Here is a 107,222-nt window from a genome sequence, read left to right on the forward strand (position 1 = left end):
CAATTCCCGCCCATTCTTTACAACCTGGAGGCTCTGGCAGTGAGGACAATCCATGGCTCTGGAGTAGTTGCACTGCAACCATTTTACCCATCACCGTCTAACAGACCAGTGCCGAGAACATGGTAGAGCCTACTAACAGACCTCGGTGGTATACCCATCACCACTATGCCTAAACCTAAACTTACACTTGAATTCGGACATGGGTCGAGACATTATAGCAACACCTCAAAACCACTCATTCTCTTGAAGAAACTGCTCTAGCTTTTTTCGGGATTCCAATCGCAAAATCGACCCAGGACTGCTCATGTGAGGTGATATGCGGCTTGGGGTAGGTATGATACCTTTGCCGTAGAGAGATTGAGCGATCTGCTTCATCTCCTCGAAAAGAACTTCCACTTTCTCATCTTTCTTTTGTGTTCTAAACCGAGAATAATTGTTAGATATCTGTTTGCACAGACTTCTTTCATAAGATCTCAACGTACGCGGCTTTACTCCTAATTCACTAGCAATATTCTCTAAAGATTTTGGAGGATATTCACCCAAAAATCTTTCCAAAACTTCTCGAATAAATTTGCCTTGCTGTTCCTTAAATTTGCCTTGCTGTTCCTTCAAAAAGATCTTGTGCCTTTGTGTTACTCTTTTGCAGATTTCAGGAGCAAAGACATAAAGAGGTGAGCTATTACGGTACTTCAATCTGGCTGCAATATCATCGACTGATGGCGGTGGATTCTCAAGAAGGGCTGTTTCTAAGATTGATGTGACCAATTTCTGCTTTTGCGTAGCTTTTTTGATTGGCCTGTAAGACACTGATTTTTCACTTGACTCTTTATGCTTTTTTTCTGACTCGTAAATTTTACCAATGATCTCACCACAAATAGGTTCAAATAAGGTGGGAAAGTCAATTTGAAGCTTGTAACAGATATTTATCAATGAGGCTAAAGTTGGAGTGATTTGACCTTTACGCCACTTCCTTACTTGAGTGACGCTAGTCCCTAATAATTGAGCTAGATGCGAATCTTTGCCTCTCGATAGGCTCTCCAAAAAATGATCTAAATGGCTTGCGATGGAAACCTTAGTTTTGACAGAAAAACTATCTGGTGGCATGCAAAGTAAATCATTCACGCATTTAATGCAGTGAAGCTGCTCGTCATCTTCACCTGCTTTAAATTTTAGGTTAGGTACTTTATATGTGTAAGCATCGATACCTAGCCATCCTCGGCATTTTGAACAGAATCCCGGCTTGCTGTACCACGAAAGAGGTCTATTTCCTTTTTCGCAATGAGGACAAATGTTAGAAAGAGGAGTTTTGTGAGCAGGACATAATTTGAGTACTTCTAAACTCCAACTAAGGGGTTCATACAAAGATTGAGAATTATCAAGCGATTCTTTAAAACAAAAAGAACACCAGGCTCTTTGCTGCTTCAAAAGTTTCCGGTTAAATATGACTTTCTTCCAATTAAGCAAAGTAAGTTGAGATATATCTGTTCTGCAAGTAAGCTTCTCAACCGCATTGACTGTTCCAAATGCCCAATTACCAAATCCATTAAGTGCACTAGTTTCATTCGCGAATATTCTGTTCAAAACCCCTCCGCAGGACTCCCCAGAAAAGCCATATTTAGGGTTAATCAAAGGAGCAATTTCCTTTATCACCAAGAGGCCTGTAGGAACACAGTGTGCTGTGGCTAGTCTTGAAACGTAGCTAATCAAACTTTCGACATGTAGAAGACCACAACCGATAGGTTGTATTGAATAAAGCCTGCTAACGTGCTGGCTTTGATTAATACCAGCGCTATTAATAGAGTAGCTTTCATTCATCGAAATGGCTCTTTCTACGAACTGGATCTGGAGTTCCTATTCTCCTACCTTTCTTATTAGAAGCAGGATTTTTTCTAGATTTTTTAGCGGTTTCTTTATTTAATTCTAAAAGTGCTCTAAGCCTGTTAATTTCTGATGCAGACTCCTCTAGCAACTGCTCACCTTCAATAATTTCAGTAATAATTTTCTGACATTGAGCAACTGTTAAAGCTGTATCTTCTAGGTGATGCTTTGTGATTTTCTCGCTCCCTTCATCCAAAGCAGCATTCAATGCTCTAGTAAGCCAGTCCTTCAATATGCCAACGCATCCCAATGATCTCTCATAACAATATTCCCACTCAGAATCCAAATTATTTTCTTCAGTCATAGGCATATAATAAAAAGCTAAAGATTGGAGAACTGTACGAAACTTTTCTTTATCGCTTTCGGAATTTACCTTATATCGTGGGAAATGAACTTCTTGATTTCTTCTACTTAACTGCCCACTTAAATTGCGCATCATTAAAAGTTCATAGGTTCCTATTAAAACATGAGGGATTTTAGTGATATTTGCAATGGACTTTAAACAGTCCATATTATCTTGCAGCCGTCTGCCGCTAGACATCTTCTGAATATGCTGGGCCTCATCTAAAATAACCGCATAAGGCTGACGATGCTGTAAAGCATTTTCTTGAGCATGTCGTAGTTTGTTTGTTGATGCAGTAGACCGAACTTTTATTTTCCCATTTGCATCTCTGTAAACTTCTTGAGTTGAATAGTCAATCTTATAGTCAATTAGTGGCTCTTCCATTGCTACAAGAGCACGATAGTAATAATCTTTCCAATCAAAATTCCCTGAAGACGGTGAGGCTGCTTCCAATGAAACAACAGGTATCCTTCCTGAATGGAAATTCTTATCTTCAAGAGATCTTTCAATCAGTAGTTTTTCAATTCTTGGTATTAAAGTAGACTTTCCGACTCCGGTAGGTCCGATTACAGTGATGATTGAAGATTGAGAGCTTGGATTAATTATTAATTTGTAAACCTTCTGGATGACTTCTGACAACTTTCCATGATTCACTATGACGCCTTGAAAATACTGACTTCTTTCAACCTTGTCGGCTTTCAACAAGTCCTGAGGAAATAGTCGGCTCATGCTTAAATAAGCTCCATTGGTTGAAATATTAAAGAGCTGTCATCGTTACGAACTTCTTCTCTTTCATCCTTGTTGTACACATCTAATATTTTTCCCTCTGAAGCTTCATCACTTTTTTCAGCTTCAAGTGAGCCATTAGGATTCTCTAAGTATTCTAAGATTTTCTGGGCCTCTAAATCTTTGAGCCGCTGCTTTTGAAAAGTTTCTTCGGCTTCAATCTCTTTCAAAAAATTGCCCATTACTGAAGCATTAAGCTTCAATTCATTATTACTTCTTTCATTTCTCTTGCGATACTCGGCGGAAACCATTTCTATTTCTTTCTCTGACCTCCCTTTAAAAATGCTGTAATAAGCACTTTTACATTCAACCCATCGGCCTTTCAAAAATGTATAAGCTATGCCTCTGTCGAACGGATCATACCGAACGTCAACATCTGCTCCTTCTAGTTCAGGATCCCGAAAATCATTAGCCCAATAGTAAATATTTTGAATCCGAATACCTTTACCTGCTCGGGCTTTTGCAGTGCCTTTTCTGGGCCCAGGCATAGTGAGAATTTTTAGATTTTGGTCATATACGATAAGTTTGTGATTTCTAGAGCCAAATTTTGCTATGCCGTTTTGCCATGCTTCTTGAGGAGTTGTTCCGAGAGCACTATGAGTATTCTGCTCGTAAATTTCGTATGCCCAGATACTTAAGTAGGTATACAAATCGCCTAAATTCCATGTCGACAATTCTTTGGGATTATTAAATTTCGTAGTTACTCTAACATCTTTCGTGATCTGAGTATTTCCAGACAAGTTATAGATTAGTTGCTTAGAGCAAGTGCCAAATAAACGTTCGCATACTGCGCCAAATCGTGATTTTGACGGTGGCCTGTACTTTATTGTAGAACCCAGATAAATCAGGAGAGTTTCATAATAAATACTATGAAATTCAGCTCCATTATCAGTGACGATTATTTGAGGTAAACGTCCGTGTCTTTGAACACAAATTCTAATTACCATCATGCAGGAGCGGTATGATGGTGGATCGAAAGTTATGTAAAGAGACAGAATCCTTCGTGTATTAGCGTCAATCAAAATTGTGAGCCATGGTCTACCTAGTTTTTTCCCTGTGGTAGAGCATCTAAGTTCTATATCTAATTCTGTGTGGTCTATGTGACCAATTTCAAGAGGTCTATCTCCATGGCTGGGCACATTAAGATATAATTCATATTGAAATTCTTGGTATTTGTATGCGGCTTTATGCCCCCTTCTTTTCTTTTCTTTTTCATAAATAGGTCTTTTTTTGACTTCCTTGGCGAATGTCTTATAGCTTAGAATATTATTAATAAATATTCCTTTCTCTTCACAGGCATGAACGAACTGACTATAGGTTGACTTAATTGTTTGCTGTTTAAAGTTCTCATGCTCCTGATCAATAATTTGAGTCATTAAAACTATTTGTTCTTCGGATATTTTTCTTGTTCTATTTCCTTTTTTATGGTTTTTGGGAAGAAGGCCGATTAACCCCACTCCATATTCTTTTTGGGCCAGTTTAAAATCCCTCTTCCATTTTCTTATTGTCTCTAACGAGTATCCCCCTTCAATATTTCCTTGAATGTAATTGAAGCGCATAATAGCTATTGCTAAGTCATCCTTACTTGCTTCAAGCAAGCGCTCAAAAATCTCATTCTTGCTTGATATTTCCAATTGATGTTTTAATACCTTAATCTTTCCTTGAGTAATCAACAACTCTACTTCTGAGATTTTGTGTTCGAGGAGTTTTTGATTTTCATCCTGAAGAACTATATTCTCAAAACCAACAAAACGAATGGTTAGCTCTTTATTCTCATAGATTAATTTTTCTCCAGGCTGAAGCTTTACCTGAGAGATCTGGTTTGCTTGTAAGCTGCTCATTGAATCAATGCTTATTCTATAAGCTATTGATACTTCCTTGCTGGAAAAAAGAAGGCATTTTTCAGGGTTTACTAATGGTGCAACGCTAAGGTCGATATATATTTCTTTTCGGGCGATTAAAGAATAAATTAAATCCTTAAGGAAATTGTTTTTATGACCGAAAAGTTCATTCAGGCTCATACCAGGATTTTCGAAAATCAATGATATTAGAAGCTCTTTTTCCTCTTCTCTATGGATCTCACTCTCGGAAGAATAGTCATCAAGAAAAATAAGATTTCTGTAAAGAACCCAATTGATTTCCGAGTCTGACCAAACACAAAAATGAAGCCCCATTTTTGCCGCGTATTCTTCACCTGGCGCAAAATGCCACTTCTGGTCATCTCCGAAGAAATAACGTTTTGGGTTTTTTAATTGGAGTTTCTCTAAATCTTTTTCAGTCTTGCATTCAATCCAACCTGCAGAGTCCCTCCAAATTACAAAAAAATCTGGGGTTCCGAAGTAAGCTCCTTTCTTGCCTTGACTCGTTTCGGAGAAGAACTTGATCTGATTTGGCTGATCGTAATACTCCAAAACACTGTCATCGTATTCTAATTTATAAATTACCGGCAATTCATTTTTGTGAGACTCGAACTGGATTGAAACACCCATCTTGCGACTTGGGTATTGTCCGCACACATTTTTGTAGCCACCTCCAACTTTTCGAGCTGGTTGGGACTCTCTAATTTTACCTATTTCTTTTTTTTGTCGCATCTGAAAAATTAAGTCTTCTGCACCAAGAGTTAAATTCCAATTGGGACAACATATTTCCTCCCTAGATATCTGGGGAGATTAGCTGATTAAAATCAGCCTGTCAATCCTTTTTAAGTTATATGAACAGCTTTTTTGGGCAAGATCATTAAGTTACACAATCGTACATGCACGATTGTGTAACTTCGACTTGAGAAGCCATTTTTAACTAATCAAAAAATTTTGAAAGTTTTCAGAAAATGACTTTTTCTCGCCTAAGTTTGTGTAAGTAGGAGATTAAAATTAATAGGAATTCGAATTAATATGCAGCTTGCCATGTCTGGCATGATCTGATTGCCTGATACATCTTTTAGGTATCTCTAACGGCAATGGCTAAGTCTGAAAGACTATAAATGTATTCTCCAGAGTGCGATCAACGATGGCAATAACGGCAACTAAGTCAAGCCGCTTTAGTGCCAGGGGCATGTGCTACCAAGAGCTTGGAGGTTGAAAAATTGATCTCAAATTTAGAGAGAATTCCTTGATTCTAAACTTCTCTCAACGTTGCCAGAGAGTGTTGGAGGCAAGTGTCTCATCGCTGGTAACGTCCACGCTGCTTAGCTCTTGTGACATGGCCAGCAAGAGATTGTAGCGATAGGTGCTCTTATGCCACCCAAAACGTAAACGGCTTGCAGAGTGGGCTTTGTCCTGAGGTGACCACAGCGACCGTATCCTTGCCGAGTGTTACCAGAGCTATGCATCAAACCTGTCAAAGCGGTTTCTAAACTGAATGGGGCAGCGATGGCATTGACTCAGTACAATTACTCACTATCAAGCCAAGATTGAGAATTTGGATAAAGAGGAGTCCTTCTAAATTCTCGGTACGCTTATGCTTCCAAATTAAACTATCGGTGCGCTTACGCTTCTAAGAGGCATTGAATCCTTGACGGCGTTACAATGCTTTTGCCTACTTCTAGGATCCACTTATGGTTCCATGCTCGGTACAGTTATGAGTAAACCCACAGCGCAGGTTCAGCCAGAAAACTTTGAGCCAGAGGTTCGTCGTTTGTTTGGCGACCTAAGGCTGAAACACATCTGGGAAATGGCATACAGTCACTTCTTTGTAAGCTGGATCTTTGACTGTATCTGCGACGGCGAGAGCGCCATGCATCCATTTGTCGAAGCGGTTTCTAAGCCAAATGCGGCAGTGATGGCACTGGAGCAATATAATTACCCGCTAGCAAGCCAGGCTTGAGAATTCCGATAGAGACGGGCTCTTTAGATTCTCAGAGTATTAGCCTACTCAACTTATGCCTGGTGTATCGTCCGAAAGATAGACAAGTTCAGCCTAGGGATTTCATAGCCTGAATACCAAGAAATCTGCTACATCCTAGGGAAAAGACAAATGCTGAATCGCTCTCGTTGGTCCGTTGCAGGTGCAACCGTTGCAGTCCTAGGACTCTCAATCGGGACGTTTGTCCCTTTACTAACGCTGCAACCCACGTCAGCGATCGCATCTCCCGAGCAGACTAGCGGACAATCAGGCTATTTAACAGATACTGAAGGGCATTGGGCACAGCCTTTTATTCAAAGTCTGACCGCTCAAAATCTGCTCAAAGGCTATCCAGATGGAACGTTTAGACCCGATCAGCCAGTGCGGCGTGACGAGTTTGCTGCCATCCTCAGCCAAAGCTTTAATCAGGTCCAAGAAGATCCAATTGCCGATGGCAGCGTTTATAACGATGTTCCGGCAGATCATTGGGCCAAAGATGCAATTGAAGAAGCTCACGAATCCGGATTTATGTCTGGCTACCCTGGTGGCCTTTTTGCACCCGATCGAGAAATTTCAAGAACCGAAGCCCTAGTCTCCCTATCTCAAAACCTCAACCTGGAAGCTCCCCCCACCCTCAATGCTTCAGGTTCCGCGACCCCCACAGCCAATAATTCAACCGCTTCAGAGCAATCTGCGACCAATCAAGCAGCTACCAACAATCAAGCCGCCGCCAACTCAACAGCAGCAAACCAATCCTCCCCTGCCACCCGGCGAGCCCGCAGAAACACATTCCTCATGCCAATGGCGATAACGACTCTAATGCAGCCCCTTGTGGCTCCCGTTAGAGCTAGAAGCGTTCCTCCTGCGGCCAATCGCCCTGCTCAAACTCCAGATTCTGCCAACACTGCCGCCGCTTCTAATTCGTCGGCTCCGGCAAATGCAGCTGAAGACCCAAATCGCACCGATCGCGCAGCAGAAGACAATGCTGAGTTTGAGGCCTTGCCTTCAGAAGTCGTGAGTAACTACTATGCCGATGCCCAAAAAATTCCGATCTATGCGGTAGATCCAATCGCAACTGCAACCCAGGCAGGCTTGGTTGTTAACTATCCCGACCGCCAACTACTCAACCCTGGTCGGCCTGCTACTCGTGCCGAAATTGCAGCGTTTATTCATCAGGCTCTAGTTCACCAAGGCAGGTTGGCTCCGCTGGCTAATAACCCAGCAGCTGATTACATCGTAGATTCGTCTCAGTCTGGCCAGTAAGTTTGGGGATTCTGGGGATTGAATTATGGGTAGAGTCCGCCTGGCAATAACCCCTAGGCTCTAAGCAAACCTGGCAACATTCGCAACTCAGCGCTGTAACTCAATCAAAAGAAAAGAGATTGGTGGAACTTCCACCAATCTCTTTTTTGCTAGTTTACTGTTTTAGAGCAGAAGGTCTAGAAACCTAGAATGCGTAGCCTAGACCAACAGAGCCATTGACTTTGGTGTTGTCATAGAACGAGACGTTGACACCACCATTGGCTACGATGCGCTCGGTGATGCGGTAGTCAACCCCACCAGTGAGCATAGGACCGACTTGGGTAGAGCCTTCGGTAGAGACCGACAGGCCAGCGCCAACGTAGGGCAGTATACGACCGTTGTCGGTAATGGCGTTGAAGTCGTAGGTCACGGGCAGCAGGAAGACGGTTTCACCATCGTCGCCATTAAAGTCGAGGTCGGTGATGACGCCGGGGCGCACCGAGATGTTGTCGGCTACGGTAAACTTGCTGTTGATAGAGAGGCCGATGTCGTCACTGATGCCGACACCTGCGCCGACGTAGTTGAGGTCAGTGCTGGCGTTTTGGGCGTTAGCGGCCATCGGTAGGGCAGCCATAGAAGCAGCAGTAAGACCCAAGGCGATCGCAGCGATAGAACGGGTTTTCATAGTCATTCTCCAAATGCAAACTGTGTGTTGTTGACTGTCTTGTGTTGAAAAGCCCACCCAAAACGGTTTGAGCAATGCCATTAGGTTGGGATAGGGCCGGCGGAGAAGCAGTTGTCTTCGCTTTCGCCATGACACTGTTGTAGCGCTGAGGCCTAGGCACCTCTTAGAGAGGCCATGACACTTTGTGTAGTGGGTGACACTGGCTTATAGCCGAGGAGACAGCACCAGTGGGCCAGAACCCTTGTATCCACAAGCATTTGCAGCTTTAGGACAAGCAAAAATGAGCAACCCAGCCTTTGACCTACCCGTTCCAAATGAGGCAATACGGCAGGCAGACAGCCAAACTGGCACACTCAACTGGCATATTCTTTGGGCCATTGGGGTGCTGGTCAATTTAGCTGGCTGCCCGCACAGCTTTATATAGACAGATCTATATAGATTTAATCGACTGGCATAGTTTTGGGCAATCAGGTCTTTGGTCAAATTGACTACCTGCCCGCACAGCTTTGCATAGACAAATCTATATGGATTTAATCGAATTAATCATCAATTGCCCTACTTTGAAGCAGGGACGAGACAGTCTGCTCAAAGGCAAAGATTTAGGCGTGTTACCTTTACATTGGCCTCAAGCTTCTTGAGTTTCATCACTGTATAAAAAAAATATGAAGTGGGCACACTCAAAAGATACAGTGTTGCATTTTTGACTAACTAAAAATACGGATTAAATCTTCAGAAACCAGCATTCCACAGTTAATTTTAAGTATGCACGTAGGTATTCTCTAGGATCTCGGCTACGCAGTAGATGTCTCTAGACAACTAAAACCTCCAAAACCGAGGGTGCACTAGACACTTCATTTCACTGTTTTTCCTGGGGCAACCTTACTGGCACAGCATGGTTAAACTCACTCGTTGTGCTCTGCTCGTTTGGCAATAGTTTTACCCACCTATCAACTCCAGTTGCCTTGACCTCCTGCCTTCTGGGCAGCAAAGGTTAAGCTGTATGGCCCTTTTAGGTTTCTTAGCTCCCTCACCTTTTAGTTTATGCAGCGATTTTTCCCATCCTGGGTCAATACCAGCCTAGGTATACGCTTGGGCGTTGCCTTTAGCAGCATCACGCTTTTGTTGTCGGCTGTTTTAGGCGGCATGGCTGGTAAGCAGGCGGGAGATCAGATCGAGCGCGATATGGGCGATAGATTGGCCCTGATGGCTGACCAACTGACAGAAGAATTAGATCGCAGCCTGTTTGAGCGCTACCGGGAGATTCAAATTATCGCCGAGTTCAAGCTGGTGGGAAAGCTGGCACAGCCCACGGTTGTGCGGCAGACCTTGCTCGAACGTCTCCAGAGCACTTACCCCGACTATACCTGGATTGGCTTTGCCGATGCCCAAGGTGTCGTGCAAGTTAGCACTCAGGACTTGCTAGAGGGGGTGAGCGTGGCCGAGCGCGACTGGTTTGTTGCGGCCAAGGATGAACCCTTTGTGGGAGATGTGCATGATGCCAAGTTGCTGAGTCAACTTTTGCCCCCCAAGGCCGATGGAACCCCTCTGCGCCTGCTGGATGTGGCCGCGCCTGTCTATAGTGAGGACGGAGAACTCCATGGCGTTTTAGGGGCTCACATCACCTGGGAATGGGTGGAAGAGGTAGCTGCATCGCTAATGCAGGAGCCTACTGCCAACGACCAGGCTGTTTTTATTGTTGATGCTATGGGCAAGGTCATTCTTGGCCCTGAGGCTTGGCAGGGGCAGCAGCTCAACCTAGACAGCCTGCGCCTGGCTCAGAGCCAATCAAAGGGGTTTACCGTAGAGCGCTGGCCCGATGGTCAGCGCTATTTGGTAGGGTTTGTTAGCAGCCAGGGGCATAGCAGCTACCCCGGTCTGGGCTGGACGATTTTAGTGCACGAGCCGGTGTCTACAGCGTTTAGCCCGGCCCGCGCCCTGTTTTGGCAAATTTTGCTGGGCGGGCTTGGCCTCGGCAGTGCGTTTGTGGTTGTGGGTTGGCTCGCGGCCTACCGTATCACCAAGCCCCTGCTGCAAATTGCTGCCGCCGCCGATCAAATTCGCGACGGCAATCGCGATGTGCCGCTGCCTCGGGTCAATGGTCACAATGAGGTCTCTCGGTTAACGGAGGCATTTACCCAACTGATCGCCAACTTATTTGCTCAAGAAACGGCGTTGCGCACGAGTAATTCGCAGCTCAAGCAGCAGCTACAAGCCAAAAGGCTCATGGGGCGATCGCTGAAACGCAGCCACGAACAACTGCGGCAGATTGTCGATGGCATCGAAGACTCGCTGCTGCTGCGAGAGGTTAGCACTGGCAAGCTGATTTACTCCAATCACCGGTTCGCAAATCTCTACCAAGATGTCGTAGCCGATAACTCTTTCCCTGGGGCCTGGCTCCAGTATGTCCATCCTGACGATCGCGCTTGGGTTGCTGAGAAGTTTGCGGACGAACTCCAGGGCAAAGCCTTTTTTAATGACGAATATCGATTCGTGGGTGCCGACGGCCACACCCGCTGGATTTGGAACCGCTCGTTTCCGATTCGAGACGAGCAGGGTGAGATTTACCGCTACGTTGTCATTGAGCGAGATATTACTGAGATTAAGCAGGCTGCCGACGCCCTGCAACAGCTAATGGCGGGCACAGCAGCGGTTACCGGGAAGGCGTTTTTTCAACAGCTGGTAAGGCATTTGGCATCAGCCTTAGATGCCGAATGCGTCTATGTGGCAGAGCGTCAAACCGATGAGATCCGTACCCTGGCCTTTTGGTGCGAGGGAGAGCTACAGCCCAATATCGCGATCGCGGCTACGGAGCTGCCCTGCGCCCTCGTGCTAAACCAGGGTTTTCATCGCTGCGTCGACCAGGTTGCCGAGTCATTTCCCACCAACTCCTTTTTGCAGCGTATGGAGCTGAAGGGCTACGTCGGGGTAACGATGACCACTGCCGGGGGCGATGTGCTGGGTTTGCTCTGCGTGATGAGCAAGCGACCCCTGCGCGATCGCATTGACTACGCCACCATTCTGCAAATTTTTGCCAACCGGGCTGTCGCTGAGCTAGAGCGTCAGCAGGCGAAAGCGGCCTTGCAACAGAGTGAGGCCCGCTTTCGCCTGCTAGCCGAGAATGTTAAAGATTTGGTCTGTCTGCACGACCTGTCGGGTAAGTTTCTCTACCTGAGCCCTTCTTGCACCGCGCTCCTCGGTTTTGAGCCCGAAGAACTAGTGGGCAGCGATCCCTACCGCCAGTGCCACCCAGAAGATCGCCCCCTGATTCGGCCTCAGTTTCAGCAGGCACTTCAGGATCCAGCCTCTAGCTCAATCACTTATCGGGTGCGCTGCAAAAACAGACGCTACATCTGGCTCGAAACGCTCATTAAGGTGATTTACTCGGACGAGGGTGTGCCCACCTACCTGCAAACCAGCTCTCGAGACGTTACCGACCAGGTGCGAATGCTTCAGCAGATGGAGCACGACGCCACCCATGACTGCCTGACCGGATTGCCCAATCGCAGCCTGCTGCTTGAGCGGTTGAATCTAGCAATCAAGCGGATTCATCAGCATGATAACGCGCAGTTTGCAGTGCTACTAATTGATCTCGATCGCTTCAAGGTGATCAACGATAGCCTGGGGCATCCGGTGGGCGATCGCCTGCTCCAGCTGATTGCCAAGCGGCTTCAGGCTGCCATTGGCGGTGTTGATCTGGCAGCCCGCCTAGGCGGCGACGAATTTGTGCTGTTGATCGAAGACATCGACAATCTGGCGACGGCGGTGCGCACCGCCGAGCGAGTGTTAGGCAGTTTTCAAACGGCGATCTCTCTGGCTAGTCAAGAGGTCGTCATCGGAGCCAGTGTTGGCATTGTGCTGGGCGATCGCAGCTATAGCGAGGGCATAGATATGCTGCGCGATGCCGAGATTGCCATGTACTCAGCTAAGCAAACGGGCCGATTAGGCTATACGATTTTCAACCAAACCATGCATCAAAAGGCGTTGCAGCGCCTAGAACTGGAAAATGCCCTGCGCCTGGCGATTGCCCAGCAGGAGTTGACCCTGCGCTACCAGCCCATCGTCGACTTGACCACCGGCGGTCTGGTGGGCTTTGAGGCCCTGGTACGCTGGCAACATCCGATCCAAGGCATGATCTCTCCCGCCGATTTTATCCCCATTGCCGAAGATACCGGGCTCATCGTGCCCCTCGGCACCTGGGTGTTAAAGACCGCCTGTCAGCAGTTGGCCACCTGGCAGGGGCAGTTCCCTGAATCAGCGGCGCTCAAAATGAGCGTCAACCTCTCGGTGGTGCAACTCAAAGAGGCCAACCTGGTGGAACAAGTGGAGCAGGTTTTGACTGAAACCGGGTTGCCGGGCCACTGCCTCGCCCTCGAAATCACCGAGAGCATGTTTATGGAAGATATTGAAGTCATCAACCAGCGGCTCCAGCAGCTCAACCAGCTAGCTATCCAGATCAGCATTGACGACTTTGGTACCGGGTTTTCTTCCCTCAGCTATCTGCACCGGCTCTCAGTCAACAATCTCAAAATCGATCGGTCGTTTGTTAGCAACCTGTCTGAGAGCCATCGCAACCTCAGCATGGCAAGAACCATTATTAACCTGTCTCAGCAGATGGGCCTAACCACCATTGCTGAAGGCATCGAAACCCAAGAACAGCTCCAGCAGCTTAGAACGCTCGGCTGCCAACTGGGCCAGGGTTACCTATTTAATGCCCCAGTCACGTCGGCGGTAGCCGAAACGCTCCTGGGCAAGCTGTCCGAGGTTCAGCTCACTGAAGTTGAGGGCGACTTGGCAGGCCGCTAGGGACGATTTTGGCTTTGAATGGCCGCGTTGATCTGGTCAAAGATCTGCTCAAACAGCTGAAGGGGGGCACCGCCCGGAATCAGCAGGTCATTCATGATAAAAGAAGGAGTGCCCCGGAGCTGAAGCTGCTCAGCCAGGGCCAAGTCTTGCTCAATGGCGGCTTCAGCCTCGGCACTGGTGCGATCGCGGTTGAACTGCTCCACATTGAGCTGCATGGCCTCAGCCAGCTCAACATACAGGTCTTCGCCCAGACGATTTTGATTGACAAACAAGCCGTCGTGGTAAAGCCAAAACTGCCCCTGCTGCCCCGCCGCCCAGGCCGCCTTCGCCGATGGCATCGCCTCAGGGTGAATTTGGGTCAGGGGAAAATGCTTATAAACGTAGAGAATTTCGTCCTCGTGCTGGCCCACAAATTCATTCATGTTGCCCGCCGCCACGACACAGTAGGGGCACTGAAAGTCAGAGAACTTGAACAGTACGATCGGCGCGTTGGGGTTGCCCTTGGTGGGAGAGGAGCCAATTAAGCTGGCGCGATTGCTTGAGGTGATCACCTCGGTAACGATCTCCTGGTGGGCCTTGGGGTTAGGGGGCGGGCTAGCCTGGTTGCGTCGGGGTAAGAAAATTAGCAGTGGCACCGCCGTGCCCACCAGCAAAGCGGCAACAATGCCCCACCGCAGCAGTTTGGATTCGCGCAGCCGTGCCAAGAACTGATCCATGGGCTTCCTTTTCGGTGCTAGGGCTATCCCCTATCATGCCGTCCTGGGGGCAGCCTAGCCAGCTTTTTCTCAGCAAACATCGCCTACCGGCAGGACAGTGGCCCAGCGGGTGAAGCGCCCTGATCAATGCGTCGCCATACGATGTTTTGCAGGCGGCGCTTGGCCCGAGAAGCGCGCTGGCGCAGGGCGACTTCACTGGCCAGCGGCTGACCTTCGGCGGCCAGCCACTGACTAATTTGATCCCACGACCAGCCGCGCACGGTGCGTAGATAGAGCAGACAGGTGGCTGTGGGGTCTTCTTGGTGGAGCAGGTGCAGCGCTTGGTAGAGCAGGTCTAGCTCTTCAAGCAGCATCTGCTGCTGCATCAGGTTGAGGCGATAGTCAGGCAGGATCGCCTCCATCACTTGGGGGTCGGTGGCGCTGGTGCGGTGTTGGCGCTGACGTTCGTAGATAACGTGGACGGCCGTGGCCTTGAGCCAGGCGTAGGGATTGCGAATTACTTCTCCAGTCTGGAGCTTCTTTTTGCCCCGCAAATAGGCCTCGTGAAGAATTTCGTAGGCTTCGAACTGGGCCTCTAGATGGTACTGCTTGAGGGTTCTTTGAATGGCGCTGAGCAGGGTGTGAGCGTGGGCGTTGTCTTTGCTGAGAATCTCACTCAGCGCTTGATCGAACACATCTTGGGCTGGAGCATCGGCGGGTGTGCGGAACTCATTAAAACCACTGGTGTCGTCAGGTTGGCTCATATTCCCTAGGGCCTTAGATGCGGCATCACTCACTTGCTAAGTGATATAAATAGCTCCACTGTGACATTTCAAATTGCGGAAACTAGCGCTCAAAAACTTCTAAAGAATTCTGGCAAAAAAGTCTGGCTTGGCCTGTCACAAGCGACGGCCTGAGGTCACTAATACACTAGTGCGGCAATCTCCAAACCCCGTCGGCCTCGGCTAAACCGGGTTTAGTTTGGGGCTTTGCCTGGGTTTTGACTGCTTGGCAGCTGGCTGACGTAAGCCTGTGGTGCTCTGCTTTGCGATCGCAGCGGCACCACAGCAGCGGGCGGCTAGCCAATCTCGGTTGTCTATTTTGCTTTCCCTCCGGAGGCACGCGAGGAGTCATGAACACGGAACACGCGACGGCACCCCTAGACGATCTTTCTATGGCAGGCGCTCCCGGCTCTGCCGTAGTCGATCTACTCACCGCCCGAGATGCCCCGATTGACGCGCTCAGGCGGGGGCTAGAGCAGCACCGTCAGACGCTGGTTGACTACTGCACTCTGGCCCTTCAGCCTCGGCTGTCTGCCGCTGACGAGGCTTGCTTGAGCGCTATTTTAGACCAGGCCGTCGATGACCCGCTGCTCAGCTTTTGGCTCGACGAGGCCGATGGCTGGGTGGGCGAACACCTCAACCTCATGCCCGCCGATGTGCTGCGACAGCAGCAGCACCGGCTCCAGCGCATCCTGGGGCAAACCTGGGTCGATACATTGTGGAACGATTTGCAGCACGGTACCAAAGCCCTTCAGGCCTACCTCAAGCGGGTGGGGGTTTACAGCGGTGCGATCGACGGCATCATGGGGCCTATCACCCAGCGCGCGATAGAATCCCTGAAGACGGCATACCCCGATGGTCTTCCCCTAGGGTATTTATAGGAATAGGTGCTATAGGCCAGCGACGGTGGGCAGTCTTTGTGGCAATGGTGTTGCTGCTGGCGCTGGGGCCAACTGTGGGGGCGATCGCCCCCCTTCGCCTCATCAGGGACATCGCTTCTGTGCTCGCTCGAAGCCTTAACGAAAACCTTGGGACATGGGTGCTGGTGAGCGAGCGGGCCGGTTCCTGGCCTTTGCAGTCTGTGGGGATACACTCCATCCGGGGTCGGGCTTAGGAGCTAGAGCTGTTTACCCTGGCTTAGGTCATCGCTTGGATAGCGGCTACGGCAAAGAGCTTATACCCTCGGATAGAGGCTGCTGGCATAATATTGTGGCAATTTGAAGAACAGAGTATTTGGTATTGTTACTGTCCTGGTGAAGCTTTCCAAAACGCCGCAGCAACCTTAGCAGCAACCTTATAATAAGTGCCCCGCCAAGAGTGTTGAACCCGTAATGCCTCCGGATTTCCCCGATGATTCCTTTGCCATTCTGGCTGTAGACGACGCTCCCGACAATTTGTTCCTAGTCGAATCGATTCTGGATGATCCTGAGTACCGCATGACCTGTGTAGAGAGCGGTCCGGCAGCTTTGGATGTGGTCCATCGGTCACCCCCTCCGGATCTAATTTTGCTCGATGTCATGATGCCGGGCATGGATGGCTATGCGGTAACTCAAAAGATTCGCAGTGATGCGAGTCTGCCCTACATTCCCATTTTGCTGATTACGGCCCACGATCAGTCGAGTCTAGTGCAGGGGCTAGACGCTGGGGCCGACGACTTTATCCGCAAGCCAATGGATGTCAATGAGCTGCGGGCTAGGGTGCGATCGCTACTTCGGCTCAAGCGCAGTATGGATGCTCAGGCCGACATGATTCGCCAGCGGGACGACTTTGTGGCCCGCCTCACCCACGACCTGCGCACGCCTCTGGTGGCCGCCAACCGCATGCTCAAGCTGTGTCAGGACGATGCCTTTGGCCCCATGCCCAACGATGGTAAAGAGGCGATCGCCACCATTGTCGACAGCAACCGCCACCTGCTCAGCATGGTCAACACGCTGCTTGAGGTCTACCGCCATGAGGCAGGGCATAAGGCGCTGACCATGTCGCCCGTCAATCTTCTTAACCTGGCTGAAACCGTAGTGACTGAGCTGGCCCCAATTGCTGCTGAGAAGTCGATCACGGCTAGGCTCTGTCGAGCTGACCGGGTAGAGACCCCGCGCACGGTTGTTTCTGCTGCTGCCCTCAACGGTGCTGCCACCTCAGACGGGTTCACTCGGGGGAATGCTCTATTAAGCGACGATGCTTTTACCGTAGAGGGTGACCATCTAGAGCTGCGTCGGGTGATCACCAACCTGATCGGCAACGCTATTAAGTTTACCGATGTTGGCCATGTCTCCGTTACGGTGGGCACTGAGCCGCACCTGCCGCCCGAGGTTGAGGCGACCGGCTACCCGCGCGATCGCCCCTGGGTGTCGCTATCTGTGGCCGATACTGGCATTGGCATTCCCGTTACCGAGCAAACTAGGGTTTTTGAGTGGTTCCGCCAGGGCAACCATGCGCGGGCGGGCCATGGTTTGGGCCTGCACCTGTCCCAGCGGATTGCGAAGCTCCACAACGGGGTTATTTCCCTCACGTCTGAAGCTGGCCAGGGCAGCTGCTTCACGCTTTATTTGCCCCAACTCGGGAGCGCAGAGCAAGGGAATTCTTCGGCCTACTAGAGGATGGCCTCACCTGGGGGTTTAGCTAGGATGGAAGTACCCTTCCACCTACTGACAGCGACACTATGCGCATCGGGTTACCCAAGGAAATCAAAGACCAGGAATTTCGCGTGGGGTTGACCCCGGCGGCAGTACAGAGCCTCGCTCAGCAGGGGCACTCAGTGGTGGTGCAAACCGGGGCTGGGGCCGGGTCGGGCTTTGAGGACAGCGACTATCACGCTGCCGGGGCTACGCTGGTGGCCGATGCCGCCACCGCCTGGAGCCAGGACATGGTGGTGAAGGTCAAAGAGCCCCAGCCTTCGGAGTACGGCTTTTTTCGCCGTGACCTGATCTTATTTACCTATCTGCATCTGGCCGCCGAGCGATCGCTCACCGCAGCGCTGATGCAGAGCGGCATTGAGGCGATCGCCTACGAAACCGTCACCGCCGCCGACGGCAGGCTGCCCCTGCTCACCCCCATGAGCGTGATTGCCGGACGGCTCTCAGTACAGTTTGGTGCCCGCTATCTAGAGCGCCAGCAGGGTGGGCGGGGGGTGTTGCTGGGGGGCATGCCCGGTGTGGCCCCCGGCACCGTAGTGATTTTGGGCGGCGGCGTAGTCGGTACCGAGTCTGCCAAAATGGCCATCGGACTGGGGGCCAGGGTGCAGATTATCGATCTCAATGTCGATCGCCTGGCCTATCTTGAAACCCTGTTTGGTTCCCGCGTTGAGCTGCTCTACAGCGGCCCCGCCCAAATTGCCACCTCTGTGCCCCAGGCCGATCTGCTGATTGGGGCAGTGCTGGTGCCCGGACGCAAGGCCCCCACCCTAGTCTCGAAGGAACTGGTGGCCACCATGCGCCCTGGCTCAGTCATTATTGATGTCGCTGTGGACCAGGGTGGCTGCATTGAAACCCTGCGCCCCACCTCCCATAGCCAGCCCACCTATGTCGAGCAGGGGGTGGTGCACTTTGGCGTGCCTAACATGCCCGGTGCCGTGCCCTGGACGGCCACCCAGGCCCTCAACAATGCCACCCTGCCCTACGTGCTCAAACTGGCGCGCAACGGGCTGGATGCGCTGGCTACCGACAGCGGGTTGGCCGGGGGACTGAATGTGTCGGCGGGGCAGATCGTCCATCCTGCGGTGCGAGAGGTGTTTCCCGATTTGGCAGGGCAGACCGGTGGGACGTTGGTAGGGGTGTAGGACGTAAATCATTAAAATTTGCCAATGACAACGACGTTGTGCATTGAGCACCTAAACCTGGGAAGGGTGACTACGGCAAATTGCTCTATGACAGCAAAGGATTGCATTGATACAGGAAAGCACGGCGCAATGACAGCGACAGCGTAAGCTGTTGCACCAAAGTATTGCGCTGTTGCACCAAAGTATTGCGCCACAACAGCAACGGTGTGCAGGGAAACTGGAATGTTGGATAAGGCACATCACCCCCTGCAACCCTGGGGTGTAGGGTGGCAATAGCTTTTCTCGTCAATTCACCATTATACTGCCGTGGGCACGAGGGTCGTCATTGACGGCGCTCTGCCGCGACAGAAAATCGCCCTCTACCTCTGAAGCTCGGCCGAAGGTTTGTCGATGGGGCAAGGGAGCCTGGGCGATCAGTGCATCTAGGTTGTCGCTGAGAATCTGCCGGGGCTGTTCGCCAACGGCGGTGGCAATCGGGTGGGCGTCAGCTCCCATGTAGACAAAGTGGGGAATGCCCTCAACGCGGTAGGCCAGCATTTCGGGCAGCCACTTGTTGTTGTCGATGTTGAGCATGACAAAATTGACGCGATCGCCGTACCCATCCCGCAACTCGGCCATGTCGCCTGCCATCGCCTGGCAGCTGGTGCACCAGTTGGCGTAAAACTCCAGCAGCGTGGGCTTGCCGTTGGTTTGAGCCACCTCATAGGGCACGGCGCTGGTGGCCAGTTCGCTCAGCGAGGGCATGGTCGACTGGGTGCGAATGCCCAAAACCATTGCGATCGCCAGCCCAATGGCTGCGATCGCGACCACCAGATTGCGGGCACGGCTCGAAGGAAGTTCCGTAGGGCTAGGGGAGTTGTCTGGCATAGGACGACGGCAAGCTCAGCATTCGATGAAGGTGGGACACGCTGGCTCTCCGGTTAGGATAGAAGCAGCCCGCTAGTATTTAGTGTAAAAGAATCGGGGTGTAGAGGCGGCCATGAAAAAACGGGTCAAGCTAATTTTCCCTAAGCGGTCGGTGCACATGCCGATTACCTACCGACTGGCCAAAGACTTCAATATTGCCGCCAACATTATTCGCGCCCAGGTCGCCCCTAACCAGGTTGGCACCCTGGTGGTTGAGTTGTCGGGCGATATTGACCAACTCAACGACGCCGTCGATTGGTTAGAGGTGCAGGGCATTGAGGTGTCAAGCGCCAGCGGCGAAATTGTCGTGGACGAAGACCTCTGCGTCCACTGCGGTCTGTGTACCGGGGTCTGCCCCACCCGCGCCCTTACCCTCGACCCAGAGACCTATCGGCTAACCTTTGCGCGATCGCGCTGCATTGTCTGTGAGCAGTGCGTGCCCACCTGCCCCGTGCAGGCCATTTCCACCAATCTGTAGCTGCCCCCCGCGAGGCGATCGCAATGAAACCCGACCGCTCCTTGTCTACCGTACTCCAGAGCCACTGGCTTTCGTGGACGCTCTTGGTTATGGCTTACGCGACCTACGGCGGTTTTTTGCACGACGGCAATACGGTGCTTGTGGGCTGGGTCTTAAGCGCTCTGCTGGCGATTTGGGGTGCCTGGGCAATTACCCTAGGCTGGCCCAAACTACGGCAGCTCCTGCTGCTGGGCTTTCAGTCTGACCTGGGCTATTTCGTTATGGCGCTCACAATTGCCTCGCTGGCGGTGGCTGCCGTCAGCCAGTTTCAACGGTTTGCCTACTTCGTCATGCTCATTGCTGTGTCGCTGCTGGCCCGAGTCGATAATTTAATCGCTGGCTATAGAGATAGAGTGGCCTTTGTTTGGCTTTCAGCTCTGGCGCTGCTAGGGTTAGCCCTCAGCTGGCTACCCGTCCTGTTGCGATCGGCCACAATCCCTGGCGCACCCTTCTAAGCCCCAACAATCTAAATGTTGGCTTACCCCAATCCCAGCCTTCCAGAATCGTAATGGTGTCCACCGCCTCGGTGCCCCATCGCTGTGTAGGATGGTTGAACAGCTCCTTGCCAACTGTGCCAACTGTATACAATTACGCCTGCTGGGCAGACGTCGCTCAATTAACTGGGCGTGCAAGCAAGTCTGGGGAGCCATGATTCTTTTTACGCTAGCTAGAGGGTTTAAGGTATGACGGTGGCCACCACGCAATCAATTCCAGCTTTTTGCGAAGGCATTCAGCACTTTGGGGAGCTGCCTCCCGAGTTTGCGGCCCACGGTCAGTCTGCGGCGATCGCCCCAGAGCAAACTGCCGTGTCTTCTCCCAGTGACCCAGAGGCCGTTTACCAAACCCTGCTGGCAGCTGATGCGCTGCGCTACCTCACTTTGCAAGTCACTGCCAGCAAAGAGTCAGGCCACCCCGGTGGGTTTGCGAGCATTGCTGAGGCGATCGCGTCCCTGGTCATGTTAGGCCACAAAAACATCATTACCGAGGTCGGCCACCACGCTCCCGGCTTCTACAGCAATGTGTTTTTGGATCGATCGCTGGAGGATATGGGCATTAAGACCGTGCAGCAGCTGTGCGATCGCTTCCGCGAAACCCACGGTTTGCTAGGCCACCTGTCTGGCCAAATTCCCGGCCTGCTCAACCCCGCCGGCCCGCTGGGTCAAGGCCAGCACTTCGCCATGGTCGGAGCCAAGCTGCACCCAGGCGTACTGTTCCCCGTCACCATCGGCGATGGGGGGCTGGGCGAACCCTACATCATGAGCAGCTTTGGCCACTTCAACACCGCCTATCCCACCGTCACCAACTTCCTGCCCATCCTGGTGTGGAATGGCTACAGCCAGGAACACCACAGCATGGTCTCCACCAAGTCTAACCAAGCCATGGTCAACTACTGGCGCGGCAACGGCTTTCAGGAGGTGGTGCTAGTCGATGCCAAAGACTTCGACGACGCCGATCAGCCTGGCGATTATGTAGATAGCACCGCCTTCTCCTTTCCCCAGCGGTTTGCTTTTACCCAGGCCGTGCTCGAAGCCACCGACAAGGCGGCCAAGCTGGCCCTGGGCGGCACCCTCACCGTACTGATCGTCAAACAGCTCAAGGGGGCCGGTGTCCACAAGCGCGGTGCCCAATCCCACAACCTCTACCCCGGCGACTCCCTTCAGCGCGACTACATCGTCAGCGCCCTCACCGCCCGCGCCCTGCACCCCGACGCCTGGGCCTTGGTGCGCACCAACTACGAGCGCTCCATGGGCGGCCCCGGCGCTAAAACAGCGGTCACAGAATCAGTACTGCCTTTGGCCGATCTGGGTACTCTGCCCTTGAACGAATTCCCCGTCGAGGGCGACAAGCAGGTGGCCACCACCGCAATGGGTGCCCTAGTGGGCTATGTGGGTCAGCAAGATGCGCAGTTTGTAGTCACCAACGCTGACGGCAACGCCGCCTCCGGCATCAACAACATCAACCAGGCGCTCAAAATCATTCACCCCACCACTGACGCCACCTATTTTCAGCAGCCCCAGGGTCAGGTGTACGAACCCCTCAGCGAAGACGCCTGTGCCGGACTCGCTGCTGCCCAGGCTCTGTTTGGCGCTCGCACCCTCTGGTGCTCCTACGAATCCTTTGCCATTAATGGCCTGCCAATCTGGCAGACTGTCACCCAGGCGATGGCCGAGCTGCGCCGCCCTACCCCGTCCACGATCGCCCTGTTTACCGCTGGGGCTTTAGAACAGGGCCGCAACGGCTGGACTCACCAACGCCCCGAGGTTGAGAATTACTTCGCGGGCATGCTGCGCAACGGCAACGTGTACGCGCTCTTTCCCACCGATGCCAACAGCATTCAGGTGTGTTACGACTGGGCGCTGGCTACCCGCAACAAAGGCATCACGATCACGGCCAGCAAGTCGCCGCTGCCCATTCGCACCACCTTTGAACAGACCCGCCGCGCCCTAGCCGAGGGAGCGGTAGCCTTGACCAGCATCGCTGGCGATAGAACCGTTGTGTTTGCCGTGATTGGCGATATGACTCTGCTACCTGTCTTTGAGGCCGCCGAACAGTTGGCGGCTAAGGGCATTGGCAGCCGCATTGTGTCAGTGGTCAACCCCCGTCAGCTCTACCGCCCTACCGACGTTGCTTGGGATATGTGCTCTGAACCCGACAGCAGTTTCTTAAACGACGCTGGGTTCGAGCGGCTCTTTGGCGGCGACGTGTTGATTGGGGTGACAGGGGGGGCGAGCGCTATGCTCGAACCCATCATGCTGCGCAGTACCGCTCCCCGCGACACCTTCTGCTGGAAACGAGGCGAGACCACCGCTAGCGCTGGCCAGATTATGGCGCTTAACGGCCTTACCGCCGATGATTTTGTGGCCAGAGCCACGGCGCTGCTGGGCTAAGGTCTGATTCCAATCGTCTGTGCAGCCATAGCGGCCCCAAGACAAAAATAGCCGATGGCTGAGCAGAGTCGAAGCCATCGGCTATTTTCGGTTTGCTAATCCCTATTCGCCGTTGGGTCTCTCCAACGCGGTTAAGAGCCTTATTCTCCAGCAGCAGGTGCTGACTCTTGAGCCCGAATGTAGTTAAGCACTTCGGTAGAGGGAAAGAGCCGCACCTGTTGAAGCTGAGCGTCGAGTTCAGGGTCGCTGTTGCTGGTCATGGTAGCTAGTAACCACTCAAGCGAAAGCACTTGTACCACGATATCGTCAGCGGCTTCGGCGTTAGACTCACTGTAGCGATCGAGCAGCGTTTGCAGATCGTCGCGCGAGAAAAACATCGGTAGCGATGCCTGCCCATCCTGATTGATGGTGAGGTAAGGACCATCTGCACCCTGGCGAGCTATGAATAACGGCACTCCTTGAAAATTTGACTGGAGCGCGATCGCGGTATCTAACTCATCGCCAATGGGAAGATACAGCAGCGGCACCTTTTCTTCATCACCAAGGACTGTCTCCTGGTAGAGGGTGCCGAGATCCACTAGGGCGACCTCAGCGCTAGGATCTTCTTCTTGAGCGCGAGTCAAAAACTCTTCAGCAGCCTCGCCATCAATGAAGACGACGGGCACCTTAACCTCCTGATCGTCGACCTCGGCCGCAGCGGTGAGGGGCTGACCATCAGAGTTCAAAATTACAAAGACCGGCACCTGCTCCAGTTTGTCGACAATGGCCTCTTCACCCAGAGCGGTGGCGGGCAGAGGCATCGCCAGACTACCCCCCAGCAAGCTGCCGCTAACCAGGGTCATTAGGGGAAGAGGCCGTAGAAGGGAGGATAAGAGGTGTTTCATAGAATGTTTCGTCGTGGCACAACAGCAAGAAGCGGGCGGATAAGCGTCAATATCACTGACTATAAATACTACAAACCAACAGTATGTTTTATGGCTCCCTGTGACAGTCCTACTATCTGCCTAAGGCAAGCCACTATACTCAAAATCGGGATGACAGGATTTGAACCTGCGACATCCTGCTCCCAAAGCAGGCGCGCTACCAAGCTGCGCTACATCCCGTAGACCAACATGTCCACCAGTATAGCCTGCTTTTTTATCGCTACAGCTGGTTCATGATTAGATGAACGTCCTTTATCGAGACAGGTCTCCTATGGCTAGCCCAGCCTATCCCCTTGAGCAACTGCCTGGCTTGAGCGCCACCCATGCCCAGGGGATGGCCCAGCTGGGCTTAACCAGTACCGACCAACTCCGTCGCTATGGGGCTACAGTAGACCATCGCCAAACCCTGGCTAAGAAGATGCAGGTGCCCCTGCGCTACGTCACTAAATGGGTGATTTTGGCAGAACTGGCTCGGGTGCCAGCCGTGGGGTGTGAGTTTAGCGGGTTGCTGCTGCACGCTGGCATTATCTCCGTAGCGCAGCTGGCTGAGGCCACGGCTCAAGGGCTTTACACCCGATTGCGTCGGCTGCATGTGGCCACTCTGCAGCGCAACGACCTGTGCCCTACCCCTGACCAGGTTAGCCTCTGGATTCAACAGGCCAAAGCCCTTGCTCGTTCAGCTTAAGCCCACAAGAACGGATGGCACTTTCGGTATTGGGTCTACTCTGGGTACCAAAACATGCCCTTAATGCCTTCGGGATCGGGCATAAAACCTAGACCCTTGTAAAACTCAACCACTTGCGGGTCGGCAAATAACGTCACGTTGCTGATGTCTTCGCTGCGCAGTTTTTTGATCAACTGGCGCATAAGCTCTTTGCCTAAACCACGCCCCTGAAAGTCGGGATGCACGACTACATCCCAGATCGTGGCGTTAAAGGCGTGGTCGGAGGTAGCGCGAGAAAAGCCGACGAGGCGGCGGCGGGCGCCGCGCTGCTCCCACATGGTGACAACTAAATAGCTGTGCTGAATGGCTTTTTTAACTTTGCGAATGGGGCGGCGGGCCCAGCCCACGGCGTTGCACAACTCTTCGAGTTCGTAGAGGTCAAGGTCGCGATCGGTGCTAAACACAATGGTTGACCCTTCACCCTGCTCAGGCAGAGCTTCTAAGACGGTACCTGCCGACTTTGTTTCTCCGGACGCAGCGCCATCAGATCCGACAAAAAGACTTTTCCAAAAACCCATGAAGGCCCTGTCTGATAATGAAGTGGCACAACGTTCAGCAGTATAAGTTAAGCACCTCAATAGCGCGGCACATTGGCTACGGCTAAGGGTTAGACTTAAAAGCCTGACGACCGTTTCTCATAGTATATCCCCATAAAATCCCCATGCTTCTGGCAACACTGGAGATTTATGCGGGCTGCCACAGAGTGACCTGTCTTTAGGGGCAGGCAGGCGATCGCCGCCCGAGCATTTGATGCACACTGTAGCTCTATCAATGTGTCTAATGCCTCTGCCCCAACATTTAAGAGGTTCCCCCGACGACAAGGGCGGCTAAAAACGTTAGGACAGGGATAGATTCTTGCTTTTGCTAGGGTTTCCTGATGCGGCAAATGCTAACGTTACCTCCATGGAGTTCCATCCTTCCCACCATGGCCGCTGGCTTAAACCCCTCAACGGTTGAGCTATTGAAGCGCTTCAACCGAGCTTTCCCCCAATTTTATGAGCAGTTTGTCAGTAGCGAGATTCAGCTGCAAAACTTGCGTTTAGCCTACCAGCTCTACAAGCAGCGCAAAGCTGTGCTTGACATTAAGCCCGAGGGCAGCAAAAGCGCGCTGCACTTTGTCTATCGCAACCAGTCGTTTTTGCTGAGCGACATTTTTGGTGTGCTGGCAGCCTACGGGCTGACCATTCACAACCTCAGTCTCTATGGGCAGATCTATCCGCCCATGCTGGTGTTCATTAAGTTGGTAGTGTCTCGGGGGGGCAAGGCTCTCAGCCCCAAAACTACCGAAAATGTCTGCCGCGCTATTCAAGAAACCCTGGCAGGGCATTTTGAAGTAGAAGAAATGCTGACGGTAGAGTTCAACCTGAACGCTGGGCTCGAACGGGTGGAGACAGAGTTTTACGTGGATCCGGTTTTTCATCTGCCAGCGCTACTAATTGAAGCCGATAACCAGCCAGGACTTTTCTACAAGGTGATGTACGCCATTTGGCAAGAAGATCTGCTGGTGGTTAACGCCAACTTACTGGTGTGGCGAGGGCGTACTCGGCTCATTCTTTACTTACTTGGGCCTAATGAGAGCCTGATTCCAGACTACCTGGGGCAAAAAATTGCTGAGGGCATGCGCTACCGCCTAATGAGCTAGGGTACGATGGTCGTAGCCCGGCCTAAGAGGCCATGACCCTATGGCCATCACCACAGTCTTTGGTGTACCCCACTACTACCAGCTCACCAACGAGGGTGAGGCCCCGCCTCTAGTTTTTATTCACGGCTGGTTGCTCAGCCATCGGTATTGGCAGCCGCTGATTGATGGGATGAATATCGATTACCCCTGCCTGTCCTACGACCTGCGGGGATTTGGCGAATCTCGCCATGGCCTTGAGCACTACGAGCCAGGCATTCCTGCCGCTGCCCAAGGTTGGGGAGCTTCGGAATCGCCCTACGGTTTGGGGGCCTATGCCCGTGACTTAGCGGCGCTGCTAGAGCAGCTCAACCTGGGCCCGGTGTGGCTAGTGGGCCATTCTCTTGGGGGCAGCGTGGCACTGTGGATGGCCCACTGTTACCCTCAGCTGGTGCAGGGAGTGGTTTGTCTAAATGCGGGCGGTGGCCTTTATCTGGACCGAGAGTTTCAGCAGTTTCGCCAGGCGGGGCAATACATTGTGGGTTGGCGGCGGCCTTGGTTAGGTCGATTGCCGCTGCTGCCGCTGCTGCTCACTCGCATGATGGTGCACCAGCCTTTGAACTACCGCTGGGGCCGCGATCGCTGCCTCGATCTGCTCCAGGCAGACCCCGCTGCTGCTCTGGGCACCCTGCTAGAATCAACCACCGAAGCCGAAGTGCACCTGCTGCCTCGGCTGGTGGCTACGCTCAAGCAACCGGTGTACTTTATTGCAGGTCGCCAAGACCAAGTGATGAACTTGCGCTACGTGCACCACTTAGCAGGCTATCTGCAAAGTGCCCACCAAGGAAAACTCCCGGTCATCGAAATTGAAAACTGCGGCCATCTGGCCATGCTAGAACAGCCTCAGATGGTCACCCAAGCACTGCGAAGTATTCTCAAAACCCATTGTTTCAGTCCGAATGGAACTGACCGCAATGGCGAAAAAGATTCTCAATGTTGTCAGGGCTAGCGCATGAAGCGATTCACTAGAACCCATAACAATTTTAAGTACATACAAAACAAAAGAGATGCCGACGACTGGCCGTGTTTCGTCTCGGCATCTCTTCTGGTTCGCTCCTCACACATTTATACTATAGACTTGCTTGGGGAAAATGTCACCCCCTAAAACCTAATTGAACGAACAGTTTTTCTTATGGGAATTTAGGCATAAAGCTGTCCGGTGGGCGATCGCCTTATCATGCGACCGATTACACAGCTACAAGGCTTTGGAGAGATAGCGAACTGAGTTCCAACTGACTAAGCTGTCTAATAGCAAAGATTACGAGAAAGGATCCGTATAATGTTGCCGATTGGCTAAAGGTGCTACGAGAAATTACGGGATCTCTGTATTAGTATTGGATAGTTTACGTAACTTTCACGATGACAAATTTACGAGAATCTGAAATAAGCTGAGTTTTCCGCTCCGAGGGCCTGTCTGAATTGGAAGAAAAGCTTGAAATCGAGACCTCATGCCCGCTATGACGAGGTCAGTTGATAACGACTGACCACCCGCCTGCCCCCAATGGAGTGGTAGTGTACCCAGTGAGTGCTGCTGACATTACCCACTCGTCCTGAGCGATCGCACCCTACCCCTTGCCCCATGGTCACGGTTTGTACCGTTTAACCCAGCTATTGCTATGCAATCATCCCCTCGCTCCGACAACGCCCGACCGTTCTTGACCTGGCAGCGCATCACCGACTGGGCCCATACTCACTATAGGGCCAGAACTTTTAATAAAGACGAGCGCATTCCCGCTCGTTCTGGGCTGCTATATCTGGTTGAGCGGGGCTCCGTGCGGCTGTTGGGCAGCGCCCAGGGTTCTGAGGCAGCCTCCGCGCTGGGTGACCCAGAACTAGATGAATCCGGCGATGATGACACCACCAACGGGTTAGCGGTCGGGTTAAGTGAAGAGGCATTTTTAGGATTTGTCGGGGCCGGTCAGCCTTTTGAAATTGTGGCTCAGTCGCCCTTCCTGCTGCAAAGCTTTGCCCACGTTGATCAGACCACCGTGATCTGGCTGTATTGGAGCGATCTCGACAACTGGCCCCACTTTCGGCGAGAGGTGCTCGACGCCTTTCGCTATCAGCACCAGCGCAAGCTGCTGTGGCTAAGTACCCTAGGCCAGCGGCGCACTATCGATCGCCTGCTCGGCTTTCTTACCCTGCTGATTGAAGAATTTGGCGAACCCTACGAGTCTGGCTACTACCTGCCCTGGTCCCTCACCCACGCCCAGATTGGCAGCGCCATTGGTTCTACTCGGGTGACGGTGACCCGTCTGATGGGCAAGTTGCGTCAGCGCAAGCTGATTCACATCCACAAAGATGGCTTGATTGCCATTCCGGGTGACCCAGCCGCAGTCCGCGAGGCCTAAGCAGGTTAGCCTTGGGAAGAAAACGTCTAGGGGCTAAGGTTGAGAGGTTCCGGCGGTGGAACGGCAGGCTTGGTGCCGTTTTTATCGGCCCCGTTTTTCTCAGCACCGATCGGTTTGAAGTTCAGGGGTAGGTTGGTGAACTGAGGCAAAATCTCAGTGGTAAAGGCGGCGGCTGCCTTAGAACGATAGCGGTTGGGGTTAAAGATGACCGACAGCGTGCGGTTGACCACCACTGAATCGATCTTGGCCCGGTGCAGTACCCCCATCTGCAACTCTTTCTCAATCGCTGAGTTAGACACAAAGGCCACTCCCAACCCTGACTGCACAGCAGTTTTAATCGCCTCAATGGAGTTGAGCTCCATCTCAATTTTAAGACGGCGGGTTTCGATGCCGCAGCGGGTCAGCACCTGGTCAATCACCTTGCGGATGGTCGACTGCGAGTCGAGGGCAATGAAGTGCAGCTTGTAGAGGTCTTCTCGCTGAATTACCGCTTGACTGGCTAGCGGATGGTACATCGGCATGATCAGTGCGAGTTCATCTTCGGCGTAGGGTACTCTTTCTAAAGAGTCCTGTAGTTCGGGAGGCAGTTCGCCACCAATAATCGCTAGGTCAACCTGACCATTGGCCACGCTCCAGGCCGTGCGGCGGGTTGAATGCACATGCAGCTGCACCGCTACATCAGCGTACTTTTGGCGAAATAGACCAATCATGCGGGGTAGCAAGTAAGTGCCGGTGGTTTGGCTGGCGCCGATAATTAGGGTGCCCCCCTGCAGATTTTGCAGATCTTCGATGGCGCGGCAGGTTTCTTGACATAAGCTAAGGATGCGATCGCCATAGCTCAGCAGCAAATGCCCGGCCTCAGTGAGCTGTGCCCGTCGCCCACCCCGGTCAAACAGCGGCACATCTAGCTGGCGCTCTAGGTTTTGCACCTGAAGGCTGACCGCTGGCTGAGACACATAGAGGCTGTCTGCCGCTCGTTTAAAGCTGCCCTCCGCTGCAATAGCTTTGAGAATACGCAGCTGATCAAGGGTAAAGGGAAGGTCAGACATGGGCATTAACCCTAATGTACGATAATCCTGGGCTGCCAACAAACCATGATAGTAATACAGGCTACTCCCTGTGGTGCCGCCACACCACCCCTGGGTAAACTAATGACCCAAGCTCATGCCCCTTAAGGCCGGTGCTGAATTCAATCTGTCATCCCTAGATTACTTGGTTCGGGACACTCAACACCAAAATTCAGAGCGAGACCCTAAAGGATTTATGAAACGTCAGGTGATCCAGAATGTCCTGAATTTACCCGGCATCTCTGGGATGGCGCTGATCGACGGGCGCAACCGCCCCTTCTTTTTTGGGCCAGATATCAGCCTCAACTCCCATCAGCAGGATGCTCTTGCCCAAGGCATTCAGCAGGTGGTCGAAACCACTCCCGCCCATTTCGACACGTTTACCTTTCGCTTTGCCAATCAGCTGGCCCACATCTACAAGCTCGATCAGGGGCTGATTTTGCTGGTGCTGATTACCGACCAAATGCCCTTAGCCGACTATCGTACGGCCATCAGTCAACTCAAAGCCACTTTGGTAGAAGCTCCCCACAATGCAGTGCCTACCTTTCGGCTGTTGGCCGGCTGCGTCACCCTCGGCGGTGCTAGCACGGTCTTTGGGGCTGCAGCCCCTCCGCCAGAGCCCGCGGCACCTAAGCGGGGTACCCTAGGGCCAAACTGCCAGGAGATCATTGCGGCCCTCAACCACCTCAGCGATGGCGCTACCCAATACCTGGGCAAAACCATGGTGATCAATACTTGGAAACAGTCTCGCCCGGCTCATTCCTGGCTAGAGCGGTTTGAGATTCAAAAAGATGGCCACTTTTCCGCCGCTGCCGAGGGTCAAGCGCCGCTGACAGCCGAACAGCACCAGTGGATTAAAGATTGGGTGACCGCCTTCTTGGGGCGCGGCGGCAGAACCATCCGTAATTTCCAAACCCTGGCTACTGGCCAAACCCTTACCCCTCAGGAGCAGAGGCTTTTGCTAGAGCCCCCCAGTGGCTAGCTAGGCGGGCTCTAGCGAGTGCCGATGACTGCCACTATGCTCTCAACCTAACACCAGGCTCTTTCCTCTATTCCTTAACCGCGTTGTACCCATGTCCAAAACTGTTCGCCTAGAGCCTATTGCCCAAGAAACCTCCGTTGAAACCAACGGTAACCTGCTTTCGGTACTTCTAAACAAAGATTTAGATGTGCTCAAGGAGTGCGGTGGCCGAGGCATGTGCGCCACTTGTCATATCTATGTACAGTCGGGAATGGAGGCTCTGACCCCGATCAACCGCCGCGAGCAGCGCACCCTGGAGGTAATTACCTCCTGCAAGCCCAATTCGCGGTTGGCCTGCCAGGCTCGAGTGGTGAACAATGGCGTCATCGTTGAGCTACCGCCGGGGATGTACATCAATTCGCTCCAAGACATTGAGGCTCTAATTGGCCGCCGGGCTGACCAAGATCTGCTGCACCCCATTACCGGTGAGGTGCTGGTGGAGCAGGGCAAGCTGATTACGCGATCGACGATGGCCCAGCTCGAAAGCACTGCTAGCTTTAAGGTGGGCGAATTCTTTAACCAGAGCACAGATCTGTAGACATGGGCTTGGAGGCTGAGGGGCAATGCTGAACACCAGAAAACATCTGTTATGGTAGGGCAATGCCGTAGTTGAGTTTTATACCAACCCCCTATGGACCCTGCCCCTCCCCTGAGTGCTCGCCATGAGCAGGTGCTTCAGGCCACCATTCGTCACTACATTGCCACGGCAGAGCCGGTCGGGTCACGAGCCTTAGCCCAGGAATATAACCTGCGGGTTAGCCCAGCTACGGTGCGCAACACCATGGGCCTGCTAGAGAAATATGGGCTGCTCTATCAGCCCCATACCTCGTCGGGGCGCGTGCCCTCTGATTTTGGCTATCGGCTTTACGTAGACCGGCTGATGTCGCCGTCGGCCCGGGTGGGTCGTCGGGTTGACGCGGCATTGTCAGAAGAGCTGCACTGGATGGGTCGTAGTCTGGAGTCACTGCTAAAGGAGGCGACCCAGATCTTAGCCCAGATCAGTGGCTACCTAGCCCTGGTGACCGTGCCTCAATCCAACACTGTACTCATTCGCCATATTCAGCTGGTGGTGGTAGATGGGGGGCAGGTGCTGATGGTAGTGCTACTCGATTCGTTGGCGACCCAGTCGGTAGTGGTGCAGCTGCCAGCAGTCCTCGGTTCGGCTACGTTGGGGGCAGCCGAAGAGCCCGGTCGCCGAGATCTAGAAATTTTGTCTAACTTCTTGACCCACCACCTGCGGGGTCGGCCGTTGGCCGATGTAACTACCCTCAACTGGGGCGATCTCGATGCCGAATTTGAGCACTACGGAGTGCTGTTGTGCCAAGCACTGGGGGATTTAGCGCAGCGCTCGCAGGCCGCGGAAACTCCTCAGTTGGTGATCAGCGGCCTGGCTGAGGTGCTGCGACAGCCCGAGTTTTCTGATGCTCAGCGCATTCAGTCGATCGTGCGTCTGCTAGAAGAAGACCAGTCGCAGCTGTGGCCGTTATTTTTTGCCACCCCACCCGTAGCAACTCAGGCGCTAAAGGGCGTAGACGTCAAAGTGTGGATTGGAGCTGAAAATCCTTTAGAACCTATGCAGGGCTGTGCTCTGGTGGTGTCTAACTACACCCGTCACGATACCTCTGTCGGTAGTGTGGGGGTGTTGGGGCCAACCCGTATGGTGTACGAAAATGCGGTAGCAGTGGTCAAGGCGGCGGCCGACTACCTGTCTACAGCCCTTAGTGAGTAGGGTATCCCAGGGAGCAGCCCGAGCCAGGAAGGGAAAACCGTGATTATTACCGAGCTACTGGCTATTTTGTCGATCGCAGCGGCGACGGGGCTGCGTCTGGCGCTGCCGTTGCTGCTCATTGGCCTGCTGTCTGGCCCCCAGCTCTGGTCTAATGTGCCCCTGCTGTCACGATTGCCCCCGGCCTTGGTGTTGGGGGTGCTGGTGAGCTGGTCGCTAGCCGAGCTGATGCTCTCTAAGAGCCGGGACAGCCAGCGATTTTTTCAGGGTTTAGAGCTGGTATTGAGCCCTGGTGTTGGGGCTCTGGCAGGGCTAGCGGTAGCTCGAACCTTTGGCCTAGAGGGCTGGATCTACCCCCTGATTGGCCTGATCAGTGCTCTACTGGCTCTGGTGATTCAGCTGTTGCAAATGGGGCTGTTTTTTCGGCCCCGCCGTCCGCCCCTGTGGAGCTTTTTTGTGGTCGATGGCCTGTGCATAGTGCTCGCCATACTGGCCTTCGATGCTCCCAACCAGGGGGGCATTATTGCGCTGCTGCTGCTATGGCTGGTGATTCGCACCTCGTACCTGTGGCAGCATTGGCCACGGCGATCGCAGCCCTAGAGAATGCCTACAAAATGCAGCGGGCCGCGTCCGCTGACCAGCTCTAGCAGCAAGGCCAAAAAGCCCACCATGGCCAGTCGCCCGTTCCACACCTCGGCGACGGGGGTGAGCCCCCAGGCGGATCGCTCTTGGGGGTAAATTTTGACCTTTTTGTCGGGCTGCACCACGTCGGAGAAGAGCTGGCGCGGAGCCTCTAGGGCCTCGGTGACCATGTCGGCCATGTCGGCGATAAAGCGAGGGTGGGTGTTGAGGGCGGGCACGCGGTGAAACCCGTGAATACCCGCTGCTTCAGCAATTTCGCGATACTCAATGTCGATTTCTTGCAGGGTCTCAATGTGCTCAGAGACAAAGCTGATGGGGACTACCACTAAGTCTTTTACCCCCTGCTGGGCGAGCTGCTCGATCGCATCTTCGGTATAAGGCTGGAGCCACTCGACGGGCCCGACCCGACTCTGATAGGCCAGGGTGTGGGGATTGGGGCGGTTGAGCGATCGCATGATCAGCTCAGTGCAGTGCTCGATCTCGCGCTGGTAAGGGTCGCCGGCTTCTTCGACGTAGCTGACGGGTACCCCGTGGGCACTAAAGAAAAGGTGGGCCTGGTCAGGGTTTTCGAGTTTGTCAAGCTCCTGGGCAATCAGGTCGGCCATGGCCTCGCTATAGCCGGGGCGCTCGTACCAGGAGGGGATAGCGGTGTAGACAATGCGCTGGAGAGCGGGGTCTTCGAGCCACAGCCGCTCAAGCAGACGAAAGCTGGAGCCGCTGGTGCTGATCGAAAACTGGGGATATAGGGGCAGCACCACCAGCTTTTCGACTCCGTCGCGCTTGATTTGAGCCACAGCCTCCTCAGTGAAGGGGTACCAGTAGCGCATGCCGATGTAGATATCGGCCTCGGTGCCTTTGTCGGCCAGCACCTGCTTGAGGGCGTCGGCCTGTTCTTCGGTAATGCGGCGCAGGGGTGAGCCACCGCCAATCTGCTGGTAGTTAGCCTGCGACTGTTTGGCGCGCGAGCTTGAAATCAACCAGGCCAGGGGCCGCTGGAGCCAGGGGAAGGGCAGGCGAATGATTTCTGGATCGGCAAATAGGTTAAACAAAAAGGGGCGAACGTCGTCGGGCTGCTCTGGCCCCCCCAGATTTAGTAATAAGACCCCAACACGACCCATGGCACTGTAGTAGCTCTAAAGTAAGTACTCATACCCCAATTATTCTACAAGCTGAATGAACGGTTTCCGATGTTGATGGCTTCCCCCGCCGCTTTAGATGACGCGATCGCAGCGCTCAACAACTGCCTCAAAGCTGCCTGCCTAGAGCGCTAGGTAGAGCGCCGGGGCGATCGCCTCAGCTTGCGGGGCACCCTACTCTCGCCCCGACAGTGCCAAAACTCAGCCCCATCAGCAGCGCATTCCCCTCAAGCTGGCCCGCCACCCCAGCCAGGCTCAAGCAGATCGAGCGCGAGGCCAAAATCATTGCTGCCCAGCTGATCGAGCGCCGCTTTAGCTGGGCCAACTATTTGGCTCCAGCAGCAGAGTGCTGGCAGGAGACGGTGCCCTTGGCTGACCGGCTCACCCAGTTTAAGGCCTACTTGATGGCGCAACCCTGCGTTGCTGTCGCCGCCATGGCCTCGCGCAAAACCGCCTGAGATGGGATGATGTCCACCCATCGCCTGCGCAATTACGAAGTCTTTTTCTGTGACTACCAAGACCTTCGGCAGAGCAACCCAGAGGGTCGGATTGCGGTGCTCGAAATGCCCAAAACGGGTCTGCACGATCTGTGGCCCTTCTATACCAGAGTGGAGCGATCGCTTTGGCCTACGCCAGGGCACCCTACCGCCGATCAACACTGCTCTAGCTCGCCCTACCCTTCGGCGGATTGGTCAGCAGGTGGCGATTCAGTTTCAGCGCTACGAGGTGCCGTTCTCACCTTATGACCTGCGCCACGCCTGGGCAGTGCGCACCATTCACTTTGGCCTGCCCGACACCGTGGCGGCCCGCATAATGGGGCACTCGGTGGCCATTCATAATCGCACCTACCACCGCTGGATCACCCACCGTGACCAGCGTGCGGCAGTGCAGGCGGCTCTGCAGCGAGGCACCTGGCAGCCCCCTTTGTAGCTGAGGCCATAGAGAAGACGATACTTAACGATATGCTAAGAAATATTTAGCTCAGCTAGAGTGGCTCTTTACCTTTAAGCGCTATCAGGCAGGTCGCTAAGGGTTTGACAGGGTCGCAGTTGTAATTAGAACAAAGGGTAGTGCTTAACTTTGTCGCCTATGGTTAAATCTACCTATCTACTGGCTCGTAGTAGTCCTATTGGTAGATGTTAACTGGTTTGGCCCTGTGCTGTGCCCAGTTCGATCACTGTCTCTCGGCATCGGCAGCACCTACTATTTTGGCTATGCCCAACCGATGAAAATTCTGCTTGTTGAGGATGAGCCCTCTACCCGGGAACTTTTAGTTTTTCACTTGACTGCGGCGCGCTACACCGTGGAACAGGCGGCTGACGGCATCATTGCTCAAGAGCTAGCGGCCCTGTGGAACTACGACCTGATTTTGCTAGATGTCAATATTCCCCGGCTGGATGGCCTTAGCCTATGCCGTCACCTGAGGGCGCAGGGGTTGTCCACGCCGATTTTGATGCTCACGGCTCAGGCCCAAGACAAAGATGTGATCACCGGGCTAGATGCTGGGGCCGACGACTATGTAACCAAGCCCTTTGAGGTGTCTCAAGTGCTAGCCCGCATTCGCGCTCTGCTGCGGCGGGGGGCGCGGGCGGCAACCATTCCGTCGCTGGTGTGGGGGCAGCTAGGCCTTGACCCCACCCTGGCCCAGGTCACTTACAGTGGCCAAGTCGTGCCCCTAACACCGAAGGAATACAGCCTGCTAGAGCTGTTTTTGCGCCATCCTCAGCGGGTGTTTAGCCGCAGCACCATTCTCGACCACCTGTGGACAATCGATGATTCGCCCACCGAAGGGGCGGTGACTAACCTGGTGAAGGATCTGCGCAACCGCCTCAAGCGCAGCGGCATGGTCGAAAATGTGATTCAGACAGTGTATGGGCTGGGCTATCGCCTGCGCGATTTGCCGCCAAGTTTGGCTGGACTAGAGGCAGCCAAACTTGGCGACTTCCATAGGTCTAGCGGTGGCGCTCAGACAAAGACTAAACCGGTGATTATCGCGCCCAAGAGCAAGGCTTTAGATGCGATCGCAGCTCGGTTTCAGGCGTCGATTCAGCAGCGGTTGGCAGTGGTAGAAGCGGCAGTGCGATCGCTTCAGGCCGGCAACTTGCCTTCCCAGCAGCGGGCTATTGCTCAGGATGAGGCCCATCGGCTAGCCGGTGGGCTGGGCACTTTTGGCTATGACGAAGGCTCGACCTACGCCCGTCAGATCGAGCAGTTGCTGGGCGATCGCCCTTTACAAACGACAGAAGTTGACCAGCTTTCTCGCCATCTGCTCGCCCTCAAGCAGACGTTAGCCTTAACCCCTAAACCGCTATCGACAGAGCTCGACCAGGCGATCGCGCCGCTCCCTTGCCACCTTGGAGTGGTGCTGTCGGTGGAGTCCGAGTTGCTCAGTCAATTGCAGGTCGATGCCGCTAGCCACGGCTGGCACCTCGAACGGGCCACCGACCTGAGCCAGCTCTTGCAGACCTTGGCCCTGGGCCGAGCGGAGGCGGTGGTGCTCACCCTCGACCAGAGCGCCCCTTTGGCTGAGAAACTGGCACCCCTGCGGGAGGTCAAGCACCGGTTTCCGCAGCTGCCGGTGCTGGTCTTGACCGACCACGACAGTCTAGAAGAACGGGTACAGGTGGCTCGTCTCCGGGGCGATCGCTACCTGGTGGCCCCAGCCACCCCCAATCAAATTTTCGATACCCTAGCTCACCTCTTGCCGGAAACCCGAGCGCCTGAGGCTCAGGTGATGGTGGTCGACAACGACCCTGTCACTCGGGGTGCCGTTACAGAACTGCTCACTCCCTGGGGTTTACAGGTCACTGAGCTGGGCAATCCCAGCCAGTTCTGGGAGATGCTGCGCCAGACGCAGCCCGACTTGCTGCTACTGGCTTTAGAAATGCCCACTTTTAGCGGCATCGACCTGTGCCAGGTGGTGCGCCAAGACTCGCAGTTTGGCAACCTGCCCATTCTGATGCTGGCAGCCCATTCTGACACCGTGACCGTGCGCCAGGTGTTTGAGATGGGGGCCGATGACCTGATTGGTAAGCCCATCATAGGGCCAGAGTTGGTAACGCGAGTGCTGAGTCGCATTGAGCGATCGCGACTGCGCCAGCAAATTGAGCAAATGCGCCATCGCCAGGCCCTATACTGGACCCAGCAAGAGACCACCGACCCCCTCACTCAGGTGGCCAACGGCCTACACTTCGATGCCTTTTTGCAGCAGCAGTGGGAGCGCCATTGCCGAGACCAGTCTCCGATCTCGCTGATTTTGTGTAGCCCGGACGACCTGCGCATCTACTATCAGATCTACGGGCAGCAGGCGGGCGATGCTGCCCTGCGCCGCATTGCTCGCACTCTGCACCGCACCGTCAACCCCAACATTGACCTGGTGGCCCGCTGCGGCGACGATGAATTTGCCATTGTGCTGCCCAACACCAACCTGGATGGGGCGCTGCGGGTGGTCTCGCGCATGCAGCAGGCCGTTACCGACCTCAAGATTCCTCAGCCCACCCCTGACGAGGGCGGCTACATTACCTTAAGCTTAGGCATCGGCGGCACCACCCCCACCGGCAGCCTCTCCAGCGATCTGCTGTTAAAAACCGCCGATCAGGCCCTAAAAGACGCCAAAGTGCGCGGCGGCAACACCTTTTGCCTGTACCCGATGTGCTGAGTTAACTCGACTTTGCCATGAAGTTTTCTCTGCGCAATTTGCTCATCGTTCCATTTTTACTACAGGTAATTGGCATTACGGGCCTGGTGGGCTACCTGTCATACCGCAGTGGGCAGCAGGCCGTGCAGGATATCGCCCGTCAAATGATGACGATAACGGGCCAGCGGGCGAGGGAAAACCTCAATGCCTATCTACAAACGTCTCGCTTTGTGGCTCAGACCAATGCCTATCTGCTCGAAACCGGGACACTTAGTAGCACCGACTTAGCTGCCCTAGAAAGTCACCTGGTAGAGCAGCTCCAGCTATTTCCAGAGCTGACGGGTATTGTCGTTGCCAACGAGGCCGGTGCGTTTCTCAACGTGGCCCGTCAAGCACCCGCGGGATTTTTCTCAGTACGACAGCGCAACGTGACCGTGGTCGACAACCGGCTCTACCGCTACCAGCTAGATGTTGCTGACCAATCTAAGACGCTGCTGCCGCCGATTCGGCAGGGCTACGACCCCCACCGCGACCCTCCCGATAACCCGTGGTATGCGGCTGCTCAGGCTAGCCCCTCAGGGCTATGGCGGCTAGTGGTGACCCTAGAGCGAGGAGATGATCAGCCTCACCTGGTCATGGTACGGTTTGTTCCCTTTCAGACCCCAAATGGGGACTTTGGCGGCGTCTTTAGCACCGGCATTTTGCTCACGCAGCTGGGGGAGTTTTTGCAACATCTGATTCCGAGCGACGAGGGCCAGATTTTCTTAATTGAGCCCGACGGTCACTTGGTGGCGACCTCAACTGGGGAGCTGCCTTTTGATCAACAGCCGCGCTCTGATCCGGCGCAGAACGTGGCGTTGCAGCCTCGCCGATTGGCGGTGGGACAAAGCCACAATCCACTCACCCGGAGCGTAGCGGCCAGCCTGATTGCCGACTATGGCAGCCTTGAAAACGTGCGATCGCCGCGCTTTTCTTACCTCCGGTTTGGTCAAAAGCAGTATTTTGTGCAGACAACGCCGCTCCAGGGCGAACTGAACTGGCTGCTGGTTACGGTGGTGCCGGCCTCTGAATTTATGGCCGACATCGATGCCAATACGTCTCGTACCGCCCTGCTGTGCGCCCTGGCCCTGATTGGGTCTATCAGCCTGGGCATCTGGACGGCTGAATACATCGCCAAGCCGATTCTGTCTCTCCAGCGGGCGACCCAGGCATTAACCAACGGCCTGGCGATTGTGCCGCCCACCCAGCCCAGCAAAATTCAGGAAGTTGAAGCTTTGCGCCAGGGGTTTGACCGCATGGTGGGCCAGCTGGTGTCGTCGTTTTATGCCCTCAAGGATCGCGAGAATACGCTAGCTACTTTTTTGAACGGGGTGCCAGTGGCCCTGAGCGTGCACGACCAGACGGGGCAAATGCTGTTTCTCAATGCCAAGGGCAAAGAACTGCTGGTCAACGGCGTTACGACCGCCGGCTCTGGACAGCTGGCGGAAACCTATCAGCTCTACCGGGCCGGTAGTAACGAGTTGTACCCCACCGACGAGCTGCCAGCGGTGCGCGGGCTGCGGGGCGAAACCGCTTACACCGACGACATTGAGGTAGACAATGGCGATCGCCGCATTCCCCTAGAGGTGCACACGATTCCGGTGTTCAACAGCCTGGGGCAGGTGCTCTACAGCATCAATACGTTCCAAGACATTACCGAACGGCGGCAGGTCGAGCGGTTTCGGGTCGGCTACCAGCGCGAGCTGGAGCATCAGGTGGCTCAGCAAATGGCCTCACTGACCGCCAGTGAGGCCACCCAGAAGGCGCTGATCGACGCAATTCCTGACCTGCTGATGCGCTTGGGCCGGGAGGGCCGCCCGCTGGCCGTCTATAACCCAGAGGCGGTGAACTGGCTAGGCGATCGCAGCCAGCTCTACGAGAAGAGTATGTATGAGAACCTGCCTGGTCCCATTGCCCAGGAGCGCCAGCGCTGCGTCGAGCTGGCCCTAGAGACGGGTAGAATTCAGCGCCAGGAGTACGAGTTTGTTGCGGGGGGAGAGACGTTCTACGAAGAGGCACGGATTATTCCGGTAACCCAAGATGAGGTGCTAGTGGTGGTGCGCGATATCAGCGATCGCTACCGAATCGACCGCCTCAAGGATGAGTTTATTTCTATCATCAGCCACGAGTTGCGCACGCCCCTGACGGCTATTCGCGGAGCCCTGGGCATTTTAGAGTCGGGAGTGCTGCACAACCGGCCCCAAAAAGCTCAGCAGATGCTGGGTATGGCCCTCAACAATACGGAACGGCTGATTCGGCTGGTCAACGACATTCTTGACTTAGAGCGCTTAACCTCGGGCCGCATTGATCTCAATCTAGAACCCTGTCACCTGGACGAGCTGATGGCGCTAGCGGTTAACGGGGTAGAGGCGATCGCCCTGGAAGCCAAGGTCACCATTTGGTCTACTCCCGCCGCCACTACGGTGCTGGCCGCCCCCGATGCGATGGTGCAAACCCTCACCAACCTGCTGGGCAACGCGATTAAATTTTCTGAGGCGGGGAGCAAAATTTGGCTGACAGCGGCCCTAGTTTCTAACGCTAAAGCGATCGCGGCCTCTGACACTACCCCTGGGGATCAGCCGGTTTGGGCACGGGTTGCAGTCAAAGATCAGGGGCGAGGCATTCCTGCCGATCGCCTGGGGATGATTTTTGAGCGCTTTCAGCAGGTGGATGTGTCAGATTCGCGGCAGCGCGGGGGCACGGGGCTGGGGCTAGCTATCTGTAAACAGATTGTGGAGCAGCACGGCGGGGAAATCTGGGTAGAGAGCCAGGTTGGCCGTGGCAGCACATTTTTCTTTACACTGCCGCTAAAGAGGTCATGAGCAAGCGGATTTTAGTCATCGACGACGAACTGGACATTCGCGAAGTAGTCTGCCTCTCGCTTGAAGAGTTTGGCGGCTGGCAAACCGACAGTGCCGGGTCGGGGCAGGAGGGCTTAGACAAATCCTTAGCCGCCCCTTGGGACGCCATTTTGCTGGATGTCTCGATGCCCGAGATGGATGGTTTTGCGGTCTACGAGCAGCTTCAGGCTAACCACAAGACCCAAGTTATACCGGTGATTTTGCTCACGGCTAAGGTGTTGACCAGCGATCGCGATCGCTTCTGTACCCTGGGCGTGGCTGGAGTAATTGCTAAACCCTTTAATCCGGTGACGGTATGGCAACAGGTGGCTCAGCTCTTAGACTGGGCCACCTAACTGTAGGACATAGGCGCAAAGCTACCAGGGACGACCCAGCAGCCGCCAGAATCCAGCAAGGAAAACGACCGGCTTGCCCCTAGGCAGGGGTAATCATCAGCACCAAGGCCTTTTTGTCGAGGGCCTGCACTTTGCCCGCATCGCCGATGTCCTTCACGATTCTATCGAGCAGCTCTCCAGCGCGATCGCGGTGCTGGTGCTCACGCCCACGCAGGCGTACCAAAAACTTAACCGAGTCTCCCTTCGACAGCCACTCAACCGAGCGGCGAATCCGGAGCTGGTAGTCAGACTCACCCACGTTGGGGCGCAGCTTGACCTCTTTCAAAGACGGCTTAGAGCTTTGCTTCTGCCGCTTACTCTGCTGGTACTGAAGCTTGCCGTAGTCCAGAATTTTGGCCACAGGGGCATCTTTGCCGTTAGAGACCACCACTAGGTCAAGTCCTGCATCCTCGGCCAGCGTAAGCGCTTCGCGAGTTTCCATGAGACCCCGATTTTGGTTCTCCTGGTCGATTAAGAACACCTGAGGTGAGCGAATTTGCCGGTTTACCAGTTGCGTCTTAGAAATAAGTCGTTCCTCTCAAAAATCAACAGTTGGCCGAGGCGATGGCTAAGGACAGAAGTGACCCTAGGGCTGCTTGGCCTAGCAACCATACACCTAATACACCTAGAAGGGTATTATCCATCATGTTATCCATAGAATAGCTTAGCTTTTAAGCCAGAGCTGTGTCGAAATATCCGGTCTTAACAAAACGGTAGATGCCTTATAAAGTCGGCCTTTGATCCCGCTATGCTGGGGCGTACAACAGAACTCGTAGGGGAGGCCCCATGGCCGCATATTTCGCCACCGTTGCCCGTGGACTCGAGGCCTTAGCCGCCGCCGAACTCGAAAATTTGGGTGCCCAGCAGATCGAGCCGGGCTTTTGTGGCGTTGCCTTTGAGGGCGACCTGGCCCTGTTGTATCGGGTCAACCTTTGGTCGCGGCTGGTCTTTCGGGTGCTGGTCAAGCTGGGCGAATGCCCCTGCCGCGACGCCGAGGATCTCTACCAGGGCATTCAGAGCATCGACTGGCGGCCCTACCTAACTCCCGATTTAACCTTTGCCGTAGATGCTACCGGCAAAAACCGCAGCCTCAACCACACTCATTTCACTGCCCTTCAGGTAAAAAATGCCGTGGTCGATCAGCAGCGGCAGCACTGGGGCGATCGCTCTACCATCGACACCCAGCACCCCGAGGTGCGGCTCAATGTCCACATTCAAGATGACACAGCTACCGTCAGCCTCGACAGCTCGGGCAGCAGCCTGCACCGCCGCGGCTATCGCCCGGCGGTGGGGGCCGCCCCGCTGAAAGAATCCCTGGCGGCAGCGCTGGTGAAGCTGACGGACTGGCCCGGCGATGTGCCGCTGCTGGATCCCCTCTGCGGCTCGGGCACGCTACCCCTGGAAGCCAGCATGGCAGCGCTAAAGATTGCCCCAGGCATTTTCCGCGAAGAGTTTGGCTTTCAGACCTGGCTCGATTTTGATGGCGACCTGTGGGATAGCTTGTGGCAGGAGGCGGAGGCAGCGCGCAAAGACGATTTGGGCGTCTGGGTGGGGGGGTGCGATCGCGATCCCGACATCATTCAGCAGGCCCGTCTCAATGCCCAGCGCTGTGACCTGGCCGAGCAGATCAATTTTTGGGCCGCCGACCTGGCCGACCTAGAGGCTCCCGCCGACAGCGGCTTTCTACTGTGCAACCCACCCTACGGCGAGCGTCTGGGTGCCGATGAAGATTTAGGGGCCTTCTACAAACTACTGGGGAATGTGATGAAGCAGCGCTTCAAAGGCTGGACGGCCTTTGTGCTTAGCGGCAATAAAGCCCTGTCGCAACACATTGGTCTTAAGTCAGCTCAGCGGGTGGCCGTCTATAACGGGACGCTCCCCTGCCAGTGGCTCAAGTACGAGCTGTATTAAGGGGAGCTGAAAGTAGGTAATTTCTGGAAAACTTCTTTCCGAGGGGTGGGCAGTGCGACGGAACTTGCACTGGAGGAATCTAGAGTTAGCTTTCTGTCACCGCTACCTCAGCGCCCTGGTTCTCCCAGGCCAATTCACTTAGACTGTGGCCCAGCTTGTCGGCGATGCCTTCGATCCAGGTCTCGTCTTGGCGGGTGTAGCTGCGGGGGGCATTGGCGGCCAAGATTAGCGCGCCACCCTGGCCCATGGGCTGGCAGATCACGCCCTGGGTATTTTCGGGCAGATAGTCAAATTCAACCCGGCCTGGGTAGATCTTGAGATTCACCAAATACACCGCTTTACCAGTCTCCAACACCCGCTTCAGAATGGGGCCGGGAGTGACTTCGGCTTTAGGAGATAAGATGCCGCGCCGCAGCAGAATTTTTCCCTGGCGGTAGACGACGACAGAGCGCGTAACGGTGTTGGTGAGCAGCAGGTGAGAAGCCCAGGCCAGTTCGGTTTTGGCGGCATCGGGCAGGGCCTCATTTAGCTCTAACCCTTCTTCGCCAATCAGCGTCACAGCCTCAGGCAAAGTCGGCTGCACCCGTTGCCACAGCAAACCCGTCAAAATCAGCAGGGCACTGAGAATGACACCTATCACATCCGATCGCGCCTGGGATTCAGTCAGAGCAGGGGTGAGCACTCGGTTGACCAGCAGCAGAGTGCTACCCAAGCCTCCCGTTATCAACGGCAGCAGCCGTAGCACCCGGTTTGGGTCATTTTGCGCCATTTTTCAGACCAATCCCTTAGTTCGCCTCTTCTTTGATTTTAGTGGGGAGAGGTGTCTAGCAGTGTAGGGGGTGGCAGAGTGTAGGCAGTATGTGCCCTTCACTCTGCTGTCGGAACGGGCTAGCTGTTGCAGCCGCAGCCGGGATGGTCGCAGCCCGCAGATCCGGGATGGCCATCGGCGCAGGCCTCGCTGCAAAAATATTGGCTATCTTTTTCTACGGCCTGGCTGGTATCAACGATGCACAGGCAGGAGTCGCAGGCGCATTTCATTTGGGTGACGGTGGTCATAATAAGGTTCCTCTTGGATTAGGTGAACTAAACTGATGCTCAAACCCATGAACACTTGTTCATGAATTAACCATAACATATGAACAAGTGTTCATGGGTTAAATGAACCTACTGCCTAGGGTGATGTTTGGGATATGCCCGTAGATCATGGCTATTCTTCAGAAACGACTGGTATGGCTAGCGATCGCCCCCCTCTCGATGACCCTTCCTGCAACCACGCTGGCCCGTCGCCCGTAGACGAGATTTTAAGCGTGGAAAAGGCCCAGCGTATGGCCGAATTTTTTGGTGTGCTGGGCGATCCCAATCGCTGGCGCATTCTCTCGGCCCTAGCCCTGAGCGAAATGCGGGTAGGCGAGCTGGCCGCTGCTGTAGCCATGAGTGAGTCGGCGGTGTCGCATCAGCTGCGTATTTTGCGCGCGACACGCCTGGTCAGCTACCGCAAGCAGGGCCGCAACGTGCTCTACTGCCTCAAAGATGACCACGTGTTTAACCTTTATCGGGAGGCGTCGGATCACTTGGATGAGCCGCCGGAGGAGTAGATGGGTGGATGGGTTGGGGGTGGTTTGAAGCCTTCTCCAGTGAAACGGTAGACTGGAGTATTGCCGGGTTGTCGTATTGCCATGACTGTTTCTCCCCTTGCCCAGGATGCTGCCACTCAGCCGCTGTTGGCGATCGCCCAGGCCACTCGCCAGGCAGCGCAAACCTTAGCCAGCCTGTCTGCTGAGGCCAAGAACCAGGCGATCGAGGCGGTAGCCGCCGCCCTAGAGGCCAATGCCGATCGCATCGTGGCGGCCAACCAGGCCGACTGCGAAGCCGCCATGGCCGACAACTTGGCCAAACCGCTGTACGGACGACTGAAGCTGGACGGGGTGAAGCTGGCGGGGGCGATCGCCGGCGTGCGCGACGTAGCTCGCCTACCCGACCCGGTGGGCACTGTGCAAATTCACCGCGAGCTAGACGAGGGCTTAGTGCTCAAGCGGCTGGCGGTGCCCCTAGGGGTGCTGGGGGTGATCTTTGAGTCGCGCCCCGATGCGGTGATGCAGATTTCGGCCCTGGCGATTAAGTCGGGCAACGGGGTGATTCTCAAAGGTGGCAAAGAGGCGGTGCGATCGTGCACGGCCCTGGTGGAGGCCATCAAGCAGGGGCTTAAGAATGCTGGGGTAGACCCAGCGGCGGTGCAGCTGCTCACCACCCGTGAAGAAACCCGTGCCCTGCTAGATCTGGAGGGCTACGTGGATTTGATTATTCCACGCGGTTCCAACGCGTTTGTACGATTTGTACAAGAGAACACGCGCATTCCGGTGCTGGGTCATGCGGATGGCATTTGCCATCTCTACATCGACAGCGAGGCAAATTTGGAGCAGGCGGTGGCGATCGCCGTCGATGCTAAAACTGCCTATCCCTCAGCCTGCAATGCGATCGAAACCCTGCTGATTCACCACGACATTGCCGCTCAGGGATTGCCAACGCTGGCGGTGGCGCTGCGGGCTGCTCAAGTAGAACTGCGTGGCGAGCGGCAGGCGCAGCAGATCTTGCCTGATTTAGCCCCCGCCACTGAGGAAGACTGGGCAACGGAGTACAGCAATTTAATTTTGGCGATCAAAGTTGTGGACTCGGTGGAGGAGGCGATCGCCCACATCAACACCTATGGGTCGCGCCACACCGAAGCCATTGCCACCCAGAACCCCGCCACCGCCGCCCACTTTATGGATCGCGTCGATGCCGCCGGGGTCTATCACAACTGTTCGACCCGCTTTGCCGACGGCTTCCGCTACGGCTTTGGGGCCGAGGTCGGTATCAGCACCCAAAAAATGCCCCCTCGCGGCCCGGTAGGGCTGGAGGGGTTGGTCACTTACAAGTATCAGCTAGTAGGCGACGGTCACGTTTCTACGACCTATAGCGGCAGCGACGCCAAACCTTTCACCCACCGCGATCTGGCCTAGAGCAGCTCCGGCAGGGCAAGGGGATACTTTCTAACGGCGACGGCGAGAGATCATGAGGCCACCGGCTGCGATCGCCAGCCCACCCAGCGTAAATGGTTCCGGTACTGGCTGCGCGGTGTAGAGAATGCCAATGGGTCGCTGCAACTCAGGGCTAGCATCGGCTAGAAGCGATCGCTCTTTGGTCAGCCCATCATATTTGAGGATGGAGCCAATCTCAGAGACGATGTCAAACCCCACGGTAAACAGGTCGCCGTTGGGGGCAAAGGCCAAGCTACCAATGAAGCTGCTGCTCGGCACAGAGTCGGTATAGTTGGTTGAGAGTTCTCCCAGCAACGTTCCTGTGAGGAAGTCGTAGCGACGGATGCCATTGGCAAAGTCGCTGACCAGCAGTTCGCCGCTGAGGGGGTCTACCGCCATGCCTAAAAAGCTCACAAACCCAAAGCTGTCGGGCGAAGGCTCGGGCTGTTCGGCAAACACCGCCTTTTCTTTAGTGGCGATGTCATAACTCAGAACAATGCTTGGCTGACCAAAGACAGGTACGCCCTCCACCGCGACGCTGCCCTGGGTCGTTACGTACAGCCGACCATCGGGACCAAAGAGTAGCCCATTGGGGCCATTGAGACCTTCCGGCGTGATTCCCTGGCGGCTCGCAAAAACGTCGACAAACTCTCCAGTGGTGCCGTCGTAGCGCAAAATCTCATCGGATAAAAAGCTGCTGACGTAGAGATTGTTGTCGGGGCCAAAGGCTACCCCATAGGGGCGAAACAAACCATTCCCTGAAGCAAATACGTCGATAAATTCACCCTTGGGGGTAAACCTCAAAACGGCAGAATTTTCTGGAGTAGTGCCGCTGCTGACATATAGGTTACCATCCGGCCCATACACAAAGGTATCGGGACTATCCAACAGGCCGTTATCTGGAATTAGTTCTCCGCGAAAGTCGCCAGTAATTTCATCAAAAATAACGATGTTATTGCCCGAGGTATTCCCCACTAACAGGGCTGCATCCGCCGCGACAGAAAACGTTACGATGCCAAGGGTAGTCAGCAGCGGAACCCCAAACTCGGTCAAATACTTCATGGAAGTGCCGAAGAAAACTGCGTCTAAACACTGAGATAACCCGCAAATTCTCTGTCAAATTTGACGAGGGAATTGTGCTTACTCCGACATTTGCTGTGATTTCATCGAATCTTTATGGAAAGCCCTTTGGTGGTTGCGCGTTTCCTAGTGCCTGCATGCGGCGGGCAATACAGAACAAAGCGTCGCCTGCCGCTGCTCATGGGCAATTCTCGCTAACGGCCTAATTCCCTAACGCCTCGTCCAGCACCTGGCGTGCTGACTCTGCCTGGACTCTGGCCTCATTAAACCGCAAGTTGCTCTGGGCAAACGACTTCAAAACCTTGAAGCCGTCCTTCAATTCAGTCAGCTGGTCTTCGGTCATCGGGTCATCGGTAAACAGCAGATCTACCAGGTCACGCACCTGGAGAGCTTCATCGCGAGATGACTGCACTTTTACCTTAAGCGTGGCCAACTGATTTAAAACCTGAATGGCTTCTACGACGGCGTCTTCTTGCTGCTGCACGGCGGCTGAGGAGGTAGGGGGCTGCACTTCTACGAGTTGCTCGACGCTAAAGCCATCGGCTAAAGCGGTGGGTAGTTCGCCGTCATCAAGCATGGCCATGAGCTGATCCATCGCCTTATCACGAGCTTTGCGAGAATCTTTGCCCGACACTGTCAAAACGACATCGGGGCTTTGGGCCAGGGTGTATTGAACCATTGGTGTAGATCGTGCGTACTATGTCAGTATACGCCACCGGGTCCCCAGGACAGGTATTTATTCTCGCATGCCCCCCTGCACTACCGATCGCAGCCGCTCGTGCAGCTCTGACTCATCGCGCCGGGGTACAAAGGGTTGAATGATGTCGGCCTGGTGCCAAGGGGACGCAGCCTCCGCAGGCAGAGGACGAAAATCGGGAATGGTTGGGCTGTTTTGTCCAGGGGCGATCGCCGGTTCGCTTTCAACCGCAGCATCTAGTTCATCGTCGTCGAATGAACCAGGATCCACCTCTGCTTCTAAATCAATTGCAGCTGCGTCAGGTATCAAATCGATCGGCGCTGGGCTATGAGACGCAGCGCTAGAGGGCGGTGCGTCAGTCTCTAGCGAGGCATCAACCTCTAGATCTAAGCTAGCTGAAACAATCGACGGCAGAGCCCGGCGAACGGATGAAGACTCTGTGCCATCGCCATAGCCGGTGGGGCAGAGCAGCGCTTGACCTAAAATAATGGATTCAAACTCGCGATTGAAGTGGCGAATGGGCTGGCCCCGCCGCTGCCATAGCTTAAGAATCTGGTCGATAGAAACCACTTTGTAGCGCCCTTGATAAAGGGCTTCAGTAATAGCGTGGCTCACCCAAACTGGGCCAAACTCTTCCAACCAACCGGCAATAACAGCTTTGGTGGAATAGTCCTCAGCATCAAAGCTGTAGCTGGTGAGCAACTGGTAGATGGGCTCAACATCTGGAGTGTTGCTGAGGTAAGTCATAGTGGTTTGCCTACGCGTTAATCCCCACTACCTGGGGCATTTAGGTAGTCATTACCTTTCAGCTTAATCTTAAGCCTGTGTAAAGACTACCATCGTAAGGTTTATTACCGTGCGTGGGAGGCAGGGCTACTGCACCACCACATCGTTAGGGGTATCTGGAGGCGCATCAAAGGGAGCGGTGCGCCCCACCCAATCAAAGCCGCTAAGCCGAAATCCTAGGAAACCGGTGTCTTGAGTAGGGCTATAGGTTACCAGCAGCCCATAGGCGCGGCGGCGGTATTCAAAAATTAGGTTGCTATCAATGGTACGTCCGCTATCCACGTTAATTGAGGCCTGAAAACCGGCTAAAAAAGGCCCGTAGATCTGCTGAATGATGCCCCCAGACAGCACGTTTCGATCGACCGTTCGATCAAATAGAAAAGGGGATGTATCGCCACCGACGATGGTGTGTCTAAATCCAATATTAAACTGGGTGTAGTCGAAGGTTTTGCGCTGTAGGTGGCCCAGCTGACCCGACAAAACAACTCTAGTTTCTAACGACTCCTGGAAGTCGCTGCTGGTGTAGTAAGTAGCTCCACTTCGTAGCCCAACCCCTAGCCCCAGGTTGGGCACTAGCGGTCGGGGAGAGTAGCGCAACCCTTCGGTGGCGGTAGCGGGTAGCGGTTGCCCCTGCCATAGCAAGAAGTTGCGGGTGAGGTCAGCGCTACCCTGAAAACGAAACAGGCTGGCTAAGCCTACGCCTTCCCCAGGGTCTAGAAGATCGGGCCGGTCGGTGTTGGCGGTAATGTATTGCCCAGACACCTGATAGGTGAGGTCAATACCACTGTTACCCAAGGCCACTACGGGAGACTCAAGCAGGGCACCGATGGTATTTTGCACATCCTGAAACCCGAGGGAGCCATTGAAGAGGCGATCGCGGTAGCTATATTCCAGGGTAAGGCGGTGGGTACCAAGCAGTTGCCGGGCCCGGAAGCTGGCCCGTAGGCGATCGCTGAAATTGGCCAAGTCAAACCCCGCTAAGCTCAGGGATCCGAGGACTTGGGTGCGTGGCCCCAGGGAACCCTCAACCTGGGCCGCCAAACCAAAGTTGGCAGGGTCACCAATATTGTAGTTTGAGGCGCCCAACCAGCGGGAGATGAAAAACTGAGGCGCGATCGTGATGTTTAAAGGTCCCACCCTGTTGATCGGCACTGGGACTTCGACGAACAGGCCGCCGCGATCGCGCCCATCAATGCCAATGCCCGTAGGTATCGGATTCAGGGCTTCTGGAGGCAACTGCCCTCGGGTGAGCACAAAGCGATTTCTAAACAGCGGAATGGAGAAGCCCTGATTAAAGACCAGCCGGGGCCTCTCAAACACCAGCTCATCTTCTAACTCGTTGAGAGGGGTGAGCCGCACACTATTGGCTCTAAACTCCAAGTCTGGGGGCGAGAAGGGATCGTTCGTCAGCCGAACTTGCTCGGCATACCAACCGTCGGCATCAAAAGAAACCTGCCCAGCCTCAAACCGTACCCGCTCAATGGGGCGCTGCTCTCCCCCCAGCAGCACCTGGGGATCGCCCGTCGCCAGGGCAATCCCGCCCGGACTGGTAACTTGGGAAATGGACCTCTGATTTTGCAGCCGATAGTCGAGAGGCACGTTAGAACCCTGCCCTAAGCCAGCCGAATCGGTGGAGAAATCGTCTTCTATGGCGGGCAGCTCTAGCTCACCCCGGCTCTCGGTAATCGTGCCTGCCCCCTGCAACAGGTTGTAGGTAGCGGTTGCGCCCTCAATAATTTGATTGTTGCGGTTAAAGAAAACGTTGCCTTCGGCCCGTAGATGGCGATTGACTAAGTTCGCCCAGATGCGATCGGCGGCTAGCTGCCCCGTACCAAACTGCACCAGCACATCGCCTGTAGCGGTCACAATCTGGCGAATGGGCTCAAACTCCTGGCGATCGGCCCGCAGCAGAATAGAGCCTACCCCCTCGGATGGCAGTTCTGTCTCGGTAGGAGCGTCTTCGACGGGAGCACCGGTTGGTTCAGGCTCAAGCGGCTCAGAGGTAGGATTTTCTAGTTGCAGGCTTTCAGGCTCAGGTTTAGGCTGAGGAGGTGCTGAATCGACTTCAATCGGCTCTTCGGGGTCCTCGATCGCTGGGTCAGCAGGTATCAGAGGCGCGCTATCGGCGGGCTCAGGTACCAAAGGCTCTGAGCTGTCATCGATCGCCAACAGCGGTGAGAGCAGGCTAACCCCGCTCCAAGACGGAGGGGGAGTCACGGTGCTATCAGTGGGGGCGGTCGCAACCGTCGGCCCCATTAGCTCTGCCTGGGAGGCCATTACCGTCGAAACCAGCACGACTGCGGCTGACTCTGGGGGCGGGGGCACAGCGGGCAACATAGGCGGCAAAGGCATGGGCTGGCATCACCAAAGCAAAAACAAAGCCCGGCAAGCGGGCTCAAGCAGGCCGCTGTCACCAGGCCATTAACCTTGATGGAGCAACCCTAGGGCACAGACGGGCAACCCATGACAGGGCCGCCAATTCCCAGACTACTTTTGGCGGTGCAGGTTCCGCAGAGCAGGCTAGCTGGCAAGCCCCAGATCAATTCCTGGGGCATTTGCCATTGAGTAGACATCAACCTGTCACCCAGGCCAAGCCTAGTCCATGTCTTGACGGCCGGGGTTGCGGGAGGGGTCGCCGCTCAAAAGGCCGAACACAAATAGGGACACGAAGAAGGCGACTACGAGGTAAACCACAATCTTAAGGGTGAGCATGAGTTAGGTCTCCAAACCGGTAGTAGAGTAGGCCCAAGACCTGCCCCAAACAGTAGCCACATTCCGCTGGCGGAAACGGCCCCGGTGCAGGACTAAGCTGGGTCTATCATATCGCCAAACGTTCGCCTATCTGACGGCCCTGACTAATCTACCAGAGCGATCGCAGCCAGGCCCACGCCATTTGCAGCCAGGTTTCGAGCGCGTAGAGCACCCAGTCTAAACCCCGCAGCACGCTGACTAGAGGCAGGTCGACGTAGTTAATTTGGGTGACTTTGACATCTATGGCGCTCGGGGAATCGAGCTGATACTGGTCTGTTCCCGTGAGTGTAGTTGAGCTGGGCGAACGGTCGGCGGTGACAATTTCGATGGGTAAATGTCGGTCACCTAGGGCGATCGCACCATCGTGTCCCTGGGCTGCCAGAGCGGGGGAGTTAGCTACGGACACCGTCCCAGGCATCGCTACCGCTAACTCAACGCCCTGTTCGACCGAGGTCGTCGTTGGCAAGGTTCTAAAAGCAGGCTGACCATTCAACTGAGGTGGATATTGGCCTGCGATCGTTTCCGGCACCGTTGTCTCAGCGGTCGCTGGAGGCCTTTGGCGCACGATAGCACGACTAGTAGTGCGTCTGCCTGGGGCGATTGGCCAAAGGCCAGGCTCCGCCAACGCCGTCGTCATCTGCTGATCGGCTTCGCCAAATAGGTTGGTAGCTGCCGCCAGGGGGCTGGTTTGCAACCACCGCAGTGCAGCGGGCAGCCATCGCAGGGGAGGCAGCACCGCTGGATTGGTCTGGGGTAGAGGCAACCCAGGTTGATGGAGCTGAGAGTCAAGACTATGGCGGCGCTGTACCCGAGCATATTCCGCCAGCATGAGCACCAGGGCCTGCTCAAGCCGCTGTTGTTGATCCTCGCTCAGCCCGGCAAAAATCCCGTTGTCGACGGTCACTAGCACTAGCTGCCGAGTAGCTAAGTCTGAGGCAATACCGCGAATGGGTGCATTTAGCGGCACTAGATGCCACTGTCCGGGGGTTAGCACTGCGCCAGCCTTCGACTGCTTGAGCCATTGCCCATGGACGTTGACCAGCTGTAGCCTGCCAGGCCGAACCATGTGACTGTGGAGTACCGGCGGTTGAATGACTGATAGCAAGGCGCGAATAGGCGTGTCTGCTGCTACCAGTTCTGGAGGGAGTGCTCCAGTGAGTCTGGCCCAAACCGGCCGCCAGGGACGGGTGGCTTGTAGCCGCCGGTAGCCCATTCTCAGCCCCTGCACCGCCGCGTAGAGAGGGTAAACGGCCACTTGCAGACCCCACACCGCGGCGATACGCCCTTGCCGCAGCCACTGCCCAGTACTGTGGGCCACCTGCCGATACCCCGCCACCAAGCGGGCTACGGTCTGGCTTCGAAACGAGCGCGACGAAGTCGCCATAACTCTGCCTACACTGGGAAGACTGCCTTTGATCATACCGGAGCCATGCCCCCCGCCACCGTTCTCCCTGTACTCCCGCCGCAGATTCTAGACTCCCTCGATCGCCTTCGTCACCTGAGCCAACTGGACGTGCGGGATACCTGGCATCGCTGTCCCAATGCTGCGGAAAGCCCGGATGTGCCTTGGGGCAAGGCTTGGCAAAACTGGCCTTTAGCAACGCTAAACGATCGCCATCACATCGCCTGGCCTAAGGGTAAAGTTTCCCTGGGGCTGCACCAGCGATTTACCTGGCCCACCGACCTCAACGGCTATCCCCTTCAAGGGCTAACGGCACGGCTAGCGTTGCGCTGGTGGGCCAACCAGGCCGATATCTTTATCAATGGCGAACTGGTGCAGACGGGGGATATATTCGACTGCTGGACGCGGATTGTGCTGACGGACTGCGTCGTGCCAGGAGAAGCGGTGGATGTTTCACTGAAGCTGCTCAGCCCGGGGCACGATGAAGGGGCGCTGGTGCAAGCAGAACTGGTTTTTGAGGCTTTGGCGGGCGACTGCCCCGAACCCGGCTTTGTGGCTGACGAACTGGCGGTCTTGGCAACCTATCTGGCCCAGTTTGATGGGGAAAAGCTCGACATGCTTACCCAGGCTCTTGAGGGAATCGATTGGGATGGGGTGGGCGATCGCGATCGCTTCCACGCCTCCCTTCTGCGCGTGCGCGATGCTCTGAAGTCGTTTTCGCCCTGGCTCAAGCAGCGCACCCTCCACTGCCTAGGCCACGCCCATTTAGATTTGGCCTGGCTCTGGCCCGTCCCCGAAACTTGGGAGGCGGCCGAGAATACGTTTTGCTCGGTGCTAGCTCTGCAGCAAGACTTTCCTGAGCTGACCTTTAGCCACTCATCCCCAGCGCTGTTTGCCTGGTTAGAGCAGCACCGCCCCGAGCTATTCGCCACCATTCAGCAGCAGGTGAAAGCGGGGCGCTGGGCGATTGATGCGGGGCTGTGGGTCGAGCCTGACCTGAACTTGCCAGGGGGAGAGGCGATCGCCCGGCAGATTCTCTATGGCCAGCGGTACTGTGCCGAGAAATTTGGCGGGGTGAGCGCGATCGCCTGGCTACCCGACACCTTCGGCTTCTCCTGGCAACTGCCCCAGCTGCTTGCCCAGGGCGGCATTCGCTACTTCGCCACCCAAAAACTGCGCTGGAATGACACCAACCCCTTCCCCCATGACCTGTTTAGCTGGCAGGGGCTAGATGGCACCGAGATTACGGGCGTCACCCTGCCCCCCATTGGCACCGACATTACCCCGGTCGAGATGGCTCAATACGCCTGCCAGTGGGAAGTCAATACAGGGTTCGTGGATGCCCTTTGGCTCCCTGGCGTTGGCGACCACGGCGGCGGCCCCACCCGCGACATGCTGCTCAAAGCCCAACGCTGGGCTAGCTCCCCCTTCTTCCCTACCCTCACCTTCGGCCACGCCGTCCCCCTATTCGACCAGCTCACCCAAGCCCCCGCCCAGGAAACAGTTGTCCCTACCTCCACCACAACCTCATCTCCGCAGCCCCTCACCTCCCCACCCACTCCCTCACTCCCCACCTGGAAGGACGAACTCTACCTCGAACTCCACCGGGGCTGCTACACCACCCACGGTGACCAAAAGCAGTACAACCGCCGCTGCGAAGACATGCTGTTTCAGGCCGAACTGTTTGCCTCCATCGCCGCAATCTGTGGACTTCAACCCTATCCCCAAACCGATCTAGAAACCGCTTGGAAACTGGTGCTGTTTAACCAGTTCCACGATATTTTGCCGGGGTCATCTATCCCCGAAGTGTTTGAGCAGGCGAATACAGAATGGCAAGCGGCGTTGGAGATGGGCGATCGCATTCTGCAAACCTCACTTCAGGCTCTCGCCGAACGCTGTCCCCTCCCTTCGCCTCCGCATCCTGACGCTGTGCCCGTGGTGCTGTTTAATCCGCTGAACTGGGAGCGCAATGAAGTGGTGGCGATCTCTCTAGCTTCTGCCCTAGCTCAGACCTCTTGGCAAGCGCAGGATACCGGGGGCCAAACGCTGCTCACCCAGACCGATCAGGCTGACTCTTCCTCACTTCTGGTCTACGTTCCCGCTATTCCTTCGGTGGGCTATCGCCTGATCTGGCTGATTCCCGCCGAGGCGGACCAGCCCAGCCCACCGCCCGCCGATTGGATTTTAGAAAATACCTATCTGCAAACCATCATCGACCCGACCACTGGCGGCATCGCTAGCCTGGTCCATAAAGCCACCGCCACCGAAACCTTCCATGGCTGTGGAAACCAACTCCAAGCGTTCAAAGACGAGGGCCAGTATTGGGACGCGTGGAATATTGCCCCCGATTACCAAGACCATCCCCTAGATGCCTTTGTGCTCAAGAGTATTAGCTGGATTGAGTATGGCCCAGTGCGGCAAACCCTCCGGGTAGTCTATTCCTTTAACCAGTCAACCATCGCCCAAGACTACCGTTTAGAGGCAAATTCCCCTGTGCTTGCGGTTCACACCGAGGTGGATTGGCATGAAACCCAGGTAGTGCTGAAGGCGGCGTTTCCGCTGACAGTGTCGGCGGCGGAGGCGACCTATGAAATTCCCTTTGGGGCGATCGCCCGCTCCACCACACCCACTACTCCTCAAGACCAAGCCAAGTGGGAAGTGCCCGCCCTGCGCTGGGCCGACCTCAGCGATGGCGAACGCGGCGTGAGCATTCTCACCGATTACAAGCATGGGTTCAATGCCACGCCCAGCCAGCTGCGACTGACGCTGCTCAAAGCTCCTATTTGGCCAGATCCGGGGTGCGATCGCGGCCTCCAGACCTTCAGCTACGCCGTTTATCCCCATGCTCACAGCTGGCAGCAGGCCAAGACGGTGCAGGCCGCCCGCAACTTCAACTTGCCCGTTCGGCCCTGGGTGTTGTCATCCTCTACCTTGTCCGTGAACGCTCGATCCTCCGTCAGCTTCCTCGATTTAGGAGACACTGCGTTTGTGCTGTCAGCCTTCAAACAGGCGGAAGGATCGGCAAATCGATACATTCTGCGCGGCTATGAAAGCAATGGCTCAGAAACATCCCTAAAGCTTCAAGGATCTATTCCAATGGAGGTGGCGGGGCGAGTCAATTTGCTAGAAGAACCCCATGAAGCGAAGGGATTGCATGAGGTAGATCCCTGGCAGATTGTCAGTTTGGCTATATCCATCAGCCCTATAGATACTCAAACTAAATTTTTGCAGGTTGCTCCCTAGCCATTGCCAGGGGCTATCCTGGTCACAAAAGCACTGATGGCTGAGGTGATGGCTTGCAACCCTAGGGCATCAGGACGGTGCGGGGAATCAGGGCATCACCCCCAGGATTTGATCGCAGTTTGCGAGCCTGGGCCAGCAGTTGCCATGCTGCAGGCGACAGTGCGCCGGGGGCTAATAGGGAGAGTCCAGTGGTGACCTGGCGCTGGCGCAAAGCAACTAGGCCCCAGTGCAGGTGCAGGTATTGGCCAATGGCGGCGAGGGTGGGAATGCGATCGCGGTATCCCTCATTCACCCGTCCATAGATACGCTCTTTGATGGTCAAATTCAGCGCCATGCGGCGGCTGAGCGGCATTTTTTGCTCGTAGCCCCCGGCCCAAAGGGTGCGGTAGGCCAGGCACTCGTTAATAAACAGCGCATCACCAAAGTCGGCCAGCTTTACCCAGGCGTCGATGTCGTCGTAGTTGGTGGTCATGGTGGTATCCCAGCCGCCCGCCTGCAAAAAGGCATCGCGGCGAGCCGCCACCTGAGCCGGGGTGCCAAAAGGCACCTGATCCATCAACATGCCGTAATGGATAGCGCTTTGGGGAATATAAAAAACTTGGCCAGGGCCGGTGGCAGGAGTGCGACGAATTTCAGCACCATGCTCGTCGACCTGGATGGCTTGGCAGGAGCAAAGGACGGCTTCGGGATGCTGGGCGATCGCCGCTGCCATCTTCTCAATGCAGTCTGGTGCTAGATAGTCGTCATCATCCAGAAACTTAACCCACTCTCCGCTGGCGGCAGCCACGCCGTTGTTGACCGTAGCAGCATGGTTAAGGTTTTTAGCATTGCGGTAGTAGACAACCTGGCTGCCCAGACTGCGCACATACTCCTCAGTGCTGTCGGTGGAGGCATCGTCAGCGACGACAACTTCGCAGGGCACGGTTTGGTTGAGACCGCAGGCGATCGCCCGCTTCAGCAGCTCCAGCCGATTGTAGGTAGTAATCACCAAGCTAAATTTCATGGCCGCCTCCCCAGGCCAGTAGGCCCAGCATCCCTAATTAGGATATTGATTGCTGCCTTAGCATGCCCTACCAACAGAATAGATTACCAAAGGGTTTAAGCCCTCGTAGAGGCTTCTGCCACGGGTAAAGAGATGGTCAAAGTTGCGTCAGATCAACCCATCAACGATAGGCTTATTTACGCTATCAGACTAAACATCCTCAAAATAACCTTGAACCCCTTCTCCCGTTTTGGGAGAAGGGGTTCAAGGTTATAGCTTGCTTCCCATAAAGTGAGACAAGCTTACGAAAGTTGGCTGCACTGAGTAGCGATGCTACATCGAGGAAAAGCGCTATTAGCTAATAGCAGATGCCATTTCCCGCTGCAGCTTACCCTTGGCAGCCTTAAAGTCAGTTGCCATTTGTTCCTTTTGGCTAGTGCTGCAATTCTTATCAATAGCGGCAAACATCGTAGATTCTTCCTGGCGAATATGATCGCCAACGACATCCATCAACTGTTTGACCTTTGATTTGAACTCATCAGTCGAAGCAGGGTCAATGGCTTTGATCTCATCCAACATGCGCTTCATTTCAGCTTGCTCATCGTACAGCTCTTGAGTATTTTCGTTGCCGTAGAATGAGCGTACGTTTGGATAGACGACTTCTTCTTCCGCTTCAGCATGGGCCAGCAAATCTTTATAAAGCTGCCCAAAATACTCTTGCAGCTTTTGAGGATCCTGAGTACCGCCGATTTCGGTAAAGATAGTGTTTGTCTTGTTATGATCTAGCCGAATCAGGGTTTGAATATTCATATCCTGTTTGTCGGTATTTTGGGTCACTACGCTACCAAATACCCCCGACAATGCGGCGATCGAATCTTGCACCCTTGCCCAAATCCCTTGATCGGCGTCTTGACCGGTCATCTCACGAACACCCACTTGTTCGAGCATTCCCTTAAGCTGTTCTTGGTGGGCACGCCCCTCAAAATTGACCGTATTCAAAGGCCCAATAGCTACTTCTATGTCTGCTCCTACCTTCTGGGCTGCCTTATGAATTACGATGCCGCTCATCGCTTGACCGTGCTTCATCAATTCATGGTGCATGAGTTTTTGGTAAAACGTAAACTCATCACCAGACATCATCTGCTCAAACTGTGAAATAAATGTTCCAGTTGCAGGACTAGGATCGGCTGGGACACCATATTGAACGATTACAGTTTCAATAATGCCAAGGTTTTTCTGGTCGTCCTCTAGAAAGTTCTGGAGACGTTCGCGAATATCCTGGTGCGGACAGGTCTCCATGAGCTTTTGATCATTCGAGATTATCAAATTTTGAAAGGCCTTTAAGTCTGCCAGTCTTTCACCGATTAACTGCCGCTTTGTATCGTCTAACGTTGTAACCATGATTGATTTTCCTCTGCAAAACAACTAGATTCAAGCTTAATTATCAAGTTTGACAAAACCTAGGCACCCCCGCCGAATCTACAGCGGTTCGAATAATTCTTGAATTCAGGATAGGCATCTTTCCTTAGAGGTAAGATGCCTATCCCAAGAATTTCTTCGAATTAGAAAAGTGCTATAAAATCATGGAAGTATGCCTACATCCTGCTTAGAGACGTTGAACAGCTGAATCTTCTATTGGTTGATAGAAAATGTGCCTATTAGCCAACGTCAAAAAGCACTAGGGAAAACTTATGTAAGCCATCCTATGCCATGATCTTGGGGGGCAAGAAACTTGAATAACACACCTCTAAACTTTAAATAGGTGTGTCTTTATCGTCTACCTAACCTGGGTCATAGGTTTTGGCCCTGCCGTGTAGAAGTAGGTATTCCTAAAGAATTAATCACAAAGGAAAAGTTTGGATTTTGTTGGTGATTAGAGCGTTAGCTAGCGGAATCCAACTAAGCTCACCGATGCTTGGGTTTCTCTGCTGGAGATACTGCGCGAACACTCTGGTTTACTCAGCTTGGGAGCATGCCTGTTTTTAGTTAGACAGAGCACTAGAGCGGTTCGGCTGCTTCAACGAAGATTTAGTTTCAGTTTTGATGCGTGTAACTAAAGCAGCGCCTAAACACGTCAAAATCAGCATTGCAGAGATTTTATAAAAATTCGAGGTCTCTGTTGGCTCTAGCAGCCTCAGCATGCTTCTCGACCTCCTCCCAGCAGAAGATTTATTGGATTGGCACTCACCTTCCTATGGGCAAGCTGCGCTAGTGCCGCAGATCTAGGCTTCTTCAGAGACCTGTTGCTTTGAGACCAAACCTAAAAGCCAAAAGGCTCTAAGGCCATCATCGCTACGACAAAACACACTCTGCAGATACCCTAGATTTAGCTAGCCCTTGTGCTCTCCAGATTACGACAGCTTCAGCACCGCCATGAAGGCTTCTTGGGGCACATCTACCGTGCCGATCGCCTTCAGACGCTTCTTACCTTTGGCCTGCTTCTGCAGCAGCTTTTTCTTGCGGGAGATGTCGCCGCCGTAGCACTTGGCCAGCACGTCTTTACGCAGGGCGGGGATGCTCTCGCTGGCCACCACCCGACTGCCGATCGCCGCCTGAATCGGAATCTTGAACTGGTGGCGCGGAATCAGTTCTTTAAGCTTTTCGACTAGGGCTTTGCCCACGTAGTAGGCCTTGTCGCGGTGGACGATGGACGCTAGGGAATCGACCGGGTCGCCATTGATCAACACGTCGAGCCGCGACAGATGGTTTTCTCGGTAGCCAATCAGGTGGTACTCCATGCTGGCGTAACCCTTGCTGCGCGACTTCATCTGGTCGAAAAAGTCAGTCACGACCTCGGCCAGAGGCACCTCGTAGATCAAGGTGGTGCGGCCCTGGGCTAGGTACCTCATGTCTTTAAATTCGCCCCGGCGGCCCTGGCACAGCTCCATCAGCGCGCCCACATATTCTTCGGGGGTGATCATGTCGAGCTGCACGTAGGGCTCTTCAATCTTTTCGCGGACCTGGGGGTCGGGCAGGGTGCTGGGATTGTCAATTTCGAGCACCTCACCCTTGAGGGTGGTGACCCGGTAGATTACCGAGGGCGCGGTGGTGATTAAATCCAGGTTGTACTCGCGCTCTAGACGCTCCTGCACAATTTCCATGTGCAGCAGGCCCAAAAAGCCGCAGCGAAACCCAAAGCCCATGGCGCTTGAGGTTTCTGGCTCGTACTGGAGAGCGGCGTCACTGAGGCGGAGCTTTTCGAGGGCCTCGCGCAGCTCCTCAAACTGGTCTGAAACGATAGGGAAGAGGCCACAAAACACCATCGGCTTAGCTTCAGCGTAGCCGGGCAAAGCTTCGGTGGCGGGGTTTTGCACCAGGGTAATGGTGTCGCCCACGCGGGCATCTTCTACGGCCTTAATCGAGGCGGCAAAGTAACCCACTTCTCCCGCATGAAGCTCGTCTACCCGAATCTGAGTGGGGGCAAGCACGCCCAGCTCGTCGATCTCGTATTCTTTGCCTGAGGCCATCAGCCGCACTTTGTCTTTGCGACGAATGCTGCCATCCATGACGCGGAAGTAGACGATCACGCCCCGGTAGCTGTCGTAGTAGCTGTCGAAGATCAGCGCTCGCAGGGGCTGATCGACGGTGTCAGTCGGGGGCGGCACCAGGTAAACGATAGATTCTAAAATTTCGTCGATGCCGACCCCTTCTTTGGCTGAGGCGAGAATGGCACCGCTGCAATCGAGGCCGATGATGTCTTCAATTTCTTGTCGGATGCGCTCGGGTTCGGCACCGGGCAGGTCGATTTTGTTGAGAACGGGGATGATTTCGAGGTTGTTCTCCAGGGCCAGATAGACGTTGGCCAGGGTTTGGGCCTCGACCCCCTGGGAGGCATCGACCACCAGCAGCGCCCCTTCGCAAGCAATCAGCGATCGCGACACCTCGTAAGAAAAATCGACGTGCCCTGGGGTGTCGATCAGGTTGAGGACATAGTCTTTGCCGTCCTTGGCCTTGTAGTTCATGCGGGCGGCCTGGAGCTTGATGGTAATGCCCCGCTCCCGCTCCAGATCCATATTGTCGAGGAACTGGGCCTTCATTTCGCGATCGCTGACGGTGCCGGTGCGCTGGAGCAGTCGGTCGGCCAGAGTCGATTTGCCGTGGTCAATGTGGGCAATAATCGAGAAATTGCGAATCTGAGAGACGGGAACCTCTGTCATACAAGGCTTACCAGCGGCATATAGTTCACAGACTTTAATATTGTAATCCCTTGTTTGGCGAATACTCGGTGGCGAGAGGGGGAGTGAATGGGGAGAGAGGTGCGGGAGAGAGGGGCTGGGGAAGGTGAGGAGATGGGGAAGATGGAGGGGTTAGACTTGTTATGTCAAGGTCTTTAGACTTAATCCTGCTGGGGTTGTGGGCGTTAACGCTAAACCCACCTATGTCAGGGCTTAGACTGAATGATAGATTTTAATCCACTCCATACCCGGCAGTTAGGCCACTCAATTATGCAAAACTCTGCCTCTCCTTCCGGCGAACGGTCGGCGGAAAAAGTTGATCTCTCAGTACAAATCGACAAAGACCTGCTCGACCAGGTTTCCCACCTTTCCCCTGACCCTAGCAAGGTGATCGATGTTGCCCTGCGGCAGTGGCTGCGGGGCGATCGCCGCTACGAAGATGATCTGGTGCGCCACCTGCCCCGCAATCCAACGGTGCCTCCTAAGGGCGAGTGGAACGATTAGGTGTGGGCAGATAGGGTTCAGGGTATACGGTATAGGGTTTAAGGCTACCCCTTAAACCCTATACCTGACACTCTAAACCCTTCCAAGATCCATCCCAACTAGAGCCATTGGTGCGATCCGTTGGTTAACATGGGAGCGTTCCGGCCTCTTACCCCTATGCGATCGCGACCTTCTTTCTCGACCTTGGCGGCGGCCAGCCCAGCGGATGCTATTTCCGCCTGGATCATGGTGCTCAGCCCTGCGGCGGTGGTGGAGTCAATTCAAACTGTGGGGAACAAAGCTCTGCCAGAGGCGCTAACAGCTAACTGGGTGGGGCGATCGCTGGCCGAAATCGTCTCCTTTGCTACTCCCCATACCCTGGGTCAGGCACTCGAAAGCCTAGCTACCCGCCAGGAACCGGTGCAGCTGCCAGGACGCTGCCCGTTGGGATCCCACAGCATTGATGTGCAGTGGGTGCTTCAACCCTTAATTGGCCTAGACGGCCAGTTGTTTCGCATTGCCGCCACAGGCTACCTGGCTGACCCGCACGGGTTGGCTGGCATTCCCTGGCTGCGAACCGTAGAAGCTCCCGCTGCGGTCCAGGAGAACTTGCCTGGGGCCTGCGCCCAGCTGCAAACCTACTCGCCCCGGCTCACCCAAATTACCCGCAACGTCCGCTGGACGCTGGATCTAGAAATTATTCGTCAGCAGACGGTAGAGGGTCTGGGCGACTTGTTTGGGGTGAACCGCTGCCTAGTGTGCAGCTGCGACGCTATCCCCAACATGACTCCTCAGGCTGCCACAGTGACCGCTGAGTATACGCGGTTGGGCGATTTGCCCAGCTGGCAGGGGCAGGTGTGGACGCTAGCCGAAACACCTTGCCTCAGTGCTGCGGCTCAGTCGTCAGTGGCGGTGGTGCCGCAGCGGCAGCCCGCTGACCCGTCTATCGTAGCGGTGGCCACTCGCTACCAAAACACCATCAACGGCTTTATCGTGCTCCACGATCGCCCCGATCGCCCCTGGTCAGACATTGAGCTAAATTTGCTCACTGACTTGGCCGATCAGGTAGGTACGGCGATCGCCCACGCCACCCTATTCGGCGAGAGCCATGCCCTAGCTATCAAACTCCAGCAGGCCAACGCCAGCCTGATGGAAAAGCAGCTTGAGTTTCAGGAGGCCCGCCGCCAAGCTGAAGAAGCCCGCCAGCAGGCCGAAGAAGCCTCGCGCCTGAAGAGCGAGTTTTTGGCCAATACCTCCCACGAGCTGCGCACCCCGCTCAACGGCATGATTGGCTTTCTCAGACTTGTGCTCGACGGCATGGCCGACGACCCCGCCGAGCAAGAAGAATTTATTGAGGAGGCGCATAAGTCAGCCATCCACCTCTTGCAGCTGATCAACGATGTGCTCGACATCGCCAAGATTGAAGCGGGCAAAATGCAGATCGACATGGGGCCAATTAGCCTCAAGGAGCTGCTGGCCGATGTGGAAAACTTCATGCGCCACCAGGCCGACGAAAAGCACCTGGCTTTCGACATTTTGCTGCCCGCCACCCGCGACGACATTACCGTCAACGGCAATTATCAGCGCTTGCTCCAGGTGCTCATCAACCTCGTGGGTAATGCTATCAAGTTCACCCACGAGGGTGGTGTCACCATCAGCGCCGAGGTGAAGCCCCAACAGATGGAATACCAGGGCAAAACCTGGCCCGGCCTGGTCAAAATTAGCGTGGCTGACACGGGCATTGGTGTTTCTCTTGAAAAGCAAGACCGCTTGTTTCAGAGCTTTAGCCAGGTGGATGGCGATCGCACCCGTCAGTATGGCGGCACGGGTCTAGGGCTAGCGATTTCCCAGCGTCTGGTGGAGGCCATGGGCGGCGTAGTGCAGTTTATCAGTATGGGCGAGGGGCTAGGCTCCACGGTGACCTTCACGGCACTGCTCTACCAGAAGCCGGTAGTGATCGACAAAGAGCCGGTATATCCACCGAAATAGAGAGTTTGCGGTTACGATAGGGCTGTTTCCGCCATCCTTGCCATCATGACCAGCAAACGAGCCACCACGCTCAAACAAGCCTTCCAAGTTTGCGATTTGGGGGCGTTAACTGGGGCTGCGATTGATCGCTATTACGTAGATCTGTCTTCAGTACGCAGTGCTCAGTCAATTACCAGCGTTAGTCACCGGCTTGATTTTCTTGACCCTGGACAACCCGCTGCCGTTCTCTTTACCGGGCACCGGGGCTGCGGCAAAAGTACCGAGCTACAGCGCATCAAACGGCGGTGGGAGCTACAGTACAACGTCATCTATATCAAAGCTACTGATGAGTTAGACATTAACGATGGTGACTACAAAGACATTTATCTGGTCATCGTCAAATATCTGACTCAAGCTCTACAAAGCTGGGGGCTCAGCAGTGATTCAACCCTGGTCAGAGCCTTTGAAGACTGGTTCAAAGATATTACTCAGGAAACCGAGCGCACTAAAGAAACCTCTGTGTCTGTAGAGGGTAAGGCAGGCGTAGGCGGCGGCATTCCCAACTTGTTGGCCATGTCCGTCAATCTGCTGGCTCAAATCAAAGGGTCAGAAAAGCACAAGAAACTCATTCGTGAAAGCTTGCAGCAGGGGTTTTCGCGTCTGCAAGAACACACCAACGCTCTGCTTAAGGATGCCTTTGAAAAGCTCAGAGAAAAACAGCCTAATACCAAAGGCTTTCTCTTCATCTTTGACAACCTCGATCGGGTGCCGCCCCAGGTAGGTGAACACCTGTTCCTCAAATACGCCAACCAGTTGGCCGAGCTGCACTGCACCGTAATCTACACCGTCCCCATTTCGGTGATTTATTCGGGCAACAACTTCGCCAACGTCTTTGGTGATCTCAACGTAATGCCTATGGTCAACATTTACCAGTTTGAGCGAGAGCCTGCTGAGTTAGCCTACAACCCTAACGGGCTGGAGGCGATGGCCAACCTCATCGATCAACGAGTTGATACGGAACAGCTTTTTGAAAGCAGGGAGATCTTGCATGAGCTAGTGCGGTTAAGCGGTGGGCATGTGCGCCAGCTTATGCAGCTCATTCGTACGGCCTGTCTGAATGCACAAGGCAGCAAGATTTCAGCCACGGATGTAGAACGCGCTGCTGCTAAAGAGCAAAACCACTTCGAGCGCTTCATCCCCAGCGACCACTACCCGGTGCTGGTCGACATTTACCGCCACAAGGGAGTTCAGCTCGATCCGGCGGCTCAAGCTATGATGCAGTCAATGCTGTTCAACATCACCGTGCTGGAGTATGAACAGTTGGACAACCTGCAAGCCTGGAAATACATCAACCCACTGGTGAGGCGAACCAATGCCTTTCGGGAAGCTCTTCGGGCGTAGTAAGCCCTCTCAGCCATCGCCAACCCCTCAGACACCGCAATCAGAGCAGGTCGTTTCCCCATGGGAAGCCCAAAATGAAGACACGATTGTAGAACTGGCTCGGTTTATTGACTTTGCCGAAGGTTTCACCATCGGTTTTGTAGAAATTAGCTTTCCTAGGGATATTGATGACTTGCTCAAGGTGCTGCGCAAACGCCTAGAGTGCCATTTGACAGAGTTTTATGTCTTTGACTTATCAGACCCCAGCCTCACCTACTTACAAGATGAATTAAGCCAGCGCATTGACCAGATTGCCAACTCTATTTCTACCCTGGTGAATCCTAAAAGGGTGATTTTGGTGAAGGGGCTAGAGAACTCGATTGGTCTGTTTGGTGACTACCCCCCGGTGCTGCAAGACCTTAACTTTGTGCGCGATGCCTTAGCCGACTCGGTGCCCTACCCGGTGCTGTTCTGCCTGCCCAGCTACGCTATCAATCGGGTGATCAAATTTGCGCCCGACTTTTGGAGCTGGAAATCGGGAGTTTTTCGCATTCTCGCCAGCCACGACCGGCAGGATGAGGCGTCAATCTATGCGCTCCATACTAGAAAACTATTGGGCGGTGCTAGCCAGCTAGAGAAACAAGAACAGATCAAGCTACTGGAAAAACTGGCCCAAGAATTTGATCCTCTAGCTGCCAACCGCAACAAAACCGATCTCCGTATTGCTGTCCAAGCATTAATAGAATTGGGGATTGTTTATATCTCCTCTGGGGAATTTCTGAAAGCTCAAGCAGCCCTGAAACCGACCACCCAAATTTTTGTCAAATCAGAATGGCAACCTGAAACCCAACGTGATGTGGCGATTCGAATCAGGTACCTAATTTGGCAGGGATGGTTAGATTGTAGATTAGGACGTGTGGCTCAAGCCAATCAAGGCTTGAACACCGCCTTGGTGCTGAGCGGTCAGATTGATCTTGATCTTAAAGCTGTTTCCTCCTCTTGTTTAGGACGTCTCAAAGCTCAGCAGGGCCAGATTGAAAAGGCGATCACGCTCTTCCAGCAGGCCTTAGACATCCACGAGCACATTGGCCACCCTCAGGGCAAAGCCAGAAACCTTCACGCAATTGCCAGCATTAAAGTTCAGCAGGGCCAGGTTGAAGAGGCGATTGCGCTCTTCCAGCAATCTGTGGTCATCTACGAACACATCGGCGACGCCCATGGCAAAGCTGCTACTCTCAACGCAATTGCCAGCATTAAAGTTCAGCAGGGCCAGGTTGAAGAGGCGATTACGCTCTTCCAGCAATCTATGGTCATCTACGAACACATCGGCGACGCCCATGGCAAAGCTGCTACTCTCAACGAAATTGCCAAGATTAAAGTTCAGCAGGGCCAGGTTGAAGAGGCGATTACGCTCTTCCAGCAATCCTTAAAAATCGACGAACGCATTGGCAACCCATATGGCAAAGCTGCCACTTTAAAAGAAATCGCCAAGATCAAAGCTCAGCAGGGTCAGGTGGAGGAGGCAAGCAAACTCTTTCAGCAGTCTTTAGATATCTTTGAGCGCATCGGCAGCCCCTATGGCAAAGCTGCTACCCTTCGTGAATTAGCTAGCATAAGTGCCAATCAAGGAGATGTAGACAAAGCTAACAAGCTTTATGAAGAGTCCTTGGCCATCTTGAAACGAGTTGGTGCAGTTTTAGGCCAAGCTAAAACTCTATGGAAATACGGGGAATTTTTGGCTGATGATCAACCTGATCTCACCATTGCTGTCTCCTATTTACAAGAGTCCCTGGACATTTTGAGAAGACTCGGTTCACCCGATGCTGTTACAGTGAAAGCTCTTCTTGAGCAAGTACAAGTTAGGGCAAATAGCTATCCTTAAACTAATTTGACCTCAGGTTTTTCGCTAGAGCAGGTAGGCGGGGCGAGCGGTTTGAGCTTGGGTCAGAGTGTTGTGTACAGCGTCCCAATTTTCGGCAGAAATTAGCGCCTTCATCCGCTCTAGCTGGTGCTGATATTGAGACAATGCATCCAGCAGTGCGGTGCGGTTGTGGCGGGCCATGAGGGTGCCTAGCTCGGGCACGCCGCCGCCCACCCGGCTGGTGTCTTGAAAACCCGAGCTGGCTAGAGTTTGGGCGAGCGCCAGAATAGTGGAGTCAGCTTCCCCCTGGCAAGCAAGAATCAGGCTGCTGCTGACCATCACCGGCAGGTGTGAGATCCAGGCGACGGCGCGATCGTGCTGGTCGGGGTGGCACTGGCAGAGGTTAGCGCCGAGACTGGCGGCGATCGTCCTCACCCGCTCCAACGCCTCAGGGTTCGTTGCTGTAGTCGGAGTGAGCACGTAAGGGCGATCGCGAAACAACCCCGCTTCCGCGACCGCCAGCCCGGCCTCGGCCTTACCCGCCATCGGGTGCCCGCCCACAAAGCCAGGCCACAAAGCCTCCAGACTAGGTACAAGCTCTCCTTTTACTGACGCCACATCGGTGACCACCGCTCCCTCAGATAGGTAGGGGGCGATCGCCGCCGCCGTATCGACGACAGCATCAATCGGGGTGCAGATAAACACCACATCGGCCTCGGACACCAGCGCCAACTCGGTGCCAGCCTCAGTCACGGCTCCCATCGCCAGAGCCTCTTCGGCAGTGGCGGTGCGGCGGGCAATGCCCACGATGGGATGACCGTACCGAGTTAAATCGAGCCCCAACGAGCCGCCGATTAGGCCCAAACCAATGATGGCAATGCGTTCCATAGCTGTAACCCCGTATCCAGAGCAAACCCTAACAGCATATCGGTGGGGCGATACCTAGCGACCCCAACCAGTCATCTATGCGACAATAAACGCCTGTAGCTGAGCGGGCAACCCTCCGCTTCCTCCAGTCGTCAACCATTCCAATTCATTCTTTCGTGGCGCTGCGGCGTTTCCCCCCGTGATTGAGGCCCAAGTACACCAACAACTGCGCGCGCTGCTGCGGGAATGGGGAGAGCCGAGCTGGCCCCACCACCTGACGCTGGCGCGGTTAGTGGCGCGGGCGCTGCGGCTGGGGCGCAGCGCGTTGATGCAGGTGGGCGGCCTATCGGGTTATCAGGGCGAATATCGCCTCAGCTACCTGATTGCGCTGATGATGTGGCCTGGCCCGGCGGTGGTGGTGGCTCCTGACTCCACAGCCCAGCGGGTGCTGATGGTTGATATTCCTCGCCTGCAAGAAAAGCTGCGGCTGCGGAAGCCGGTGCAGATGGGCGATCGCTGGCCTGGCGACGGTTTTGACGGGCTGCTAATCACGACGCCCGAAGCCTGGCTGGGCGATCGCCTGGAGGGGGGCCACCAGTTCCCTGACGGCATCCCTACGCTGATTGACGATGCCGACAACCTCGAACTTTGGCTACACCAGCAGCTCACCGTTGACCTCGGCACCCTCAACTGGACCCACCTGGCGCTGGCCTACCCCGACCACCATAGCCTCATTCAAAACACCCACGTGGCCCTTACCCACGCGGCCTTTCAGCGCCCGGCCAACCCCTACCATCGCTACTTGCTCGAAGAAGGCGATAGCCAGCAGCTCCAGCGCCTACACCAGGTGCTGACCGCTAGCCGCGCCAATGTGCCCCAAACCGAGGGGCCAATGCCGCCCCAGTGGGCGAAGTTCTGGCAGCGGTTTAACCCGCCCGACCATCTGCTCTGGTTTGCGGTTGATCGCGATCGCGGCCAAATGACGCTCCACTGCGCTCCGGTAGAACTCGTCACCGCTATGACCTCGGTGTGGCCCCGCCAGCCGGTGGTGCTGATTGGGGCTGCCCTTGACCCTGACGAAGCGGCCGAAAATTTTCGTCAGCGCCTAGGGCTGGGCGATCTCACCTGCCTCCAGTTCACCCCTAATCGGCAAAACGACGCCATTCAGCTCTACCTGCCCACCCAACTGCCCCTGCCCAACACCCCCCAATTTCAAGGGGTGCTGCACCAGGAAATTCGCCGTCTGCTAAACGTCGCCCGTCCCCAAATCTCTGGCCCCACGGTAATCTTGCTGGATGATCTACCCCTAAAAGGTCAGCTGGGGGCAATGCTAGCTGGAGAGTTTGGCTCGCGGGTGCAGGTGGAGAATGCTGCCATCGACACCAACGGCATTCTCGTCAGCGGCTGGGCATTTTGGCGACAGCACCAGGCGCTGTTACCGCCCCCGGCGGTGCTAATTATTGCGACCCTGCCCCTGCCTTCTCTAGAAAACCCGATGGTGGCCGGGCGCGTGGCCTATCACAAGCGGCGGCGGCAGGACTGGTTTCGGCTGTACCTCTTCCCCACAGCGGTGACGGAGTTGCAGCGGGCTGTAGCCCCCTCTCGGTTGCATGGAGGCACCGTGGCCCTGCTCGACACCCGCGTGCACTACCGCAGCTACGGAGCACAAATTTTAGAAGCACTGAGCCCAGCGGCCTGCACGCGATCGCTGCCCACCCAGTGGGGGCCTTAGGGCAGAGCCGTGAAATTCTAGAATGTGGACGTTGATTACACCGCAGGGCGATCGGTGAACGCAACCCAAGCTCTGTTGGTCACCGGCTTTGAACCATATTCCTTAGGTGTTATGACATGCACCAAGCCCCTACCCAACTCATCACAGAACGACTGATTTTACGGCGCCCATCCCTTGCCGATGCGGCGGCTATTTACGAATTCGGTCGTGATTCCGAAGTAGCCCGCTATATGGACTGGCCGAGGCATAAGGACATTCAGGATTCTATTGAGGCGCTGGAAAGCTTTGCTGCTGAATGGGAATCGGGCAGTGAGTTTTGTTGGGCAATCACTACCAAGACTGAGAACACAGCAATGGGGACGATTGCGTGCCGGATAGAGAGTCCTAGAGCAGATTTTGGTTATGTTCTAAACCGCCGCTATTGGGGGCAAGGGTTCGCGACAGAAGCAGTCAGGGCTGTGATGTCTTGGGTAATGAGTCTTCCCGAAATTGATCGCATCTGGGCAACGTGCGACACAGAAAATCTTGCATCCGCGCGAGTTTTGGAAAAGGCAGGTCTACAGCGTGAAGGAACATTGCCTCGATCTACCATTCGCCCCAACCTTTCGTCCACACCACGAGACACATTCATCTTCGCCAAAGTACGAGATCCGGTATGACAGTCTCCCTGTCAGTTAAGGTCCGTCGTAAGTCGAGGGCCCGAATGACGTCAAATCATTTAATCTGATGATGAGTAGAGCATGTAGCGGCGTAGACCCATGGGCGAATCAAAACGACGCAAAGAGCAGCTAGGCGAGAAATACGGTCAGTCAGAGCCAATTTTGCCCTGGCTGCCAATTACCAAAGATCAGTCGCAGCAGTTCATGAAATGGACCGCCCGGGGTACTTGGGGTTCTATCGTGCTGATCATCGCTTTTTGGATTACGCTCCGGTTTATTGGCCCCAGCTTAGGCTGGTGGACGCTGGCGGACTAGGGCGAGCCAGATAGCGTCTCGTTTTTTGGCTTTGTCAGCTGTCCTTGGCCTAAAGCTACCTGGCCACGCTGCATTTCAAGGTTTGAAGACAAAACCGAGGCAAATCTCCCGCCAGCGCTAAGAAATCGTAACTGACGCTTTCCGTCTTCCTTTGATTCTGGGTAGAGTGGAGGAGGTGGTTGCGCGGGAGCTTACGGGTATATGCTGAGTCAACAGCAGTCTGGCCCCCAGCGGGGAGAACCTCTAGCAGAAGGGGTTGCTAAGGATTTTAGTCTAATCATCGATGAGGCCGACTCGGCCCTGGGGCTATCTGAGGTGATGGTACCAGTGCCCAAGAGCGGCAACCAGTCTTGGCGGCTGCTGATGATTACTCTGTTGAGCTGTTTTGCAGCCAGTGGCGCGGCGCTAGGAGCGTTCTTCTGGCTGATTAATCTGCCTCCCACCGCCAACTGTGACAACACAGCCTCAGTAACGACCGATCGCGCTCAGCTATTTTGTGCCCAGGTCGCGGCTGAGTCGGGTGAGCTGCCCGATGTGCTGACTGCCCTGGATCTGGCGGGCAGCTGGACGACCGGCCACCCGCTCTACTACGAAGTGCAGCCTCTGATTGAGCAGTGGTCGTGGGTAGTGCTCAAGGCCGCTGAACAGGAGCTGCGCAGCAATGGCAGCATGGAGCAGGCTCAGGCGCTGGTGAGCCACATTCCGGTCGATAGCCCGGTGTTTGCCACGGCCCAAGAGACGATGCAGACCTGGCAGGGCGAGTGGGCTCAGGGCGAAGCTATTATGGCCACGGCCCAAACTGCGCTCAAGCAAAAAGATTGGCCCACTGCCTCGCAGCAGATGCTGGCCCTAGGCGAGCTGAATAATTCTCACTGGCGGGTGACTCAGGTGCAGGCCCTGTCGAGCCAGATTCGATTGGAGCGTCGGGCTCAGGAGCTGTTGAGTGAGGCGGTGGCCACTGCTGTCCCCGGCGGCAGCGATCGCCTCGAAGCTGCTCTGCGCACCGCCAGCCAGATCGACGAAAGCACCTACGCCCGTCAGCAGGTGCAGCCCTACCTCGATAGCTGGAGCGATCTGCTGCTCAAGCTGGGGCAAGACAAGTGGTATGCCTCGGAACTCGACGCGGCGATCGCTCTGGGTCGCAGCGCCGCTCTTAACCCCAGCCGCGCCAAAGTTGCCCAAGAGCTGATTTGGATTAGCCAGGCGCGCCAAATGGCTCAGAAAAGCTTGACCACCTGGCGAATCTCCCCCGACCAGCTGGTGACGCTCTATCAGGCCATGCTGTTGGCCAACCGCCTGCCCGCCGACAGCCCCTACTATCCCCAGGCCCAGTCGAGCGTAATGAGCTGGCGCAACAACATGGGCGAGTTAGCCCGCCTGCAAACTGCTCAGGCAATTGGGCAGGTGCGCACTAAAGAGACGCTAAAATCGGCCATTGGCCAGGCTACCCAGGTGCCCCTGGGGCATCCCCGTCGGGTGCAGGCCCAAACCATGGTGGCCCACTGGCGGCAGGAGATTGAGCGACTAGAAGATCGCCCCCAGCTAGTCAAAGCCCACGAGCTGGCCAGAGCCAAAACCTTTGATAGCCTACAGGAGGCGATTCAGGCGGCCAGCGCCATCCCTTTACACCGAGCGCTGCGCGGCGAGGCCCAAAGCTGGGTCTATATCTGGACCAGCGAAATCCAGGTGATGGAAGATCGGCCTTTGCTCAACCAGGCGCGATCGCTAGCCCAGCGAGGCCAGCTGTCTCAAGCTATTGTCGAGGCCAGCGCCATCAAGTCCGGCCGCGCCCTCTACGATGAAGCCAGAGCCGCGATCGCTGGCTGGCAGGGGGAGATTGCGGCTGCCGAGCGGGCTCGCCTGCGCGCTATTGAGCGAGCCGCCGCCCGTCAGGCCGAGGCACGAGATCCCAAAGAGATGGCTGCCCCAGTGGAGACCCCGGCTGAAGCATCCCTTGAAAATGCGACGACCTCGCCCCCGGAAGAGGGCCTACCGATGGCCCCCGCACCAGTTAACTCCGACCGGCGCTGGCCGCAGTCTCCTCTGCCCGATCGCATTGACACCGTCCCTGGCACAGCGGCTCCAGCTGAGGCAGGAACTCCAGAGATGCCGCGATCGCCCCAGCCTCTCAATGCTCCTGCGGCAGAACCCACCCCGGTGGATCTCGCTCCAGCTCCCCTACCGTCAGCGATTCCGCCCCCGCCGCTGGTGGCTCCGTCAGCCCCGCCTCCCCAGCCCTTCGAACTAATGCCCGATCCGGCTGCGGCCCCCGCTGCAGAACCCCAGGCAACGCAGCCCGTGGCCCCAGTCATATCCGCCCAGCCCCAGCCCGAATATCTAGCCCGTACGCCGATTGGGTCACACCATGCCGCCAGCCAGAATACCGAAGTGCTGGTTTTGGGCGCGCTCTACGCTGGGCATTGACCAATCCCATTGGCAAGACAAGCTTTCCCTGCATAGATCTCTTGGGCCGATATAAAATGGTGATTGGCCAATTTTGCCGCAGGGGCTAATCCAAGTCCAGCTGGGGATTGGTCGCTTTTCCACCGGCAAAACTCTACCTCTGGAATTGGATTGGGTTTACACGTATGGCTCTACTCCAAAATCTACCCCGGGTACCCGATACCCTGCGCGGGCGCACGGTTGGGCGCAGCTTCCAGGCGGTGTTCTTGCTGGCGCTGGTATCGGTGCTGCTGCTGGGGGCCTTTGGGCTACGCCTATTTCAGCTTCAGGTGGTGGAGGGCGATCGCAACCGTCAGCTAGCCGACACCAACCGCATTCGCCTGGTGCCCAAGCGCCCGGCTCGCGGCACCATTTTTGACCGCAACGGCAAAATTCTTGCCGGTAGTCGCCTGTCGCACACCATATCAATCTGGCCGATCGCCCTGCCCCGCGACCAGTGGCCAATGGTGATCAATCGCCTGTCCAAGGTGCTTAAAGTGCCCCCCAACGAAATCCAAAAGCGTCTAGAGCAGGCAGGCTACGAGTCGATTGAGTCGATTACGATTGCTCGCGGCATTAGCCCGGCCCAGGCCACGGCCCTAGCCGAATATAGCAACGAGCTGCCGGGGGTGCGTCTGGAGGCCGAGGCGGTGCGCAACTACCCCAACGGCGACCTCGCCGCCCACGTGATTGGCTACACAGGCGAGCTCACCGACGAGCAGCTCAAAGCTCGCCGCGAGCAGGGCTATCGCCTGGGGGATGTGGTGGGGCAGATGGGGGCTGAGTCGGCTTTTGAGAGCACGCTTCATGGGGCCTGGGGTGGCCAGCAGGTCGAAGTCGATAGCGCTGGGCGAATTATCAGTATTTTGGGCGACAAGCCCGCTGTCGCTGGGAAAGACATTCAGCTCACCATCGATCTTGAGCTACAGCGGGCAGCAGAGGCGGCCCTAGGTAACCGCGAGGGGGCGATCGTCGCCATCGACCCGCGCAATGGTGCTGTGCTGGCCATGGCTAGCTGGCCCACCTACGACCCCAACATTTTCACCACCCGCATTACTGAGGCCCAGTGGCAGCAGCTGCAGGGGGCCGACCACCCCTTCCTCAACCGATCGCTGCAAGCCTTTCCACCGGCCAGTACCTTCAAGATTGTCACCACGGCGGCGGCCCTGGAGTCGGGTAAATACGATCCGGGCACAGTGTTGCCCACCTATCCCTACATTCAGGTGGGGGGCATTCGGTTTGGCGACTGGAACCGGGCAGGCTTTGGCCCTCTGGGCTTCACCGGGGCGATGGCCTGGAGTAGCGACACCTTTTTTTACCAGGTGGCCATGCGCCTGGGCGGCCCTACCCTGATTGAAATGACCCGCCGCTTTGGCTTTGGCCGCAAAACCGGCATTGAGCTGGGGGCCGAAGAGAGCGCTGGGCTGGTGCCCGACGATGCCTGGAAGCAGGACACCCTCGATACCCCCTGGGTGATTGGCGATGCCATTAACATGTCGATTGGACAAGGGTTTTTGCAGGCCACTCCCCTACAGGTGGCGGGCATGTTTGCAGTGGCGGCCAACAATGGCTATCGAGTTACCCCCCACCTGCTCAAAGATAACGAAGAGCACCGCAACTGGAAAGAGTCTCTAGAGCTGAGCGACGTCACCATTGACATTTTGCACCAGGGGCTGCGGCGGGTGATCACTGGCGGCACTGCCCAGGCTTTAAATGTGAGCCACATTCCTCCCTTTGCGGGCAAAACCGGTACCGCTGAGGCACCGCCAGGGTTGTCCCACGCCTGGTTTGGGGCCTATGCCCCTCTCGATAACCCCGAAATAGTGGTCGTCACCTTTGCTGAACACCACGGGGGAGGGGGCGGTGCGGTGGCTGCCCCCATGGCGCTCAAGGTGCTAGAAGCCTATTTTGGCTACGAGAAACCCGCCCAATAAAGCAACCTAGGTGCGGCTGGCCAGGCTAAAGTTGCGAAAGTGCTGGGCCTGGGCCTCGATGCGGCAGGCAAGGCGATCGCACACCAAGCCGCACAGGTCAAAAATCAGCTCGTCGGCAACGCTGTAGTAGGCGGAGGTGCCTTCGGTGCGGCGGCTGAGAATGCCCGCCTGGAGCATTACCTTGAGGTGTTTGGAGACATTGGCCTGGCTAGTTTGGGTGGCCTCAACCAGCTCCTGCACGCACTTCTCGCCTTCGCGCAGGAAGTTAAGAATTCGTAGCCGCATCGGCTCACTGAGTACGCTGAAATACTCCGCTACCTGCTGCACAACTTCAGCTGAAACCGGTTCTACAGAGTCCATCGGGGTTTAGGGGGTAGGCTCGGGTGTGCGCAAACGATTCTCAGTAATCTTAACAACTATTGTATTTTTACAGTTATCCATAGCGATACAGTCATCAAATCTTGTCAATTGCTTAGCCCTGATCCCCGTGGGGTTTAAGCGAACTTCAGAAAACGAGATTTTGCTAAGACCTTGGGCCATGGCCCCCGCCGTGAGATTCTTAAAGATAGCGTTCACCCACCCTGAGGATTGCTGTGAAAGCCATCACCCTGCTTGGATCAACTGGGTCCATCGGTACCCAGACCCTCGATATTTTGGAGCACCACCCCGACCAGTTCCGCCTGGTGGGTCTTGCCGCAGGGAACAATGTAGAGCTGCTGGCCCAACAGGTGCGCCAGTTTAAGCCCGAGATCGTCGCCATCTGCAATCCCGACAAGCTGGGTGAATTGCGCGACGCTCTAGCTGGTCTCGATCCCATGCCTCAGCTGCTTGCGGGCGACGACGGAATTGTGGAAGTGGCTCGCTACGGTGATGCTGAGGCCGTGGTGACGGGCATTGTCGGCTGCGCCGGGCTACTGCCGACGCTGGCGGCGATCGAGGCGGGCAAAGACATTGCCTTAGCCAACAAAGAAACCCTAATTGCCGGTGGCCCCGCCGTGCTGCCCCTGGTCGAAAAGCACGGCGTCAAGCTGTTGCCTGCCGACTCCGAGCACTCCGCTATTTTCCAATGCCTCCAGGGGGTGCCCAAGGATGGCCTACGGCGGATTTTGCTCACGGCTTCCGGCGGGGCTTTCCGTGACTGGCCGGTGGAGAAGCTGGCCCAGGTAACGGTGGCCGACGCCCTCAAGCACCCCAACTGGTCGATGGGTCGCAAGATCACCGTGGATTCTGCCACGCTGATGAACAAAGGGCTAGAGGTGATCGAGGCCCACTATCTGTTTGGCATGGACTACGATCGCATCGATATCGTCATCCACCCCCAGAGCATTATTCACTCGCTGATTGAGCTGCAAGATACGTCGGTGCTGGCGCAGCTGGGCTGGCCCGATATGCGTCTGCCGCTGCTCTACGCCCTCTCCTGGCCCGATCGCATCTACACCGACTGGGAGCCCCTAGACCTGGTCAAAGCAGGCGACCTCACCTTCCGCGAGCCCGACCACGCCAAGTACCCCTGTATGGATCTGGCCTACGCCGCCGGGCGAGCGGGCGGGACGATGACCGCTGTGCTCAATGCCGCCAACGAGCAGGCGGTGGCGCTATTCTTAGACGAGAAGATTCACTTTTTGGAGATTCCCAAGGTGATTGAGGGTGTGTGCGATCGCCACCGCTCCCACAACGTTACCCAGCCGGTGCTGGCTGATATTCTCGCCGCTGACCAGTGGGCTAGAGCCGAGGCCACCAGTGTTAGCGAGTCGTTGACCTCAGCCACTGTCGTTTCAATGGGATAGGAGGGCACCCGTGGAGCTGCTGATTGTACTCGGGGCGATCGTGATTGCGATCGTGGTGTTTGGCTGGGTGTTTAAGCTGATTAAAAACACCATTCAAACGGTGCTGGTGGTGGCCTTTTTGCTGCTGGCGCTCTACTTCCTCTTTGGCATCGGCCCCGACGCCATTTGGAACCAGATTCAAATCTGGCTCAGTGGTGGGCAAGATCGGTAGGACAAGCCAGCCAATCAGAATTTAAGTTTGGCGAGCTGCTAGCCATCGGGCTAGTGAGCGCTGGCTTTCGCTACTGCGCCTGCCAGCCAATAAGCCTTCGGTACCAATATGTTCATCTAGCTCCGGCCATTCTATGGCGTAGCCGTCGCCCAGCAGTTGCCAATTGCTTCTTTCCTGCGGAGACCCATGCAGCAAACGAGGATACCAGTCTAAGGGAATCGCTAGGCTGCGACCATCGGCCAACTCAACCACCAGTTTTTCATGGTCTATAACTACGGATGTAGCCAGTGGCTCAGTTTCAAGGATTAAAGTAGTCATGCCAAGCCTCTAGAAGAATGTCTTGGTTTTCCTCGACAATTTCGGCAATTTTGTTGAGTTCGTAGTCTTTGAAACCGCGATTTTTCTCTAATGTAACTGGGCTTAACCAAAGTTTGGCGATCTGGCGATCGCGCTTAACGTGGATATGAGCGGGTTCCCCCCGATCAGAACTGAAGAAGATAAAGCTGTAAGGCCCGACCTGAAGCACGGTAGGCATCGACAATACTTTGGGTGAGAGGGATTTTGCAAGCTAGGCAAAACCCTAGTTTAGGAAGCTCAAATAATCAACAGGACGTTGTGGTGATTAAGCAAACACCACGGTGCGGTTGCCGTAGACTAGGGTGCGGTTTTGTAGATGCAGCCGCACGGCACGGGCCAGCACAATGCGCTCCACGTCTTTGCCCTTACGGATTAATTCCTTCACGTCGTCGCGGTGGCTAATGCGCACCACATCTTGCTCGATGATCGGGCCTTCGTCGAGGTCGGAGGTGACGTAGTGGGCAGTGGCTCCGATGATTTTCACCCCCCGCTGAAAGGCTCGTTGGTAAGGGTTGGCCCCCATAAAGGCGGGCAAAAACGAGTGATGAATGTTGATGACGCGATCGTACTGGCTGAGGAAATCTGAACTGAGCACCTGCATATATTTAGCCAGCACCACCAAGTCAATGTTGTATGCCTTAAGGAGTTCTAGCTGCCGCTGTTCTTGCTCGGCTTTGGTGTCTTTGGTCATGGGCAGGTGCTCAAAGGCGATGCCAAACTGGTCGGCGGTGGGTTTGAGGTGGGGGTGATTGCTAACAATCAGGGCGATCTCGGCCTTGAACTCGCCTGCTTTGTGCCGCCAGAGCAGGTCGAGCAGGCAGTGGTCTTGATGGCTTACCCAGATCGACAGGCGGGGCACGGCGTCAGAGAAGTGGAGCTGCCAGGTAGCGCCGAGGGGTTGGGCGATCGCCCCAAACGCCGGCCCAATGATCTCCCTGGGTAGGTTGAAGCCATCTAGCTCCCACTCTAGGCGCGACAAAAACAGCCCCGCTTCCGGATCGCGGTGCTGGTCGGCATGGAGAATATTGCCGCCGTTGGCGTAGATAAAGTTGGCAATCTTGGCTACCAAACCCTTTTGGTCTGGGCAAGAAAACAGCAAAATAGCGGTGGGAGAGCCCATAGTCAGCAGTAAAAACAAATTTGTGGGCTTAGCCTAGCACCCGCAACGACAATCAGTTGGTGGCTTCAGGAGCGGGAGCAGTTGGCGCAGGCGTAGGCTGAGTCTCGTTTGCTGGGGGCTCTGTAGTGGGCGCTGGAGCTGGTGTCGGAGTGGGTGCCGGGGCCGGAGGGGATGCCGCTGGTGTGCTGCTCTCTGGAGTTGAACTGGCCCCCGGATTTGCTGGGGCTGGGGTTTCCACCGGCATCTTCCACTCTGCTAGAGGGCGGTTGATGCCGTTGGCCACATCGCGGGTGACGACGAAGACGGAGTATTCTGACTCCTCGGCTGGGGGCCAGGGATCGGGATCCACCACAGCATAGTTAGCGCTGCCGCTAAAGTCAGGGCCACCCAAAATCAGCTCGTGCTCGGTGCCGTCTTTAAGGGCGACGGTGACGATGCCGAGGGGAGCGTTAAAGCCAAAGTCGGTGGCTTGGTCGGCCCGCATGGTGACGGTTTGCAAAGGCGAGTCGGTATTGAGGCGGCTGAGGAGAAAGGCGATCGCCCCCGGTTCAGCCAAAGCTTGGTTGGGTTCTGTCATTTGCCAAGTCTCGTCGTCGCCCTGCTCAAAGACCAGGGTTTCATTGCCGCGATCGACGGTGAGGGTGGCAACGTCGGCTTCTTCAAAGGTGAGGATGGGCGCTGTAGATTCGGTCTCAGTCGCCGATTCGGGAGACTGCGATCGCTGTGACTCAGCAATCAGCACCCCAGCCCCCAACAAAAAGGCCACCCCTACCAGCATTACCGTACTGCGCTTAAACTTCATACCCGCTTACCAAAACTCCCAGGTCGTAGGATAGATCCTGCTGTGCTGATCCATCCTACGACTTGGGAGGCAGGTTGATAGGCATGTCCGTTGGGAACTTTTATTGCCCAAGGGCATTTGACTCGTATGTCTCTCCGAAGCTTCTACGCTTAGCACCTACTCGTCAGCGACTAGGCTGCTGAGAGGGCGGGGGCGGGAGCCGTCGAGGTAGAGAGCTGGGCGAGGATGCCGTTGACGTTAGTTTTGGCATCGCCAAACAGCATCAGCGTATTGTCGTTGAAGAAGAGCGGATTTTCGACCCCGGCGTAGCCCGACGACATGCCGCGCTTGAGCACCACTACGGTGTCGGCCTCCCACACTTCCATCACGGGCATGCCGGCGATCGGGCTATTGGGGTCATTTTTGGCGCTAGGGTTGACGGTGTCGTTGGCACCAACCACTAGCACCACATCGGTGTGTGGCAAGTCGTCATTAATTTCGTCCATTTCGAGCACGATATCGTAGGGCACGTTGGCTTCGGCCAGCAGCACGTTCATATGGCCGGGCATGCGGCCCGCCACAGGGTGAATGCCAAACCGCACCTGTTTGCCCTGGGCGCGGAGAATGCGGGTAATTTCGGCTACGGGATGCTGGGCCTGGGCCACGGCCATGCCGTAACCGGGGACGATGACCACGCTCTGGGCATTGGCGAGGAGATCGACGACTTCACCCGTGGTAGTGCTGGTAGCGCTACCCACTAGGGCAGCAGCTTTGCCGGAGCCACTGGCGGTTTCCCCAAAGCCCCCCAGCACCACGTTGATGAAGGAGCGGTTCATGCCCTTACACATGATGTAGCTGAGAATGGCCCCGCTGCTACCCACCAGCGCCCCAGTGATAATCAGCAGGTCGTTGTTGAGCATAAAGCCCGCCGCTGCCGAGGCCAGCCCCGAGTAGCTGTTGAGTAGCGAAATCACCACCGCCATGTCGGCCCCGCCGATCGCCATCACAATCACGATGCCAAAAATGCCTGCGATCGCCGTCATCGCCGCCAAAATCCATATCCCTGGGCTGCCGGTAGCGGTGAGAAAGGGCACGATGAGGAATGCGATCGCCCCCAGCATTCCCAGGGTAAACAGGTGGCGTGCGGGTAGCAGCACCGCCCGACTGGGCACCCACCCCCGCAGCTTGGCCACCGCAATCATCGACCCGGTAAAGGTAATGATGCCAATGAACACGCCGATATAGATTTCTACCCGGTGAACGGTGATATCCGTGCCCGTGAGCGCAGCACTGGGCTGGAGGTATTCGGCAAAGCCAACTAGGACAGCGGCCAGGCCCACAAAACTGTTGAGCAAGGCCACCATCTCGGGCATATCGGTCATCGCCACGCGGGCGGCGGCCAGCACACCCACTAGTACACCGAGGCCGATGGAGCCGATTTGGACGGGGTAGCCCTGACAAATGAGCGCCGTCGCCCCAAAGGCGATCGCCATGCCGAGAATGCCCAGCAGGTTGCCCCGCTTAGCGGTCTCTGGCTGCGACAGCCCCGCCAGACTGAGGATGAAGAGAGCGCTGGCGACGATGTAGGCAGTGGTTACGAGGTTGTTTTCCATTTCTGGGGAGATGAAGGGACGGGGGGAGAAGGGGGATGGGGAAGATGAGGAGGATGGGGAAGATAAGGAGGATGAGGCGTTTTACTTTCCTATCTCCCTCACCTTCCTCATCTCCCTCACATCATCTACTTGTGGAACATATTCAGCATGCGCTGCGACACCATGAAGCCCCCGGCGATGTTGACGGTGCCAAGGAAGAGGGCGATCGCCCCCAAGATGGTCATCGGTGACGCGATGTTGTTAGAAATTTGCAGCATGCCGCCGATGATGATGATGCCGCTGATGGCATTGGTGACGCTCATCAGGGGAGTGTGCAGGCTGGGTGACACGTCCCAAATCACCTTCCACCCGAGGAAGCTGGCGAGGACAAAGACCGTCAAGTGGGTCATAAACGAGGCGGGAGCCCAGAGACCAATAGCCACACAGGCTAAGCCAATCAGCACGGGCCAGAGCAGCTGGCTAAACCAGGACTTAGCAGCGGGAATTTCTTCAGCGGCGGGGGAGGTAGGGGAGGTGGGGGAGACGCTGGGGGCGGGAGCTTCTACCTTGGGCGGCGGCCAGGTCACTTGGCCGTTGTGAATTACCGTGGTGGCGCGAATCACCTGGTCTTCCATATTGATAGTGAACTTTTCAGCTCCACCCAGGTCGCTGAGCAGGTGCACCAGGTTGTTGCCGTAGAGCTGGCTAGCCTGAGATGCCATGCGGCTGGGCAGGTCAGTCAGGCCAATGATGGTGACACCGTTATAGGAGATCACTTGGCCGGGCTCGGTAACTTCGCAGTTGCCCCCCTGCTCGGCGGCTAGGTCTACAACTACCGAGCCGGGCTTCATACTCTCAACCATCTCTTGGGTGATCAGCAGCGGCGCTGGTTTGCCGGGGATCAGCGCCGTGGTGATGATGATGTCAACATCTTTGGCCTGCTGGGCAAACAGAGCCATTTCGGCGGCAATGAAGGCTGGGCTCATCACCTTGGCGTAGCCGCCTTCGCCGCTGCCGTCTTCTTCAAAGTGCAGCTCTAGAAACTCTGCGCCCAGGCTCTGCACCTGCTCTTTAACGACCAGGCGGGTGTCAAAGGCTTTGACGATCGCCCCCAAACTCTTAGCGGCCCCGATCGCCGCTAGCCCAGCCACGCCAACCCCAATCACCATCACCTTGGCAGGGGGCATTTTGCCAGCGGCGGTAATCTGCCCGGTAAAGCAGCGGCCAAAGTGGCTAGCGGCCTCGATCACCGCTCGGTAGCCACCGATGTTGGCCATCGAGCTGAGGGCATCCAGCTTTTGAGCGCGGGAAATGCGGGGGACAGAATCCATCGCCAGGACAGTGCCACCCTGGCCAGCCAGCTGCTCTAGCAGCTCAGGGTTTTGGGCGGGCCAGATAAAGCTGACCAGGGTTTGCTCGGGCTTGAGCAGAGTGGCCTCGTGGCGATCGAGAGCGGGGTGGTGCTGGGGCGATCGCACCTTAAGCACCACATCGGCGGCTTCCCAGAGGCTTGTGGTATCAGTTACCACTGTGCAGCCAGCGGCCTGGTAAGCGCTGTCGGTAAAGCTGGCCTCAGCCCCGGCCTGGGTTTCGACCAATACCTCAAAGCCTAGCTTTTGCAGTTTTTTGGCGGTCTCGGGGGTCGCGGCGACTCGCCGTTCGCCCGCAAACACCTCCTTTGGAATACCCACCTTAAGCCCTGAAGGGGCGGCATCTAAGGGAGCGGCTACAGAATTGTCTTTGGGTGCTGCAATGGTCATAGGGAGTTACGAGGGAAATAGCCTTAAACAACAAAAACGCAGGCATTAAACGGGAGAATGACGATAAAAAAGATCCCAACCTTGTCGCTAGTGAAACGGGATCAGAGGTAGTCAAATTTTGCGTCAGGCTCAGAGAGCGCGAGGCGATGAAGTTGTTCCTCGGAGGGGCGATCGGCTTTGCCGTCCCAGAGGGAATCGCACAGTCGATGCCAACAGGTTCTAGGTAGTAGCAAAGGGGCGGTTCCGTGACATAACCCCCTGCCTAAAGGGAATTACGAAGATCGTCGATTAGTCTAAACGGCCTGGTTTTACATGTATTTTCTACAAAATTGCCCCATCTTGCCGATTACTACAATCTCCCCTACTAGCCTAGATGGTCTAGATATTCAGATTGTTTTTTGATTTCAACAAAACGAAACACTTCAAAGCACGACACTTTGACAGAGTAGTCAGCAGAAAACCATGGCCCATTCTCTGGCATGGTAAAAGTCTTGCCTACCCCCAAGGTCAAAACTTCAAGAATGTTTTACGTCTGGCAACGTTATAGGAGCTGGTTGTCAGCGATAGCGAACAACATCTTTTTTTGTTACAAAACTGGTCATCTCCCAACCAGTTCTAAAAATTCTGCACTAGGGCTTCTACGAGTTCTAAAAACCCTGTCACTTCGGCTGCCTGGGTGACGTAGGTGGGGTGATGGGTGAGCCGAGGCCAATAGTCGACCACGTTGGCCACCCCCACCGACTGGGGAAACAGGGCTGGGTCAAACATGCTTTCGTCGTTGGGGCTGTCGCCCACGGTCAAGACCTCAGCGGCGGCGATCGGCGCAAAGTAGCGCTCAACTACCCGCTGCAAGCCCGCCGCCTTAGACTGGCCCAGCGTGAACAGGTGGCACTGCACAGTGCTGTAGGTAAACCCCCAGGCCAGCGATTGGCACAGCTGCGCCATTTCATCTAGATCAGCCTGGGTCAGGCCTTCAATGTCAAACGTCCAGTCGGTGAGGCGAAAGCGGTTGTCGTCTGACTCGCGCAGCTTGGGCCAGCGCCACTGCAGTTGGGTAAAGGCCTTTTGCAGCAGTTGGCGGTGGGCGACCAGGTTGGGAATTTCAACTAGCGGCTCTGGCGGACCGTTGTGGGGAAAGTAGATGCCGCCGTTTTCGGCCATGGCCCCAACTACGGGCAGATAGTGGGCTAAGCCATTTACCCAGCCCGCCGATCGCCCGGTGACGATCATCACCGGCAAACCTACCGATTGAAGCTGCTCTAGCCCTTGTAGCAGGGCAGGGGTAAACTTGCCCTGGCGGGTGAGGGTGCCATCCATGTCGGTGGCCAGCAGCTGGGGCTGGGGTGAAAACCCGTGGCTGGGTAATGGTTGAACTTCGCCCATCGAGTTTACACTTTGTGGTTACTGTGGATAGGTCATTGTGGCTGAATGCACGCTATGAGCACGTTAGCACCCGATCAACGCAACTACTACTACCTATCGGAAGGGGGCCGGACGGGGGTGCATAAGCCCATTTTGGCGGCCCTCTACACAGTGCACAGCCAACCCCAGCTCACCGACGGCGAAACAGGCCTGGGCATTGCCCCCGTGAACCAGGTGGATATGGGCGAGGTCGATACCTTTGCCACCCAAGTGCAGTACGCAGCCAATACCCTACGCAGCCTCACCAATGGCCTCGTTGAGCAAGGCTGGAGCGGGGCTGACATTTGGGATGCCAGCGTGGGGCGCTACAGCGATCGCTTTTTGCAGGCGGTAGCTCAGGGGTTTACACCAACGGAGGGCGATCGCGATGCCGCTCAACTCGAACCCTGCGATGTCGCCGCTCTTTTGCAGGCCTACCTCGAAGACATCAGCACCGACTACAGCAGCGCTCAGCTGCCCCAGACGGTGGGTCAGCTCGACTCGGCCCTGCTGGCCTTTGCCGAGCGGGTGCCGCCTAACTACGGACGGCTCGACTTTCAGCGTCAGGCCATGGTCGAGGCGGTGCGGCTGTGGCGACAACTCAACACGGCGGCAGCGGTGTACGACGTTTTGAGCGTGCCGGTGGTTGACCAGGTGCCCGACGAAGCGGCCTTGGACAATGCGCTGGTGGCCTTTATGCAGTCGGTGGCCCGCTACTACGCGGGCTACCCCAATCAGCGAGAGGCGCTGATTCGCCTGGTGCAGCTGTGGCGGGCAATGGATGCGCGGGAAGAGGCGATCGCCTGGCTGCTCACCAACGACCCCTTTGCCCATGAAACGAACTTGGAGACCCTTGACTCGGCGCTGCTCGCCTTTGTGCAAAAAATACCCAATCTCTACAACGGTCAGGGCGACCTGCGCTTTGCGCTGACCGAGGGCTACCGCCGCTGGTTTGGCCTCGACTCGCGCACCACCGCCATTCAGCAGTTGGGGGTTAACCCCGACGACCTGGCGCAAAACGCCGACAACCCAGCGGCCCTGGTGACGACCGCCCGCACCCTCGATCGCGCCCTGCTCGACTTTGCGGCCAATATTCCCACCACCTATACCCTCACCGAAGACCAGCGGGAGGCATTGATTCGCTTGGTACAGCTGTGGCGGCGGCTAGAGGGACGAATTCCTGCAATTCAGTCACTATTTGAAGATCTGCGACGGCTAGAGCGCGCGGCCCCCTCATCGCCCGAGGCCATGCCCGCTCCAGTGCCTGCCCCCCAGCCCCCGCGCCCCGCTCAGTGGACGCCCAATAATATTCAGCTGGATGCCAGCATTGTGCCCAACGGCAACTTCACCTGGGCAGAAGCTACCCGTGGCGGTGCCCGCATGCCCTCTAACCAGGCCACGGTGGATGCCATTGTGCGCATTGCCGTTTTGGCCCAACAGGCCCGCGATCGTATAGGTCGGCCCTTTCTGATTACCAGCTGGTATCGCCCTGCCGAGCTTGACCGCCGGTTAGGCGGAGCCTCCGAGAGTCGTCACATCGTGGGTGACGCCATCGACTTCTACTGCGTGGGGCTTACGGGCAATCAGGTCTACTGGGCGCTGGATCCCTGGTGGCCGGGGGGGCTGGGGCGCTACAGCCAGTTTCCGGCGCTGGTGCATTTAGATGCACGTGGGTCTAAGGCTCGGTGGACACGTTAGGGGCGTGATGGGGTGAGGGAGTAGGGGGTGGGCCGTACTGGCAACCTGGCACTGTCCTGGCACATTAATTAAGACCCACGAAGTCAATGGCAGAAAGCGATTTTATCTCAGGGGCTGAGTTGTGGGCTTGGCGCAACAAGGCGCTAGCAGATGCCCAAGTGGCGAAAGTTGACGCTGACGAAGTGGATTGGTTGCTAATGGCAGTGGCAGATGTGGAGCGGCTAGCGCTGAGGCTGGGCACGGTACAACAGAGAGCGACGATCCCCCTTTGCTATTCTCTAGCCGAATTGGAGCGCCGCTGGCAGCAGCGCCTCACCGATCGCACTCCTGTGCAATATCTAGTGGGCGAAACTCCCTGGCGCGACCTGATGCTGACCGTGTCTCCGGCGGTGCTGATTCCCCGTCCTGAGACTGAGCTAATTATTGATCTGGCCGAGGCCGCGATCGCCCGCAGTCCCATTGGGGATCAGCTGGCTCAAGGCATTTGGGTGGATATGGGGACGGGCAGTGGCGCGATCGCCCTGGGCCTCGCCCAAACCTTTCCGTTGGCTCAAATCTTGGCGGTGGATTTTAGTGTTGAGGCGCTGGCGATCGCCCAAAAGAACGCAGCCAGGGCAGGGTTGAGCAACCGCGTTACTTTCTACCAAGGCTCCTGGTTTGAACCGCTGGATGCCTATCGCGGGCAGCTCAGCGCTGTGGTGTCGAACCCGCCCTACATTCCCTCGGCGCTGCTGCCGACACTTCAACCCGAAGTCATTCATCACGAACCTGTCGATGCTCTAGATGGTGGCGACGATGGCCTGGATGATCTCCGCCTTCTCGCCGCCCAGGCCTCCGACTATCTGGTGCCTGGCGGGCTCTGGCTGGTAGAAATGATGGCGGGTCAGGGGGAGGCAGTTAAAGCACTGCTCGAAGCGCAGGGATGCTATCGCGACATTCAGATTTGTTTGGATTTGGCGGGGCGCGATCGTTTTGTGCAAGCGATCTACGCTCCTGAACCCTAGCGATTGCGAAGGTTGCGCTGATATTCCCGGAATCGCTGCCACCAATCGGCAGGCTCATCTTTGGGGCCGTCGTGCTCGGTAGGACGGTCACTGGGGCCATCCACCACTAGGCTGCCCACGTAGTCGGCCTCGGCATAGACGCGATCGATCTGCTCGCGGATTTCGGCCATATCCGCTTCCGACACCACGCCGTTGCTGGTGGCTTTGTAAAACTGCACCGTGACCCGAATCGGGTAGTCTGGGTCGCGCTCAATGGCCAAGTTGTCAATTTCGGTAAATGGCCCCTCTACTGCTCCGTGGCCGATAACGGCAGCTTCCACATTGCTAGGGCCACGGGATTCCATCGAGGGGGCAGCGGCCATGGGGGCCATGGAAACCATGCCGTTAGGGGATGAGAGCCTCATCGGTGCTCGCTGTTTGAGGGGTACCTGAATCAGCAGCACCATATTCAGCCCCTCGGTGTCGTCCTCAGCGACTTCTCCCGGTCGCCCGTCTGGATTCTCCACCGTCTGAAAGTCGCTGAGGCGCTGGCCGGTAAAGCTGGCTCGTTCGCCATTTTTGTTGAAAAAGAGGCGCTGACCCCAGGTCTGCCCGGCTTCGAAGCCATCGCGCTGGTTGTCGATCACCGTGACGCTAGTGCCTTCGCGGGTGGCAAGAATGGTCAGTACCGCCGGGTCGCCGGGTCGCGACTGATAGTTAAACAGCACCGGGTTAAACGTGGCCAGCCCCTCTTGGGGAATTGGTAGAAAGCAGGCCTGGGCGCTAACCAGCACGTGACTGTCGCGCCGGGGGGCAAGCAGCGATCGCCCCCGCCCACTCCAAGAATCTGGGGTGTTGAGGTAGCTCCGCAGATCGCCCAGTACCTCGGATAGAGCCACCCGGCGCAGGTCTTCGCCTTTCTCGTTGCCTACTTGGAGAAAAAAGCTGTCTAGGGGAATGTCAGCGCTGATGTCTTCAAAGTTAGGGTGGCGAATCACGGGCATCAGGTGCAGCTGATGTTGCCTGCTCACTGGATCCTGGTGCTGCACCTGAATGGTCATGTCGCTGATGTTGGGGCCAACGGAGGAGCCGTAGAAGCGCCCGGTGTCTTCCCAAGTGACATTGAGAACGTTGAGATTGAGCGATTCTGCCAGCCGGCGGGCGATCGGGTCATTCACCATTGCCTGAGTGCGCTCAATCACCTGGAGGTAGCGGTCATAGGCTTGGCGCTGTACGGTCGGTGGCATAGAACTTTCTGTAGCGTCGGCGTTTGGGTTGGGCGCGATCGGGTCCCAGGCCTGGGTCGGGGCAGCGAGGGCCATAGGCAGGGCTCCCGCCGCCATTGCGCCCAGTAACCAAACATTCCAGCGGTGTTCCATCCTCAGGCCCTCGCAAAGCTATGCCTCTAACCTACGCGATGGGGTTGACCAGCTCAGGATGGTTGCAAAAACTGAAACTGCATCTGAGGCCAAGTTTTATACTGCACCGCTCATCTGAACCAGTAAACCCTGGGGGTTAATGCTGATTTGAATAGAGGCTAGGGCGGGGGCGATCGCATCGGCCAACCCCAGCTCACCAGCCCTATTCGTTGTCGTCACCGCAATTACCTTTGCACCAGCAGCTTTGGCTGACGCTACCCCAGCAGGGGCATCTTCGATCACCAGGCAGTCAACCGGGGCCACTCCCATGCGCTCAGCCGCCAGCAGATAGGGATCGGGTGCTGGCTTCCCCCGCTGCACATCGTCAGCAGTCACCATTACTGAGGGCTCTGGCAAGCTTAGATGGGGAAAGCGTAGGGAGACTGTACGGCGGGTGCCGCTGGTGGCTACTCCCCAGCGATCGCGCGGCAGCTGAGCCAAAAGCTCTTTCACGCCCGGATACAGCGTTAGCCCTTCGGTATCGTCAGCCTCGGCAGTTTCTTTGATGTGGGCCTCTTGGGCAGCATCCACATGGGGTGCAACCTGACGAATGGTCTCTATCGTGGGGCGACCGTGGTGAATGCGGGCGATCGCGTCGTAGTCAATACCGTGGCGATTGGCCCAGGCCCGCCAATGGCGCTCTGCCACTGGGTCGGAGTCAATCAGCACCCCATCGACATCAAAGATGATCGCCTGGCAGTGAAAGTCCATAGTGCAGGTGCATAAACGCTACGGGCTATTGTAGGTTCCCCAGGTTAAACACCGGGTGACTGGGGGAATGCGATCGGGTCTTAGCACTTTCCCAGCGATTTAGAAGACTAGAGAAACCGGTCTTCCTTTGCAGAATGCCAAGATTGATGACTACAGATGCAGAAAATTTGTTTTCTAGGGCACGTATCAATGGCTACAAACTTGTCATAACAAGTTGGTTTTACTGAGACCATTCTTGCTGCGCTGCAAACTAGGAGGCTCACGGTGACTGGAGTGCTAACACGGGTAGATACCACGGATCTAGAGCGCTATGTCGCCGCAGAGGGGCGCGATGAGCTAGTTAAGCAGGTACGGGCCAAAATCGACGAGCTGGGCATTCAATACATCTATTACCAGTTCATTTCCGTGACGGGGCGCATTGTCGGCAAGGGCATCCCCGCCGACTACTGGGAGGTTACTGCCGAGAAGGGTTTTCAGCTGGTCTATGGGGCCACCGCCAACCTAGCCATGAATCGCCACGGCCAGTACCTCGGCTACGGCCCCGAGGCGGCAGAACTGGTTGCCATCCCCGACCCCGAAACCTTTTGCCAGCTGCCGTGGGATCAGCGGGTAGCGCGGGTCTACTGCGTCTGCTTCCGCAACCGCGAAGAGGAAGAAGACGCGGCGGCCTTTCTGACCGGCGACTGTCGGGGCAACCTGAAGCGCATCCATGCCGAATTCCAGGCCAAACACGGGCTACAGCTGCGCCACGGCTGTGAACCCGAGATGATGTGGCTTAAAAAAGGGCCTGATGGCAAGCCCGATGGCGGCGTTACCAAGCCCAACTGCTACCACATCGACCAGTTTGAAGAGCTGCGCCCGGTGTTTCTGCGAGTGATCGAGTATGGGCGCGCTATGGGGCTCGACATGATCCAGGGTGACCATGAGGATGCGCCGGGACAGCTGGAGTTGAACTTTATGTTTGATGATGCGCTGCGAACCTGCGATCGCCTCTCTACCTACCGCCAGATCTGCGCCCAGGTAGCCCGCGAGTTTAACCTAATCGCCTGCTTCATGTCGAAGCCGTTTATGGGGGTCTCGGCCTCGGGCTGCCACCACAACCTGTCGCTGTGGCGGGGCGGCGACACGGCCACCAAAATGTTTGGCTTTAGTTCACTGCCCGGTTTGGAGGGCAATTTCACCTATCACCAAGGGGGCGAAAACACCTTTCTGCCTGAGGAAGGCGTGTCTCGCCGTATGCCGGGTCAGGTGGGGCTGCACTGCATTGGCGGCGTGATCGAGCACCTGCCCGCGCTAACGGCGATCGGCTGCTCCACGGTCAACTCTTACCGCCGCCTATGGGATGCAGGCTTTTGGGCACCGGTCTACTCCGACTGGGGCTTTCAAAACCGCACCTGTGGCCTGCGCATTTCTGCCCCTGGTCGCTTTGAGTATCGTGCCGTTGACTCTATGGTGAACCCCTACCTGATGGCTGGTGCCATTCTCAAGGCCTTTGATGATGGCCTCAGCCGCCAACTCGACCCCGGTGAGCCTGAGCAGCGCAACATCTACGAAGCTATGGAAGACGGCAAAAAGGTGAAAAAGCTACCTATGTCTCTTGGCGAGGCCCTCGACTGCCTCGCCACCGACAAGGTGATTCAGTCGGCACTGCCAGGAGAAATGCATCGCATCTTTGATCAATACAAGCGCGACGAGTGGGAGCGGTTTTTGGCTACCACTACCAACTGGGATATGGATAACTATTTAGACTGCTTGCCCTAGCGCTTTTTCTGGCTTTCTAAATTGCGTGCAAAAATGCCGACTCCCCCATACTCTTCTCTATTAAAGAAAGTACGAGGGGAATCGGTTCACTATTGCTCTTGTCGGGCTTTAACTTTTACTAAGCCCAGTTTGAACATTCCTGAGTTGTGGGAGCGGTCTAGGAGAGCGATCGCAACCGCCTGCTGCAAAGCACTCTTCTAGACTTCTCAAATCAGGTTTTTACTGTTCAAAATTACTGCTAAAAGCGTTTAATCTTTGAGCGGCGACGAAAAAGCGTAGACACCTTCGGTGGGGCCACCAACATCCTTCCATGCCGAAAGCCCACCCTGCAATACGGCTACACTGCCATAGCCTGCCTGACGGAGTTGGCTAGCAGCATCGTCAGCGCTGTCGCCATAGATGTAGATATCGCGCTTGTGCTCTAGGGCATTCTCAGCGTCAGCAAGAAGCTCGTCAATGGGCATGGGCACAGCACCAGTAATCCGCTCGTTATTAAAGTCTTCTCGACTGCGCACGTCGATGATAGTCAGCGCTGGCTCGCCCCATTGCAGGCGCTTGAGCAGTTCTTCAGCAGGTGCTTGGTTTGCCGACATGGCGGGAGGCTTGGGCAGAGGCTTAGTCACCGCAGCCTTAACCGCTTCAACCTGGTCAGGAACCTGATGGGATGCATCGTCGGCTTTGCGAGCCAGTTCTTCGGTTTTCTCAGGAACTTGGCCGACAGCATTTCCTGCTTGCTCAGTCAAATTTTGAGTCTGGTCGGCAGCCTGATCAGCAACATTATCGGCTTGTTCAGAAAAATTAGTCATAGATTACCTCTATCAGCATCAATGACCTCAAACTACTAGGTAGGTATCAATATCTCATCCACCAGCGGGCATAATCCAGAAAAGAGCCGCTAACTGTCAGTAGGCATATATTCTTTTGTAAAGAAAAATGTCTTGAAGTGCGATCGCGGCTAAGTTTGCTCTCTTCGATTCGTTGTCAGACAAAGTGTTGTCTATATATTTGGGCTATTACAGCAAATTCAAAAACGTTCGTGCGGCTGTTTTAGATGTTGCCAGTTTTTTGAGTCCAATGGAGTAGCGATCTGGCTGCGATATCCTACTGAAGAGAGAGTTTCTATAAGCCAAAGGGCTACGTTTTTATTGTAGAAGAGACTATTTTTAGGGACATGTATTTAGTGCCGCTTGCATAAGCGTGATATTGGCCCGGAGGTGGCGGCTAAGAATTTTTTCCGGTAAGTCTAATACAAGCTACGCCATCATTTTAATGATGCATTGGTGCGATCGCCCTCGCTCAAGGTAATTATTTAGGTAAACCAGACATCTTCATCGGCTACCTGTAGGACTGGATTGTTAAGGGCGCGATCGCCTCTCTACCATTGCTACACTCAGCGCAAACAATAGTGAATGTGGTGTTGAGGTCAGGCATGGTAGGACGACAGCCGAAATCGGTTCCCGCCGAGAGCGCTGCGCGAACCAAGCCAATCTCGTCAGAGGAGGCGTTTCGGCAGTCATGGGCAGAGACCGATCCGGCGATCGCCCCTTTTCTCGGCACCTGGGTGCGTGACTGGAACTTGATGCCCTACGACTTTCTCACGGTGCTGCCCTCCACCGTCTTGGGGCAGGTGTGCCTAGTGCGCTACCGCCAAATGAAACCGAAACCGTCCCCTTTGAGACATTCACTACGCCGCCAGAGTTTTCGGTGGGGCGGGTGGTAGACGGCCAACTGCTGAGTCGAGACGTGCAAAGTGCCCTACGCCATCGAGTTTTTGGGTACCGTAGAAGCCGATGGCGAACTGCGGCTGCTAGCGACCCAGTAACCGCCTGCGATCGATCCAGCCTGGTCCCCCCAGCTGTTGAAGCAGATCAACACCTATGGCTGCTCATCCCTAACCGTTGGAGAATAGTTCTGCCCCTGACTATGACGTATGCCGCAGCATTCTTTGTCATCAGGTCGTAGTGAAATTTTTAACACAGACCGTAGCGGATGCCTTTAGCCGGTTACCGCCTCCAGGCAGGTTGTTGCCCGATAGGGACTGCCCCGAACTTTAGGCTCGTTAGAATTGCGTAGATTCCATTAAAAACTTGCTTATTTTGCGAACCATTGCGAAGAATAAAGATTGGTGAATTCAGTTCACCAGTTTCTGGGGTGTTATCGAGTTGGCTGACCAGCCTGGGCTTAATATGGCTTTTAAAGCTTGCTTTCCGTCGTTACAGTTTCCTTAACATTGTGGTTGTGTTCCTATGGTGACAGACTGCTCAGTATCGACCAGCCTGAAAGTTGGCCGTCTAGAAAAAGTTGGTGCTACAGACAAGGCTGCTGAAGTACTTTCTCTGTCTGAGGTTTGGGCAAAGAAGTACATCAAAGACCTGCATCGTCAAGATCAGGTGCTGCTGAGCTTAGATGAGTCCCAATCTAGACCGGATGTCGCTCAAAAACTCGTCGATATTCTGCGCTCTGTCAGCGCCCGAGCCTGGAATAAAACGGAAACGCTACTATCTCACGAAGTCCGTCGGCACCAAATCAGCCCTAGCCTGATTGACCCCTGGACCATTGCTAAAGACGTGCACTCGGTCTATGAAGAAGCGCTGGCGGCCTACGCCAAGGGGGTAACACCCCAGCGTTTTTCGGTGGCGGCCTCTAAGCAGTTGGGTGCCATTCGCCAGACCCACACCGCGGTAGACCCAAGGGTGATTGGGTTTGTCAGCATGCAGTTTCACTATTGCGGTCAGATGCTCTCGGCGGAGGCCCCTGCGGTCGAGCAATCGACCCTACAAAGCTACTTTAAGGTGGTTGACGATCTGTTGTATATGCCGCTGCACCGGGCCTACGCTGCTGCTGCTAATTACGACTACGATGACCCGCGTTTAGAGACAGTGCGGCTAGCCCTGCCGGCCACTAGCCGCATTGCCAAGAGCATCGTGAATCAAGTCATTGCGCTGTGCCCTGACTATGCGAGCTATACCGGGTCTCTCAGCGAGGCCACGGTGCGCACCTCCAGCATTCGCGATGTGGAGATGTTTCAGATTTATCTCTGGACCTGCATGCTAGAGAACAACATCTCGGCGATCGCCCAGGAGTTGTTTCCGCTCTGCGTCATGCTGTACCCCAGGCTCAAGGTAAATTGGGGCTTGGTGCGACTGATGGTCAACCTGCTCGATCAAGAGCTGTCGGCCTGCGTGGGCGAGATCAATGTCAAGCACTATGAACCCCACTACACCGCCATGCTGAAGATGTTTTCGCCCGCTACTTTTCCGGAGCCCGTTTAACCCGTTTAAAGGGACGCAGCGTAAATAGGCAAAAGCACGAAAACGGCAGGGTGAAGACGATCATTCGCACTGCAAGACCTCTTGGTAGTCTTCAGCTTTGAGCTTGCGTTCCATTAGGGCGGCGACGGCCTCTGCGGCTGAGATGTCGCCCTTGACCAGCAAATACACCTGCTGAGAAATCGGTGCTGAAAGCTGCTCTCGCTGGGCAATGTCGTGGAGGACGTAGGCAGTGTTTATGCCCTCGGCGGTGCTGCCCAGTTCTTCTAAAATTTGCTTTAGAGATTTCCCCTGGGCAAGGCCGTAGCCCACTCGGTAGTTGCGGCTGAGGGCGCTGGTGCAGGTGGCCAGCATGTCCCCCAAGCCCGAGAGACCTAAAAAGGTTTCAGGCTGCCCGCCTAGATGGGTGCCAATGCGCATCACCTCCGGCAGCGCGCGGGTGATCAGGGCAGATCGCGCGTTAGAGCCCAGATTGAGCCCTTCGCAGACACCGACGGCGATCGCCACCACATTCTTTAGCGTGCCGCCCAGCTCAGCCCCTAGGGGATCGGTGCTGGTGTAGGTGCGAAAGTGGTCGGAGGCAAATACGTGCTGCACGGCCTCAGCGGCGGTTTCGTTGGCACAGGCAATCACTGTGGCGGCGGGTAACCCGGCCTCAATTTCCTTAGAGAGGTTGGGGCCAGAGAGCACAGCCACCGCATGGGTAGGAAACGCCTGTTGAAAAATTACCGATGGCGTCAGGGTGGTTTCTGGGTCAAAACCCTTGGTAGCCGTCATCATCACCGTGGTTTCAGGAATATTTAGCGATTTGAGCTGGGTGACCAGATCAAGCACCCCTTTCATGGAAATGGCCGACAGAATTACCTCCGCTCCAGCGACGGCATTTCGCAGAGAAACGCTGCCCGATCGAGACCAGATGCGCACGGTGTGGTGGTTGGCGGCGGCCAGGTGGGCCAGAGCACTGCCCCAGGCCCCAGATCCCAAAATGGCGACGGTGACTGGGCGGTTCTTGTAGGTCGAGATAATTTGCTGAGAGGTTGGGGCGACGAGCATGGGGAGTGGAGGATGGAGGAGTAGGGAGTGAGGGGTGAGCAGTGGGGAGTGAGGGATTTTAGCGTTCTAAAACGGTTTACCCCCTACCTCTTACCCCCTACCTACAATTAAGCAGTCTGCAACGACGCGCTCTCCTGCCCCAGCGCATAGTCGGGAATGCAGTTGGTGGACATGAACTGGTGGTAGGCGCGAATGTTGCGATCGCACAGGTTCTCACTCCATCCACAATACTCCTGTAGCACCTGAGCCACCACGGGTAGTGCCGCAAAGCCATAGGTGTGGTGCATGGCTACGGTAGTGCGGTGGCGCAAGATATCTACAAAGGTGTGGGCCAGCTCGGCCTGCACCGCAAACACGATCTGAGCCTGAATGTCTGGGGCGTAGTCGACAATGGGCTGGGCCAGGGCGGGGTGGCGATCGATTAGAGCTAGCAGGTCGCCTGTGCGAGCACCGTAGATGGCGATGAGGTGGCTAAGGCTGGTGGGGGCAATGCGGTGGCGGTAGCGATCGCGCCACTCGCCCACCCTAGGGTCGTCGAGCAGCATGGCTCCGGGTAAGGGGCGCTGGTGGGTTGGGCAGGTGGGCACCGCCTCACCTCGCTGGCGAAAGGCAGCATTTACAAACTCCTCGCCCACCTGGCGATGGGTGGTGAGCTTGCCGCCAATCAGCGAGATCAGGTTCTTGGCTCCCTCTTGACTGTGGTCGTGCAGAATGTGGGCGCGGGTAATGCTGCCGGTCTTTTTGCCCTCGGCGTAGGGCAAAGGCCGTACCCCAGCGTAGGTAAAGCGCACATCCTCCCGAGTTAGGTGGGCAGCGGGCAGCACGGCGTTAGTTTCCTTGAGTAAGTAGTCGATTTCGGCATCGTCGGCCTTGACCCGGTCGAGGGAGCCTGTGTAGTGCTCATCGGTGGTGCCAATCAGATACTGGCTCAGCCAGGGCAAAATGAAAAAGGGCCGTCCGTCAGACTTGGCCTCTACATACAGGGCTGAGTTGGGCGCGCCGGGGAAGGCATCGACAATAATGTGGCTGCCCTTGGTGCCGCCGATCTGGCGGCCTTTGCTCACCGGCGACTGGCTGAGCCCACACACCTCATCCACCCAGGGGCCAGACGCGTTGATCACCACACTGCGATCGTGGATTGTCACCTCGAAGGGGTCGCCGCTCAACAGATCGCGACAGGTCAGCCCAGTAATTCGCTGCTCGCTGAGGTGAATATCTTCGACCTGGGCATAGTTGAGCACCGTAGCCCCGGCCTGCTCGGCATCGAGAATATTTTCTAAACACAGCCGCTCGGCATGCTCGGCCTGGCCGTCGTAGTATTGGGCGGCCCCCGCTAGCCCATCGGCGTCGATGGCGCGAAATAATTGCCGGGTGCTGCGGCGCGACAGCATGCGGTGGTTGGGTAGCGACTTGTCATAGCTGAGCAGGTCGTAGAGCACCATGCCGGCCTGAACGATGCGGTAGCTGCGCGAACCACTGCGATAGATAGGAATCGTCAGCGACAGCGGTTTAACCAGGTGGGGTGCATTGCGCAGCAGCACCTCGCGTTCGTGGAGCGATTCGCGCACCAGGTCAAATTCAAAATATTCTAAATATCGCAGCCCGCCATGAAGGAGGCGGCTCGACCAGCTAGTAGTGCCGCCACCAAAATCGCCCTTCTCAATCAGGATGGTGCGCAATCCGCGCAGGGCGGCATCGCGCGCCGTGGCGGCACCGTTGATGCCGCCGCCAATCACAATTAGGTCGAAGGGTAGGCTGGTGAGGGCTTGCAGGTCGCGCATGAATTCTGAGGAGTCGGAGTTTGCGATCGCGAGTGAACGTTTCTTGAGCTTTTGACGGTAAAGCGGTGGAGAAAGGCTGGCCGCCTCAGTTAAACAGTCGTTCAGGCGGGCTGTTTATGTATGTAGCAGTCTAGGTATCTGGCTATACGTCAGCAACTGCCCAGGGGCATAGGCCTATGTCTATGGAAGGGGGCAGGGTGAGATTCTGTGATCTTTGTGAGTATTGCTTAGGTACCCGAAGGGATTAGTTGGCCCATCAGCGGCGGTTTGCGGGCAAGGCCATCAGTCAGTTAATTCTCTCAAACTCCCTAGACAGGGATCTTGCGGGACTCTAGCCTTATCCAGATTTGATCGAACGCAGCGCGAAGATCCAATTTTTCGCCAAGCAGGGAGATACGCAGGAGAGAAGGGGGTTGGTAGGCTAGATCCACTACTGCCCCTAACGTTTCGCCCTATGCAAGTTCTTTCTCCCCAAACCTCTGTTTCAGAAACGGATTTAGAGCCATCTAACCGTCAGACCGTAGTGCTCAACGTCAGCGGTATGAAATGCGCCGGGTGCGTGCGAGCCGTTGAAAACCGCCTGGCTCAGGTGGATGGGGTGCGCTCGGCCACGGTGAACCTGGTGACCGAGGTGGCGGTAGTCGAAACAGAGGCTGGTGTGGTGAGCGCCGACCAGCTGGCCGACCAGGTGACTCAGGCGGGCTTTGCGGCGACCCCTAGAACTACCGATGGCGATGGCGACGACCTCACCGCCTGGGTCGAGGCCAAGCGGGCCGAACAGCAGCAGCAGGGACAGCGGCTGGGGGTGGCGATCGCCCTCCTCATCCTTTCCACCATTGGCCACCTCAATCACTTCGGCTGGCTGACGATCCCCATTCTCAGCGACCTGTGGTTTCACGCCCTGCTGGCCACGGTGACGCTGATTGGGCCGGCGCGGGAAATCCTTGTGGATGGCTGGGCCGGTGTGCGGCGGCTGGCTCCCAACATGAATACTCTAGTGGCCCTGGGCAGCGTTAGCGCCTACCTGGCTAGTGTGGTGGCGCTGGTGTTTCCTGGGCTGGGCTGGGAGTGCTTTTTTGAAGAGCCGGTGATGCTGCTGGCGTTTATTTTGCTGGGCCGCACGTTAGAGCAGCGGGCCAGATATCGGGCGGCAGACGCGCTGCGATCGCTGGTCGAACTCCAGCCCGCCGTGGCCCGATTAATCTCCAACCCCGCCACCGCTGGAGCTGCCCAAACCGGCGTGGAGGTGCCCGCCCGCTGTGTGCAGGTGGGCGAATGGGTGCAGGTGCTGCCCGGCGAAAAAATTTCCGCTGATGGCACAGTGGTCTCAGGCCAAACCACTGTAGATGAGTCGATGCTGACCGGCGAGTCGATGCCAGTGCTGAAGCAGGCCGGTGACGGCGTGACGGCAGGCACGGTGAACCAAAGCGGCGTGATCGCCCTGCAAGTCACTGGTACCGGCCAAAACACCGTGCTGGCTCAAATGATTCGCCTGGTAGAAACGGCCCAGAGCCGCAAGGCCCCGATTCAGCGGTTAGCGGATGTGATCTCGGGCTACTTCACCTATGGGGTGATGTCCCTGGCCACGCTCACGTTCCTATTTTGGTACTTCATCGGGCTGCACCACTGGCCCCAGGTGATGCACTCGGCCCTGGGCATGGCCCACATGGGCCACACCATGACCGACACCTCCTCAACGCTGCTGGTGAGCCTTAAGCTCGCGATCGCGGTGATGGTCGTCGCCTGCCCCTGCGCTCTTGGTCTGGCCACCCCTACCGCCATCCTCGTCGGCTCTGGGCTAGGGGCCGAGCGCGGCCTGCTGATTCGCGGCGGCGACAGCCTCGAAACCATCCACCACCTCGACACGGTGGTATTCGACAAAACCGGCACTCTCACCTTGGGCCAGCCGACAGTGACAGAGATTCACGTTGTCGCAGAGGGCCTGAGCGAAGCCGACATTGTGCAACTCGCCGCCACGGTCGAAAGCGGCACCCGCCACCCCCTGGCCAAAGCCATTCACCAAGCGGCAGCCGCGCGAGAATTAGATCTGCTACCAGCTGATGAGTTTGACACCCAACCCGGCCTCGGCGTGGCTGCCCAAATCACCTGGCAAAACACCGTGCAGCCCTGCGCCCTGGGTAACCAGCAATGGATGACTCGGCGAGCAATGGTGCTCGATGCCGCAGTGCAAGATCGAGCTAAGGCGCTGGCGGAAGCTGGGCAGACGGTGGTTTATGTAGCGCTGGGCGATCGCGTGGTGGGGCTGGTAGCGATCGCAGATCAGCTGCGCCCCGATGCCGCCGCTGTAGTTGAAACTCTGCAAAAACAGGGGCTCCAGGTGCGGGTATTGACGGGCGATAGAAAAGAGGTAGCAGGGGCGATCGCCGCCCAGCTCAACCTTAGCCCCAGCCAGGTCACTGCTGAAGTTTCCCCCCAGGGCAAGGTTGACGCGATTCGCCAGCTCCAGGCTGAGGGGCACACCGTAGCGCTGATGGGCGATGGGATCAATGATGCCCCTGCGATCGCCCAGGCTGATGTGGGCATCAGCCTCCACTCCGGCACCGACATCGCCATGGAAACAGCCGACGTGATTCTCATGGGTGACCACCTCTCCGGGGTGCTCGAAACTCTCACTCTCAGCCGCGCCACGTTTAACAAAATTCGCCAAAACCTGGCCTGGGCGTTTGCCTACAACCTCGTAGCGATTCCCCTCGCTGCTGGGGCGCTGCTGCCCACCGCTGGGATTAGCCTCAGCCCCGCCGCCGCAGGCGGCATGATGGCGTTTAGCTCCGTAGCTGTAGTGGTTAACTCTTTGCTCTTAAGGCGATAAGATCGGCAGTAGGATTCGGTTTCTCTGCATTTGGCTTTAGGCCAATAGGCGAGTTACGGCTGCGTTGTATTCCTGGTAAGACTTGACGCCGGTTAGAGTCTCTAACCGTTCGCCATTCTTAAAAAACATCACTGCCGGGATGCCCTTTAACTCAAATCGCTTGGTGATCTGTCGATTGGTGTCAAAGTCGATCTTTCTCACGGTGACAGAGTCGCCATAGGCTTCGGCCAGTTTATCGACCGACGGTGTCACCTGTTTGCACGAGCCACACCAAGACGCCATACAATCGACCACCAGCAACGGTTCACTGGCCAACAGCACATCGAGTTCGGCTTCATCGTGAATCAATTTAGCCGCACCCGTGTCTTCCTGACCAAGCTGGGTCAAGGCGCTGGCGACCTCCGCAAACGATAGGCTGGCATTGATGGTGGCAAGCTGAGACTGCTGCTGATAGTACTCAAGCAACGGCTCTAACGACTGCTGAAAGCCCTCTAAACGCTCGCGAATAGCAGAAATCGGTGGCTTTTCGCTGCTTTCGTTTAATAGGCGAATGATCAAAAACTCAGCTGTCGCTTTGAGATAGGCTACTGTCGCTGGTGGCTGGCCCACTGCTGCCCACCACTCATCAAACGCCTGGGCTTGGGCCAGCGTGCGCGGAAATCCTTCTAAAACCCAGCCTTTGAGCATAGTATCGGGTTGCTCAAACCGCTTGCGGATCAGCTTCATTGCCAACGCATCGGGAATCAGCTCGCCCGCATCTATATAGGGGCGGGCCTCAATGCCAATTGCAGTCTCGGCGGCGATCGCCCCACGAACCAGCTCGCCCATAGAAACATAGGGAACCTGCCAGCGTTCTGCTAATGCGATCGCCTGCGCCTCAACCCCCACCCCAGGAGGCCCTAAAAGGATAAATTGCTTAGGTTTCATAGAATGGCGATATCCTACTCCCGCTGTTTAACTCTAGATTCATCATCTAGGGGAAAGAACCAAAGCCTGAGTTTTTTAACCTCATTTAACGACGGTTGTACGTCAGCCAGGCAAAAATAGCTGTTCCACAGGGCAGAGTTCCCCATAAACAGCTGTTCGGTGGCGCTCACTCTGTTTCCATGCCGACGCCACCCCACATTTGAGACCAACTCATTACCGACGTTCCAGCAGGTGTTTCGGCAGCGTTAGGTTTCTAGTCGTCAACACGTTTCTTTTTACCTTTTTCGTCTGACGAATCCTCTTGTTTATCCTCATCAATGGCCGGGCGGGTCGTAGCAGAGTTCACCTGCGACGAATCGGGCAGCGGAGAGAGTTGGGCTGGAGACACTGGAACCGTTGCGGCCGAGCCAGCTGGAGAGACAGGTGGGGTCTCCAAAGAACGCTGCACTACGATTGGAATAGCAGTAGTGCCAACCAAAGCGACACCACCGACTAGCCCTTTAATCAGCAGTGACTTCAAGCTGTTGTTTTCGGGGGCAGAGTCAGAGTTACTCATAAATTTAGTAATTGTTTGTTTTAAAAATCTCTTTGGGGCGATGCGTCTTGCCGGTAGAATACCCCGCACTGCTCGCTTAGTTGACTTTCTGCGGTCAATTTTGGTTCCGTCCGCTCAGCTCTATGAAGACGTGATCGCATAGAAACGTCGCCAGCGTAAATTTTTGAAGAATATACGAAAAAACCTCAGCCCATAGCCGATTAGCTAGGTTCACAGAATTAACGCGAAGTGGGTCAACGGTAAGCTCTACTCAGACGCCTGACTGTCCCGGCGACCTAGCTCATATACCCCGCAGCCTATTGCAGCCAGCACCCCCAAACTGACAGCCCAACTGTCGCCCAGCGACAGCGTAAGACTGTAGTAGGCTAAACCACCCGCCGCCAAAAACGGTACGACGCTCAGTAGTGATGCCGCCGGAGAGTTTTCGCCCAGCCAGCTCTCAAACGCTAAGATCACCCGATCGGCAAAGGGTGAAAAGCCCCAGTACAGCGCGATCGCCCACAGCGCAGTCCCGGCAATGGTGGCGGTATCGAAATCAACGGGCAAAGACAACAAAGCAATTACCGAAACAAGGCCAGAGCATGAGCCGAAGGGTTAGAAGCTTTCACCAAGACTAAAGCGGGTCGCGATCGGGGCGGTAGTCAGGCCGAGGCGGCTGCGGGCCGGGGTCAATGCGGTAGCGATCGTTGTATTCGCTGCGGTTCTTGGGAGGGCGACGACGGCGAACGCGATCGTCTCCAGGGCGAGGATTGCTGTCGTAGTAGGGCTGGCCGTCAGGGCCATCTGGGGGGCGATCGCCCATCGGCCGACCATCCACTGGTCGATCCATCGGCCGATCCATGGGGATGTCTTCGCGGCGCATGGGGCGACCATCGCCGTACACATCGGGGGTGTAGGGAGGGCGGCCAGTTGGCTCACCGCGCCCCTCAAGCATGGGCCGAGGCCGATTGTAGGGATCAACGGGGCCGTAATCGCGGCGGTCTAGCTCAGCGCGGAGGTTTGCACGGTTGTCAGGAGCATAAGCCGGCGGGCGACTGCCTCGGGGCGGGCGATAGCCGCCACCGCCACCAAAATCGCCGCCATCGCCCTGAAAGCCCACTTTAGCTAGCGGCGTTCTGGAGTTGATGTTTTGAATCATCAGCGACACCACCATGCCCACCAACAGCATTTGCTGAAAGGAGGAGATGACGTCCATGCCCAGGTTGCCGAGCAGAAACACCCCTGACAGCAGAAACAAAACTGCGTAGACCTTGTCCGAGTCGCGCTCATAGCCGGGCTTTAGCCGCTCTAAGAAGAACAGTGCCACGCCGCAGATCACCATAAAGATGCCCAGCAGCAGGGGGACGGGGGTACCAAAATTCACGGCAAATTCCTCTTAGGCGATCGCCTCTGCCAACCGAACACGTTAATTCTAGCCGACTTAACGAAAAAATCGGGAACGCCTAAAGGGTTCCCGACCGCAAGACTAACAGGTTGCACCCTCCGACCTAGACCAGCAGGCACAGCCCTCTGAGACTACTGGCGCTGAATTTTGTCGCGCTGGCTAACAAACACGAGAAAAATCGTAGCGGGGATGATGATAATCACGGCACCAGCCAGCAGGCTTAGCAAGAAGTTGGCTAAAGACGATGTCATATCTTTGTGATCCTGATTAACGATTGAAACCGAATTGTTATTGACCATTATTGATCATTATTGCTCAACCACGCTCGCCTTCACTAAAGCTCTGTCTGGTGCGATGGCTTTCCCAACGGCGTCAACCTCAGCAGCCCCTAGGGCATGGAGAATCAGCCGAGGAAGGCTTTAGAATGACTTTACGGCAACAGCGTATTTTGGAGGGTAACCCATGGCCGCCACACAGGTGCTGAATATAGGCGTGGGCCTGCTATTGGGCCTCATGACTCTACTGTTTATCTTTCGCATTGTGCTCACCTGGTATCCCCAGGCCGACTTGTCTAAGCTGCCCTTTTCGCTCGTCGCTTGGCCCACGGAGCCCCTGCTGGTGCCCATGCGTAAGCTCGTCCAACCCATTGGCGGCGTCGATATTGCCCCGGTCATTTGGGTGGGCATCGTCACCCTGCTGCGAGAAATTTTGGTGGGGCAGCAGGGCTTATTAAGGATGTTCGGTTAGAGGTTCTCTCGCTTAATGTGATAAGCGGTGCGTCTTGGCCGGGAGTGGACAGCCGGGACGGCTATCCCACAAGACTTCCGCCAGAGCCCCAAGAACAATGACCACTCTCTTGTGAGATGGGCCTCTGGCCCGTCATGGTTGGCTTAAGGCCATGAATAGTCTGGGCCAAAGTTGTCCTAGACTAAGCTACTTAATTGCCATCATCTCTGCGACAAAGTTGGTGTAAACATCACCGCTGAGGAAGTTGGCGTTCTCTAGCACCTTCTGGTGAAAGCCAATGGTGGTGGGCAGGCCGGTGATGGCGCACTCTCGCAGGGCGCGGCGCATGCGACGAATAGCGGTGGGGCGGTCTGGCCCCCAAACAATTAGCTTGCCCACCAGCGAATCGTAGTAGGGCGGAATTTCATAGTCGGTATACACGTGGGAATCCATTCGTACGCCCATGCCGCCGGGGGCGAGGTAGCCGCTAATACGACCGGGGTTGGGGCGAAAGTTGTGGTCGGGGTCTTCGGCATTAATGCGGCACTCGATCGCATGGCCGCGAATCTGAATATCTGACTGGGTAAAGGGCAGTTTTTCGCCCTGGGCAATGGTGAGCTGGGCGGCAATCAGGTCAATGCCAGTAATCATCTCGGTGACGGGGTGCTCGACCTGAATGCGGGTATTCATTTCCATGAAGTAGAAGTTGCCCTGGCTATCGACCAGGAACTCGACCGTGCCCGCCCCTACATAGTTGATCGACTGGGCTGCCAGTACCGCCGCTGCCCCCATTTTTTCGCGCTGGTCTGTGGTCAGCCGGGGACTGGGGGCTTCTTCGAGCAGCTTCTGGTGCCGCCGTTGAATCGAGCAGTCGCGCTCGCCCAGGTGCACCACGTTGCCGTAGCTGTCGGCCAGAATCTGAAACTCGATGTGGCGGGGGCGATCGATAAACTTTTCCATGTACACGCCAGAATTGCCAAAGGCGGCCTGAGCCTCACCTTGGGCTGCCATAAAGGCCTTGACCAGCTCAGACTCGTTATTGACCAGGCGCATGCCGCGCCCACCGCCCCCAGCGGTGGCCTTGATCATCACCGGGTAGCCAATTTCGCTGGCGATGGCATAGGCTTCGGCTTCGTCGGTCAGCAGTCCGCCACTGCCGGGCACCGTGGGCACCCCCACCTTTTGCATGGTGTCTTTCGCGGTCGATTTGTCGCCCATTCTGCGGATGGAGTCGGGGGAGGGGCCAACAAAGACAATCTGGTGGTCGGCGCAGATTTCGGCAAAGCGGGCGTTTTCGGCCAGAAACCCATAGCCGGGGTGAATGGCGCTGGCGTTGCGAGTCAGGGCAGCGGCAATAATGTTAGGAATGTTGAGGTAGCTTTTTTGGCTAGGGGCCTCGCCAATGCATACCGCTTCATCGGCAAGCTGCACGTGGAGGGCGTGGCGATCGACGGTGGAGTGAACCGCAACGGTGGCTATGTCCATTTCTTCGCAGGTGCGGAGGATGCGCAGCGCGATTTCTCCTCGGTTAGCAATCAAAATCTTGGAAAAGCGCATGTACGTAGGGCAAATAGCAACAGACCATTGAGTTTTGGGGTGGCAGCCCAGCTAAGCAACCCCAGCCCAGTGCCGCAACCGACCATCATCAGCATCATACGATGACGACGGTCGCTGATCCTATCACGGGGCTAGCGCAACAAATATTGCTGGAAATGTGCTCTTATCAAGGGGGCCATTATGGTTTACTCTTATATATCTGAGCTGGTGCTTGGGCGACATTCCCTCAGTAGCGCCCATGGAGCACCGTTCAGAATATCACCAGCGGATGTGGTGGAATTGGTAGACACGCACGCTTGAGGGGCGTGTGGCTTATGCTGTGCGAGTTCGAGTCTCGCCATCCGCATCAGATTCCTACGGGTTGATCCAACAATGCCGGGTTGTAGTAATACAGCCCGGCATTGTTGTTGGAGCCAATTTATTGAACAGACCGGCTGCTATAGACGCTGGGCCAGGGCGATCGCCACAGGGCATAGCAGTAGAGCTGGCAAAAATGAGGCCACCCTCACCTGGCCGATTTCGAGCAGATTCAGACCAATGCCCAAAATCATCAGCCCGCCGGTACCCGTGAGCAACAAAACGTGAGGACTCGTGGTCGGGTCAGCGAGAACAGTCCCCAACAGGCTGGACAACAGTGACAACGCCCCCTGTATCCCCAGCACGCTGAGGGCCGAAAAGCCAACGCCAACGCCGTAGGTGCCAGTTAGGGCGATCGCCGCTAACCCATCCATCGTGGACTTCAGCGTGAGCAGAGCATTGTCGCCTGACAGGCCGTTGTTGAGGCTGCCGACAATGGCCATGGGGCCAACGCAAAACAACAGGCTAGCTGCCACAAACCCTTCGGTAAAGCGGCCTCCGCCTCGTACCTTAGCCTTAAGCCAGTCGCCCAATACCGAGAGGCGTTTCTCAATCTGCCACCATTCGCCCAGCATCCCCCCCATCGCCATCACCAGCAGCGCCAGGATAATGCCGTCGATGGGGCCAGCGTCGACATCAGACAGGTTGCTGGCCATGGAGACCCCAATTACCAGAGTCATCAGCCCCACTGCCTGGGTGATGATCTGCTGCATCGACTTAGGCAAGCGGCTGCGCAGCATGAGTCCCAACGTTGTGCCCAGCAGAATGGTGGCGACGTTGATCCAGGTGCCGCTGGTTTTGGCCCACAGGCTGAGCATAGTAAAGTCCTCACGGGGGGTGGTTGGGCAGACAGGAGATGCGCGGCGCTTCGGTTCCGCGTTATTCTCCAATCAGACCATTTATTCCGGGAGAGTGCCATGGTGGTGCCAGTCAGTTTGATGCGCGCCCAGTCTTACCAAAGGGCTGAACTGGAGCGCTCGCTCACTCAGCTACTCGCGCCCCTGGGAGGCATGGCGGCCTTCGTAAAACGGGGCGATCGCGTGCTGTTAAAGCCCAACCTGCTGACCGGCGCTCGCCCCACTAAAGAATGCACTACCCGGCCTGAGCTAATTTATGCCGTGGCCCAGCAGGTGATAGCCGTTGGTGGCCAGCCCTTTTTGGGCGATAGCCCCGCCTTTGGCAGCGCCCGTGGGGTAGCCAAAGCCAACGGGCTACTGCCCCTGGCTCAGGAACTTGGGTTACCGATCGTGGAGTTGCACGGCGATCGCTACCCTACCGACAACCCTGAGTTTGATCACCTGCGCCTCTCTAAAGAAGTAATGGAGGCCGACGTGGTGATTAACCTGCCTAAGGTCAAGTCCCACGTGCAGCTCACCCTTACCTTGGGGGTCAAAAACCTGTTTGGCTGCGTACCCGGCAAAATGAAGGCCTGGTGGCACATGGAGGCGGGCAAAGACGTGCAGCGCTTTGGCACCATGTTGGTAGAGACGGCACGGCTGGTCGACCCTGAGCTGACCATTGTGGATGGCATCATTGGCCATGAGGGCAATGGCCCCAGCGGTGGGGAACCCAGAGATTTAGGCGTGCTAGGGGCGTCTGCTAACGTGTTTGCCCTCGATCGCGCCATGGTCGACGTGCTGGGAGCCGATCCGCTGGCGGTGCCCACGGTGGCCCAGTCAATGCGGCTAGGGGTTTGTCCCGATTGGGAGGAATTGGCTTTCCCACTGCTCACCCCCGATGACCTGGGAGTGACCGACTGGCAGCTGCCCGCCGAACTCATGCCCATCGACTTTGGCCTGCCTCGGGTGGTGAAGTCCACCTTTAAGCACCTCTACGTTCGCTTTATCAAAGAGCCGGTGACCGCTTACGCCGGGCGTCTCTGAACCGGACGGCTCTAAAACGAGAGCGGGAGGGCGCAAATCCTGCACCCTCCCGCCCTAAACAGTTATATAGCAATCCGTATAAGGGTTCGGTCAGGCAAAATGACAGGATATCGAGAGGACTATAGTGATGCCAGCTCCCTACAGCCTTGACCTGCGCCAGAAAGTGATTGCCTCGATTGAGTCAGGCCAATCCAAAGTTGCCGTCAGTCAACTGCTGGGCATTGCCCGTAGCACCCTTACGGAATGGCACAACCAGTATCGCGGCAATGGGGAGGTTGCCCCGAAGCAAGGTTACCAGCAGGGCCATAGCCACAA

General features: G+C 55.8%; 90 protein-coding genes and 2 tRNA genes. 47 read left to right on the forward strand and 45 right to left on the reverse strand.

The window, feature by feature from the left end:
- Positions 1 to 225: 225 nt before the first annotated feature.
- Genes H6F57_RS13090 through H6F57_RS13100 form a run of 3 tightly spaced genes read right to left on the reverse strand, consistent with a single transcriptional unit; the run spans position 226 to position 5,598 of the window.
- Positions 226 to 1,815: a TniQ family protein gene (locus H6F57_RS13090; RefSeq protein WP_190625051.1), complete on the reverse strand. Its 1,590-nt coding sequence runs from the start codon at positions 1,813 to 1,815 to the stop codon at positions 226 to 228.
- On the reverse strand, positions 1,808 to 2,950 hold the full coding sequence (locus H6F57_RS13095; RefSeq protein WP_190625050.1) for an ATP-binding protein: 1,143 nt from the start codon (positions 2,948 to 2,950) through the stop codon (positions 1,808 to 1,810). Before H6F57_RS13095 ends, H6F57_RS13090 begins: the two co-directional genes overlap by 8 nt.
- A 2-nt stretch (positions 2,951 to 2,952) precedes the next feature.
- The gene (locus H6F57_RS13100; RefSeq protein WP_190625049.1) at positions 2,953 to 5,598 is read right to left on the reverse strand and encodes a TnsA endonuclease N-terminal domain-containing protein; all 2,646 of its coding nucleotides are present in this window, start codon (positions 5,596 to 5,598) and stop codon (positions 2,953 to 2,955) included.
- A 985-nt stretch (positions 5,599 to 6,583) separates the two neighbouring features.
- On the opposite strand from H6F57_RS13100, the gene H6F57_RS13105 reads away from it, so the two are divergent.
- Entirely contained in the window at positions 6,584 to 6,829 is a 246-nt protein-coding gene (locus H6F57_RS13105) for a hypothetical protein (RefSeq protein ID WP_190625048.1), read from the forward strand.
- A 150-nt stretch (positions 6,830 to 6,979) separates the two neighbouring features.
- Positions 6,980 to 8,110, forward strand: coding sequence for an S-layer homology domain-containing protein (locus H6F57_RS13110; protein ID WP_190625047.1), 1,131 nt, complete (start codon positions 6,980 to 6,982; stop codon positions 8,108 to 8,110).
- 184 nt (positions 8,111 to 8,294) lie between these two features.
- On the opposite strand, the gene H6F57_RS13115 is transcribed toward H6F57_RS13110, so the two are convergent.
- Positions 8,295 to 8,774, reverse strand: coding sequence for a hypothetical protein (locus tag H6F57_RS13115; protein WP_199289501.1), 480 nt, complete (start codon positions 8,772 to 8,774; stop codon positions 8,295 to 8,297).
- 1,041 nt (positions 8,775 to 9,815) lie between these two features.
- Here H6F57_RS13115 and H6F57_RS13120 point away from each other — a divergent pair.
- Positions 9,816 to 13,577, forward strand: coding sequence for an EAL domain-containing protein (locus tag H6F57_RS13120; protein ID WP_190625045.1), 3,762 nt, complete (start codon positions 9,816 to 9,818; stop codon positions 13,575 to 13,577).
- On the opposite strand, the gene H6F57_RS13125 is transcribed toward H6F57_RS13120, so the two are convergent.
- Positions 13,574 to 14,293, reverse strand: a complete 720-nt coding sequence (locus H6F57_RS13125; RefSeq protein ID WP_190625044.1) for a thioredoxin domain-containing protein — start codon at positions 14,291 to 14,293, stop codon at positions 13,574 to 13,576. The genes H6F57_RS13120 and H6F57_RS13125 overlap by 4 nt on opposite strands.
- Before the next feature lie 83 nt (positions 14,294 to 14,376).
- The gene (locus tag H6F57_RS13130) at positions 14,377 to 15,036 is read right to left on the reverse strand and encodes a sigma-70 family RNA polymerase sigma factor (RefSeq protein ID WP_190795010.1); all 660 of its coding nucleotides are present in this window, start codon (positions 15,034 to 15,036) and stop codon (positions 14,377 to 14,379) included.
- Between the two features lie 368 nt (positions 15,037 to 15,404).
- Between H6F57_RS13130 and H6F57_RS13135 the strand changes: the two genes are divergently transcribed.
- From H6F57_RS13135 to ald, 3 genes are all read left to right on the forward strand, one after another.
- Positions 15,405 to 15,935 carry a peptidoglycan-binding domain-containing protein gene (locus tag H6F57_RS13135; RefSeq protein WP_190625042.1) on the forward strand — a complete coding sequence of 177 codons (531 nt, stop codon included), beginning with the start codon at positions 15,405 to 15,407 and terminating at the stop codon, positions 15,933 to 15,935.
- A gap of 450 nt (positions 15,936 to 16,385) precedes the next feature.
- Positions 16,386 to 17,648, forward strand: coding sequence for a hybrid sensor histidine kinase/response regulator (locus tag H6F57_RS13140; protein ID WP_190625041.1), 1,263 nt, complete (start codon positions 16,386 to 16,388; stop codon positions 17,646 to 17,648).
- Positions 17,649 to 17,713: 65 nt separating this feature from the next.
- Entirely contained in the window at positions 17,714 to 18,829 is a 1,116-nt protein-coding gene (gene ald, locus H6F57_RS13145; protein ID WP_190625040.1) for an alanine dehydrogenase, read from the forward strand.
- 285 nt (positions 18,830 to 19,114) lie between these two features.
- On the opposite strand, the gene H6F57_RS13150 is transcribed toward ald, so the two are convergent.
- Positions 19,115 to 19,696 carry a thioredoxin family protein gene (locus tag H6F57_RS13150; protein ID WP_190625039.1) on the reverse strand — a complete coding sequence of 194 codons (582 nt, stop codon included), beginning with the start codon at positions 19,694 to 19,696 and terminating at the stop codon, positions 19,115 to 19,117.
- Between the two features lie 112 nt (positions 19,697 to 19,808).
- On the opposite strand from H6F57_RS13150, the gene H6F57_RS13155 reads away from it, so the two are divergent.
- The 3 genes from H6F57_RS13155 to H6F57_RS13165 all read left to right on the forward strand — a co-directional run bounded on the left by H6F57_RS13155 (position 19,809) and on the right by H6F57_RS13165 (position 23,140).
- Positions 19,809 to 20,213: an NIL domain-containing protein gene (locus tag H6F57_RS13155; RefSeq protein ID WP_190625038.1), complete on the forward strand. Its 405-nt coding sequence runs from the start codon at positions 19,809 to 19,811 to the stop codon at positions 20,211 to 20,213.
- Positions 20,214 to 20,236: 23 nt separating this feature from the next.
- Positions 20,237 to 20,707 carry a hypothetical protein gene (locus H6F57_RS13160; protein WP_190625037.1) on the forward strand — a complete coding sequence of 157 codons (471 nt, stop codon included), beginning with the start codon at positions 20,237 to 20,239 and terminating at the stop codon, positions 20,705 to 20,707.
- Positions 20,708 to 20,935: 228 nt separating this feature from the next.
- Positions 20,936 to 23,140: a phosphoketolase gene (locus H6F57_RS13165; protein ID WP_190625036.1), complete on the forward strand. Its 2,205-nt coding sequence runs from the start codon at positions 20,936 to 20,938 to the stop codon at positions 23,138 to 23,140.
- 140 nt (positions 23,141 to 23,280) lie between these two features.
- Here the strand turns inward: H6F57_RS13165 and H6F57_RS13170 are convergent, their stop codons facing one another.
- Entirely contained in the window at positions 23,281 to 24,024 is a 744-nt protein-coding gene (locus H6F57_RS13170; RefSeq protein ID WP_277873644.1) for a Tic22 family protein, read from the reverse strand.
- Between the two features lie 145 nt (positions 24,025 to 24,169).
- Positions 24,170 to 24,243, reverse strand: a tRNA-Pro gene (locus H6F57_RS13175).
- A gap of 91 nt (positions 24,244 to 24,334) precedes the next feature.
- Here H6F57_RS13175 and H6F57_RS13180 point away from each other — a divergent pair.
- Positions 24,335 to 24,748 (forward strand): DUF4332 domain-containing protein, encoded by a 414-nt coding sequence (locus H6F57_RS13180; RefSeq protein ID WP_190625034.1) that lies wholly within the window; start codon positions 24,335 to 24,337, stop codon positions 24,746 to 24,748.
- A gap of 35 nt (positions 24,749 to 24,783) precedes the next feature.
- Here the strand turns inward: H6F57_RS13180 and H6F57_RS13185 are convergent, their stop codons facing one another.
- Positions 24,784 to 25,305 carry a GNAT family N-acetyltransferase gene (locus H6F57_RS13185; protein ID WP_190625033.1) on the reverse strand — a complete coding sequence of 174 codons (522 nt, stop codon included), beginning with the start codon at positions 25,303 to 25,305 and terminating at the stop codon, positions 24,784 to 24,786.
- Positions 25,306 to 25,712: 407 nt separating this feature from the next.
- Between H6F57_RS13185 and H6F57_RS13190 the strand changes: the two genes are divergently transcribed.
- The 3 genes from H6F57_RS13190 (at position 25,713) to H6F57_RS13200 (ending at position 28,816) form a co-directional block, all read left to right on the forward strand.
- Positions 25,713 to 26,429, forward strand: coding sequence for a hypothetical protein (locus tag H6F57_RS13190; protein WP_190625032.1), 717 nt, complete (start codon positions 25,713 to 25,715; stop codon positions 26,427 to 26,429).
- Positions 26,430 to 26,469: 40 nt separating this feature from the next.
- Positions 26,470 to 27,414, forward strand: a complete 945-nt coding sequence (locus tag H6F57_RS13195) for an alpha/beta hydrolase (RefSeq protein ID WP_190625031.1) — start codon at positions 26,470 to 26,472, stop codon at positions 27,412 to 27,414.
- A gap of 667 nt (positions 27,415 to 28,081) precedes the next feature.
- Positions 28,082 to 28,816, forward strand: coding sequence for a Crp/Fnr family transcriptional regulator (locus tag H6F57_RS13200; protein ID WP_190625030.1), 735 nt, complete (start codon positions 28,082 to 28,084; stop codon positions 28,814 to 28,816).
- Between the two features lie 26 nt (positions 28,817 to 28,842).
- Here H6F57_RS13200 and H6F57_RS13205 read toward each other — a convergent pair whose 3' ends face one another.
- Positions 28,843 to 29,865 (reverse strand): LysR family transcriptional regulator, encoded by a 1,023-nt coding sequence (locus H6F57_RS13205; RefSeq protein ID WP_190625029.1) that lies wholly within the window; start codon positions 29,863 to 29,865, stop codon positions 28,843 to 28,845.
- 214 nt (positions 29,866 to 30,079) lie between these two features.
- Here H6F57_RS13205 and H6F57_RS13210 point away from each other — a divergent pair, with 214 nt between their 5' ends.
- The 4 genes from H6F57_RS13210 to H6F57_RS13225 all read left to right on the forward strand — a co-directional run bounded on the left by H6F57_RS13210 (position 30,080) and on the right by H6F57_RS13225 (position 33,230).
- Positions 30,080 to 30,865 (forward strand): hypothetical protein, encoded by a 786-nt coding sequence (locus tag H6F57_RS13210; RefSeq protein WP_190625028.1) that lies wholly within the window; start codon positions 30,080 to 30,082, stop codon positions 30,863 to 30,865.
- A gap of 91 nt (positions 30,866 to 30,956) precedes the next feature.
- Positions 30,957 to 31,442, forward strand: a complete 486-nt coding sequence (locus H6F57_RS13215) for a 2Fe-2S iron-sulfur cluster-binding protein (protein ID WP_190625027.1) — start codon at positions 30,957 to 30,959, stop codon at positions 31,440 to 31,442.
- Between the two features lie 93 nt (positions 31,443 to 31,535).
- The gene (gene hrcA, locus H6F57_RS13220) at positions 31,536 to 32,633 is read left to right on the forward strand and encodes a heat-inducible transcriptional repressor HrcA (RefSeq protein WP_190625026.1); all 1,098 of its coding nucleotides are present in this window, start codon (positions 31,536 to 31,538) and stop codon (positions 32,631 to 32,633) included.
- Positions 32,634 to 32,672: 39 nt separating this feature from the next.
- Entirely contained in the window at positions 32,673 to 33,230 is a 558-nt protein-coding gene (locus H6F57_RS13225; protein ID WP_190625025.1) for a DUF4126 domain-containing protein, read from the forward strand.
- Here the strand turns inward: H6F57_RS13225 and hemH are convergent.
- On the reverse strand, positions 33,227 to 34,390 hold the full coding sequence (gene hemH / locus H6F57_RS13230) for a ferrochelatase (protein ID WP_190625024.1): 1,164 nt from the start codon (positions 34,388 to 34,390) through the stop codon (positions 33,227 to 33,229). The genes H6F57_RS13225 and hemH overlap by 4 nt on opposite strands.
- A 209-nt stretch (positions 34,391 to 34,599) precedes the next feature.
- Between hemH and H6F57_RS27580 the strand changes: the two genes are divergently transcribed.
- From H6F57_RS27580 to H6F57_RS13250, 5 genes are all read left to right on the forward strand, one after another.
- Complete coding sequence (locus H6F57_RS27580) at positions 34,600 to 34,866, forward strand: hypothetical protein (protein ID WP_199289500.1); 267 nt, start codon at positions 34,600 to 34,602, stop codon at positions 34,864 to 34,866.
- A 49-nt stretch (positions 34,867 to 34,915) separates the two neighbouring features.
- Entirely contained in the window at positions 34,916 to 35,338 is a 423-nt protein-coding gene (locus tag H6F57_RS27585; protein WP_199289499.1) for a hypothetical protein, read from the forward strand.
- A gap of 226 nt (positions 35,339 to 35,564) precedes the next feature.
- The gene (locus H6F57_RS13240) at positions 35,565 to 38,066 is read left to right on the forward strand and encodes a response regulator (RefSeq protein WP_199289498.1); all 2,502 of its coding nucleotides are present in this window, start codon (positions 35,565 to 35,567) and stop codon (positions 38,064 to 38,066) included.
- Positions 38,067 to 38,083: 17 nt separating this feature from the next.
- The gene (locus H6F57_RS13245) at positions 38,084 to 40,906 is read left to right on the forward strand and encodes an ATP-binding protein (protein ID WP_190625023.1); all 2,823 of its coding nucleotides are present in this window, start codon (positions 38,084 to 38,086) and stop codon (positions 40,904 to 40,906) included.
- Positions 40,903 to 41,280, forward strand: coding sequence for a response regulator (locus H6F57_RS13250; protein WP_190625022.1), 378 nt, complete (start codon positions 40,903 to 40,905; stop codon positions 41,278 to 41,280). The genes H6F57_RS13245 and H6F57_RS13250 overlap by 4 nt, the downstream gene beginning before the upstream one ends.
- Positions 41,281 to 41,359: 79 nt before the next feature.
- Here H6F57_RS13250 and infC read toward each other — a convergent pair whose 3' ends face one another.
- Positions 41,360 to 41,845, reverse strand: coding sequence for a translation initiation factor IF-3 (gene infC / locus H6F57_RS13255; protein WP_084172886.1), 486 nt, complete (start codon positions 41,843 to 41,845; stop codon positions 41,360 to 41,362).
- Between the two features lie 260 nt (positions 41,846 to 42,105).
- Here infC and H6F57_RS13260 point away from each other — a divergent pair, with 260 nt between their 5' ends.
- Positions 42,106 to 43,230: a THUMP domain-containing protein gene (locus tag H6F57_RS13260; RefSeq protein ID WP_190625021.1), complete on the forward strand. Its 1,125-nt coding sequence runs from the start codon at positions 42,106 to 42,108 to the stop codon at positions 43,228 to 43,230.
- An 85-nt stretch (positions 43,231 to 43,315) separates the two neighbouring features.
- On the opposite strand, the gene H6F57_RS13265 is transcribed toward H6F57_RS13260, so the two are convergent.
- The gene (locus tag H6F57_RS13265; RefSeq protein ID WP_190625020.1) at positions 43,316 to 43,999 is read right to left on the reverse strand and encodes a cofactor assembly of complex C subunit B; all 684 of its coding nucleotides are present in this window, start codon (positions 43,997 to 43,999) and stop codon (positions 43,316 to 43,318) included.
- A 119-nt stretch (positions 44,000 to 44,118) separates the two neighbouring features.
- Positions 44,119 to 44,286, reverse strand: coding sequence for a metallothionein (locus tag H6F57_RS13270; RefSeq protein ID WP_190625019.1), 168 nt, complete (start codon positions 44,284 to 44,286; stop codon positions 44,119 to 44,121).
- A 173-nt stretch (positions 44,287 to 44,459) separates the two neighbouring features.
- On the opposite strand from H6F57_RS13270, the gene H6F57_RS13275 reads away from it, so the two are divergent.
- Both H6F57_RS13275 and H6F57_RS13280 read left to right on the forward strand, forming a co-directional pair.
- Positions 44,460 to 44,825, forward strand: coding sequence for a metalloregulator ArsR/SmtB family transcription factor (locus tag H6F57_RS13275; protein WP_190625054.1), 366 nt, complete (start codon positions 44,460 to 44,462; stop codon positions 44,823 to 44,825).
- Positions 44,826 to 44,906: 81 nt separating this feature from the next.
- A complete protein-coding gene (locus H6F57_RS13280) occupies positions 44,907 to 46,229 on the forward strand; it encodes a glutamate-5-semialdehyde dehydrogenase (RefSeq protein ID WP_190625018.1) in 1,323 nt (440 codons plus the stop codon).
- A gap of 30 nt (positions 46,230 to 46,259) precedes the next feature.
- Here the strand turns inward: H6F57_RS13280 and H6F57_RS13285 are convergent, their stop codons facing one another.
- The 6 genes from H6F57_RS13285 to H6F57_RS13310 all read right to left on the reverse strand — a co-directional run bounded on the left by H6F57_RS13285 (position 46,260) and on the right by H6F57_RS13310 (position 52,945).
- Positions 46,260 to 47,309 (reverse strand): PEP-CTERM sorting domain-containing protein, encoded by a 1,050-nt coding sequence (locus H6F57_RS13285; protein WP_190625017.1) that lies wholly within the window; start codon positions 47,307 to 47,309, stop codon positions 46,260 to 46,262.
- A gap of 220 nt (positions 47,310 to 47,529) precedes the next feature.
- Entirely contained in the window at positions 47,530 to 48,006 is a 477-nt protein-coding gene (locus tag H6F57_RS13290; RefSeq protein ID WP_190625016.1) for a hypothetical protein, read from the reverse strand.
- A gap of 57 nt (positions 48,007 to 48,063) precedes the next feature.
- Positions 48,064 to 48,771: a hypothetical protein gene (locus H6F57_RS13295; protein WP_190625015.1), complete on the reverse strand. Its 708-nt coding sequence runs from the start codon at positions 48,769 to 48,771 to the stop codon at positions 48,064 to 48,066.
- Positions 48,772 to 48,897: 126 nt separating this feature from the next.
- Positions 48,898 to 51,162 carry a DUF3769 domain-containing protein gene (locus tag H6F57_RS13300; RefSeq protein ID WP_190625014.1) on the reverse strand — a complete coding sequence of 755 codons (2,265 nt, stop codon included), beginning with the start codon at positions 51,160 to 51,162 and terminating at the stop codon, positions 48,898 to 48,900.
- A 243-nt stretch (positions 51,163 to 51,405) separates the two neighbouring features.
- The gene (locus tag H6F57_RS13305; RefSeq protein WP_190625013.1) at positions 51,406 to 51,522 is read right to left on the reverse strand and encodes a photosystem II reaction center protein I; all 117 of its coding nucleotides are present in this window, start codon (positions 51,520 to 51,522) and stop codon (positions 51,406 to 51,408) included.
- 148 nt (positions 51,523 to 51,670) lie between these two features.
- A complete protein-coding gene (locus H6F57_RS13310; protein ID WP_190625012.1) occupies positions 51,671 to 52,945 on the reverse strand; it encodes a hypothetical protein in 1,275 nt (424 codons plus the stop codon).
- 45 nt (positions 52,946 to 52,990) lie between these two features.
- Here H6F57_RS13310 and H6F57_RS13315 point away from each other — a divergent pair, with 45 nt between their 5' ends.
- Positions 52,991 to 56,206, forward strand: a complete 3,216-nt coding sequence (locus H6F57_RS13315) for an alpha-mannosidase (protein WP_190625011.1) — start codon at positions 52,991 to 52,993, stop codon at positions 56,204 to 56,206.
- Positions 56,207 to 56,267: 61 nt separating this feature from the next.
- On the opposite strand, the gene H6F57_RS13320 is transcribed toward H6F57_RS13315, so the two are convergent.
- From H6F57_RS13320 to lepA, 3 genes are all read right to left on the reverse strand, one after another.
- On the reverse strand, positions 56,268 to 57,209 hold the full coding sequence (locus H6F57_RS13320) for a glycosyltransferase family 2 protein (protein WP_190625010.1): 942 nt from the start codon (positions 57,207 to 57,209) through the stop codon (positions 56,268 to 56,270).
- A 333-nt stretch (positions 57,210 to 57,542) separates the two neighbouring features.
- The gene (locus tag H6F57_RS13325) at positions 57,543 to 58,589 is read right to left on the reverse strand and encodes a hemerythrin domain-containing protein (RefSeq protein ID WP_190625009.1); all 1,047 of its coding nucleotides are present in this window, start codon (positions 58,587 to 58,589) and stop codon (positions 57,543 to 57,545) included.
- A 950-nt stretch (positions 58,590 to 59,539) separates the two neighbouring features.
- The gene (gene lepA, locus H6F57_RS13330) at positions 59,540 to 61,345 is read right to left on the reverse strand and encodes a translation elongation factor 4 (protein ID WP_190625008.1); all 1,806 of its coding nucleotides are present in this window, start codon (positions 61,343 to 61,345) and stop codon (positions 59,540 to 59,542) included.
- 288 nt (positions 61,346 to 61,633) lie between these two features.
- Between lepA and H6F57_RS13335 the strand changes: the two genes are divergently transcribed.
- The 4 genes from H6F57_RS13335 to H6F57_RS13350 all read left to right on the forward strand — a co-directional run bounded on the left by H6F57_RS13335 (position 61,634) and on the right by H6F57_RS13350 (position 67,076).
- Positions 61,634 to 61,867, forward strand: a complete 234-nt coding sequence (locus H6F57_RS13335) for a hypothetical protein (RefSeq protein WP_190625007.1) — start codon at positions 61,634 to 61,636, stop codon at positions 61,865 to 61,867.
- 156 nt (positions 61,868 to 62,023) lie between these two features.
- On the forward strand, positions 62,024 to 63,835 hold the full coding sequence (locus tag H6F57_RS13340) for an ATP-binding protein (RefSeq protein ID WP_190625006.1): 1,812 nt from the start codon (positions 62,024 to 62,026) through the stop codon (positions 63,833 to 63,835).
- A 45-nt stretch (positions 63,836 to 63,880) separates the two neighbouring features.
- Positions 63,881 to 65,215, forward strand: coding sequence for an AAA family ATPase (locus tag H6F57_RS13345; protein ID WP_190625005.1), 1,335 nt, complete (start codon positions 63,881 to 63,883; stop codon positions 65,213 to 65,215).
- Between the two features lie 181 nt (positions 65,216 to 65,396).
- Positions 65,397 to 67,076: a tetratricopeptide repeat protein gene (locus tag H6F57_RS13350; RefSeq protein WP_313933551.1), complete on the forward strand. Its 1,680-nt coding sequence runs from the start codon at positions 65,397 to 65,399 to the stop codon at positions 67,074 to 67,076.
- A 24-nt stretch (positions 67,077 to 67,100) separates the two neighbouring features.
- Here the strand turns inward: H6F57_RS13350 and H6F57_RS13355 are convergent, their stop codons facing one another.
- Positions 67,101 to 67,943, reverse strand: a complete 843-nt coding sequence (locus tag H6F57_RS13355) for a prephenate/arogenate dehydrogenase (RefSeq protein ID WP_190625003.1) — start codon at positions 67,941 to 67,943, stop codon at positions 67,101 to 67,103.
- 178 nt (positions 67,944 to 68,121) lie between these two features.
- Between H6F57_RS13355 and H6F57_RS13360 the strand changes: the two genes are divergently transcribed.
- From H6F57_RS13360 to mrdA, 5 genes are all read left to right on the forward strand, one after another.
- The gene (locus H6F57_RS13360) at positions 68,122 to 69,654 is read left to right on the forward strand and encodes an ATP-dependent DNA helicase (protein WP_190625002.1); all 1,533 of its coding nucleotides are present in this window, start codon (positions 68,122 to 68,124) and stop codon (positions 69,652 to 69,654) included.
- Positions 69,655 to 69,770: 116 nt separating this feature from the next.
- Positions 69,771 to 70,313 carry a GNAT family N-acetyltransferase gene (locus H6F57_RS13365; RefSeq protein WP_190625001.1) on the forward strand — a complete coding sequence of 181 codons (543 nt, stop codon included), beginning with the start codon at positions 69,771 to 69,773 and terminating at the stop codon, positions 70,311 to 70,313.
- Positions 70,314 to 70,412: 99 nt separating this feature from the next.
- Entirely contained in the window at positions 70,413 to 70,628 is a 216-nt protein-coding gene (locus tag H6F57_RS13370) for a DUF2839 domain-containing protein (RefSeq protein WP_190625000.1), read from the forward strand.
- Between the two features lie 201 nt (positions 70,629 to 70,829).
- Positions 70,830 to 73,052, forward strand: a complete 2,223-nt coding sequence (locus H6F57_RS13375; RefSeq protein WP_190624999.1) for a hypothetical protein — start codon at positions 70,830 to 70,832, stop codon at positions 73,050 to 73,052.
- Between the two features lie 164 nt (positions 73,053 to 73,216).
- On the forward strand, positions 73,217 to 75,004 hold the full coding sequence (mrdA, locus tag H6F57_RS13380) for a penicillin-binding protein 2 (RefSeq protein WP_190624998.1): 1,788 nt from the start codon (positions 73,217 to 73,219) through the stop codon (positions 75,002 to 75,004).
- A gap of 6 nt (positions 75,005 to 75,010) precedes the next feature.
- On the opposite strand, the gene H6F57_RS13385 is transcribed toward mrdA, so the two are convergent.
- Positions 75,011 to 75,364, reverse strand: coding sequence for a metalloregulator ArsR/SmtB family transcription factor (locus H6F57_RS13385; protein ID WP_190624997.1), 354 nt, complete (start codon positions 75,362 to 75,364; stop codon positions 75,011 to 75,013).
- 233 nt (positions 75,365 to 75,597) lie between these two features.
- Between H6F57_RS13385 and dxr the strand changes: the two genes are divergently transcribed.
- Both dxr and H6F57_RS13395 read left to right on the forward strand, forming a co-directional pair.
- Positions 75,598 to 76,791 carry a 1-deoxy-D-xylulose-5-phosphate reductoisomerase gene (gene dxr, locus H6F57_RS13390; RefSeq protein WP_190624996.1) on the forward strand — a complete coding sequence of 398 codons (1,194 nt, stop codon included), beginning with the start codon at positions 75,598 to 75,600 and terminating at the stop codon, positions 76,789 to 76,791.
- Between the two features lie 10 nt (positions 76,792 to 76,801).
- Positions 76,802 to 77,002: a hypothetical protein gene (locus H6F57_RS13395; RefSeq protein ID WP_190624995.1), complete on the forward strand. Its 201-nt coding sequence runs from the start codon at positions 76,802 to 76,804 to the stop codon at positions 77,000 to 77,002.
- A gap of 21 nt (positions 77,003 to 77,023) precedes the next feature.
- On the opposite strand, the gene H6F57_RS13400 is transcribed toward H6F57_RS13395, so the two are convergent.
- The 7 genes from H6F57_RS13400 to H6F57_RS13430 form a co-directional block, all read right to left on the reverse strand.
- On the reverse strand, positions 77,024 to 77,320 hold the full coding sequence (locus H6F57_RS13400) for a DUF2442 domain-containing protein (protein ID WP_190624994.1): 297 nt from the start codon (positions 77,318 to 77,320) through the stop codon (positions 77,024 to 77,026).
- Positions 77,301 to 77,537, reverse strand: a complete 237-nt coding sequence (locus tag H6F57_RS13405) for a DUF4160 domain-containing protein (RefSeq protein ID WP_190624993.1) — start codon at positions 77,535 to 77,537, stop codon at positions 77,301 to 77,303. Before H6F57_RS13405 ends, H6F57_RS13400 begins: the two co-directional genes overlap by 20 nt.
- An 87-nt stretch (positions 77,538 to 77,624) precedes the next feature.
- Entirely contained in the window at positions 77,625 to 78,479 is an 855-nt protein-coding gene (purU, locus tag H6F57_RS13410) for a formyltetrahydrofolate deformylase (RefSeq protein ID WP_190624992.1), read from the reverse strand.
- A 52-nt stretch (positions 78,480 to 78,531) separates the two neighbouring features.
- Positions 78,532 to 79,281: a hypothetical protein gene (locus H6F57_RS13415; RefSeq protein WP_190624991.1), complete on the reverse strand. Its 750-nt coding sequence runs from the start codon at positions 79,279 to 79,281 to the stop codon at positions 78,532 to 78,534.
- Between the two features lie 170 nt (positions 79,282 to 79,451).
- A complete protein-coding gene (locus H6F57_RS13420; RefSeq protein ID WP_190624990.1) occupies positions 79,452 to 80,873 on the reverse strand; it encodes an NAD(P)(+) transhydrogenase (Re/Si-specific) subunit beta in 1,422 nt (473 codons plus the stop codon).
- 125 nt (positions 80,874 to 80,998) lie between these two features.
- Positions 80,999 to 82,612 (reverse strand): Re/Si-specific NAD(P)(+) transhydrogenase subunit alpha, encoded by a 1,614-nt coding sequence (gene pntA, locus H6F57_RS13425; RefSeq protein ID WP_190624989.1) that lies wholly within the window; start codon positions 82,610 to 82,612, stop codon positions 80,999 to 81,001.
- 615 nt (positions 82,613 to 83,227) lie between these two features.
- Positions 83,228 to 83,995, reverse strand: coding sequence for an HAD family hydrolase (locus H6F57_RS13430; RefSeq protein ID WP_190624988.1), 768 nt, complete (start codon positions 83,993 to 83,995; stop codon positions 83,228 to 83,230).
- 54 nt (positions 83,996 to 84,049) lie between these two features.
- Between H6F57_RS13430 and H6F57_RS13435 the strand changes: the two genes are divergently transcribed.
- Together H6F57_RS13435 and prmC are read left to right on the forward strand one after the other, a co-directional pair.
- The gene (locus tag H6F57_RS13435) at positions 84,050 to 85,711 is read left to right on the forward strand and encodes a D-Ala-D-Ala carboxypeptidase family metallohydrolase (protein ID WP_190624987.1); all 1,662 of its coding nucleotides are present in this window, start codon (positions 84,050 to 84,052) and stop codon (positions 85,709 to 85,711) included.
- An 86-nt stretch (positions 85,712 to 85,797) separates the two neighbouring features.
- Positions 85,798 to 86,715: a peptide chain release factor N(5)-glutamine methyltransferase gene (gene prmC / locus H6F57_RS13440; RefSeq protein ID WP_190624986.1), complete on the forward strand. Its 918-nt coding sequence runs from the start codon at positions 85,798 to 85,800 to the stop codon at positions 86,713 to 86,715.
- Here prmC and H6F57_RS13445 read toward each other — a convergent pair.
- Together H6F57_RS13445 and H6F57_RS13450 are read right to left on the reverse strand one after the other, a co-directional pair.
- Positions 86,712 to 88,016, reverse strand: coding sequence for a hypothetical protein (locus tag H6F57_RS13445; protein ID WP_199289496.1), 1,305 nt, complete (start codon positions 88,014 to 88,016; stop codon positions 86,712 to 86,714). The genes prmC and H6F57_RS13445 overlap by 4 nt on opposite strands.
- Positions 88,017 to 88,169: 153 nt before the next feature.
- Positions 88,170 to 88,823, reverse strand: a complete 654-nt coding sequence (locus H6F57_RS13450) for an HAD family hydrolase (protein ID WP_190624984.1) — start codon at positions 88,821 to 88,823, stop codon at positions 88,170 to 88,172.
- Positions 88,824 to 89,087: 264 nt separating this feature from the next.
- Between H6F57_RS13450 and H6F57_RS13455 the strand changes: the two genes are divergently transcribed.
- Entirely contained in the window at positions 89,088 to 90,584 is a 1,497-nt protein-coding gene (locus tag H6F57_RS13455) for a glutamine synthetase family protein (protein WP_190624983.1), read from the forward strand.
- A gap of 248 nt (positions 90,585 to 90,832) precedes the next feature.
- Here the strand turns inward: H6F57_RS13455 and H6F57_RS27590 are convergent, their stop codons facing one another.
- Entirely contained in the window at positions 90,833 to 91,390 is a 558-nt protein-coding gene (locus H6F57_RS27590) for a rhodanese-like domain-containing protein (protein WP_242024754.1), read from the reverse strand.
- 623 nt (positions 91,391 to 92,013) lie between these two features.
- Between H6F57_RS27590 and H6F57_RS13465 the strand changes: the two genes are divergently transcribed.
- Together H6F57_RS13465 and H6F57_RS13470 are read left to right on the forward strand one after the other, a co-directional pair.
- Complete coding sequence (locus tag H6F57_RS13465) at positions 92,014 to 92,304, forward strand: hypothetical protein (protein WP_190624982.1); 291 nt, start codon at positions 92,014 to 92,016, stop codon at positions 92,302 to 92,304.
- A gap of 526 nt (positions 92,305 to 92,830) precedes the next feature.
- Complete coding sequence (locus H6F57_RS13470) at positions 92,831 to 93,856, forward strand: hypothetical protein (protein ID WP_190624981.1); 1,026 nt, start codon at positions 92,831 to 92,833, stop codon at positions 93,854 to 93,856.
- Between the two features lie 60 nt (positions 93,857 to 93,916).
- Here the strand turns inward: H6F57_RS13470 and H6F57_RS13475 are convergent, their stop codons facing one another.
- On the reverse strand, positions 93,917 to 94,906 hold the full coding sequence (locus tag H6F57_RS13475) for an NAD(P)H-dependent glycerol-3-phosphate dehydrogenase (RefSeq protein ID WP_190624980.1): 990 nt from the start codon (positions 94,904 to 94,906) through the stop codon (positions 93,917 to 93,919).
- Between the two features lie 107 nt (positions 94,907 to 95,013).
- Positions 95,014 to 96,687: a glycerol-3-phosphate dehydrogenase/oxidase gene (locus tag H6F57_RS13480; protein WP_190624979.1), complete on the reverse strand. Its 1,674-nt coding sequence runs from the start codon at positions 96,685 to 96,687 to the stop codon at positions 95,014 to 95,016.
- Positions 96,688 to 97,141: 454 nt separating this feature from the next.
- On the opposite strand from H6F57_RS13480, the gene H6F57_RS13485 reads away from it, so the two are divergent.
- Complete coding sequence (locus tag H6F57_RS13485) at positions 97,142 to 99,517, forward strand: heavy metal translocating P-type ATPase (protein ID WP_190624978.1); 2,376 nt, start codon at positions 97,142 to 97,144, stop codon at positions 99,515 to 99,517.
- Between the two features lie 36 nt (positions 99,518 to 99,553).
- Here the strand turns inward: H6F57_RS13485 and H6F57_RS13490 are convergent, their stop codons facing one another.
- The 5 genes from H6F57_RS13490 to H6F57_RS13510 form a co-directional block, all read right to left on the reverse strand.
- On the reverse strand, positions 99,554 to 100,444 hold the full coding sequence (locus H6F57_RS13490; protein ID WP_190624977.1) for a nucleoside monophosphate kinase: 891 nt from the start codon (positions 100,442 to 100,444) through the stop codon (positions 99,554 to 99,556).
- A gap of 253 nt (positions 100,445 to 100,697) precedes the next feature.
- A complete protein-coding gene (locus H6F57_RS13495) occupies positions 100,698 to 101,000 on the reverse strand; it encodes a hypothetical protein (protein ID WP_190624976.1) in 303 nt (100 codons plus the stop codon).
- A 246-nt stretch (positions 101,001 to 101,246) separates the two neighbouring features.
- On the reverse strand, positions 101,247 to 101,546 hold the full coding sequence (locus H6F57_RS13500; RefSeq protein WP_190625052.1) for a hypothetical protein: 300 nt from the start codon (positions 101,544 to 101,546) through the stop codon (positions 101,247 to 101,249).
- A gap of 67 nt (positions 101,547 to 101,613) precedes the next feature.
- Complete coding sequence (locus H6F57_RS13505) at positions 101,614 to 102,363, reverse strand: Ycf66 family protein (protein WP_190624975.1); 750 nt, start codon at positions 102,361 to 102,363, stop codon at positions 101,614 to 101,616.
- Positions 102,364 to 102,515: 152 nt separating this feature from the next.
- Positions 102,516 to 102,635: a photosystem II reaction center X protein gene (locus H6F57_RS13510; RefSeq protein WP_190624974.1), complete on the reverse strand. Its 120-nt coding sequence runs from the start codon at positions 102,633 to 102,635 to the stop codon at positions 102,516 to 102,518.
- Positions 102,636 to 102,846: 211 nt separating this feature from the next.
- On the opposite strand from H6F57_RS13510, the gene H6F57_RS13515 reads away from it, so the two are divergent.
- Complete coding sequence (locus tag H6F57_RS13515) at positions 102,847 to 103,131, forward strand: YggT family protein (protein ID WP_190624973.1); 285 nt, start codon at positions 102,847 to 102,849, stop codon at positions 103,129 to 103,131.
- A gap of 186 nt (positions 103,132 to 103,317) precedes the next feature.
- On the opposite strand, the gene accC is transcribed toward H6F57_RS13515, so the two are convergent.
- Entirely contained in the window at positions 103,318 to 104,667 is a 1,350-nt protein-coding gene (gene accC / locus H6F57_RS13520; protein WP_190624972.1) for an acetyl-CoA carboxylase biotin carboxylase subunit, read from the reverse strand.
- A 264-nt stretch (positions 104,668 to 104,931) separates the two neighbouring features.
- On the opposite strand from accC, the gene H6F57_RS13525 reads away from it, so the two are divergent.
- Positions 104,932 to 105,013, forward strand: a tRNA-Leu gene (locus H6F57_RS13525).
- 91 nt (positions 105,014 to 105,104) lie between these two features.
- Here the strand turns inward: H6F57_RS13525 and H6F57_RS13530 are convergent.
- Complete coding sequence (locus H6F57_RS13530; protein ID WP_190624971.1) at positions 105,105 to 105,842, reverse strand: DUF554 domain-containing protein; 738 nt, start codon at positions 105,840 to 105,842, stop codon at positions 105,105 to 105,107.
- A 99-nt stretch (positions 105,843 to 105,941) separates the two neighbouring features.
- On the opposite strand from H6F57_RS13530, the gene H6F57_RS13535 reads away from it, so the two are divergent.
- Together H6F57_RS13535 and H6F57_RS13540 are read left to right on the forward strand one after the other, a co-directional pair.
- Positions 105,942 to 106,907 (forward strand): DUF362 domain-containing protein, encoded by a 966-nt coding sequence (locus H6F57_RS13535; protein WP_190624970.1) that lies wholly within the window; start codon positions 105,942 to 105,944, stop codon positions 106,905 to 106,907.
- A gap of 127 nt (positions 106,908 to 107,034) precedes the next feature.
- The coding region (locus tag H6F57_RS13540) for an IS630 transposase-related protein (RefSeq protein ID WP_190624969.1) at positions 107,035 to 107,222 on the forward strand (188 nt) is incomplete at its 3' end.

Origin of the sequence: Leptolyngbya sp. FACHB-60 (assembly GCF_014695775.1) — a bacterium.
Lineage (GTDB): Bacteria > Cyanobacteriota > Cyanobacteriia > Phormidesmidales > Phormidesmidaceae > Nodosilinea.

What these genes read in the sequence shown, in the direction of transcription:
- H6F57_RS13090 (WP_190625051.1), bottom strand. Translation starts at nt 1,815, where the DNA reads ATGAATGAAAGCTACTCTATTAATAGCGCTGGTATTAATCAAAGCCAG.
- H6F57_RS13095 (WP_190625050.1), bottom strand. Translation starts at nt 2,950, where the DNA reads ATGAGCCGACTATTTCCTCAGGACTTGTTGAAAGCCGACAAGGTTGAA.
- H6F57_RS13100 (WP_190625049.1), bottom strand. Translation starts at nt 5,598, where the DNA reads ATGCGACAAAAAAAAGAAATAGGTAAAATTAGAGAGTCCCAACCAGCT.
- H6F57_RS13105 (WP_190625048.1), top strand. Translation starts at nt 6,584, where the DNA reads ATGAGTAAACCCACAGCGCAGGTTCAGCCAGAAAACTTTGAGCCAGAG.
- H6F57_RS13110 (WP_190625047.1), top strand. Translation starts at nt 6,980, where the DNA reads ATGCTGAATCGCTCTCGTTGGTCCGTTGCAGGTGCAACCGTTGCAGTC.
- H6F57_RS13115 (WP_199289501.1), bottom strand. Translation starts at nt 8,774, where the DNA reads ATGAAAACCCGTTCTATCGCTGCGATCGCCTTGGGTCTTACTGCTGCT.
- H6F57_RS13120 (WP_190625045.1), top strand. Translation starts at nt 9,816, where the DNA reads ATGCAGCGATTTTTCCCATCCTGGGTCAATACCAGCCTAGGTATACGC.
- H6F57_RS13125 (WP_190625044.1), bottom strand. Translation starts at nt 14,293, where the DNA reads ATGGATCAGTTCTTGGCACGGCTGCGCGAATCCAAACTGCTGCGGTGG.
- H6F57_RS13130 (WP_190795010.1), bottom strand. Translation starts at nt 15,036, where the DNA reads ATGAGCCAACCTGACGACACCAGTGGTTTTAATGAGTTCCGCACACCC.
- H6F57_RS13135 (WP_190625042.1), top strand. Translation starts at nt 15,405, where the DNA reads ATGAACACGGAACACGCGACGGCACCCCTAGACGATCTTTCTATGGCA.
- H6F57_RS13140 (WP_190625041.1), top strand. Translation starts at nt 16,386, where the DNA reads ATGCCTCCGGATTTCCCCGATGATTCCTTTGCCATTCTGGCTGTAGAC.
- ald (WP_190625040.1), top strand. Translation starts at nt 17,714, where the DNA reads ATGCGCATCGGGTTACCCAAGGAAATCAAAGACCAGGAATTTCGCGTG.
- H6F57_RS13150 (WP_190625039.1), bottom strand. Translation starts at nt 19,696, where the DNA reads ATGCCAGACAACTCCCCTAGCCCTACGGAACTTCCTTCGAGCCGTGCC.
- H6F57_RS13155 (WP_190625038.1), top strand. Translation starts at nt 19,809, where the DNA reads ATGAAAAAACGGGTCAAGCTAATTTTCCCTAAGCGGTCGGTGCACATG.
- H6F57_RS13160 (WP_190625037.1), top strand. Translation starts at nt 20,237, where the DNA reads ATGAAACCCGACCGCTCCTTGTCTACCGTACTCCAGAGCCACTGGCTT.
- H6F57_RS13165 (WP_190625036.1), top strand. Translation starts at nt 20,936, where the DNA reads ATGACGGTGGCCACCACGCAATCAATTCCAGCTTTTTGCGAAGGCATT.
- H6F57_RS13170 (WP_277873644.1), bottom strand. Translation starts at nt 24,024, where the DNA reads ATGAAACACCTCTTATCCTCCCTTCTACGGCCTCTTCCCCTAATGACC.
- H6F57_RS13180 (WP_190625034.1), top strand. Translation starts at nt 24,335, where the DNA reads ATGGCTAGCCCAGCCTATCCCCTTGAGCAACTGCCTGGCTTGAGCGCC.
- H6F57_RS13185 (WP_190625033.1), bottom strand. Translation starts at nt 25,305, where the DNA reads ATGGGTTTTTGGAAAAGTCTTTTTGTCGGATCTGATGGCGCTGCGTCC.
- H6F57_RS13190 (WP_190625032.1), top strand. Translation starts at nt 25,713, where the DNA reads ATGGCCGCTGGCTTAAACCCCTCAACGGTTGAGCTATTGAAGCGCTTC.
- H6F57_RS13195 (WP_190625031.1), top strand. Translation starts at nt 26,470, where the DNA reads ATGGCCATCACCACAGTCTTTGGTGTACCCCACTACTACCAGCTCACC.
- H6F57_RS13200 (WP_190625030.1), top strand. Translation starts at nt 28,082, where the DNA reads ATGCAATCATCCCCTCGCTCCGACAACGCCCGACCGTTCTTGACCTGG.
- H6F57_RS13205 (WP_190625029.1), bottom strand. Translation starts at nt 29,865, where the DNA reads ATGTCTGACCTTCCCTTTACCCTTGATCAGCTGCGTATTCTCAAAGCT.
- H6F57_RS13210 (WP_190625028.1), top strand. Translation starts at nt 30,080, where the DNA reads ATGAAACGTCAGGTGATCCAGAATGTCCTGAATTTACCCGGCATCTCT.
- H6F57_RS13215 (WP_190625027.1), top strand. Translation starts at nt 30,957, where the DNA reads ATGTCCAAAACTGTTCGCCTAGAGCCTATTGCCCAAGAAACCTCCGTT.
- hrcA (WP_190625026.1), top strand. Translation starts at nt 31,536, where the DNA reads ATGGACCCTGCCCCTCCCCTGAGTGCTCGCCATGAGCAGGTGCTTCAG.
- hemH (WP_190625024.1), bottom strand. Translation starts at nt 34,390, where the DNA reads ATGGGTCGTGTTGGGGTCTTATTACTAAATCTGGGGGGGCCAGAGCAG.
- H6F57_RS13245 (WP_190625023.1), top strand. Translation starts at nt 38,084, where the DNA reads ATGAAGTTTTCTCTGCGCAATTTGCTCATCGTTCCATTTTTACTACAG.
- H6F57_RS13250 (WP_190625022.1), top strand. Translation starts at nt 40,903, where the DNA reads ATGAGCAAGCGGATTTTAGTCATCGACGACGAACTGGACATTCGCGAA.
- H6F57_RS13260 (WP_190625021.1), top strand. Translation starts at nt 42,106, where the DNA reads ATGGCCGCATATTTCGCCACCGTTGCCCGTGGACTCGAGGCCTTAGCC.
- H6F57_RS13265 (WP_190625020.1), bottom strand. Translation starts at nt 43,999, where the DNA reads ATGGCGCAAAATGACCCAAACCGGGTGCTACGGCTGCTGCCGTTGATA.
- H6F57_RS13270 (WP_190625019.1), bottom strand. Translation starts at nt 44,286, where the DNA reads ATGACCACCGTCACCCAAATGAAATGCGCCTGCGACTCCTGCCTGTGC.
- H6F57_RS13275 (WP_190625054.1), top strand. Translation starts at nt 44,460, where the DNA reads ATGGCTAGCGATCGCCCCCCTCTCGATGACCCTTCCTGCAACCACGCT.
- H6F57_RS13280 (WP_190625018.1), top strand. Translation starts at nt 44,907, where the DNA reads ATGACTGTTTCTCCCCTTGCCCAGGATGCTGCCACTCAGCCGCTGTTG.
- H6F57_RS13285 (WP_190625017.1), bottom strand. Translation starts at nt 47,309, where the DNA reads ATGAAGTATTTGACCGAGTTTGGGGTTCCGCTGCTGACTACCCTTGGC.
- H6F57_RS13290 (WP_190625016.1), bottom strand. Translation starts at nt 48,006, where the DNA reads ATGGTTCAATACACCCTGGCCCAAAGCCCCGATGTCGTTTTGACAGTG.
- H6F57_RS13295 (WP_190625015.1), bottom strand. Translation starts at nt 48,771, where the DNA reads ATGACTTACCTCAGCAACACTCCAGATGTTGAGCCCATCTACCAGTTG.
- H6F57_RS13300 (WP_190625014.1), bottom strand. Translation starts at nt 51,162, where the DNA reads ATGCCTTTGCCGCCTATGTTGCCCGCTGTGCCCCCGCCCCCAGAGTCA.
- H6F57_RS13305 (WP_190625013.1), bottom strand. Translation starts at nt 51,522, where the DNA reads ATGCTCACCCTTAAGATTGTGGTTTACCTCGTAGTCGCCTTCTTCGTG.
- H6F57_RS13310 (WP_190625012.1), bottom strand. Translation starts at nt 52,945, where the DNA reads ATGGCGACTTCGTCGCGCTCGTTTCGAAGCCAGACCGTAGCCCGCTTG.
- H6F57_RS13315 (WP_190625011.1), top strand. Translation starts at nt 52,991, where the DNA reads ATGCCCCCCGCCACCGTTCTCCCTGTACTCCCGCCGCAGATTCTAGAC.
- H6F57_RS13320 (WP_190625010.1), bottom strand. Translation starts at nt 57,209, where the DNA reads ATGAAATTTAGCTTGGTGATTACTACCTACAATCGGCTGGAGCTGCTG.
- H6F57_RS13325 (WP_190625009.1), bottom strand. Translation starts at nt 58,589, where the DNA reads ATGGTTACAACGTTAGACGATACAAAGCGGCAGTTAATCGGTGAAAGA.
- lepA (WP_190625008.1), bottom strand. Translation starts at nt 61,345, where the DNA reads ATGACAGAGGTTCCCGTCTCTCAGATTCGCAATTTCTCGATTATTGCC.
- H6F57_RS13335 (WP_190625007.1), top strand. Translation starts at nt 61,634, where the DNA reads ATGCAAAACTCTGCCTCTCCTTCCGGCGAACGGTCGGCGGAAAAAGTT.
- H6F57_RS13340 (WP_190625006.1), top strand. Translation starts at nt 62,024, where the DNA reads ATGCGATCGCGACCTTCTTTCTCGACCTTGGCGGCGGCCAGCCCAGCG.
- H6F57_RS13345 (WP_190625005.1), top strand. Translation starts at nt 63,881, where the DNA reads ATGACCAGCAAACGAGCCACCACGCTCAAACAAGCCTTCCAAGTTTGC.
- H6F57_RS13355 (WP_190625003.1), bottom strand. Translation starts at nt 67,943, where the DNA reads ATGGAACGCATTGCCATCATTGGTTTGGGCCTAATCGGCGGCTCGTTG.
- H6F57_RS13365 (WP_190625001.1), top strand. Translation starts at nt 69,771, where the DNA reads ATGCACCAAGCCCCTACCCAACTCATCACAGAACGACTGATTTTACGG.
- H6F57_RS13370 (WP_190625000.1), top strand. Translation starts at nt 70,413, where the DNA reads ATGGGCGAATCAAAACGACGCAAAGAGCAGCTAGGCGAGAAATACGGT.
- H6F57_RS13375 (WP_190624999.1), top strand. Translation starts at nt 70,830, where the DNA reads ATGCTGAGTCAACAGCAGTCTGGCCCCCAGCGGGGAGAACCTCTAGCA.
- mrdA (WP_190624998.1), top strand. Translation starts at nt 73,217, where the DNA reads ATGGCTCTACTCCAAAATCTACCCCGGGTACCCGATACCCTGCGCGGG.
- H6F57_RS13385 (WP_190624997.1), bottom strand. Translation starts at nt 75,364, where the DNA reads ATGGACTCTGTAGAACCGGTTTCAGCTGAAGTTGTGCAGCAGGTAGCG.
- H6F57_RS13400 (WP_190624994.1), bottom strand. Translation starts at nt 77,320, where the DNA reads ATGACTACTTTAATCCTTGAAACTGAGCCACTGGCTACATCCGTAGTT.
- H6F57_RS13405 (WP_190624993.1), bottom strand. Translation starts at nt 77,537, where the DNA reads ATGCCTACCGTGCTTCAGGTCGGGCCTTACAGCTTTATCTTCTTCAGT.
- purU (WP_190624992.1), bottom strand. Translation starts at nt 78,479, where the DNA reads ATGGGCTCTCCCACCGCTATTTTGCTGTTTTCTTGCCCAGACCAAAAG.
- H6F57_RS13415 (WP_190624991.1), bottom strand. Translation starts at nt 79,281, where the DNA reads ATGAAGTTTAAGCGCAGTACGGTAATGCTGGTAGGGGTGGCCTTTTTG.
- H6F57_RS13420 (WP_190624990.1), bottom strand. Translation starts at nt 80,873, where the DNA reads ATGGAAAACAACCTCGTAACCACTGCCTACATCGTCGCCAGCGCTCTC.
- pntA (WP_190624989.1), bottom strand. Translation starts at nt 82,612, where the DNA reads ATGACCATTGCAGCACCCAAAGACAATTCTGTAGCCGCTCCCTTAGAT.
- H6F57_RS13430 (WP_190624988.1), bottom strand. Translation starts at nt 83,995, where the DNA reads ATGGGCGAAGTTCAACCATTACCCAGCCACGGGTTTTCACCCCAGCCC.
- H6F57_RS13435 (WP_190624987.1), top strand. Translation starts at nt 84,050, where the DNA reads ATGAGCACGTTAGCACCCGATCAACGCAACTACTACTACCTATCGGAA.
- prmC (WP_190624986.1), top strand. Translation starts at nt 85,798, where the DNA reads ATGGCAGAAAGCGATTTTATCTCAGGGGCTGAGTTGTGGGCTTGGCGC.
- H6F57_RS13445 (WP_199289496.1), bottom strand. Translation starts at nt 88,016, where the DNA reads ATGGCCCTCGCTGCCCCGACCCAGGCCTGGGACCCGATCGCGCCCAAC.
- H6F57_RS13450 (WP_190624984.1), bottom strand. Translation starts at nt 88,823, where the DNA reads ATGGACTTTCACTGCCAGGCGATCATCTTTGATGTCGATGGGGTGCTG.
- H6F57_RS27590 (WP_242024754.1), bottom strand. Translation starts at nt 91,390, where the DNA reads ATGACTAATTTTTCTGAACAAGCCGATAATGTTGCTGATCAGGCTGCC.
- H6F57_RS13465 (WP_190624982.1), top strand. Translation starts at nt 92,014, where the DNA reads ATGGTAGGACGACAGCCGAAATCGGTTCCCGCCGAGAGCGCTGCGCGA.
- H6F57_RS13470 (WP_190624981.1), top strand. Translation starts at nt 92,831, where the DNA reads ATGGTGACAGACTGCTCAGTATCGACCAGCCTGAAAGTTGGCCGTCTA.
- H6F57_RS13475 (WP_190624980.1), bottom strand. Translation starts at nt 94,906, where the DNA reads ATGCTCGTCGCCCCAACCTCTCAGCAAATTATCTCGACCTACAAGAAC.
- H6F57_RS13480 (WP_190624979.1), bottom strand. Translation starts at nt 96,687, where the DNA reads ATGCGCGACCTGCAAGCCCTCACCAGCCTACCCTTCGACCTAATTGTG.
- H6F57_RS13485 (WP_190624978.1), top strand. Translation starts at nt 97,142, where the DNA reads ATGCAAGTTCTTTCTCCCCAAACCTCTGTTTCAGAAACGGATTTAGAG.
- H6F57_RS13490 (WP_190624977.1), bottom strand. Translation starts at nt 100,444, where the DNA reads ATGAAACCTAAGCAATTTATCCTTTTAGGGCCTCCTGGGGTGGGGGTT.
- H6F57_RS13495 (WP_190624976.1), bottom strand. Translation starts at nt 101,000, where the DNA reads ATGAGTAACTCTGACTCTGCCCCCGAAAACAACAGCTTGAAGTCACTG.
- H6F57_RS13510 (WP_190624974.1), bottom strand. Translation starts at nt 102,635, where the DNA reads ATGACATCGTCTTTAGCCAACTTCTTGCTAAGCCTGCTGGCTGGTGCC.
- H6F57_RS13515 (WP_190624973.1), top strand. Translation starts at nt 102,847, where the DNA reads ATGGCCGCCACACAGGTGCTGAATATAGGCGTGGGCCTGCTATTGGGC.
- accC (WP_190624972.1), bottom strand. Translation starts at nt 104,667, where the DNA reads ATGCGCTTTTCCAAGATTTTGATTGCTAACCGAGGAGAAATCGCGCTG.
- H6F57_RS13530 (WP_190624971.1), bottom strand. Translation starts at nt 105,842, where the DNA reads ATGCTCAGCCTGTGGGCCAAAACCAGCGGCACCTGGATCAACGTCGCC.
- H6F57_RS13535 (WP_190624970.1), top strand. Translation starts at nt 105,942, where the DNA reads ATGGTGGTGCCAGTCAGTTTGATGCGCGCCCAGTCTTACCAAAGGGCT.